Here is a 115,343-nt window from a genome sequence, read left to right as displayed (position 1 = left end):
TGTTTGGTGGTGCGGGTGTTGGCAAAACGGTATTGCTGACAGAAATGATTCACAACATGGTTGGACAACATGCGGGGGTCAGTATCTTTTGCGGTATTGGTGAACGCTGTAGAGAAGGTGAAGAACTCTACCGAGAGATGAAAGCGGCCGGCGTTTTAGACAACATGGTAATGGTGTTCGGCCAGATGAATGAGCCGCCAGGAGCGCGTTTTCGGGTGGGTCATGCGGCGTTAACCATGGCGGAATACTTTCGTGATGATGAACACCGTGATGTTCTGTTACTGATTGATAATATATTTCGCTTTATTCAGGCAGGTATGGAAGTGTCTGGTTTGATGGGGCATATGCCCGCTCGACTCGGTTATCAGCCGACCATGGGTACCGAGTTGTCACAACTAGAAGAGCGTATTGCCAATACTGGCAGTGGAGCGATCACCTCAATTCAAGCGGTATATGTTCCCGCAGATGATTTTACTGACCCTGCTGCAGTGCATACCTTTTCGCACTTATCTGCCTCAATTGTGTTATCGCGTAAACGTGCCAGTGAAGGGCTATATCCAGCTATCGATCCGTTACAATCTAATTCAAAAATGGCTACTCCTGGCATTATTGGTCAGCGACACTATGACTTAGCACAAAAAATACGCAGTACTTTGGCGCAATACGCAGATCTTAAAGATATTATTGCCATGCTTGGCATGGAACAGCTGTCACCCGAGGATCATAACGTGGTGGGGCGTGCTCGTCGACTGGAACGTTTTCTTACTCAGCCTTTTTTTACTACAGAGCAGTTCACTAGTATGCCGGGTAAGTTGGTGAGTTTAAGTGATGCCTTAGATGGTTGCGAACGCATACTCCAAGATGAGTTTAAAGATACACCAGAAAATGCGCTGTATATGATTGGGGCGATTAGTGAGGCTAGTGAAAAGGTTAAACAACTACCCGTGGAGCAAACTGCAGAGAATAAAAACAAGATGGCAAAGGAGGCGGCAGATGCAAGCAGCCCAGATGAAGCTTAAGGTTTTATTACCCTATAAGGTGTTTATTGAGCAAGCCCAAGTCATGCGTATTATTGCGGTGACAAACGAGGGTGCATTTGGCATTTTTCCGCACCGACTTGACTGTGTTATCGCACTATCTGCAGGAATATTAGTCTTTGAAACCCAAGGAGCTGATGAAGTCTACATTGCCGTTGACGAAGGTATATTGGTTAAGACAGGTTTTGAGGTACTGATTTCAGTGCGTAATGCAATTGCTGGCACAGCACTGGCTGATTTACGTGAGGCCATAGAACAAAAATTTATAAAACTTGACGAACAAGAGCAAAAATTGCGCTCGGTACTGGTAAAAATTGAAAGTGGTTTTATACGTCGCCTAGTGACCTTTAAGCAGGAAAGGTAATTGTGATGCCTGATAAACCCAAACCTAAACTTAAAGCTGAGTTAAATGCAGCGCAATTGGCTGATGTTAAGTTAGCTAACACTAAAATATCTCAAGCTAAGCACCGCGACACTAAGTTTAGTCAACAGGTTGGTGATATGGCCACACGAAAACTTAAAGCGCAGCGACATGTTAATCAAACCGTGTGGTCTGGCCTAGGTATGATGGGGCTAGTGGGCTGGTCGGTGGCAATACCAACACTACTTAGCGCCGCATTAGGCATTTGGTTAGATAAGCATTATCCAAGCGAAAACTCTTGGACATTAACCTTACTCATTATCGGTTTATGCCTTGGCTGTTTTACCGCTTGGCGCTGGGTCGATAAGGAATATAAAGAGATTCACCGAGATGAGGACGAAAATAATGATGATTGATAACCTAGAGGGATTATTTGCCTTGCTAGTTGGGGCAATGCTTGGCGTATTCTATTTTGCAGGGCTTTGGTGGACTGTGCGTCAGCTTGGCTCAAGTCAATATGTTGCGCTGTTATTTGTCTTTAGCCTGTTTTTTCGAACCAGTACGGTCATTGTTGGTTTTTATTTAATCCTTGGTGACAACTGGTTACGTTTGGTGGCTGGCTTAGTCGGTTTTATGGTGGTGCGCTTTTTGGCAACGCGATACTCTGACAACAGTACTGAAAAAAGTATTCACAAAAAACCTCAAAAAAACCTAAGAGAAAACAAGCCGTCAGAGCCAGTACAAAAGCAAACAGCCTATGGCAGTAATTTATGAACCTTAGCCCTGATCAAATCATTTTCTGGCAACTGGGGTTTATAAAACTCAACGCTACTATAGTTTCCACTTGGGCGGTGATCTTGGTGTTGGTACTGAGCTCGATGCTGATTACCCATAAGCTAAGCACCCATTTACATCGTTCTCGCTGGCAAAATCTGCTTGAAGTCGTAGTGATTAATATCAGTAAACAAATCGAAGACGTTGGCTTAAAGCACCCTCACCATTACTTAGCTTTTCTCGGTTCACTGTTCTTATTTATTGCTATTTCTGCCTTGGGTACTGTCTTTCCAGGTTTTGAACCCGCGACAGGTTCACTCTCGACCACAGCGGCGCTGGCGCTATGTGTTTTTATCGCGGTGCCACTATACGGTATTCAAGAACAAGGCCTAGCTAGCTACCTTGCTTCTTATACTAAGCCCACTTTTATCATGCTACCTTTTAACATTATCAGTGAAATATCTCGTACGCTCGCTCTGGCCGTACGTCTTTTTGGCAACATGATGAGCGGTGCCATGATCATCGGTATTCTTGTCAGTATTACGCCTTTTTTGTTTCCCATAGTGATGACCGTACTTGGCTTGCTGACGGGTATTGTGCAAGCTTATATTTTTTTTATTTTAGCCACTGTCTATATCGCTGCGGCTACTAGCACAATAAAACCTAAAGCCAATGGCAGTTAGACAATGCATAAACAACTAGGATTAACTTTGGAGAACTTATGGACAGCATGACTATAATTGCGGTGGTATCTATTATCACTGCTGGGATTACTATTGCTATTGGTGTTGTCGGCCCGTCGCTTGCTGAAGGTAAGGCAGTGGCGGTTGCGCTGTCTTCTCTGGCTCAGCAGCCCGACGCATCGGCAACCATCACCCGGACATTATTCGTTGGTTTGGCAATGATCGAATCTACTGCCATCTATTGTTTTGTCGTTTCGATGATTTTGTTGTTCGCCAATCCATTTTGGAATTATGTGCTTGCTGCTCAGGTGGTAGGGCCATAAATTATGCTTATTGATTGGTTTACCGTGATTGCGCAAGTAATCAATTTTCTGATACTCGCGTGGTTACTAAAGCGCTTTTTATATCGACCTATTCTCAATGCGATTGACGCTCGTGAAAAGCGCATTGCTAGTGCGCTTGCTGATGCGGATAAAAAAAGTGTTGAAGCCGAGCAGCAGCGTAATGAGTTTGTGCATAAAAATGCTGTGTTTGATGCCCAACAGACAACGCGCACCAATCAGCTTAGCGCTGAGGTAAAAACTGAGCGTGCGCGTTTATTCGACGAGGTTAGACAAGAATCAGACGACTTACGTGTAAAACTTCAGCTTGCAGTTAAAAATGAGCAACTAAGTTTGCAAGATGCACTTAGCCAGCGCGCACGTGAAGAGGTGTTTAACATTGTTCGCAAGGTACTTAATGATTTAGCACAAGTAAGTTTAGAAGAACAAATAGTTTTAGTGTTTCTTCAACGTTTTAAAACAATCAGCGTTGAAGAAAAGGCAGCCTTTAAATTGGCATTTCAATCATTGATGCCAACCAATAAAACCCCATTGGTCGTGCGTACAGGCTTTACTTTAACTGTGGAACAGCGTGCGCTGATTGAAAGCACGATTAAACATACCCTTGGCTATGACGATAACGATGTAATAGCCTTTGCATTTGTCATCGATTCAACTGTCGTTAGTGGTATTGAAATCAGTGCGAATGGCCAAAAAGTAGCCTGGAGTATCAGTGATTACCTTTCCTCCTTGGCTAAGGGGGTGGATCAAATATTACAAAGTTTAGTTCATGTTGAAAGCAAAGCGCAAAGTAATAGTGAAGGCAATAACTTAGATAACAGCTTAGATAATAGCCAAATCAATGATAAAGCAAAGAATCAAAGCGAAACTGCTGTTATTACTGATGCTAATGATGCAATACCCACCAATAAAACTGAAAAGGGCCGTAATGAAACCTGAGGCTGATTTTATCAAAGCAAGCTTGTTACAAACAACCTTTGATGATGTTTTTTCAAGCATGGCAAAAGCAAGGGCAGCTTTTACGCCACCATTTCAGGCCAAAGAAGTCGGTAATATTATCCGCATCACAACGGGCATTGCCATAGTTTCAGGTTTGCCTAACGTAGGTTTTGAAGAGTTACTTAGCTTTCCAGGTGGTATCTCTGGTATTGCCTTTAATGTTGATGAAAATGAAATCGGTGTTGTGCTGCTTGGTGATTATTGGCATTTGCAGGTGGGTGATGAAGTTGAGCGCAGAGGTAATGTGGTTGATGTACCTGTGGGCGATGCACTGATCGGGCGTATCATTAATCCGATTGGTGAACCGCTAGACGCTAAGGGAAAGTTACTGACTAGCACACGCCTTCCTGTTGAACGACCATCTGCGCCTATTATGGATCGTGCACCGGTCAGTGTACCCTTGCAAACGGGTATCAAAGTTATTGATGCCCTTGTGCCTGTTGGGCGTGGTCAGCGAGAATTAATTTTGGGTGACCGCCAGACGGGTAAAACAGCGATTGCCCTTGATACTATTTTAAACCAGAAAGATCAGAACGTACTCTGCGTGTATTGTGCCATTGGCCAGCGTGCTTCAGGTGTGGCTAAAGTTATTGCAACGCTACGCGAAAAAGGTGCGTTAGCTTACACTATAGTGGTGGTTACTGAAGGTAATGAGCCGCCGGGACTTGCCTATATTGCCCCTTATTCGGCAACAAGCATCGCCGAGTATTTTATGCAAAAGGGCCGCGATGTTTTGATTGTTTATGACGATTTGACTCATCACGCGCGTGCCTATCGCGAACTGTCTTTATTGTTGCGGCGCCCGCCTGGTCGCGAGGCATTCCCGGGTGATATTTTTTATATTCACTCTCGCTTACTGGAACGCGCAACGCATTTGCGTGCAGAGCTTGGCGGTGGCTCCTTGACGGCATTGCCTATTATTGAAACCGAAGCGCAGGATATCTCCGCCTACATTCCAACTAATCTTATTTCTATTACCGATGGCCAAATTTATCTCTCACCATCATTGTTTGAACTGGGTGTTTTGCCGGCGGTTGATGTAGGAAAATCTGTATCACGTGTTGGTGGTAAGGCACAAAACGCTGCCTACCGTGCGGTAACAGCTAACCTAAAACTGGCTTATGCACAATTTGAAGAGCTTGAAGCCTTTGCCCGCTTTGGCGCTAAACTCGATGACAGCACACTAAAAATTATCGAACATGGTCGGCGCATTCGTGCCTGCCTGAAACAGTCGGAATTCAGTCCTGTTTCTATGGTTGAACAAATTTCTGTTCTTCTCGCTTTGACCGCTAAGCTATTTGATGACATCCCACTAGCAGATATGACGTCTGCCGAACATCTAGTCCGCGTTTCAGCAGCTGAAATTCCTGTTGAGATAACAGAGCGATTACAAAGTGTTAAAACATTAAGTAAGGAAGATAGAGCGAGTATTATTGAGCTTGCGCGCGATGCATTGATCACACTTTTTCCGAGTGATAGGCCCAGTAACTCAAGCAGTGATTCGGCGAGTGACTTGCCTGATAATTCAGTTAATGACATACCCAAGGATGAAAAGCTAAAGCAATAAAGTAAAATTGCTTAGCGTAGTTTTAATTAATGATCCTTTATAAGTTAATAACTATAAAGGATCAACGATGCAGAGCGAAAGATAAGTAATTATTTATGAGTAATAAAACATGACCGACAGTGTTGCTAGTCTACGGCGAAAAATCTCCAGTACAGAAGAACTTAAGTCTGTGGTAAGTACCATGAAGGCTATGGCATCTTCAAGTATTAGCCAATATGAGCATGCTGTGAGCTCACTTGATGATTACTATCGTACCGTGCAACTTGGGCTAATTGCTTGTTTTCAACGACACAACTCGCCTAATGTTATAAAAATCAGCAATCAACAAGAAAGGCTTGGTGTGGGCGTGATCGTGTTTGGCTCAGATCAGGGGCTAGTGGGGCAATTTAATGAAGTGATGGCAGAATTTGTTACTAGCACTTTGGCAACACTATCAGCGCATAAAACAGGGCATAAAGTTGTTTGGGCTGTAGGCGAACGTATAAAGTCGCGTTTAGTTGATACCCATTGGGCTGAAAATGAAGTCACACTTAAAGACGACTTTATACTACCCAATTCAATTAATGCTATAACGGCATTGGTGGCTGACATATTGACTGAAATTGAAGCACAGCGTGAACTAGGCACAATAGATCAAGTTTATCTTTTTCATCATCGTCCTCAAGTAGATTCTATTTATAAGCCAGTGAGTCAACAGTTATTGCCCTTGAGTGAAAGCTTACAAAAAAATTTCACTGATATTAAGTGGCCGACGAATAATCTACCTGAAGTGCTACCTGAACGAGATAAAACCCTAAGAGCATTGGTACGTGAATACCTTTTTGTTAGCTTGTTCAGAGCGTGCGCAGAGTCATTGGCAAGCGAAAATGCTAGTCGTCTTGCGGCGATGCAACGAGCAGAAAAAAATATCGAGGAACAACAGAATGATTTGAATCTAAGCTTTCATCGCCTACGCCAAAGCGATATAGATGAAGAGTTATTTGATGTGGTCTCTGGCTTTGAAGCCTTGAGTGATAGTGATTAAAATAATGAATTAGCGTGAAGGATTATTAATTTCAATAGGTATAAAGCAAGCTATTATTCATTTAATGCTTACATGGCAAAGTGAATGTTTCGGGTTATTATTTTCTGGGTAACGAGGGCATCATGGCAATGCGTCGTCAAAATTAAGGAAGATTGAGTTTATATGGATTATGAACAAAATAATAAGACTGGGAGAATATCCTTGTCATCACAACAAAGCATTCTTTTTTATTCGATCATTACGGGTGTTTTGGCCGCTTGTTTAATTGCCTTCATAGTTGTTTCTATAGAATCTCAAGGCCGTGCACACATTAATCGTTTGTCGCAGAGTACGGCTAATGGCATAGCTTCGTTACTTAAAGACGACTTGAAAAACCGTATAATAACCCTGACAGAATTTGCCAAGTCATCTCGACTTACTTCAACTCTAACAGATGACGACTGGCACACCATTAGCAAAAATTTGTATGATACGCGTGGTGGTTATCAAGTCATTGCTTGGATTGGTAACGACTACCATATTGGCAGAGTCAAATCATTTGAGGGTAACAAAACCAACCAAAACCTCAACTTGGCGCTTAACCCTAAGACTTTATCTGCCGCATTTAAAGCACAACCAAAAGGTGAGTCTGTTATTACTATGCCATTGAGTTCAATTCGTGGCGGGGCGATCGGAATATACACGCCAATATTTGATAATAAGTCACTAAATGAACCATTGGCAGGCTTTATTAGTAGCTTACTTTTTTTCGACGTTTATATAGCTGCAATCCTGCCTTCGTATTTACTGATGGAACATGATTTTTCACTCTATATTGACGGCCAAGAAATATATTCAGACCAAACAACCCCCACAATAAATACTAGCCATTGGCACAGCCAAGCAAATTTTAAATTTCAGCAGCAAATTTGGCAAATTGACATAGTACCCACATCTGAATTTTTAAATCGCTCACATTATTGGATGATAGGCACTTTATTTTTGCTGGGTTTTTTGCTGAGTGTCTTTGTTACCTTGGCGGTATACACAGCGTTAACGGCAAGAAATAAAACTAAAATCATCATAGATGAACGCAACAAAGTAGGACATTTATTGAAAAACCTACCTGGCATGGCATACCAAGCTTATGACAAACCTAACGGACCCATGATGCTAGTCAGTGAAGGTTGTGAGGTGTTAACGGGTTACGCTAAGCACGACTTTGAGTCTCATCGTGTTTTATGGCGCAGGGTTGTACACCCAGACGATTACCAGCGGGTATATGAAATTATTAGGCAAGCGGTCAGTGAGAAAAAATTTTACGAATTTGAATATCGTATAATATGCAAAAACAAGTCGGTTCGTATCGTATGGGAAAAAGGCGAAGCGGTTACCTCACTGTTAAACAATGAAACTATTCTCGAGGGTTATATCACAGATATTACCGATATTAAAAACACTAATAAAGCCCTTATACGCAGTCATAAATTTTCTGATGCTATTGTAAATTCAGTGGTTGAAGCTGTGATTACCATAGATCATAAAGGCGCTATAAAAAGCTTTAATAACGCTGCGCAACGCATGTTTGGTTATACCTTTGATGAAGTGAAAAATATCAATGTAAAACTCTTGATGCCAAGCGCTTATGCAAATCACCATGATCAATATTTAACCGACTACATACGTAACAACCAAAGTAGTATTATTGGCCTTGGACGAGAGTTAGACGCCAAGCGTAAGGATGGCAGTATATTTCCCATTCATCTTTCAATAAATGATATTCAATGCCATGAAGATAGAATGTTTGTTGGTTTAATCAGAGATATTACTCAGCAACGGGTCATTGAAGATCAAAGACGCATGCACATTGAACAAATGGCTCATGCCGATAGATTGAATTCATTGGGGGAAATAGCGGCTGGTATTGCGCACGAGGTCAATCAGCCATTAACCGCTATTTCATTATTTTCTCAATCGGGTAAAAGTCTGTGTAATAGCGGTAAGTTCGAAAAATTACCGGAAATATTCGAAAAGCTGAATCAACATTCACACCGAGCCGGTGCCGTGCTTGAGCGCATGCAAATCATGACAAAACAGGGGGCAAGGCAAAAAGAATTACTTGATTGCAATACGTTAATTGACGAAGTAGCAAAATTAGCCGAACACGATGCTCGTATGCGTGATATCAATATTAAGATAAGCCACAGTAGTGAAAAATTAATTGTATTGGTTGATCTCGTACAAATACAGCAAGTCTTGTTAAATTTATTGCGCAATGGCATGGAAGCTATGCAGTCTATCGATTTTAAAAATGGCAGTGTTATTGAAGTAAGGACTCAGTTAACCGCTATTGAGAGCATTAAAATATCAGTTGTTGACAGCGGATGTGGTTTGTCTAGCAGTATGCTAGATAAGTTGTTTTCAGCATTTTCTTCAACAAAAAAGAATGGCATGGGTATCGGGCTTTCTATTTCAAAAAGTATTATTGAAGAGCACGGCGGCACCATTCATTATACTAAAAATATTCCTGTCGGCTCAGTATTTTACTTTATGCTACCCCTTGTTGAGAATGACTACTTAATTGAGGATAGTTCGCTGACCAATGCAAGTTATTTTCAATCTTGAGTTTGTTTATCCTCATCAAGAGCTGGCTCAATATGAACAGTGGTATCGACAATGTTAAACTGCGTTGCTAAAAGGCCTTCGATTTTATCTGCAAGTTCGTGTGAGGTAGCTAAAGAAAGGTTCAAGTCAACTTTAATGGTGATATCAGCAAAGTTAGCCTCGCCATCATTACGGGTACGTACCAATTTAACTGATTTTACTTCGGGGAGCTCTGTTACTGTGCGCGCAATTTTAGCTTGGTTTAACAGGCTTTTATCAACCAGTATTGGAATGGATTGTACAAATAGCTTGTAAGCCAAAAACATAATAATAAAAGCAACGGCAATAGCAAAAACTGTATCAAGCCAATAGTATCCGCGTGCTGCTAATTGCCAGCCAATGATAACGGTAATAGAAGTCAGTACATCACTAAATGTGTGACTCGCATCTGCCTGTAATAAAGTCGAATTTAATTTTTTTGCCCAAAAAGACTCCCACAAAGTAAGGCCAGTATTAAGCCCTAAAACAATAAACATTACCCCTAAGCCAATCGAGCTATTTAACACGGGCTCACCAAAGCGGCTAGCGGCTTGAACAATAACTTCAATGGCAACAACACTGAGCAAAGTTGCTAGAAAAAATATCGCTAAAGGCACAAATTTTTTATGACCATATTGATGATCTTCATCAGGCGGTTGTTCAGATTGATTGATCGCAAACCAGGCAACAATATTGTTTGCTATATCGGTTAATGAGTGGAGTGCATCAGCTAATATTGCTGTTGAGTAGGTAGAAAAGCCAACAGCTAATTTGATCATCATCAATAAGAAGTTAATAACCCCTTCAATAATTAATACTTTTTTAATGTTCAACGTTCACCAACTTTTAAGCTAGATTAGATATCCATAAAGCTATCAAAAATTATTGATATTCGGTTTGTAGACAGATTGTGTTTTAAAAATTAACTTCATTTTATCATCAGCTTAAAATTAAAATTAAATCCAGTAGTCTGCCATGACGAGTTATTTACTATATTTTTATAGATAATCTCAAAATATCATCCATCAATTTTTCAGCTGAAAGCCTCTACCATTGCCAGATTAAAAACAGCTAAAGACTACAGAAAGTTGCCAAACAGGCAAAAGACAAAGGCTAGCGTTTTAAAGCTAGCTGTTGAGTAAATTAATAACTAGCCTAAAAGTCTATGGCACAGATTATTATGTTGGCAAAAAAGTCTATGTAGTAATGCGCCATTGATATGACTGTGTCTTGAGGGTCAATAAAATGGTGCATGCTGAACCGACATTACTAAAAAACAACGTACTGCTTCAGCGCTATAATATCTTTGTTTATTAGGTAAATATTTACCCGCCTAGTTCATGGTAATTTCATCTTTAGTCTGCTTTATGTATTTCTTTATAAAGCATATTGACCATCGCCATTATTTTAAAATGATGGGTTTTTAATTTATGATGTAATTCTTTTTGCTGTATGTGTATCTTCCGCTCGTTTTTATGCATTGGGGCTGATTTTTTCTCCACGGTTTTACTCTCGCTACTGAAATTATCTTCAGTATTTCTCATGATTTTTTCGTGTTCATGAGCAACTTTAGCTTGAGCTTGAATAGCCTGACTATGCTCGATCAATATTGATGTTTGTTGCTGCATGGTTTCTTCTATGGCGACTAGTTTAGTCAGCGCTTTTTGGTGCTCTTTTGTCCAATACTTTATCTCATCTAGCCATAAAGCATGTTCAGAGTTCCATTGACTGTGCTCTTGGTGGGCCGCAAGGTGCTGCTCTGTTATGATAGTTTGTGCCTGTTCTCTAAGGCTCTTGGTAAACGCTACTAATTCTACTGTATTTGAATTAGCGATACTTTGTAACTTGTCCCAAATTGAACTATTTACAAAAGCCAGTTCCAACTTTATTTGTTCTTTATAGGCTTCACCTGCGCCTTCGAATGCTTCACCTAACATTCGAAAGTTATCTTTTAAGTCTTTGCTAGCTTCCTCAATTTTATCTTTGCTAATTTCCTTGGCATCTTTGAGCTTCTCTTCTGCGGCATGAAAAGCCTGCTGTAAAGTTTTACCTTCTGTTATCACAAAGTCTTCGATGGCATCAACCATTGCTTTATAACTGACTTGTAATTCTGTTTTTTGCTCATTTTTTTTCATGGTGAGTTACCTTTAAAAATTGACTATAAATTAATATGATAATTACTCAAACCCACGTCATATACTATTCGGTATTATACTTAATGAATTGTGGAAACTACTTAACGTGATTAATAGACTTAGCCAAAGGGCTATCACTTGTTTAGTTTCCGGCAGTCTACAAACAAAGGGGAGAGCTGATATATAAACCTTAGTATCAAGTTTGAAGTACAACAATTACAGCCGACTGTCGGTATAACAGATTAATAAAGTGCAAATAACGTTTGGTTATAATTATCATGCGAGAGCCAAGGGTTACTTTCTCGTTTGATCCCCTTATTATCTTTGGCTGATATCGGCAAAAATTATCGATTTACTTTGTGGCAATTGGTACAGCCACCAGAAACTTTGCCTGCAAAATAATAATTTGGCTCTTGAAGAGCGGCAGCGGCCTTTGCTTGGTCAATAGCCGCGACAAAGTCTTGCATGTGATCTTGCATAAACGGGTGATTTCCTCCTGCTTCTCCTGTAATTAATTTAGCGGCAGTCCTTCCCATGTTTTGTAATGCTTGCAGTACTTGCTGGCGCTGGTCCTTCGCACCATCTTGAGTGGGTTCATAACCCTTAATGAGTGCTTTATCGAGTAATAGCATTTGCTGCGATAATCTAGCCATGTCAGATCTAAGCTCAGCGGGTTCAGTGTATTTAAAACCCGGAGGGTAGGTTATCTTACGCATAGACTCTGCAAATTTACTGCTGCAACCCGCTATGGTTAAACTCACGACAACGACAATGCCCACAGACCAAAAAACGCTTGATTTATTCATAGTTATAAACTCCATTAACACTCAGTTGTTGACTAATTTTATAGAGTGATTTCAATTAAACTAATCAATTCTATTCAGTCTAGCTTTTAAAAGTTTATTTTCCTGTTCGAGCTTTTTCTTCTCTTTCATTAAATCTATGACTAAGCTAATGGCGACCCAGTCAATTAAAAGTTGTTGGTTCAATTTAATGGCTTTTTTGATCCAATGAGCACTCTCCAAATCGAAAATCCATTCTGAATCTTGACTGTCTGATATAGGTGCAGCAATGCCGTATTCAACCATTTCTATTATGATGCATTTTTCAATTCCGGCTATTTCACACAATTCATTGACTGAAATATGTAAGCTTATGTCTGTCATTTTGGCTAACTCCACTCTGTTCTGGGGTTATACTTTTCTACTTCAGCAAGTTGTTGCCATAACTGTTTTGTTTCATCGGTAGTTGATGGCGGAATTACAATTTTGATGACGGTGATCAGGTCCCCCTGACCGGACTTACTATTGAGCCCTTTGCCTTTTACTCGTAGTTTTTGACCACTCTGGCAGTTAGCGGGAATGTTGAGCTTAACTTTGCCATCAAGTGTCGGTATTTCAAGTTTAATACCTAGTGCAGCTTCCCAAGGCGTCAGGGGCACGTTTAATAATAAGTTTGAGCCTTGTACATCAAATAATGGATGCGGCACCAATCTAATAATCAGATATAAATCCCCGTTTAACTTATGGTTGCTGCCAGGTGCGCCTTGGCCTTTTAACCTTATGCGCTCACTATCTTTGACCCCTTTAGGCACTTTCACATTAAGTGATTTCTTGATTTTAGTGAGTTGACCATTGATGGGTGCAGGGACATGATATTCAATGGGTTTAGTGACACCTGAGACACTTTCTTCTAAAAAAACCGGTAATTCCATTTCAAAATCTTGGCCTTTAAATAGATCCTCGCTATGCGCTTGTGAGTGTCTTCTAGACTTGGCTCGGTCAGCAAAAAAGGAATTAAAAAAGTCAGAAAAATCATCATTTTCGTTTGACTGATATTGCTTGTTACCGCTCGAAGATTGCCAGTCGGGTGGTACATTAAAACCCTCGGATGAACCTGAGCCATAGCGTCTCATTTTATCGTACTCGGCTCTTCTTCCCTCATCTTTTAATACTTCGTAGGCTTCTGCTACTTCTTTAAACTTTTCTTCTGCCCCGGGTTCAGGGTTCTTATCAGGATGATATTTAACGGCCAACTTACGATAGACTGTTTTGATTTCCTTTAGATCAGCATTTTCAGCCAAGCCTAGGATCTTGTAGTAATCTTTAAATTTCATTGATTGACCGTGCCCCAAATTTTGATGACTTTATATGGCTAGAAGCACTACTTTACGCTTTTTTGAAGGCGATATTTTGATACAAATCAAGATAACGAGTAGTTGTCAGTAGCAGATATCGCTATTTCTCATGCTAAGGCAAAGTTATTGTGCTATTGCCTCTTTAGAGAGAAAATTTGTGGCCTGCTCAGGTAGGCTAGATATCCATAAACCTATCAAAATTCATTGATATGCGTTTTTGTTTTTGCCATTGCATGTCAGCTAAGTTATTGAAAATATCTTTGACCTTGTACTCGTCAACTTGCTCTGCTACTACTTGGTATACTGCTATGAGTTCATCACTCATTTTCATGGATAATTCTAAAATATTATCCATCGATTGTGTTGATGGATGATTTTTGACTATTGGCAGTTTTAAAATTTCTTGATCATTGGCATATTGTAACCAAGTATCTAAAACACCCGATGGCGTGTTTTTTTCATAATGGGTTAATGATTCAGCTAATTTTTTTTCCTCACTGATCATATATTCCAATAATAACTGTGTTCTTGGCATATTTTCATCTTTGGCTAATTTTTGATAAAAAACCACTAATTTCTGATGGAATTCTTTCGCATGTTTAAGTGCATCTCTGGCGCTTTCAAATCGCATAATCTTCTCTTTGGTTAAGCCTAGTTATGGTCTTTTTTATCATATAAGTAAGCTTGTAAACTTTGATAGCGATCAAGTTTATAACCGTTAGGCTTTATTTTGCTAAAAAAGGGTAATAATACAAAACGAATACAAAACATTTAAGGTAAGCGACAATAGGTATGTGCTTGACCTAGCTATGTCATGCTTTTTAAAGAACGTCTAAACATGGTAAGGCTGGCGATAAAAAATGCCGCACCAAGCGCAATAATAATAGTTAATTGTGGCCAGACTAAATTAATGCCTGCACCACGAAAAACAACGGCTTGAGAGAACTCCATATAGTGTCTTGAAGGTAATAACCAAGTTAAGGGTTGAATGATGTCAGGTTGGCTTTCAATCGGTGTTAAGCCGCCCGAGAGCATCACCATAGGAATAATAACCATAAGCACCAAAAGTGCAAATTGCGCCATGGTTTGCGCAATAGTCCCTAAAAATATACCAATAGCAGCAGCGGCAAAAAGGTAGGCAGAAGTGCCTAATAATAACAAGAATTTTGAACCGGCAACGGGGATGTCGAGTATATTTTCTACCACCAGAAACATCGACAAAGTAAAAGCGATCAAAATAATTAAGCCATTGGCCCAAATTTTAGCCATCACTATCTGAAATGCATTCAAAGGCATCACCAATAAGTGTTCAATTGTGCCATGCTCGCGTTCACGCAACAGTGCTGCGCCGGTCAAAATAATGGTTAACATAGTGATTTGATTAAGCAGTGCATTAATAGCACTAAACCACATGCCGTTGCCGTTTGGATTGAAGGCTTGGCGCATAATAAGTTCTACTGGATAGGCGGTGCTTTGGTCTGAGCGCTTAAAAAAATAATTCACTTCTTGGCTAATAATACTCTGTATATAGCCATTACCTATACTGGCTTGTGTGACTGCCGTAGCGTCAATATCTATTTGCACTGTAGGTTGACGACCCTGACGCACATTTTGCTCAAACTTAGGCGGAATGGTAACCACAAACATAAATTTGTCTTGATCCATTGCTCGGTCTGTTTGAGCGGCCGAAATAAATATTGGCGTTTTAAAATAGGGTGGATAGAGCGCGTTAGCAATGGTGCCAGACAAGGCCGACTGGTCTTCATCGACAATCGCAATTGACGCATTATGTACCGATTCACTAATGGCTGTCGCCTCGGCATATATGGCCAAACTAAACGAGTAAACAATGAGCATCAACATGATGAAGTCGCTTACTAGGCTACGTAATTCTTTCGTGCCTAACCAATAGATATTGAGCCAGGTATTCATCAGTTAGCGCTCCTGCTTTTTAAGTGAGGTAGCGGCTATAGCGATAAAAACAGGACCAAAAAGGGCCAGTAAAATAATGTCTTTCGCTAAATCACCAAACACCAGGCCTTTAGTGAAAGCGGCAACACTTAAATGCATGTAATAAGTAGCAGGCCAAATTGTGCCAATAATATGTCCCGCACCCTCAAGTGTTGAAGTGGGTTGCACAATGCCTGAAAATTGTAAGGTGGGTAGCATACATAAGATCGCGGTAGCAAAAATTGAAGCCACTTGGGTTTGGGTGATTGAAGCCACCAGCAAGCCAAAACCTGTGGCTGCAAACACATAAAACAAGGCGCCGAGCATAAGACCAAAAAAGCTGCCTTGTAATGGCACTTGCAGTAAAAACACCACCATAAAGGTTAAAATGAAAAAATTAAGCATTCCTATAACTATATAAGGCAGTTGTTTACCTAGTAAGAACTCTAGTTTGTTGGTGGGTGTTACATAAAAGTTAGTAATGGTGCCCATTTCTTTCTCTCGAGATATGCTAACGGCCATTAGAATAGCGGGAAACAATAGCAACAACATTGCAGGTGTTTTAGGCCCTATCGAAAAAACGGTCTTAAAAGTAGGATTGTATCTATAACGCGATGCTAAGTTAACCTTTGCCAAGGCACTGGCGTCAATACCTGCATTGTTGGCTAGCTCGGTAATATAATGCAAGTGCACGCCGGTTACATAACCTGCAATAGTGCCAGCGCGAATAGTGTTAGAGCCGTCAATCCAAGCAGATACGCTAGGCGACTCGCCATTTTTAAGCGCTCGGCCAAATCCGGCAGGGATCTCAAGTGCCAGCGTAATGTCATTTGATGTTAAGCGTTGCTCTAATTCATCATTACTATGAACATCAGGGCGACTAACAAAATAACGTGAGCCCTGAAAATTGCTTAAATACTGACGACTTTCTGGGCTACGGTCATTGTCAAATGCGGCGTAATTTAAATCTTCTACATCGAGTGAAATACCATAAGCGATGACTATCAATAATATGGCACTGCCGACAAAGGCAAAGGCAAGGCGTATCGGATCGCGCAATACTTGCATAGTTTCAAGGTAACTGTAAGCCAATAGCCGATGAAAGCTAAATCGATTATGTTTGGCACGTTCTTTATTTGATGGCGGCAACTCTAGCTCTAAGGCGCTAGGCTGTAACTCTGGAGGTGAGGCTGGGATAGGCAATGAAGGTATATTTTCAATTGATTTTTTTTGTTTAATCGCTGCTTCTAAATAGGCAATAAATGCCTGCTCTAAAGTCTCTGCGCCTTTTTTCTCAATCAATTGCTCAGGGGTACCATAGATAAGCACTTCACCGGCATGCATCAATGAAATGCGATCGCAGCGTAAGGCTTCGTTCATAAAATGGGTAGAGATGAAAATAGTCACCTTGTCGGTGCGTGACAGCTCAACTAATAATGCCCAAAATTGGTCTCGGGCAAGGGGATCAACACCTGAAGTAGGCTCATCTAAAATGAGCATTTCTGGTTGATGAATAACGGCTACTGCAAGCGAAAGACGTTGGCGCATTCCCAGTGGTAAAGACGCGGCAGCTTCATCCATGTAAGTATGCAAACCAAAGCGTTTAGTGAGTGTGTTAATTCTCTGTGCTGTTTGAGCTGGGGCGAGGTGAAAAAAACGCGCATGTAAGGTCAGATTTTGAGCTACGGTTAATTCGCCATACAATGAAAAAGCCTGTGACATAAAGCCAACGCGTTGACGTGTTTGTATATCGTTTGCATTGACCGCTTTACCAAATAAGTAGGCCTCACCACTGCTAACCGACAGCAAGCCTGTGAGCATTTTCATGGTTGTGGTTTTACCGCAACCATTTGAGCCTAAAAAACCAAAAATCTCTCCTGCTTGTATCTCAAAGCTGACATCATTTACTGCGGTGAAATCGCCAAAACGTCGGGTTAAATTTTTAGCTATAATTGCAGGTGACGCGTTACTTTTTTTAAAGGGTGGGATGATCAATTTACTATGGTTAGCCCGTTTTTCTTGCGGTAATAAACGCACAAACGCGCTTTCTAGATCCATGGTATGGGTTTTAGCTTTTATTTCCTGTGGCGTACCGGTATCAAGAACACGTCCGGCATCCATGGCAATTAAATAGTCAAAACCTTCAGCTTCATCCATGTAGGCGGTAGAGACTAATATACTCATGGTCGGGCGTTGTGCCCTGATAGACGCAATAAGTTGCCAAAATTGTCGTCTTGAAAGGGGGTCGACACCCGTAGTTGGTTCATCTAATATCAGTAAGTCAGGATCATGAATAAGCGCGCAACACAGGCCAAGCTTTTGTTTCATGCCACCTGAGAGTTTTTTAACCGGACGTGATAAAAAAGCGTGTAATTCGGTGGCTTTTGTTAACTTGTCAATTCGCGCCTTGCGCTCATGAGCAGGCTGGTTAAATAATTTTGCAAAGAAGTCTAAATTCTCTTCTACACTCAGTTCTGCATATAAATTTTTACCCAGACCTTGTGGCATATAAGCAATGCGAGGACCAATTAATTCTCGATGTTTCGCTAAGGCCATATCGCCATCTAAGACGGTTAATTGACCTTGTTGCAGTTTTCGTGCGCCAGAAATTAAGCCCATCAGCGTTGACTTACCTACACCATCAGGGCCTAGTAATCCGACCATCATGCCAGCAGAAATAGTTAACGTAATATCGTCAAGCGCTAGGGTATTATGATAATGATGAGTAACTTTTTGGATACGCGTTACCGTTTGCGTTATTTTACTCACTTAAGGTGTCCTCTACTGACTACTTTGTTCGGCAGGATTAATATCATCGGGCAATTTTTGTAAAAATACCGGCCAAGCAGAGGCTTGTTTCCCTTTAGTTGCTGACAAGCGAATATACGCAACCCCGCGCACGCCCGTTTTAACTTGCTCAATATGGTTTAATACCAAAGCTTGAGGTATGCGTAATTTGACTCGAAACATTAATTTATCGCGTTCGCTTTGTGTTTCAACTTGTTTGGGGGTGAATTGTGATTCAGGAGAAACAAAGCTCACTTGTGCTGGAATAGCGATATCGAGTATGTCTAGTTTCACCCTAGCTTGAGCGCCTATGGGGGTTAAATAGGCTTGTGCAGAGGGGAGAAAAACCTCCATATATATATCGGCAAGATTAATAATGGTTAATACTTTCCCGCCGCTGCCTAATACTTCGTTGGGTTGCGCTAATCGATAGAGTACTCGTCCCATTGCAGGAGATTTAAGCACGGCTTCGTCAATTTGTGTTTGCACACGTTTTACTTCTGCTTGAGCAACCAATACTGATTGTTCAAGTGTGTTTACATGGGCTTTAGCCGCATTATAAACCGCAATGGCAGTCGCTTTAATGGTTTGCTTTTGGTCAGCCAAACTTTGTGATATTGCGCCGGTTTTAACTAACGCAGCAACACGCTTGAATTCAAGCTCTGCCAAGGTTAATTCACTTTCTCGTTGCGCTATTAATACGGAACTTTCGACTACAGCAGCCCGTGTTTGCAGAACTTGTGCTTGTGTTTGTGCTAATTGTGCATCAAGTTCTGTGGTATCCATGTTAGCTAGCACTTGATCAAGGGTAACCAGGTCACCCTCCTGAACTAAAATATGTTTAACGCGGCCGGCGTACTTAGTCGTTATATCAATCTGATCGGCTTCTATTCTGCCGTTACCTGTTGCAATATCTGCAGGCAATAATGTTTGTTGGCTTTGCCACCATTGCCAAGAAAAAGCTGCGATCATAATAACAATAAGGCTAAACGCCATTAACCTAATGACAGGTTTTTTCATCATTAATTTCCATAAAAGGTTGTGTTTATGCTTGTTATATTGAATCGGTGGCAACTAGCATATATTGGGGGATTTTTTGATCTGCAACATTTGGCTTGTAATGCACGCTTTAAGTGTTGCGATCGAACAAACTGTACCTTGGTATTTGTTTTACCAATATTAGGGATGTCCGACATTTGAATGTGGCTTCCCCTTAGTGACTTTTCACCAGATTTCACTGGACAGCTAAGTGCTCACTGTAGATGCAAGAACATTGTCTTAAATAAGAAATAATGCCCACATAACATAAGAAAAAAAATAAAAATCATTAGTATAGGTAATCCCCATTGCTATAAGTACAAACCACAGTGCTTTAGAGGGAATCCCCAATGGTTAAGTCACAAAATTCTTCTATCATTACTTACAATCACCATAAACAATTAAGTTTGCATCAAGAGGATTTAGCATGACTGAAAAACTGACCAGCGATCATAAAAACGTGACTATTGGCGATCTTGAGATCACCATCCGGCCCATCACTCCTGAAGACAAGCACTTAGAAGCAGCCTTTGTAAAAAAGCTATCAATGCAAACAAAATATGAACGCTTTTTTGAAGGTTTAAAAGAATTATCGCCTTCCATGTTGAATGTGCTGAGTAATATCGACTATGTTGATACCATGGCTTATATCGCGACGATTAAAACTGAAGAAGGCGAAAAAGAAGTTGGTATGTGTCGCTACGCGGCGGACAAAGTGCCGGGCGAAAGTGAAATGGCAATAACCGTTGCAGATGATTACCCCTATGAGGAGGTTGCGACTGTGTTACTGCATTCGTTATTTGAGCATGCAAAGGCCAATAATATAAAACGTCTTTTTTCAATTGAACTCAGCAGTAATTACCGCATAAAAAAATTAGCTGAACATCTGGGTATGTCCGCTAAAGTTCATCCAGAAGACGCGACTTTGATCCTGTATTCATTGCTGTTGAAGTAAGGCGTTTAGCGACCCATAAGTAATTTTTGGGTCGCTTGGGCGATAATAATCTCTTCGTTTGTGGGTATTACCAGCACCTTAACGCTTGAGTCACCTTGGCTAATAACGCTTTTATGCTGACGGTTTTTACTTGCATCTAAACTAACCCCAAACCAAGTTAAGTGCTGACAAATTTGTCCGCGTATGGCCGCGGAATTTTCGCCAATACCGGCAGTAAAAACAATGGCATCAATGCCACATAAGGTGCTAACCAGAGCAGCAAGTTCGCGAGCAGCGCGATAACAAAACAAGTCAATGGCTTGTTTTGCCTGTGGGTCGTTACTTTGTTCTAGTACTTGCATGTTGCTGCTAATACCCGAAACCCCCAGTAGTCCAGACTCTTTATAGAGCATGTGTTCTACCTCTTCTACACTCATTTTATAATGGCGTAAAAGGTGGATAACAACACCGGCATCAAGGCTGCCGCAACGTTGGCCCATCATCAAACCATCAAGCGCTGTAAAGCCCATAGTTGTTGCTACGCTTTGTCTTTGCTTTAAGGCGCACATACTCGCGCCGTTGCCTAGATGAGCGACAATAACGCGTCCATTGGCAAGTGTGTCCAAATATTGTGGCAAACAGCTGGCAATATACTGATAAGAAAGACCATGAAATCCATAACGAATAATGCCTTTATCGCTATATTCGCGCGGTAGAGCAAACAGTTGTGCAAGCGCGGGTTGTGTGGAATGAAAACTGGTATCAAAACAAGCGACTTGGGGTAATTCAGGAGCCCAGTTAAAAAAGGCTTCAATAGCGGCAAGGTTATGCCCTTGATGCAGTGGCGCCAGTGGGATCAGTGTCTTTAAGTGTTTAACTACGCTAACTGTAAGTATTGTTGGCGTTAAAAAGTCGCGACCGCCATGTACCACACGATGACCAACAGCTTTAATTTTATAACCTTGGTTATGGTGATTAAGCCACTCAATCAGCCACTTTATTAGCGCTTCATGTGTCGTTTGATCATTAAATGCAGCAAGGTCGTTGTCGGTTAAGTCACTGCCTTTAGCGTCTATGGCATAAAGTTTCGGACTTTGACCAATATTGACGACTTTACCACTGAGTAAAGCCTGCGAATTAGAGGTGGCAAAGCTATAAAGCGCAAACTTGATGCTCGACGATCCTGCGTTAATAACCAGTACCGCATCGTTCATAAAATAGTCTTCTTAGTATAATCAACATAGCGCTGAGCTAACACACAAGAGGCAAGTCGTGAAAGTGTTCCGTCGGCCCGACTGGTTAAAATTATGGGTACTGTCGCGCCAAGTACAATACCGGCAGATTCTGCACCCGCTAAATATATCAGCTGTTTAGCGATCATGTTGCCGGCTTCTAAGTCGGGTGCGACTAAAATGTCGGCGTCACCGGCAACCTCTGATACTAGCTCTTTAGCCGCCGCCGCAGATTTTGAAATAGCGTTGTCAAATGCCAAGGGTCCATCGATTATACCGCCCGTTATTTGCTTGCGATCAGCCATTTTGCATAATCCAGCGGCGTCTAGGGTTGAAAGTATTTTTGAATTAACCGTTTCAACCGCAGATAAAATCGCTACTTTAGGAAGGGTTATGCCTAAAGTATGCAGTAAATCGATAGCGTTTTGTACAATGTCACGCTTGGCGTTTAGATCGGGAGCGATATTGATGGCGGCATCGGTAATAAATAGTGGTTTATGGTAAGTGGGCACGTCTAATGCAAATATATGACTCATTCTGCGTTCAGTACGTAAGCCCTTGGTTTTATGTAATATAGCTTGCATTAATTCATCAGTATGCAATTTACCTTTCATGATGGCGTCAACATTATTTTTTCGCACTTCTTCAACGGCAATTTCCGCTGCACCATGACTGTGTGGTGCATCAATCAATTTTATGCCAGCCAAGCTGCAACCGGCTTGGCTTGCCACCGCAATAATTTTATCTTTAGGGCCGATCAAAATGGGCTCAATAACCCCTTGGCGTTTTGCCTCAATGGCTCCAAGCAAGGATATTTCATCGCAAGGGTGCACTACTGCCACTCTAATGGGGGCAATGTCTTTGGTTGATTCAAGTAACTTCTGATAATGCGCCCCGTGCTCATGTAAATGCACCTCAGGTAATATCACTCTGGGTCGGCGTACTTTCTCGCTCGGCGCTATAACCCTAGCTTCGCCTATGATAACGCATTCGCCGTCCTGATTTAGGCATTCACATTTAAGCAAGACCTGTTTTTTGTCCGCGATTTTTTCTATCACTGTCACCCGTACTAATACTTTGTCACCAATACTAACCGGACGCCTAAAACTTAAAGATTGATTTAAATAAATGGTGCCTGGACCCGGTAATTGTGTCCCCAATACGGCTGAAATAAGCGCACCACCCCACATACCATGGGCGATTACTTTATGAAAAATATCCGCTTTTGCATATTCTAGGTCAACATGGGCAGGGTTAACATCGCCTGACATGACGGCAAATAATTCAATATCTTGCGGTTTAAGTACACGAGTTAATTCAGCTATGTCGCCGACAGCTATTTCATCAAAGGTCTGGTTTTCAATATATTCCATGACATTTCCTCGTTTAAGCCAATAAGTGATAACCGGCATCAACAAAGGTAATATTGCCGGTAACACTTTTAGCCGCGTCACTAACAAGGCTGGTGGCTATGTTGCCTACGTCTTCGATAGTGACTAGTTGGCGCATAGGTGCTCGTGCTCTTGCGTCATTGATAAGTTCATCAAAAAAAGCGATACCAGAGGCTGCGCGTGTTTGTAATGGGCCCGGAGAAAGCGCATTAACTCGAATGCCTGCTGGGCCAAGTTCGGCGGCTAAATAACGTACCGACGATTCCAACGCTGCTTTTACTGGCCCCATAATATTGTAATGTTCGACCACTTTTTCTGCGCCATAGTAACTAACCGTGAGTAAGCAGCCGCCATTTTTCATTAAAGGTTCTGCTTTACGGGCCATACGGATAAACGAATGGCAAGAAATATCCATTGCTTGAGAAAAGCCTATTCGAGAACAATCAGTGACCCGTCCATGTAAGTCGTCTTTTGGACAATAGGCAATTGAGTGTAAAATAAAATCTAACTCGCCCCACGTTGTAGCGATACGCTGAAAAACAGCATCAAGTTGACTGTCATCTTGTACATCCAGTGGTAACAATATTTCGGCGTTAACCTCAGTTGCCACGGGTTCAACATAGGCCTTACTTTTTTCATTAATATAGGTGATAGCAAGTTTTGCACCTGCTAGTGCAAATGCCTTAGCACAGCCCGCTGCGATAGATTGCTCATTGGCAATACCTACCACTAACCCTCGTTTTCCTTCGAGTATCTTCATCTTGCTTTTCCTCAAGCTATTAGTTTTGAAATATATAAGTGCCAGGGGCATCACAAAGTACACTAAGTTTTTTGTTGGGCGCGCCCATGGTAGGCGGGGCAGTTAATTTACTGGAATGGTTATGCAGCCACTTTGTTAACTCTGGCCACCATGAACCCTCATGATGTGCTTGCTTAGCTTCCCAGCTGTTTGGATCAGTATATTTAGCCTCTTTCTTAGTGGTGGCTATTTGGTAACTTCTGCGTGGATGCCCAGGCTCGCTCACTATGCCGGCATTATGGCCACCGCTGGTTAACAAAAAGGTAACGTCAGTATCACTCAATAAATGAAATTTATAAACTGACTGCCAAGGGGCCACATGGTCTTTTTGCGTGCCAACAACAAATGCAGGAGCGCGGATATCAGAAATAGAAATGGGTTTATCATCTACAAGATAGCGACCTTCAGTCAGGTCATTATCTAAAAATAGCTTACGTAAGTAATGTGAATGCATTTTATACGGCATACGAGTGGTGTCGGAATTCCACGCCATTAAGTCGTTAACCGGCGTGCGGTTACCCATTAAATAATCATGTACCATGCGCGACCAAATTAAGTCATTTGAGCGCAGTAATTGAAAAGCGCCCGACATTTGCTTCGCGTCTAAATAGCCTTGTTCCCACATCATGTCTTCTAAAAAGCTAACCTGGCTTTCATTAATGAATAACATTAATTCACCGGCTTCTGAAAAATCGACTTGAGTGGCTAACAATGAAAGTGATTGGATTCTATCATCTCCGTCTCTAGACATAGCAGCCGCAGCTATTGAGAGTAATGTACCGCCTAAGCAATAACCAATACCATGGATTTTCGCTTTACCGGTAATTTTACCTATGGTGTCGATGGCATCCATAACGCCATACTTGCGATAATCAGCCATGCCTAAATCACGGTCGTCTTGGTCTGGATTTTTCCATGAGACCATAAACACGGTAAACCCTTGCTCGGTTAAGTATTTTACTAGCGAGTTTTGAGCTGATAAATCAAGAATGTAGTATTTCATGATCCATGCCGGCACAATTAGAATGGGCTCTGGACGAACTTGCTCTGTTACAGGGGTATATTGAATTAATTCAATTAAGTGGTTGCGATAAACCACCTTTCCCGGCGTAACAGCCAGATTTTTACCAACCGCATATTCTTCCGTACCCACAGGTTTTTTATTACCAATATGGCGTTGCATGTCGTCCATCAGGTTTTGCATACCCCGGACTAAATTTTGACCACCTTCTTGTTTAGTTTGTTCCAGTAATTGCGGGTTGGTCAGCAAGTAATTTGAGGGTGAAAATATATCCAACATTTGCCGAGTGGCAAACTCAACCACATTCTCATGCTGTTGAGTGACACCGTTCACATCGGTTGTTGCATTTGACCACCACTGCTGGTTGAGTAAAAACGACTGGGATAAAAGATTAAATGGCCACGTTTGCCAAGTTGGGTCGCTAAAGCGTTTATCGAAGGGTAAAGGTTCTATGCAAGGCTGATTTTGACCTTTCTGTGTTGTGCACTCGCTAAGATAGCCGGCGAGTCGAGTAGACTTTCTAGTCGCTTTTTCCATAAGGTGAGCTTGTTTACCTGGTGATAAAGCTAAGTGCACAGCCCAATCAGCATAAGCGGCCATTAGTGCGCTTGGTGATAACCCTGATGTCAATTTAGACATAGCGGCATGTAGCGTTTTATCCATAGCATCATATTGCGAATTTTCTTTTTTCATTTTACATTCCTTAAATATGTAGTCACCGGCAATTACTGCTGCTTATTGGGGTAAGTGGCCTTGTATTAGCTTGTGTTAGCTCAGTTGCTCAATTGAATTAATGGTGTTTGTAGAACATGCACTAAGCCGTTAACTAGAACATGCTCAATAATTTAATAAGTACCCATAATTTATCAGTGAATAACTTCCCTTAACAATTGGTGATTGCCACACGCTTATGTGGATAACCACAATTGGCTCAGGGTTTAAAATTCAATATACTGATTTCATTTTCAAGTTCATTCAGAGCCTTATGAAGACTGAGCCACGCCTTATACAAGCATCTGTTTTTCTGCAAAATTTATCGCAGACGGTTGCTTTGTGGCTGGCTTTATTAACTGGGCTGGGTGTAATGGCCATTCAATATGCCACTTGGCTGAATGGCAGCGGGGAAGGGTATTCTCTTTTTGCGTTAAGCTTTGATCAAGGTAGTCAATTCAATAGTCATTTAACGGTTAGCTTATTACTGAGTGTATTGTCTGGGCTGTTGGTCTATCAAGCATTGATGAATAGAATTAGAACTCAGCAATTAAAAAACAAAGCTAAATATTTAACCACCTTGTTTCAACAATTACCGGGAACGACTTATCGCTTTATTATGGATGCAAATGATCTGCGTATTGAGGGGGTTTCGAGTGACATTTATCAACAACGCATTGCTGAAGATAGCGCTCGTTTGCAGACAGAAAAATTGGCGCATGTGGCTCGCTTAAATGCACTGGGAGAAATGGCGTCTGGCATTGCCCACGAAATTAATCAGCCACTTGCGGCAATCTCTTTATTTGCGCAAGCAGGAAAACGCTTGCTGGCTTGTGGTCAATACGAACGTGTACCCGAGGTGTTTGACAAATTAAGTCAACATGCGCAGCGTGCTGGTGTAATTATTGAGCGTATACAGTCAATGGCTAAGCCACATAATCGGGTGAAAAAATTGGTAGGCTGCTATGATTTAATCACTGAGGTTGCTCAACTTGCCCAAGCTGAAGCTCGCTTTTATGATATTAAAATAGAGCTAGTTATTGCAAGAAAACTGCCTATGGTTAAGATCGATGTATTGCAAATTCAACAAGTTATATTAAATTTGCTGCGCAATGGTATGCAGGCCATGAGTGCAATTAATTGTCGTAATGGTAATGAGATTTTCTTAAAAGCTAAGATGAATAACCGTAATGAATTAGAAATTGGGGTTGTAGACAGCGGCGATGGCATATCAGAGCAAGCTGGAAACAGTTTATTTAAAGCCTTTTCAACCACCAAAGAAACGGGCATAGGCATGGGGTTAGTGATCAGCCGAGCGATTATAGAGGCACATAACGGATTGATTAAATTTTTTAATAATAAAAATGGTGGTGCGACCTTTTATTTCACTTTGCCTACCACTAAGCGAGACAGCTAATATGCAAATAGCACAAATAGTGTATGTTGTTGACGACGATGAAGGGATTCGAGAAGGCTTAAGTCTGTTGTTAGAAACTACAGGGCAATTAGTTAAATCATACAGCAATGCGGCTGATTTTTTAGATGACTACGACAAGACAATGCGCGGTTGTCTTATTCTAGATATTCGCATGCCGCGTATGACCGGCTTAGACTTACAAAAAAAACTGAACAACTGTGGCGCTTCGCTACCCATCATTTTTATTACCGGTCATGGCGATATTCCTATGGCGGTTGAGGCTATGCGCCAAGGCGCACTTGACTTTATCCGCAAACCCTTCAGAGAGCAAGACCTACTCGACAGAATTAATCAAGCCCTTCTGATTGATGCTAGTAGGAGTAAGCAACAAGATGATCGTAGCATTACACTAAGCAAACTGGCCTTACTTTCTGAACGCGAACGGCAAATTTTTGAGCGTGTGGCAAAAGGTGAAATGAACAAAGTTATTGCTCATGACCTTGGCATAAGTGAAAGGACAGTTGAAGTACACCGCTCACAAGTCATGAAAAAGCTTGAGGTAAGAACTTTAGCAGAACTTGTACGCTTTAAACTGCAAGAAGAAATATCGACATTAAGTTAACTTGTTATCGTGTTTTTATCAAGGTAACTAGATGAAGTATAACGAGTATATTTAAAAAATATTGTGGTCGATTTTGCTTTGTCATGACTCTATTGTTAATGGCGATTTTTTGAGGCCATCATTTATTTAAAGGCCCTAAGTTATTATTTCATCATTTTTTCTTAGCAGGGCATTAACATTTTTGTGCTGGATAAATTTATTGCTACCCGATGTTTTAGTTTTAGCACTTTATATCTATCTTTATAGAATAAACTTTACTACCTGTTTTAGTTTTAGTTATAGGTAAACCAATAGGGAACGTTTATGTTTCAAGTATTTACAGATCTAGCCTCGTGGTTAGTTGTTGATATATTCGGTCTGTCAAAAGCAACAAAATTAGGCGACGCATTACATTTCTTCATTGAAGATACCACTAAGATATTTTTTTTGTTGCTTGTGATGATTTACGCTATTGCCTTGTTAAGAGCGTCAATGAATGTAGAGCGTGTTCGTGATTACTTAGCCGGTAAACATAAAGGTGTCGGTTATTTATTAGGCTCAAGTTTCGGCGCAATAACACCCTTTTGCTCTTGTTCAAGCATTCCGGTATTTTTAGGTTTTACTTCTGCGGGTATTCCTGTGGGCATAACCATGTCATTCCTCATTACATCACCGCTAATTAATGAAGTAGCCGTATTATTGTTACTGAGTTTATTAGGTTGGAAGTTTACTGTGCTTTACGTTGTTGTGGGTATGTCGGTAGGTATTTTAGGCGGCGTTTTTCTTGATGCCATCAAAGCTGAACGTTGGTTGCAATCTTTTGCTGCAAAAGCTTTAGCACAAGGCAAAAACGCTTCTACAGAGAAAGCCAAACGACCAGCAGCTTTATCCTTTAAAGAAAGACATACTTTTGCTAAACAAGAAATGTTAGAAATATTTTCTCGGGTATGGAAATGGGTCATCATAGGTGTGGGCTTAGGATCTGCTTTACATGGTTTTGTGCCTGACGGTTGGATTCAAGCACATTTAGGTGATGGTCAGTGGTGGTCGGTTCCCGCTGCGGTATTACTTGGCATACCATTATATTCTAATGCCACTGGCGTTATTCCTGTTATGGAAGGTTTAATTAAGCAAGGGTTGCCTATTGGTACAACACTCGCCTTTTGTATGAGCACTGTTGCTGCAAGTTTTCCCGAGTTTATTTTATTAAAGCAAGTGATGCAGTGGCGCTTATTGGCCGTGCTTTTTATGCTATTACTTATCGCATTTACATTAATTGGTTGGATTTTTAATTTTTTAACACCATTTATTTAAGCGTTGAATTTTAACGCTTTATTTTAGTTTTACATTAAATAGGAAACGCTAATGAAAGAAATAAAAGTACTAGGTACGGGTTGTGCTAAGTGTATAAAAACAGTAGAAATAATTTCAAAAATAGCCAGTGAACTTAATATTGATATCCAAATAAATAAAGTGACTGATCCCGAAATAATTATGGCCTATGGCGTAATGAGTACACCGGCCATAATTATTGATGAAATAAACGTGCACAGTGGCTCTATTCCCCATCGTCAAGATATTGAATTATGGTTGAAAAAATAGTGCAGGTGACATTGCATAGCTCAGTATTTGTTACGGTAAATAATACTGAGCTATGAACTACGAACACAGATGCTAAGTTTATACTCGACAGTTATATCTACCTAGACACCTGCCATTCAGCAGCTTTGGTATATAACTAACCTGTTTTAAAGTGAGTGTCAGCTGCGCACAAAACAATAAGCCACTTAACATTTTGATGTTTTTTATAAATTATCAGCGGAATTAATTTTAACTTGTGAGTCAGATTAGTTGTCTGGCGGTTGTATGCTTTTCTAATCAAGAGCGAGTTTTTATTCTTAGTTATTGCAGTATGATTTTTAAGACTGGTTAGAATATTTTGCCTCTGTAGACAGCAAACTAATTTATTATCTTAGCCAGTGTTAACTTTCACCCGTATACTGTTTATTTATACAGTATATCTTGGTAGAATCATTTTAATCCTTCTTTAGCCAACCTCAAGTTACCATGACAAAACAAAAAATCAGCTTTGAACAACGTTATGATGAAATAGGTCAAACCCTTAAAAGCTATTTTGCTACTTTAGATCTAGCACAAAAAACCTTTGTAAATTACTGCAAATTTAATGGCCGATTACTATTTATAGAAGAACAAAGGTTCAACGAAAAAGAGCAGGGGTTTTCAGAACAATATAAAATAGTGACTGCCTTACAAAAAGTCCTCGCTTTAGAATATAACGATGCACCCAGTTCTTTTGCGTTACCAGGTAGTACGGAAACTTTTCATGCGGTTATTGCATTGCCAACAGAATGTGAAGAAACCATTATGGATATTAATGAGACAAAACATCTTATTGGTGAGTTATTAGCTTCAACAGTTGACGCTAGAACAAAAGTTGATGGCAATTGGACACCGATGAATAAAGAATTATTGCGCGCTATTGGCAGACCTAGAGCCAATATTAAACAAGTTAAACGTCGTTTAAATGTGCATAAACAGCAATATAGCCGTATTTCATATAGTGGCACTTGGCAACGGCCAAACTATCGCAAAACATATGAAGATGTTAAAGCCTTGTTATCTCAATTCACCTCAGAGCAAGCTAAATATGACCGAGAGACTTTGGAAAAATATAAACATCTTAAAACCTTCGCGTTATATTACGACAAACATTACAGCTCGATGGACGGAAACTTTAAACTAAAAGAGCCGGTAATAATAAAGCATAAAGATGGCAGTGAATCAGAAAAAAGTATTTTGACACAAAAAATTTCATCTCCTATTTATTTATTGTGTGAGGGTGATGTGAAAGATGTAGATGTTGAGGTTCGCTATAAAATTAAAGAAAATAAAAATACCCGTAGCTCGTTTAAAGTAGTGATTGGAGAAAAACCTATTCTGAGATCAGTGCCGGTTTACTTATATCATGAGGAATAACTCATGAGTACTTCACAACTTACTCTGGTTATTAAAGAGCAAGGATTATAATGAGCATATAACTCATTGTGACTATAAGGGTTAGTACAAAATAATATATTTTAAACGTAACGCTGCACAAGTACCGTGGCCAACTAGCCATAAAAACAAATAGAATCAACACGCATTTTATAGTTTTAAATCAGTAAATGTAATCAAGGTAACTCGAATTTAAACCTAAGCCGAAAGTAGGGGGGGTGAGTTCAACACGTATCTCTACTGAGTTTGTTGCAACACCAGTTCACGCGAACTATCACTGAACAACGAAAAAATATAACGCTGGTTAGTTAGCCATAAATTTCTTGGTTAAGTGAGGTGGTTCAGCGAGCACTACTCTTTTATCATATCTTTCGGCTTAGGTTTAAAAGTGCACTTTTTTATAATATCCATACTATTGTCAAGAGCTATAAGCCATGTGAAATGAATTATTTAAGTAAAATCTCATCGATATACCCCTTGTAAATGGATGATAGTTATTATAAAAACTCTAGGTTTTAACATTGCTATTAATAAGCATAAATAAGATGTCACTCGCTTTATACTAAGATAAATTACACATATTTGACGCTATGAGTCATCCTGTTGTGTAATCCTGCTTTGAACATCGAAATACTTATGTCGTGAATGAAACTTAGAAAGGGCACTTAGTGCCATATTTAGTGTGGCGTTCAGTTCAGTGGTTAGATGACTCGTTACCAAATCTTAAAACAATCATAGAGAAAACTTTCGATATCATCCTTGTAAGTGCTATTTAGATGCAGTTATCACCAGACGAACAAAGCAAAAGCCTTAAAACTATCAATAATCTATTAAATAAAAATGGTTACCTTGTTATCACGTTGTGCCATAGAAATTTTGAAGACGGTCGCACAGCATTTTAACTTAATGCAAAAAGAGCAATAGCTGAAGCAAAGCAGCATGGTTTATCACTGATATTATCTAATAAACATTAAGGTGACAAACTCAGCAGAGATGATGTTTCCTGGCATGCCTTATGTTTAAAAGCATGATTCCAAATATAGTTTTTTCAACATACACTACCTAAGTGTATGTTATAATGAGACATTAGATTAGTAAATTAATACCTGATTAAAGCAACATCTGCAATGGAACCGTGATGCACAAAGGACAGTTAAAAAGCTGGAAAGATGATAAAGGATTTGGCTTCATTCAATCGAGTGACCTTACTCAAGATACGTTTATTCATATCTCTTCATTAAAAAACATGAGTAGGAAGCCTAAAATAGGTGATTTCATCTACTTTGAAGTAGAAAAACATAACGGTAAAACCAAAGCGATTAACTGTCGTATTGAAGGTGTAGCAGCTAAAGGGATACAAAGGCATAAACCTCGTATTCATAAAAATACCTCAACGCCTAAAAGTAAGCTTGTCTTAATACTTGTGGTCATAGGGATTGCTGCTTTTGCATTTCAACGATTAGGGTTAGCGCCTTCAAACAAGCCCACACAGCAAACTCCAAATATTTTAAGACCAAGTAATTTCTTATTAGAAAGCGCTTTTTCTAATACCAACTCAGAATTTTCGTGTGACGGCAGGCAGCATTGCAGCCAAATGACATCTCGCGCAGAAGCCGTGTACTTTATTAATTACTGTCCAAACACAAAAATGGATGGTGATAGAGACGGTATTCCTTGTGAAAATGACTCACGATTTTAATCTCATCATGGATAAGAAGGAACAACACCAAGATTACTTGGCTTTTCATAGAGAAAGTAGGTTTAAACAATAGTTAATTACGGTATTTTGTAATATAAAAAATGGATGAACAGGTGATTATGTTAATCCAAGTTAAGAACTAGATCTTGTGCTTTTTAGTTTCAATAACTTACGTGGATTTTGCAAAGATCTTTTTCTACTGTTTCCAAGCTAACAGTTAGAACTTCATTATGTTTGCAAGTTAACGACTGGATCTTCAGTTTAAGACTAAGCAATCCATACATAGTAGGGCCTGCGAAAATTCGCAGTTATATTAATACAAATGCTAATAATGTCTAGGTTAAATTGCTAAGTTTGAAAGGGGAAAATAGTTGAAGGTTGTCGAAGGGAGATTTAATCTACTTTGTGCTCTAAAGGAGGAGATCTACAATGGAGACGAAATTGTAGTAGTTTTTCATATGTAATTGATATAAATACTGGGTAGGTTTTACGTCCCAAGTTTGCCAAGTATACTTTTATCGCTTTTATAACAACGAGCCAACGCAAAGCTAATTTTTCTTTTAACCCGTACTCTATTAGGTACGAAAGAGTACAACTAAAGGAATAGCAGTTTTTTAGCCTTTCACAATGCTCTTTATGTTGTTGATATTCAAATCGTGAATTTGAGAAGCTGGTGGGTCCTTCCACTGCCCAGGCAATTATTCTATGGATCTTTTCTAGATCAATTTCTTCTTTGCTTCCATCACGCTTTGTTACGAATAAGTTATTATCCAATTAAAGTTTGTCCTCACTTATAACAGAGTTTGTAAACTACATTAATACTTGCTCTACCATCGGAAAAGGCTATAACCTTTCCCATAAAAATCAGTTTATTTAATTATTACAATCAAATAAATATATCCTGAATTTAATGTTAAAAAATAGTGACTTAATATAAGTCGTTAAAATAAATGTTACTTTAAAATTGCTTCTATATATCTTCCTTACTTTTTAAAACTACTGTTATTGTCTATTGGTTTTATGTTTTTTTGTTTAATCCTGCTAATCGATAATGACCTCCGTTTGGCTATTAAGTAAAAGCACCAAATTCCTAATGAAATATAAAGATTATTAATATCTTCAGCTCCCATTAGCATTTCGGTCACTCGCCTTATCAATCTGAAAGCTGCATAGCTTTTAATTGCGTATAGAAGAGTGTTTTTTAAGTTTGTTATAAATTTTTTCCCCATAAGAAAGTTTGCCTTATTATTGGGGAAAGGTTTTTAACTGATTTTCATGCTCGCAGTGAGAACGAGCTAATAATAGGTATGGGGTCAGTTGTTATAAAAACAACTGATTGTATTGTTTTAATTGAAGTTTATTCTTGGTGAAGACTCTTGCTTAATTAGTTATTTTAGTAACTATTACCGTTGATAAAATTCGTGTTTAATGAAAAGATTAACTTCTATAGAAATACAGTTTTCATGGAAGAGTAGTTAATGGTAGTTTCTTCTGCTCAATACGCCTATGCAAATGATTGTTCAGGTGTGTTGACCCACATATCAAATGTTATAAAGCATAACTCATACACTTGCCCTGGTTGCTGTGAAGAAATGGTAGCGGTTAAAGGTAAAGTTAACGTGCATCATTTTCGTCATAACAATGCGACCTGTAGTTACGAGAGTTATCTTCACAATGCAGCAAAAAACGCTTTTTATAATAGATTTAATGAATCTACTGACCTTATAGTTCTTATGCTAGAAAGAGCTATAACTTGCCAGAGTAAAAAGAAGTCGTTTTTAAATGATGACAGCATCAGCTGTACTAATTTGGTTGAAGCAAAATACAACCTTAGGAATTTGTTTAATGAAGCCTTTTTAGAACTATATGATAAGAGCACTGGCTTCACCCCGGATGTCATGTTGTCTAATTCAGATAATGGCAGTAAATGCTATATCGAAGTTTTTGTTACGCATGAATGTTCTGAAGAAAAGATAGCTTCTGGTATTCCAATCATTGAAATATCAGTGAATGATGAAAATGATATTAAATACATTCAAGAATCTGACTTTTCAATAAATGATATTAACATCTCATTATATAACTTCAGTGCAAAAGAAAAATCAGTTCAAGAGTGTCACCAAAACTGTAGTTTAATCTCTAACAAGTTTGAAACTTGGACCTTGAGTGCCAGTGGGCGCTTAAACAAACTTGTAAAATCGTTTAATCATTTATCAGAAGAAGAGCTTTCGCTTAACAATTGTTGGCCGGATAATCTAGATAATAGTACTAAGACAGAAAAAATCATCAATTTAGTGAAAGAAATGGACCCAGAAAATATCTATTCAAATTGCTTAAAGTGTATTAATGCTTCAGGTTGGGACGATGGACAAGTTAGTTGCGCAATAAAACACACTAGTGTGCCTTATACAGAATCTAAGGCCTGTAAGCATTATAAAGTAGTAGAAGCATGAGTAAGAAGTTAACAAAAGAACAAAAAAAGATAGTAGATCATTTCTATGGTCATGCACTAGTTAAAGCCGTACCTGGTAGTGGCAAAACAACTACTTTAATAATGCGAGTAACCAACTTGCTCACGAAAGGTGTTCCTGCTCAAAGCATACTCATCCTAATGTACAACAAGGCTGCACAAATCAGCTTTCAAGAAAAACTAAACATTGCAATTAGTAAATATAACTTAGCCTACTCACCAGAAGTGCGAACATTTAACAGTTACGCTCTTAAGTTAATTGACCAAGCACAAAAATCTAAATTAATAAGACGGAAAACGCTTATAAGGCCAGAAGATTTTCAATACCAAGGTTTATTAAGAGAATGCTACTTATTCGGAAATCAAATCGAAGGTAGTTACGTTGATAATAATGATATCGAGAAGTTAGAATTAAATATTTCAAACTGGCGCTTAGAAGAACTAACGCCTGATGATTTAGAAAAAGACCCTAACTACAAAGATGTTGATGCAAGTAATAAACGAACATATCGAAAGTATTGTGAGTTGCTAGAACAACATAGCCTTAGAACATTTGATGACTCATTGATTGAAGCTGTTCAATTACTTCGTTCTAATCAATTTTCAACACCAATATTTAGCCAAGTAATTATTGATGAATATCAAGATGTTAATTACATACAGAATGAATTAATAAAAGGAATAACTCAGGAGCGAACAAGTGTAATGGTTGTCGGAGATGTTAACCAGTGCATTTATGAATGGCGAGGCAGTCGCCCTGATTTTATTGAAGGAATATTTGAAAGAGACTTTAAAAAAAGCAAAGTTTACAACCTATCATGTACCTTTAGATATGGGCACCAATTGGCGTATGTGGCTAACTCTGTTATTAGTAAAAACAAGGATCAAAATATAAATTGTATGCTGGAGATAGTGCTTTTAAATCTTCTTGGACACAGAGTATTCAGCGTTCAGTTGGTTTATAAAGCAGGGCAGTTATCAATGTTTCAATTACAAAGATAAATAAATATGCATAGAAAGATAATAAAAAAGATAAAAATGAAAATTGTATGGCTGGTTCCTGTAGTTATTTCGCCATTACTGATAATTGACGATTTAGATACAAAAAATCTTATAACAATTATTACAGCAATTATTTATTCGTGTACTTTATTCAAAAACAAAGTATGGAAGATGATAAGTTAGAACTAGAAGCTTTCTCTAGCTTTAATAGTCGGTATTTCAAGTTAGCTTCAAAAATTGATCTAATTCTAAATAAAGATGAAGGTCAATACTTAACAGATGAAGAAAAAGAAATCCTTGATGAGTATTTTTATTTCAAAAAAGGCAGGATTTCTTTAGATATATGGCGTAATTGGGCACATGGAATTAGCGCAACAGTTAGAAGTCACGAATTAATTCAAAACTACTGGAATAAGACTGTTAGAAATAAAGTTAATTATGGTTTAACGCTTAAAGAAGTTGAAAAATATTTAAAGTGATATTTTCTCTAAACAAGAATCGGCTTTAAATTAATTGCAGAAATAAAGGTGACGCTACGTATAATTTACAAGGGAATAGTCGCAAAAGTAAATTTCATGCACGTAGCGTTACGCAAAATAGGATCTAGTTTTTAACTTGCAAACGATAAAATGTCAGTACACTAAAATACTAAATAGACTAATTAATTCAACAAGATGAATTCCCAGTGAAGACTGGATCCGATCCAGTTTTTAATTTGGATTAACAATTACAGGGCAATAGCACTGCCCTCCATGTACCCCACTATGTCCGATACTCTATAATATTGGACATAGTGGGATAGTTCATTTATAGTGGCTTCACACAGTATTTATCGATTATTTTGAGCCAGCTAATGTCTGCATTAAAAACTTGTCCCGAGCCATTATTTCCAACTTACCCTGAGTTATGTGAATTTACCTTTGAAGATTATCCAAGCGTTAAAACTTTATTAACACCTGATATTGCATTGGACTCAGCATTAGACTCTAAGTCTATTGCTGTGTCTGAGACAGAATCTGGACCTCAAATATGGTGGTTAGAACATTGGCATTGGGGAAAAGATTTTTTAGCCTACACGGGTCGAAATAAATCTGCCCATACTTACGATCGTTTTCGCAATGAAATTGAAAAGTTTCTGCTCTGGAGTTTCTTTATAAACAAAACCCCCATAGACAGATTAAGAAAAACTGACATTTTACAATATGCTGACTTTTGTTGGAAACCGCCCGTAACCTGGATTGGTACCAGTAACCAAGAACGCTTCAAATTAGCTAACGGCTATTTTGTCATTAATGAGCATTGGCAACCATTTAAAATTCAAGCCGCAAAAAGTCAAATTATTAAAGATGTTGATAAGAAGAAATATCGTCCATCTCAACAAACATTAACTTCTTCATTTACCGCTATTATCGTTTTCTACAACTATTTAATGGCTGAAGAACTTTGCTACGGCAACCCTGCACAAATTGCTAAAAAAGACTGCAAACATTTCATTAATGACGTACAAGTTAAAGAAGTTAAACGCTTAACTAATAGTCAGTGGCAATATTTGCTAGATACTGCCACTGATATGGCAGACGAAAACCAGTCTTATGAGCGAAACTTATTCGTTATTGCCGCATTAAAAACCCTATTCCTAAGGGTATCAGAGCTTAGTGATCGTGAATTTTGGTCACCTATTATGGGGCATTTTTGGCAAGATGAAGATGAAAACTGGTGGTTTAAGGTGTTTGGCAAAGGCCGTAAGCTTCGTGATACCACAGTACCGCCCGACTTTATGAGTTTTCTAAGCCGGTATCGATTATCTCGCGGACTTTCTCAACTCCCTGCTAATGGTGAAAATACCGTTTTAGTTGAAAAAATTCGGGGGCAAGGAGGCATGAGTGCTCGTCATTTAAGGCGTATTGTGCAAGAAGTTTTTGACTTGGCTTATCAAAACATGAAACAAGTTGAAGGTGAAAACAGAGCCCTAAAACTTAAAGAAGCTTCTACCCACTGGTTGAGGCACACAGGTGCGAGTATGGAAATTGAAAGAGGCCGTGCCCTAAAAGATCTTTCAGAAGATCTTGGTCATGCTAGCATGGCAACCACAGATACCGTTTATGTCCAAACCGAAAACAAAAAACGTGCTGAAAGTGGCAAACGCCGAAAAGTTGATTAATTGCTTCATCTAAAATATCAAAACAACTTATAAAGAATAAACATCAGGGCAAACAGTGACAGTTGCCCTGCTGTCACAAAGATAAATTTGTTTAAAACGATTTTGCCATTGCTCGATTTCACTACTGATAAAGCTGTCTTGCCAAATTTTTTGGACATGATAAAAGCTGTCTTTTCCAAGTAGCATCAGATGCAATATTTTGGCTTCACTGCCATTTTTTTTCTTACAGTTTGTCTGCCATATCTCGCTTGGATATAGCTCATTAGGCAAAGATTCTAGTGTTAGTGTTGTAAACTCTACACAGGTGTCATAACCAGGTTGGTCTATAACTTGGCGAAAGTAAGCTATTTTTTTATCTTTTGGTGCAGTAACACTGATAACGTAAGCATCTTTAAAGCCATGAATGGGATGTTGCCACATTCTAGTATGGTAATTTTCTTTATTTTCAATCGAAACATGCCAACCAGCTAAAAAGCCAGAATAAGGCGTAATGAGGTTTTCACCTTTAAATACAGATGTTTTATGTTCAACAATATTTGTGCAGCCAACTAAAAAAATATAACTAAGGCTTAATAAAAAAATATTTTTGATAATTTTTATCTGCACGCTAAATTTACCCCTTAGAAAATATTGAACATTATATTACTCGTTAATATAGGCTTTTTAGGGTTTTGTTTATATAGCGAATATATTGAAAAGCTTTTAATTAATCAAATTTTCACCCCAAAAATATATTACGCCTGGTTATTATTTCACTGGTCGCAATCTATATAAAATTTTGATAATAAAACTAGTATGTTATTAACTTTAAGCATAACGTACCAAACGTATAATTTATAAATATTGGAGCAGGCATGAGTGAAGAAAATTCATATATCCCACCCAAAGTGTGGCAATGGAATACTAGCAATGGTGGTAATTGGGCAAGCATTAACCGCCCTATTTCTGGATCAACACACGATAAAGTATTAGAACAAGGTAAGCACCCTTTTCAGTTATATTCCCTTGCAACGCCCAATGGCGTTAAAGTCACCGTTATGTTTGAGGAGTTACTGGCCTTAGGTAAGGAAGCACAATACGATGCCTTTCTAATTGATATTAGCAAAGGAGATCAATTTGGTAGTGGCTTTGTTGAAATTAATCCAAACTCAAAAATACCTGCCTTGTTAGATAATAGTGATGAGCAATCAATTCGCTTATTCGAATCTGGTTCTATTTTATTTCACTTAGCTGAAAAATTTGATGCCTTTTTACCCAGTGACAACAAACGTGCTGAATGTATGTCTTGGCTATTTTGGCAAATGGGTAGCGCACCTTATCTTGGCGGTGGCTTTGGCCATTTTTATGCTTACGCCCCTGATAAAATAGAATATTGTATTGATAGATTTTCTATGGAAGTAAAGCGTCAACTCGATGTACTCGACAAGCATCTTAAAAACAATCATTACTTATGTGGTGATGAATATACCATTGCCGACATTGCTATTTGGCCTTGGTATGGTGCACTTGCTTTAAATCGTTTATATGATGCTGCTGAATTCCTAGATTTATCGTCTTATAAACATCTAATGCGTTGGGCAGAAGAAATAAATCAGCGACCTGCAGTAAAACGTGGTGTTATGGTCAATAAAACCTGGGGAGAGCTATCAAGCCAGTTACATGAACGACATGATGCCAGCGACTTTTTAGAACGTACACAAGATAAGCTAGCCAAAGAGTAGTGTAAAAGCAAAAGAGCGTATGATAAATGCGCTCTTTTATCATACCGTACCAACACTAATATAAATCTAAAGACTTACACCAGTTACTGGCATGAACAAATTCTTTGTGGATAAAGTTTGGGTCAAGTCGATATAACTCAGCTAATGGCTGAATATTTTCACCCTTACCGGTAATGTAGTTTGTGGTTAAATCTAACAGTTTTCCTAGTAACCCAGTGTGATTTACTAGCGCATCTTCAATCGGTTTCGCTAAGGGCATGGTTTTTAAAACTTCATTCATTGGCATGCTCAAAATCACCTCTATTGCACTTAATAAACCGGTAATAAAGGCAAAGTCGCTCACGGCAATGAATACACTTTCATTGGCAATTTTCGCCATTAATTTAGCGGTTATCAAAGATTGTTTTGAAACTTCACTGTATTTAGTAGTTGTTAGTTTTGATAACGCAAGAATCGTAACGAACTCTTTAAGCTTGTCTTCACCTAAGTATGCTGCAGCTTGTTTTAACGAAGTTATTTCTACCCGTGTGCCGGTTGCTACATTGTTAACTAATTTAAGTAACCCAACCGTTAAATTAACATCGTGACCAATTATTTCCGCTATACGGTTAAAGTTTAGGGGCTTATTAAAGGTTTCACTGATCAAATGTAGCATTTGCGATTTAATGGGTACTAACGTTTGCCCAGCAATAATTTCGGGCTCATGATAGAAAAATCCTTGGTAATAACTAAAGCCAATTTCCGCCAACGATTGTAACTGATAATTGGTTTCAACCTTTTCAGCAATTAACTTAATATCAAAAGCTTTGATTCTATCCAAAACTGGACGTATACGTTTAGCGTTAGTTTTTTCTATATCGATTTTTATCATCGCGAGATAGGGAAACAACACATCCCACTTTTCATCTAGGTCATATTCGGTTAAAGCGACTTTATAACCTTGATCATGATAATACTTGACGATTGTTAACAGCCGATCATTGGCTGACTTATGCCCCACTAATTCAATGACAATACTGTCTTTATTGAACATCAGCGGATAGTTATTGATCAGGCACTTTTCAGTAAAATTTATAAAGGCTAACTTACCTAAACTAACCGATTGAATGTCACTCTGAAAATGATTTTGTATGATCAATTTAGAACTGGCAATATCTTGATCTATTTCGGGGAATTTATTCTCTGGACTATCTCTAAATAAAAGTTCGTAACCAAGCGTTTGATTATTTTTGTCTAGTATGGCTTGACGAGCAATATAGCTTATTTGCATAGGCAGATTCTTTAAAGACGGATGGTTAATAAAACATAGCTTATTTTCCATCTTATTGAAAAGTTATTTAAAAAATAGCTAAGTTTTAATTTTTATCGGCTATGTAATAAGTGCATGCAAATAGACTATGGCTAAACGTCAAATAAAGTAACCTTAGCGTTTGCAATGTCTAAGCTAATTACATCACCGTAATGAAGGTGTTCAATGAATGGCGCAAGTAATTCAAGTTGATTTATTGGCTGTAAGTGCTCTATTTTAGTATCAAGTTGCGGTTGATAAATTAGCGCAGGATAAGAGGTAGAGTTGGCTAAAATATGACATCGACAAAACTTGAAGTTTTCTGCCGGCATATTTTCATGCCATTTTACTTGCTTAAAATAGTGATCATAAAAATTCATAACAATGGCATGGCAGTTAAATTGAGCATTTATTGTTGCGAGATAGTATCCGTTAAGATCCAACCCCAGCGCTTGAAAAAATGGTAACTGTGCGCCGATAGTGCCTCGAGGGAATCTAGGATCATTTGCACGACCTGACGCCACTTGATGCCCTTTTACCACGGTAAATTTAAATATCGCCATTTGTGCCTTTTTATTTAGCTTGAGCCGGGCTTGCTGAGCAAAGTAAAACTGACTAGCTTAACTAAGTTCTGTGCTTGCATCATTGGTAAGGCTATTTAACCGATTACTTAACTATTTGCTCAGCTACTTGATAGCTACCGTCAATATTATCGACATCTGTTAGCCCTAATGCTCGAGTAATAATAGGTAATACATGTATGTTCTCAAACGCTGCAGTTTGCTTGTTTTTACTAAATGCAGGTCCCGTTGCGATAAAAATAGCCTCAAGGTCTTGAGATGACTTTGGATCGTAACCATGTGTTTCTGCTTTGATATTCGCCTTACCTTGACTAAAAACATAAGATGGTAAGGCTTCAATAATAACATTAGGTACTACCGCTGTTTTTCGGTTTAAATGCCAATGGGCTGGAAAGTTAAGGTATTCATATACACGGTATTGGGCTTGTTTGTTCTCGGTTTGAGCATTGGCTTGGGCATGATTAAATAACTGAACACTTTGCTGTAATTTAATCTCGTTATCGCTATACAAATATAATTGTGTGGCGCCATTAATGGCTTTTACACCCTCGATAATATTTTCCTGCCATTTTATAACATGGTGTTTATTAATTTTAGTCATGCCATGATCTGAAACAATCACTAAATTAACCTTACCCTTAAATTCCTGATTAATTTGTTGGACAAAATCTCCAAGTAAAGCATCAAGTTTGCTTATAGCATCAATAAGTTGTGGAGAGTTTTCACCAAATTCATGACCGGCATCATCAACACTGGCAAAATAACCCGCGATAAAATTTGGTCGTTCGGATTCAGGTAAGCGTAACCATGTCAGTATTTGCTCAAGCCTTGTTTTATTCGGGGTGGAATGCTTATAAGGATAATAATAACTAGCCGTTTTATTATCTATGGCTGTCTCAGATTCTGGCCAGAAATAAACCGCCGATTTATTGCCCTGCATTTCATTGATATGCCAAAGTGGCTTGGCAGTTAACCAGCGGGCATCGTTTTTTCCATCACCAAATTTATAGTCTTTATCAATATCTCGATGATAAAAGCTATTATGCACAATGCCATGATTTATTGGATAACGACCGGTGATAATACTTAAGTGATTTGGAAAGGTTTTACTAGGATAAACCGGTAACAAAGCTTTGGCACTAGTGCCCTGCTGCATGAGTGACATTAACGTTTTAGGTTGGTATTGTGCTATGTAACCTTGAGCAAAACCATCGATAGATAATAGTACGAGCGGCGTTTTAGCCAAACTCACAGAGGAAAAAAAACAGCCCAAAAGTATTAATGCTTTTAGATTCATTCGACACAACCAGATTAAGTTCGCTTTAATTTTAGACTGTGTAAGATAAGGTAATAATAATTTTTTTACAAGCGAGTAGCTTAAGCTTTTGGTCTTTACGCTAGACGACTGAAAATTTCACTCTGCCTATTTCCTTGATATAACAACCAACACAGGTTAAGGCCGTATGTTAGTTGCTTTAACTGATAAAATAACGGCTATTCGAATAAGTCTAAAATATTGACCAAATCTTTTTTACCATGGGCTATTTCGTCAGGTGTTAAACCTGATAATTCATGTGGAAAAACTAACCATTCCGTTGATTCATGAACATAATAATCAGGCACTAAATCCACTTTGGAATTTGTGGGTTTATACCAAGGGCATGCGATTCTGATATCTTTTGGCATATTATTGCGGGTTAACTTTTTCATTTGAGCTATTAACGCTTCAATACTTCGACCAGAATCGAAAACATCGTCAACAATTAACAGCCCGTCATCGGCATTGGCATTTTCAATAATATAATGTAAACCGTGCACTTTAATTTCTTTGCTTTGTTGGTTTATACCGTAATAAGAAGACGTGCGAACCGCTATATGGTCAGTTTCTACTTTTTTAAAGTCAAAATATTCTTGTACTGCAATGCCAATAGGTGCACCACCACGCCAAATTCCAACAATAAATTGTGGTCTGAAACCGTCTTCAAAAACTTTCGCAGCAACACGAAATGAATCTTCAAGCAACTCTTGTGCTGTTATAAATCGCTTTTCCATTGATGAGCTAACCTCATTAAATTAATTTTTTGTTGAGGGGCATTATAACGTGTTTTTTACTAGCCAGAGTAGCCCAGTCGACTTATTTATATATTTTGAGCCACAAAGCTGATTTTCAGAAAGATAACAGCAAAGGCGATAATAAAAACAAGGGTGCTTATTCAGCTACCTGCATGATAAAAAACAAACGTAAAGGTGGTCAGCAAGATACTGTAAACTGGCTACTATATTTCAATATCAACTAATCCAAATAAGCCTAGTAAATCACAAACTAAAAATACCTTGATAACAATAAAGCCAAAGTTATATGTAAAGTAAAGCACAGGTTATTATTTTAATATCAAGATTTACTCTTTTTGATTTAAAATAGTTAACTTCACTAAGTATTGCTTATCGAGTTGAGCGAGATGATTTTTTGCCATGGCTTTTTTGATGTAGCTTTTCGCCTTTCCTACCTCATCCAACATATAGTAAACTTTTGCTAAACCAAAATAAAATTCATGGATGTTTTTATTAAGTTTTATCGCCTTTTTATAGTGATTCATTGCCTCTTTATAAGCGCCTTGATAAAATTTTTCATCACCGAGTAACGCATAATAATAAGGATTACTTGCTCGCTTGCGCATAATATAGCTGTCTAGATGTTTCGCTTCTTCATAAGACCCGTTGGCATGTAATAACATACTCAAATTAGCCATCGTGGTTAAATTATTATGGTTTAAACTTATCGCATATCGGTAAGTGTCAATCGCACTTTGCTGATAACCATTAAAACGATATAAAATACCTAAGTTACCCCACGCGGAAGAAAAAAGAGGATCGACTTTGGTGGCTTTTTTTAAATAAGCATAAGCCGTAACATAATCACCATTAACCATGGCAGTAGCGGCTTTATTATTGTAAAACATTGCCAGCACGGTGTTTTTATTTATTTTATGTTTTTCAAAAGGCTGTTTATTTACAAAAGGGTCGAAATCAATTTCAATACTTGTGCGCTGAAAAAGCACCCTTTTATCAGAAGATTTTTCATCCAAAACAGTGAGGTTAATATGACCGGTAAGCATATTAACACGACCATTACGCACCCAGTATTCAGGCACGTCAACACGTTGAAATGCAACGCTTAGCTTCGCCTCTTGCGCTATTGCATAAGCCATAATAGTTAATGATAAACAATTAGCCGCTTGGTTTTTAAATGCTTGGGTGGCAATAACATTGGCACCAGACTCATAAGCTAAATTGATGTCTTCCGGACTAAAGAAATGCTGAAGTAGTTTGGTCGCTTTTTTGCGGGCATCACGCTCTAAACTAATACTTTTTGCCATGGTTTTCATCTCGGCACTTAAGGCAAATATTTCTGTGTCAGTTTCTATTAAAATATCTTTATAGCCGATAAATTTATCATCTAAAAATTCACTAGCCTGGATATCGCCAAGATAATAGTTTTGTAATGTATTACCTGACTGGCAGCCAGTTAATAAGATAATTGTTATGCCTATAGCGCAGAATATTGGTGTTTTTTTCATCTATACTCCAAGACAATATCAACTTAGATATACCTTAAGCATATTACTTATTATGATATTCAGCCGTTTTTTTACCTTAGATTAATAAAAAAATACACTTCACTAATCGGCATCATCACTATATTGAGTTGCCAATTCAAAGCCTTGCCTACAAATGGACGAGTAATTTTTTTTATTCCCTGCTATGCTTCGGCTTAATTAACTTGCTAAATTTTATTGGTTTTACATTTATGAAAAAAACACTGGCCGGATTTTTTACCGGAAGTGCTATTGCCGTTATCATAATCATAGCTACCACTAGCTATCAGTTATATAAGAACAAATATGCCACCATTGACGCTCAACTAAACGAAATATCAGGTATTGAGTTTGATAAACACAATAAACTGTGGGCAATTAATGATGGTGGCGACCAAGCAAAGTTATACCAGCTAAATAAAACAGGTGGTATTGATAGAGAAATCACCATTACTAACGCTAAAAATATTGACTGGGAGGATATGACTCAAGACGATTTTGGTCATTTCTTTTTAGGCGACTTTGGTAATAATGACAATCTGCGTAAATGGTTAACGATATATAAAATTGAAAACCCCATCGATATAAAAGGTGAAACAACTCAGGCAGAAATCATTAAATTTAATTATCCTGAACATACCAGTTTTCCACCTAAAGCCGATGAAATGGTATTTGATGTTGAAGCTTTTGTTTTTTATAAAAAGTACCTTTATTTATTTACCAAAAACCGTACCGTACCTTTTAACGGTATAACTAGCTTATATAAAATTGGCGCTTATGCGGCTAATCATGATGCAGAAAAAATAAGTAAATTTAAAACCTGCACTATTGCCGAAAAACTCTGTTGGATAACGTCAGCTGCTTTAAGTCCGAGTAAGAAAAAACTGGTACTGCTCGACTCACAACGCATTTGGCTGTTTGAGAATTGGCAAGGTGATGATTTTTTCTCTGGAGATAGGTATCGCATTGATTTAGGTATTGTGACGCAAAAAGAAGCGATAACCTTTCTTAATGAAGAGGTTATTGTTTTTACTGACGAAGAGTTTTTCGGTATTGGCAGGAACGCCTACGAAATAAACCTTAATGATGTCGAAAAACATAAATTTTAAGCTTTAATTGCTCAACTTTAAGCATTAAAAATGAGCGAGTTTTTCTATTTATGTGGTAATCCCGCCATGGTGCATGACACACGAGATGTATGACTTAAGCTAGGTTTTAAAAAATACTTAAGACGCGCTTCGGAACATTTTTAGTTTTAAAAACTATGACTAAAAATATGGGTAGTTGCTCACTCAGCATAATTAAAACAGGGTCAAGACCTCACCTAGCAAACGAGTTCATTGGGTCAGTAATTGGCATAATCACCTGACAAAATGAAAAGTTTTCATCGAATCATATGATTCTTTTTAATATAAAACTAAATTTCTCACTACCTACCACGATTAAACGCTAAATTTTTTCGGATAATTCTCTGGTTCAAAAGCCATCAACCAACTCATTTATAGCTCTTTTAATCGTCAACTTTATTAGTCAGTTTTTATCATCTTATAATGATATTACCCTGTGCTAATTCAAGCCAAAATTCACTAGTAACAGTAAATATAAAATGTCATAAAAGGCCGGCAATACCAACTCAGCAGTAAAATAAATCATTATTGCTGAAATTATTTCACTACATTCTTGCACCCAATAACCCTATAAATAACCTTTTTTTTAAATATCAGATTTTATTAAAAACATAATGAAAAAACCCATGATAAAAAAATTATCTCAGTTGATAGACAATATTAAGGTAAGTGAATAATCACACCGTTAAATTATAGGGTTATTGGAGTTGTCTTTTTTCGATCACCAGGAGTTATCAGGGTTACTACTCGTTTGTTAATGGTAACCCTGAGGGTTATCTATGCATTTACAGATGGAGGTGTTGGGGTTATGCTTAGTAAAGATAAGATAAAGGACAAAGCTATGAAATATCCAGTCTTGGTTTTACGCAATAACGATGATAAAAATTACCTGCTTTCAGTTGTGGATTTACCGGGCTGTCAGGTAAAAGCAGCAACCATTGACGAGGGCTTTTTATTATTAAATGTCGCCATGATTTCACACTTAAACATATTGGTTGAATACGGTGAAAAAGTGCCACAGGCAAAAACTATTGAAGAGCATATGTTGTTATCTTCTGCCGCCTCACCTATTTGGGCCATGCTGGATTTTGACATTGTCCCCTACATGGGGAAAAGCCATAAAATAAATGTAACCTTACCTGAACTATTAATAAAACAAATTGATGATCGGGTGGCTAAATCTTCAAATTACAAAACACGCTCTGGTTTTATTGCCATGGCATGTTTAACAGAGTTAGTTAATACTAAACACAATTAAACGACTTCAAACTAACGTTTGAGGTCGTTGTTCTGGCTGAGTTATATTGAGTATAAAAACTAATAATGGTTAAAATTCTCCTTATAAATCAAGTGACATGATACCACTTAATGAATTGAAAAGGCTAAAAAATTGACTATTGAAAATGCAAACTTACTACTACTAAGTAGCTCTCGTGTTGGTGATACAACCTACTTACAACATGCATTAGCCTTAATAAAGGCAAAGCTTATGGGTGTTAATGAATTATTATTTATTCCTTATGCCGGTGTGACAGTCAATTACGATGACTACACGGCAATGGTGCAAAATGCATTAACTGAGCTAGGCATTAAAGTAACCGGTATTCATCAGTATGCTGACCCCGTCAGCGCAATTAATGCCGCGCCAGCAATAGCGGTTGGTGGTGGCAATACTTTTAATTTATTGCATCAGTTATATCAAAACAAGTTAATTAAAGCCATTCAAAGCAAAGTAGCACAAGGCACGCCTTACATAGGCTGGAGTGCAGGTTCAAATATTGCGGGACTTTCTATTCGCACGACAAATGATATGCCTATTATTGAACCTGAAAGTTTCAATGCTCTGCAACTTGTTGATTTTCAGTTGAATCCACATTATACCGACTATAACCCTGCTGGTCATAATGGCGAAACTCGTGCACAACGTTTAGCCGAATTTATGGTGCTAAACACGACTACACCCATTGTTGCGATTGTCGAAGGAACCGCGTTAGATATTAAGCAAAATACCATTAAGTTAGTATCGGGCTTATCTGATACAAAAGGCTCAACAACTGCAGCTAATGGGTTTTTATTTAAGGCAGGTAAAAAAACTGTTATCACCACTGAAGATAACTTAGATTATCTTTTATAAATTATAAACTAGATATAAGTGATGTATGTCATATATGTGATCTTCAAATAAAGCTTACTAAGTTGAAGCTAGCAGTGATTTTCGCTGTAGTGGCATAATTAATTTTGCCACTACAAATCGGTCGCCACAGTGGTTATTTGTCGTAATATATTGTCTTTCTAAAGATTCTAAGCACTAAATTCTTAACAAACCAGCACTAGACTTATCGACAAAACCTTGAATCACTGTTGCCAATACATTTTCATATCTATATAGGTAATCCAATACCCGTCATGTTCATAATGCTCTAAGCAATGAAGCATACATTTGAATACGTTTTGTATGTGTTCACTTGGCAGGCTCAAGTAAATTTTAATGGTTATACTCTGATTATAAATTATTTTGCATTGGTTATATTTCTTAGCACTTGAAGCGGCTAACTTCAGGTGTTTGAGACAGCTAGGAACTTGAAAAATAAAGCTATAGAATGATATTTCTACCACTAAATCATCAAGTTCCTATGAATAAAGGAAGGTATACTAACGTTTATGTTTACCTAGCTCCTGTCTCCTCTGCACTATTTTCCATCATCATTATCATCGTATTCATGTGATTTATCTTCCTCTGCATTATGATTCATCATTTGCTCCATCATCATTTGCATCATGTTCATGTGGTTTTCCATCATGCCCATACGTTTTTCCATACTCATTTCTTTACTCTTGTTCATTTGTGCCATGCCGCCTTTGTCTCCCATCATGTCACCTTTGCCGTTCATCATATGCATGTCTTTTGGCATCATCTCCATGTGCTGTTTCATCATTTCCATATGTTGCTCCATCAATTCTAGATGTTTATTTGGATCCGTTTCTTTTTTAATCTTTTCCATCAATGATTGCATCTCTTGCATATTTTGATGCATTTTCATCATTTGCTCATGACTCATCATTCCCATCATGCTGCCCATCATCTTACCTTCATCTTTCATTTCAGCTTTATGATTATCAAAGGCAAATACCGGTGAAGCCAATACACTTGCTATAACTATTGCTTTAATTACTGTTTTCATGAGTTCGTCCTTTTTTCATTGTTGTAGTATTAAATTTTTTCATACCAAATTTAGAGTCTGCTTAAGGTTATTATTCAATTAACGATAGTGAACAATCTTAAAGCTTTACTACTTCCTTCTTTCCTCACATTGTTATCTATTAATAGCAGTAGTTATTAATAGATAATTAACGTCCTGAAACTTTGTGATAATTTACTATTTCTACGTCAAAGTTCGTTTATTGTTTTAAGTGGTGTTGCTTTTAACTGATATTGCGTTACTTCTCTTACAGCTGAATCACCATTAACTTATTTAATTTTTTTATTGGTTGTTAACCATAACCAAGTTTAAATTTCAGTATAGCGTTGCCAAAAACTTATGCTCACTTCTTTCCAATGCAATCAGTCTAAGCAATAATTAATCAACCGCTCCTAGTAAGAAAAATAAATCACTCATTTGTCATTGCTGCCAAAATGCTTCCATTGGTATCAACATGAGTGTTTTAGCTTTGTATGCTATATGTTTTTGGCCAATTTATGGGGGCTAAGTAACGGTAAAACCCATAACGTAATTACATCCTGATTGCCAACACGAGCGAAATTCCTGAATATGAAGGTTCTCTTATTAACCCTTAAGTTTTCTTTATAGTTACGGTTGTCGACTGAAGCATAGAGCATGGGATATAGAATGAAAGTGCAATTTTTTTGATGCGTTAACAGTGACTATTTGGCAACCACAAGACAAATAAAAACAGATAGTTGACTTAGCTGAGGGAATAATATGTTAGCCACAAATATTGTTGAATGCTCAAATCTCATGGGTTTATGGATAGCAATAAGTAAAAAATTTGATCTTGGAATAATGCCATTGCTGAAATTTTATTTAATAGTTTAAAGCAGGAACGCCTTCATTGGCAAAACCATGAAACGCGTTACCAAACACAGCAGGATGTGCTGAGTTAAACAATAATCTAGTACGACAGCCTCTGACTTCATTCTTATCTGGGTTATCCTAGGTTATCAAAGTCCAAATAAATTTTAATGATTAATTAGAGTATTATAAATGATTGCTTAACTGAGGTAGTTGAATCAGTCAGACCATGCCAGCCTAGTAGGTTTGACAGCTATGTGGGGCAAAAAAAAAGATGACTAAATTTTAATCCAAGGTAAATTTTCTGCTTATTAGCACGTACGGACAGTTTTTACTTTGCAGATTGATTTTAAAAGAAATTTTTAACTGCCGGTACTTATAACAGATAAAGCAAAATCATATTCAAAGGTCCCTTTGTATTCAAAAAAATGCCCCTGTAACCGTTTTTGTTATAGGGGCAAAAAAATATACTAGCGAATGCACTAAATAATTTTAATTTAGCTCACTATCCTTCCAGAACTTAGTTCCTTTAATAGTAGCTTGTAGTGCTAAACCATTTTCGGTGAAAGTGTATACGGTAACGTCACCATAATATATTTCACCTTCAACTGATGCACCCTTATTGCCTGCTTTTGCGGCCGCATCTGCATTACCACCAAAGGTCCAACCTTTATTAACAAAGTTGTTCATTGCTGCATTGGTATGAAAAACCATTACGATACGGTAGTCCTTAACACCAAGTCCTAAGCCAACGCCTCCTTCAGCCATATTCATATAAATATATTTACTTGTGTTCATATCTTTTACGACGCCATAACCTGTACCTGCTGCGATCAGTATCAAATTCACATTGGCATTAGAAAATACGGCGTAACCTGGAGCCGCGTTTATTTGTGCGCGAGTGTCGGGTTTATTAGCAAAAAGCTGGGTTAAGACATTATCTTTCATGGTAAGTATCTCTTGCTGCTTTTCCATTTTACTACCTGTCCCCATGGACGCGCACGCCACTAAGGTAAAGCAAAGAATTAGACAGGTTAAATTTTTAATCGATAACATTTTTTATCCTCTTCATTTCAAGTTTATATCACTTAACCTTATGCTATTTTAATAACATACAACGTTATGTTTAATATATGATTTCAATTAGTGTCCGTAAAATGCGCCACAGACTTAATATTAATAATATCACTATTTGGTTGATTGCTTAAATCCGTAATCAATGCAGGTTTAACTACACTAAAAGAAAGGGCAAAAGTGAAAGCACCTGCAAGAATTCATGCGGAAAAATTGATAAAATCAAATACCCTTGTAACGGTAGGAAAGTAGGAAAGTAGGAAAGTAGGAAAGTCAAAGATATGGTCTGACTTACCTACTAGCTATCAAATTGGTATTAGAATAGTTATTTGCCAAATACTGCTTAATTCTTTATTTCAAGCAGGCAGAATGGAGTTGCTTTAAATACCAAGTTATTTTATCGGCACCATAATATGAGCATATGGAGTATCTCCCCACATAACAAATGGTCCTCCTGATTGAGGATCTCGAGTTATTCCTTTTAGCATTTCTTTGGGAACAATGATCATTAAGTGGGGACCAGTTTCTGTATAATCATGAGCCTTCTTATGATCAGGATGATACGGCGTCGCATTACTCACTCCCGAACCAATATCACCTTTTAACATGTATGAAATGCCAATTCCTTTCGCCTTAAAATCAGCTTTAGAACCAACCGCACTCATCATCTCCATCCAAAGGGCATCATTACACATAGGTGCTTTATCTCCTGGCATAGTGTCAGGCATACAAGTCCAATCGTTAGTACCTTTTTGTAAAACTTGTCCGTCTGAATCAAGGATAGTCGCTTGTTGACTTATAGACGGTGGTGCAGCGGCCATGGCCCGATTGATTTTGGTTTCGCTTGACTCTGCTAATACCGCAAAATTAACAGACAACAAGGATATTATTATAAGTATTGTGTATTTCATCTAATATTTTCCTTTTTTATCATCTAAAGTTATAACTCAATAATTAAGTTACGAGCATTAAAGTATAGGTTAAAAAAAAATCGTCGTTAATAATACCTGTAATTTTGTGCCTTGCTTGGTCGGTTCTTGAATAACAAGAACCGACCACTTTGTGGTGTTGGTGGTTATAATGTGAGTTAATATCAAAAATTATCTACAATCAAAAACATCAATAAAAAATTAAATTTTCTTACTGGGTTAACCAATGTTTACTACTTATATAAATGAACAGACAGACGTTAAATCAGTGAGGTTAATAACCTAATATCTATTCGCTGCGCTGCTTTAGTTATATCTAATTCAAAAGGTAACTCTGCCAATTTAGGTATGGGTAGTAGTGTAGTCAACTCACTAATATTTTCCGCTAAATAAGGCATGCTTTCTGGACAGTTTGCTATCCAGCCCACACAGTTTAGGCCATCAGCTACAATTGACTGATAGGTTAATACCGCATGGTTTAAGCAGCCTAGTTTCATATTCACCACAAGTACAACATCTTGACAACTTGCTTGTACGAACGCTGATAAATATTGCCCTTGCCCTAGCGGTAAACGCCAGCCACCCGCGCCTTCACAAATAACAACATCAGCAGCTAATGCGGTAATTTTTTCATAGCCACGTTGAATATCTATTAAGCTAATGGCTTGTTGCATCTGAGCTGCAGCTATATGTGGTGCAATAGCTTTTTCAAAAGTGATCGGGTTAACCTGAGAAATCATTTGTTGGCAATTAGACTGTTTTAACAATAACAAAGCATCGTTATTCACTAACTGATGATTAACTCGCTCGCAACCCGCGGAAATCGGTTTATAGACCGCCACTTTTTTATTATGGGCCACTAAGGCATGCACAAGCGCTTGAGCTACGTAGGTTTTACCTGCGTCTGTGTCGGTGGCGGTAACAAATAGCTTTAACATAATAGGTCACTCTTAAAATTCAATCATTGTTTTTATGATGGGCTGTTTATCAGGTTCTTAGGCTTAATAAGACAAAAAGATCAGAGACAAGGCTTAGTCTTTTAATTTAACCACTAGCCCAGATAAAACTTTATAAGTAGCAGGATATATACCATTGGGTTGCAAAAATTCTTGATAGTTTTGGGTCATTTTTTGCCATTTATCTTTACCCGCAAGTCCTTTTCCCTGCTTTTTAGGCAGATGATTAGCGCCAAGGCTTTTCAACTCATGGGCTAAATGTAAAACATTTTCATATGCTAAAACAATATCCTGCTGCTTAGCGTGCAATAGCTTTCGATCCGCGCCATCAAATAACGCTATAATTTCACTTTCTATTTTAAAATCAATTACGTGTTGATCATTGTCAACCTGCGCCCAAGCAGACTTTAATTCAAATAAAGTCCCGTCAATTAGCGTACTAAAAGCAAATGAACCACCAGGTTTTAACACCCGTATTATTTCATTTAATACTGGGTCTAGCGGATCACACCATTGGATCATTAGGTTTGAATAGACAAAATCAATGCTGTTATCTTGCAAGGGTATTTTATAAGCGTCTGCTTCAAGCCAATGAATACGTTTATTGCGATTATCTTTGGCAAAGTGCAGCATTTTTTTTGATACATCTAAACCAATAACTTGTCGGTAACGACTTGATAGCAGCTCAGTAAAAAAACCTGTACCTGCGCCCAAATCTAAGACGGTTATATCATGGTTATTAGGTAACCATGGCATTAAATGCTGGCCACAATAGCGTTGTAAACGTGCTGAAATATCATAAGAAGTCGTGGCCGAGCCAAAAGATCTCGCTATTTTAAAACGATTAGTCTTTTCAGACATTATACTATAACCTCGTTAATACAATTAGCTAAGTAATTGATATCTTTAACTTCATGGCTCGATGTTACGGTTACGCGTAACCTAGAGCTGTTTTTTGGAACCGTTGGTGGACGAATAGCACTGAGCCAAATGCCCTTATCTCGAAGTTTTTGACAAACATCAAGTGTGGCAATTTCATCACCAATAACGATGGCGTGAATTGATGAGGCATTGTTAATAAGTTGAACCTTATGGCTTAATTTTGAGGCGAGTAATTGACTTAATTCGACAATTTTTTCTCGACGCCAATGTTCCGCTTGAATAATTTCAATACTCTTTTTTGTTGCCCAAGCTAAAGCAGGTGATATCGCAGTGGAATAAATATAATGCCGAGAAAAATTAACTAAGTAATCAGCCAGTAATTCATCACAAGCAACAAAAGCGCCGCTTGTGGCAATACTTTTACCAAAGGTGGCCATCACAATATCAGGGGCTGCGATACTACTGCTACCTTGGCCTTTATCACCGACAACACCCATACTATGCGCGTCGTCTAGATATAATAAAGCGTTATGTTGTTGGGCTATTTTCGCTAAATGAGTTACGTCAGCCTGATCGCCGTCCATACTAAAAACCCCTTCTGAGACAATAACTTGGTTTAACTCTTTACCGTCATCATTAGCCTTAGCTTGACCTCGCCTTAAGAAATTTTGTAATTGCTCAGTATCGTTATGTAAAAAGCGTTTTACTTTAGCGTCACTTGATAACGCACCATCAATTAATGACGCGTGACTGAGTTTATCTAAATACAGCTCACAACTTTTATCACCCAAGGCGTGCATAAGCGCGTTATTAGCGGCAAATCCACTGGCAAACAACAAACATTTAGCTTTATTAAGCCAATCACAAATATCGTTTTCTAGTGCTTGATGCGCATAAGAGTAACCGGTAATTAAACTTGAGCCACTCGCACAAGTACCGAATCGTTCGGCGCCAGCTAGCAATGCTTGGTTAATTTTTGGATGATGATTTAAACCCAGATAGTCATTTGATGAAAAGTTTAAGTAACTTTTATGATCAATTTTAACATAACGGCCATTTTGCTCAGCAACACACTGACGCACACGATAACGTGCGCGCTGTTTTTGCTCAGCAATAGTTGTAGTTAAGAAATCAAACGCCATAAATATTAAGTAACCGCGTTATAAAATAGATCGCTATTTTTTTGATCAACCACAGTGGTAGTAATTTTTGCTTCGTCTGCTGCTGAACTGGCAATGGTTTCAGTATTAATACCTAAGCGGTTAAATAACATCATATCTTTATTGGCTTCAGGATTACCTGTGGTTAATAATTTACAACCGTAGAATATTGAATTCGCGCCCCCTAAAAAGCACAGGGCTTGCATTTGTTCATTCATCGCGTCGCGCCCTGCTGATAAACGTACATGGCTTTTTGGCATCATGATGCGTGCCACCGCAATACAGCGCACAAATTCAAAATGATCTAAGTCTGCTACATCAGATAACGGCGTGCCTTCAATTTTTACCAACATATTAATCGGCACACTTTCCGGTTGTGGTGAAAGGTTAGCTAATTGTGCCAATAATGACGCCCGGTCTTTACTTTCTTCACCTAAACCTACTATGCCACCACTACAGACTTTCATGCCTGAACTGCGTACATTAGATAAAGTGTCTAAACGGTCTTGAAAAGTACGTGTCGTGATAATTTGATTATAATGCTCTGGTGATGTGTCTAAGTTATGGTTGTAGTAGTCCAAGCCTGCAACTTGTAACTCACCGGCTTGCTCAGCAGATAACATGCCAAGTGTCATACAGGTTTCAAGTCCCAGTGCTTTTACACCTTTAACCATTTCGACCACTGAAGGCATATCTCTTGCCTTTGGGTTACGCCAGCCAGCGCCCATACAAAAACGTGTTGAACCTTGATCTTTCGCCGCTTGTGCCGCTTCAAGCACTTTACTCACTTCCATCAAGCGCTCTTTATCAATGTCAGTTTTATAACGGGCACTTTGAGAGCAGTATTTACAATCTTCTGGGCATGCGCCGGTTTTAATCGACAACAAAGTACTCACTTGTACTTCATTAGGATTAAAGTTTTCGCGATGAATAACTTGCGCTTTAAACATCAAATCATTAAATGGCATGTCAAACAGTGCTTTAACTTGGTCTGCTTGCCAGTTATGGCGTACTTCACTACTACCTTGGTTGGTATTATTAACTGGGGTATTAACGTTGGTATTTGAGCTAGATTCACTTACCGCTGATGTTTGCTGTGTCATAGTTATTCACTCGTTTGTCAATTGCATCTATTAATATTAATCGGTAGTCTATGCATCAACTCAAACATGTCAACCAAACCAACGAAGTAACATTTACATATGAACACTAAACAAACAGAAAGCCTTGAATTTGATAAAAACCACGTTTGGCATCCTTATACTTCTATGTCGAAACCATTACCTTCTTATCTGGTCGAATCTGCCGAAGGTGTTCATATTACCTTGGCCAGTGGTGAGAAACTTGTTGATGGTATGTCATCGTGGTGGTCTGTATTGCACGGTTATAATCACCCCGAATTAAACGAGGCCTTAATAAAACAGACTGAAAAATTTGCCCATGTGATGTTTGGTGGTTTAACCCACGAACCGGCGATTGAACTTGCCAAAACACTCATTGAGCTAACACCTGAGGGCTTAAATAAAGTGTTTTTAAGTGATAGTGGTTCAGTGTCAGTAGAAGTGGCGTTAAAAATGTCGATACAGTATTGGCACAGTAAAAATAAGCCTGAAAAGCATAAAATACTCACCGTAAGAAATGGTTATCACGGTGATACCTTTGCCGCTATGTCGGTATGCGACCCCGTTAATGGTATGCATCAGTTGTTTGAACCTGTATTAATGAAGAATTTATTTGCTCCCGCGCCAAAAACTCACTTTGATCAAGCATGGAATGCTACCGACGTTGAAGCGTTAACTGCCATGTTTGCACAACATCATCAGCAAATAGCGGCCTTTATTATCGAGCCAATAGTCCAAGGTGCGGGTGGCATGCGTTTATATCATCCGAATTATTTAAAAACCTGCCGTAAACTTTGTGATCAATATAATGTTTTAATGATTGCTGATGAAATCGCCACAGGCTTAGGCCGCACTGGCAAGTTATTTGCCTGTGAATGGGCTGATATTAGTCCTGATATTATCTGTCTAGGTAAAACCCTCACCGGTGGCTACATGACACTGGCAGCGACCTTATGCACTGATGAAGTGGCTAATACTATTAGTCATGGTGAAGCGGGCTGCTTTATGCACGGACCTACCTTTATGGGTAACCCGCTAGCTTGTGCCCTTGCTAACGCCAACCTTAAAATATTGAAACGTAATCAGTGGCAACAACAAGTAACTGATATTGAGCAGGTTTTTAAGCAACAATTATTGCCTTTAAAAAATCATCACAGGGTTCAGGATATAAGAGTGTTAGGCGCTATAGGGGTAGTTCAAAGCACTGAGCATGTTGACATGGCCGAGATTCAAAAGCGCTTTGTTGAGTTGGGCGTATGGATACGTCCTTTTGGACAACTTATCTATATTATGCCGCCATTTATTAGTGATAAAACACAACTAAGTTTACTGATCAATGCCATTAGTACCGTATTAGATGAAGATAAGTGTTTTAAGCGCAACTAACCCCCTTGTTAGCGCTGCGCTATAAAATAATGTTGGCGACTTAATAAAGTTGTACCAATATAAAGCTAACCCAGGCGATGGTAATCACAAGTAATAATAAAATATTAAAATACTTACCATCGTTTTTACGCCGGCTACGGTAATTATCAATGATTAAACAAAAATAACTACTTAGGGCACTTAGCAATAAAACAATGTATAAATAGCCGGTCAGTGGTGTCTGCCAAATTTTTCTAATTTCAATATTATGGTAACGCAAAATGCCATAGTCGACATCGGGTGCCGCATAATAAGAAACAATGATAGCGCAAACAAACAAGCTCCAACCAAGGATAGCCAATACTCTTAACGCATAAGTCCATAAATCAGCAGCATTCCTGCGCTCTTTGCCCGATATTTCATACTTCACACCGCTTTTCATCCCTAATTTCACGTTATTTTTTTATAAAGACCCGATTTAAAAATTTTTACTTGTTAAACCTTACAAGCAAGGTAACATAGCACCCCTTAAAATTTGAGTACATTTTTGACAAAAAAGAGGTTTGTAAATGTCAGTCATTGCCATTACTGATATCTTGGCAGGAAAATATCCTGTTAATGAATCAATTACTATCCATGGTTGGATCCGCACACGTCGTGATTCAAAAGCAGGTATTTCATTTTTAGCGGTACATGATGGTTCATGTTTTGACGCTATTCAAGCAATTGCTCCGAGCAATTTGGATAATTATCAGACTGATATATTAAAACTTACTACAGGTGCTGCAGTAAAAGTTACCGGTATTTTAGTTGAATCTCCAGGTAAAGGTCAGTCGTTTGAGCTCCAAGCAGAACAAGTAGAAGTATTAGGACTTGTTGAAGACCCTGATACCTACCCAATGGCAGCAAAGCGCCATAGTATCGAGTTTTTACGCGAACAAGCACATTTACGTCCACGTACTAATATAGGTGGCGCAGTAGCACGTGTGCGCAATACCTTGGCACAAGCAGTACATCGTTTTTTACATAGCAAAGGTTACTTTTGGATCAGCACACCATTAATTACTGGTAGTGACTGTGAAGGCGCTGGTGAAATGTTCCGTGTTAGTACGCTTGATATGGAAAACTTACCGTTAAATGATGAAGGCAAAGTGGATTACAACCAAGACTTTTTTGGTAAAGAAACTTTCCTAACCGTTTCAGGTCAGTTAAATGTTGAAACTTATTGTTGTGCGCTGTCTAAAGTGTATACCTTTGGCCCAACATTCCGTGCTGAAAATTCAAATACGACTCGCCATTTAGCTGAATTTTGGATGATCGAGCCCGAAATTGCTTTCGCTGATCTTTCTGATGCCGCTGATCTCGCTGAAGAAATGTTGAAGTATGTTTTCCAAGCCGTGCTTGATGAACGCGCCGACGATATGGCTTTCTTTGAACAACGTGTCGATAAAACGGTAGTAGAGCGTTTAAACTCAGTGATCAACAACGACTTTGTGCGTTTAGATTACACTGACGCGATCACCATTTTAGAAAACTGTGGTAAGAAGTTTGAAAACAAAGTGGCTTGGGGCGTTGATTTAAACTCAGAGCACGAACGTTATTTAGCTGAAGAGCATTTTAATGGTCCGGTAGTGTTACAAAACTATCCGAAAGATATTAAGTCATTCTACATGCGTTTAAATGACGATGGCAAAACCGTTGCGGCTATGGATATTTTAGCACCCGGTATTGGCGAAATCATTGGTGGTAGCCAACGTGAAGAACGTTTAGATGTGTTAGACAAACGCTTAGCGGAAATGAATTTAGATCCAGCAGATTACAGCTGGTATCGTGATTTACGTCGTTACGGCACAGTGCCACATTCAGGCTTTGGTTTAGGTTTTGAGCGCTTGGTCGTTTATGCAACTGGCATGCAAAACGTGCGTGACGTGATACCTTTCCCAAGAACGCCTAATAACGCGGCTTTCTAAGTTAGTATCATGCAAAACTAAAAAAGCCCTCAATTGAGGGCTTTTTATTTACAGTCAACTTACCAACCATACCCACTACCTATAGACTTACCAGCTGAATACATTTTAATGTACATATACTAATCTTGTTATTACTTAATAAATTTGGATATGAATGATGTCAGTTCTAGCAACCATTCATCATCAATCCATGGTATATAATCCTTTGTCAGCTGAAGCTAAGCATGGGTTTATCTCAAAGCTTAAGTCCTAGTTTATTTGCTTGTTATATGTACTTTGCACTACTTTTTGTCGAATAAGTGCCAAGGTATAAAAAATACAAACTGTACTAAATATAAAGATATAAACAGCTTTAAATGAATAGATATCATCTATTCCGATAAAAACACCATCTTCATATAAGTTAAAATACAAATAAAACCCCATAGAAATAGAGGCTAGTAAGAAGAAAAACCTAAATTTAAAATCCTTTTTTAAGTAACCAATTATGAATTTAATACTCAAACTTCCTGCACATATAACGAGCTTGTAGAATAACTCGTTTATTATGAATTCCCCCTAAAATCGGGGTACCAAATGCATTACCTATATCGAATAAATTGTCTACAGTGTGATACAGGAACATAAAAAATTTGTCCTGCTTGAATGGCTTATATGCCCTTTACAATACGCATTAGAGTGCGCATAATAAACACAATGATTACTTGGAGACATACTATGCAAGCACTATACGATATTGAAGCCCCTAAAAAAGCAACAAACCTTAGCTTAAATAGTGACTTACTAAAGAAAACAAGAGCACTTAACATTAATTTATCTGCAACTTTAGAGCAAGCACTAAAAGATAAATTGAAAAGTATTGAAGCTAAAAGATGGGTAAAAGAAAATAAAAACGCTATAAAAGCCTACAATGATTTTGTAGATGAAAATGGCTGTTTTGGTGACGAGTTTAGAGAGTTTTAATGGCACAATTTGATGTATACATAAACCCAAGTAAAAAAAGCAGGGAAGCATATCCATATATAATTGATATCCAAAATGCATTAATTAGCGATCTCGCAACGAGAATTGTGATCCCTTTAGGGAAGCTTAATCATTTTAGAAATGAAAAGATGGATGGCTTAACTCCAGCGATAGAATATGAAAATGAACAATTCATTTTACTCACACCACAGCTTTCATCAATGCCAGCAAATTTACTCAAAAACCCTGTTGGCTCAGTTGTATCATTAAGAGATGAGATTATTGCAGCGATCGACTTTGCTATTACGGGCATATAACGCCCACATTAAGGGGCTAAGTAATAGTTGGCCATAATTGTGAACGGAGTGAACGCGGCCAAGTGTTGCGTGTCACGTTGAATTGCTGTTATGTGAATTTAATCTCAAACCTCTCATCATAATTATGATGAGTTAAAGACTCTTTAATTTGATCTATTTCTTCTAGTTGAAGCTTTCGTAAGTATATTTCGTGAGAGCTAAACCGAGCTTTTATTTTTATGGTTTTTTTCGTGAAATGTAACGCACTCGAGAGTATTCATATGCTCTTCAGCTATATCTAGGTCTTCAAGACTAACTTTTGTACCGCGCTCTTCTTCAGGCATAATAAATTCACAAAACAATGTCCTGTGCAAGAGAAGCGTCTTTATATAACCTTCTCCAATATCGAGAGCAAAGGAAATAATTAAGTCATTCTCCGTCTCTTCAACATCCATAAAACTAACGATATCCATCGACATCACTCCTACTGCTCGAATTATTCACATAACGAGCTTGTAGAATAACTCGTTTATTATGAATTTCCCCAAAAAATCGGGGTACCAAATGTATTACCTATATCGAATAAATCGTCTACGGCGCGATAAAGAAACACAAAAATTTAGTGATTTCGGCTGAATTAGTTATTCTACAGCCTCAACGCCCAGTTAAGAGGCAAAATTTAATTGGCTAAAATATCAAGCGGGACAAAAACAGCCAACTTATTCTTATTTAACAGCATGTTATGTGTGCTTAACGCGAAACCTGATATTTTTTTAGTGATGGTAGTTCACAATCAATTGTTGTTATATAAATATTGCGCTCAGTCCAAAACACCTCTAGATCATACAAGCAGAACGAATATTTACTGGCGTCTTCTACCCATTCATCATCAACTTTAACTGATACGGATGTGAATAATTCATTATCATTTTCCCACCAGACTAAAACCAAATAATCACAACCGGAACCATCATGAAAAATGACGAAAGCTGGAGTATTAATCCAGTTGATATTACGTGCTGCTTTAATTTCATTGAGTCGATATAAATATTTAGATTGGTCGACTAAACTATTACAGGCAGAAATAGTATAAATTTTAATACCAGTTTCATCTAACCAATCAATTTTACCCTCTATATTTCGAGATTTAAACATGCCTCTTCTCCTTTAATACTCGTTTAGTTGATGCAGGATTTTTTTTCAATGCCGCTAAAGGTCGGATGGGTCGTTGAACCAAGTTACCTGAGCAGTTTGGGCATATACTCTTTAATATTTTTTCAGCACACTTAACGCAAAATGTGCATTCAAATGTGCAAATAACAGCTTCATTCGATTCAGGTGGTAAATCAAAATCACAATACTCACAATTAGGTCTCAATTCTAACATTTAGAACTCCCTTCTAGAGATACACATAACGAGCTTGTAGAATAACTCGTTTATTATGAATTACCCCTAAAAATCGGGGTAAAAAATGCATTACCTATATCGAGTAAATAGTCTACAGCGCGATATAGGTACAAAAGAATTTAGTGATTTTGGCTTAATTAGTTATTCTACAGCCAACTAAATTTTGTCCTGTTTTAACAGCTTATAGGCAAATTACACTACGAAATATGGTTCGTATTCAATAGCATTGCAACATTCCAGCCCAGTAAAATTCGAATGTAAATTAAGCCATTGCTCATTGTGCCGCATATAAGAGAGGTTAAACTTATCCTCCCCCGCATATACTAACCTCGCAAATTTTGTTTCAAAAATTGGTGAAATAGCATCTTCCCCACAGCTTTTATATTTAGCATAAAAATACAGTGAGCTTCCCCGCCATTTAATAAATATATCTACAAGTTTATTGAAACTTGGGTTATTTAGCTCTGGTTTTATGTGTTTAGGCTTTAAAGTTTTATCGATTAAATCACATGCAATTTTACTAACTTCATTTTTCATAGCATTTGTAATTTTTTCTTTAACTGTTTTAGATGTAGATATTTGCCAATTTTTCATTTTATTTTGCCAAGTTTAATTATTTACCAACGCCCACTTAATCGGACAAAAATAGTTGGCTAAAATTGTGTAGCGAATAGCGAAACATAGCCAACTGTTACGTGTCCTAGTTTATTTTCTTATTAGGTTAATTACATTCCATCAGCCGCCATATGGAGTGACATAAGTGCTCGCTCGTCGTCCCAATATGCACAATTTTCAATAGCATTATCGTAAATAGTTTTCATAATTAAATAATCGACTCTTAAACCATAAGGTTGTGCAATTAAAGCATCAGATAAAAGTTTTGGGAAAGTATAATCAAATTCTTCCATATCAATTGGTAGTTTTGAAATTACACTGGCATAAGTATTAAAACTTAAACAACGTGAGATTAGCTCTTTGAGCTTTGTTGGCTTGGGTGAGAACCTAAACGATTCTAATGATTGATCACGAATAGAATTGACGAAAGAGTTAAGCTGGGATTTATTTTGTAAAATATACATATGTTTCTCCTTGCCCGTGAATCCTTTTATAACAGACAAAACAAATGTATTAAATTTGAAGGATTTGTTAGCACTTTGAGTTGGATTCTCCTCCAGCTGTGATAGCTGTGCCACCACAAAGCAGTGACTGGAGAAATATAACAGAGGTCACCAACTGCGTCAATTAACCTAACGCCTCGTTAACTGCCGCGTAGGTTGGTGAGCGGCGGGTGTCCTGTGTGTTTTTATCAGGGGAGTTATTGCCACTATTTTTAGAATCAAATTAGAGTAAAAAATAACAACACCCAATTGTAAAACTATACATTTTTTGTTTTTAATATTTAAATCGTAATATTTTGCGATCCGTTTAAAAATTATTACTGATAAAATAAAAGCCAAAATATATAACAAGTTTAAATATAGTTCGAATTTGGTAGTTACAGTACTTGAAACTTTTCCGCTATTGAAAGCGAAAAATAAATTTCTGAATAACCCATTAGAAGAAGTTCCTATCAAAACTGATAACGCAAAATATAATTTTATCATTTGTTTACATCCATGTTGAGATTAAAGCCCGTGTGGCCATACACATAGAAAAAATAACAGGCTAAAATGGAGCGGAGCGAACAGCCCGCTGTTTTTAGTCCTTGTTGATTTGCTTGTTAAAGCGCTACAATTTATTGCCAAAATATAGTGGGTATCTGCCCCCAAGCAGCCAATACTAAACAAAATTGTATAGACATCATGATCGATGCAATATCCAATTTTATTAACTTACTTTGCATCTTTCCTCTTAAAGAAATCCATAAAGAAAATAAAAGTGTTATTGGCAAAAGCCCTGATAAAAAAGCCAAGCAAATACTTGCCGCAGTAATATCACCAAACTTTAGAAAGGATTGATTAACATAGAGGTATATGGGTAAGCTAAATAGTAAAAGGTTTATAAACACCCATTTAATGCGTCCTAAGCCATCTTTATCGCGTTTAGCAATTCTAATTAATCCTACTAAAAAGATATAAATCAGTCCAATTAGACCAAAAATTAAACTTACCCAATAAAGCACTAGCGTTATACCAGAATCTTTTTGAAACGTTTTAAGCCCATCACTAATAAACAATCGACTTTTATCATTAGAATAAACAACATGAGAAGCTTGTGTTCTGTTAACATCTCGAAATAAGCTTTCGTCAATTTGAATCAATCGCCTATCAGCATTTTGCAATGACTTAATTAGAAAATGATCGTTTGATTGTTCTAACCAAATAAAATTGAAAAGCATATCAATAAATTCAAATTCAGCCATATTATTTGGCGATGGCAAGTAAATGCCTTGCAACCTTGATAGCTCAACTCCTTTTCCCATAGGCTCTGTAATTTTCGCTGGTGTTAGACTTAACCTATTGATAAATAATTTATTAAACTTTTCATAGTCAGTAGTTTCATTATCAGTGTTAGTAGCATAAAAAAATCCCTTGTTCTCATCAGGAAAAAGGCAAATATAGGCTCTAAATCCAAATGTTGTGCCGGGATGACACATACCAAGCACGTTATGCCGATCTCTCTTAGCAAACGCTAACCCATGTCCAATATTCAGGCCAGCTATATGTGCTTCAGTGCCTAAAGGCTCTGTAAGCATATCCATATGTTCAGGGTGCACAAAGCCTTCACCATTCACTTTGCCATCACTCAACACAAACATCATAAACTTAGCCATATCAGGAGCTGTTGTTGTGAATTGTCCAGCTGGCCTTAAATAACTAGGCACAGCAGCTTGAGCAACATTATTTTCATAATAGCCCATCGCCAATAATGGATCTGCGAACTGACCTCGTTGGCTGATGAACTCAAAGCTACTATCATGCATTTCTAAAGGAGTTAAAAGGTTAACATCGAGAAAATATTCGTAACGCTCGTTGGTGACAGCTTCTATAACCATCGCAAGCAAGGTATACCCCATATTGGAATATGAGTATTGTGTGCCTGGTTCTGTTCTAATATTTAATAGATTGTATTGGCTTGACTCAAAAGCTTCTTCTAATGGTGTATTTGGCAAAGGTTTAGTGCTTAATAATTGCCACATCCGAATGTTGTCTAATCCAGAAGTATGATCGAGTAAGTTTTTGACCTTGATAGGTGAACGATCGTTCCAAGCGTTGTCGAAACTTAATTCCGACAGTAATGATTCAACATTACTGTCTAACGAGAGTCTCTCTTCAAATATTAAATGAAGAACGCCCATTGCCAGAACCGATTTGGTAACAGAGCCTACATGCATTTTTTGCGCAGGCTTCATAGGTTCAAACTTTGAAATATTTGCATAGCCCGCACTACCAACCTCAACATGTCCATTTGAAATTGTTGACCAAGATAATCCTACAATATTTTCATTTTCGATAGTCTTTTTGATTTGGGTTTCAATATGAATATCGCTTTTGGCATAAGCAATATTTAATGAAAACAAAACTAAAAATAATGATAATATTTTTTGGAACATCAACTTCTCAGTATACGACTAGCGCTTTAGACACAATTAACGGGCAAAAAATTGTTGGCTAAAATTAGCGACGAAGGAGCAAAAGCCAACTTTTTTTTGTCCCTGTTTAATTTCTTATAGGTTTTACTCACCTACATGGATTTTTAGCAAAACTTTACCGCCATCTAAGTTTTTAACTAGCAATGGTAATATTTCACCTATTTCTTTATCCATTAGTTTTTTAGCTTTATCCGCTGGGCAGCCCGGGATTTTGCAACCATCAAGTTCAATAACTAATTGACCAACTTTAACTCCAGCTTTTTCTGCTGGGGATCCAGGGTGAACTTTATCAATTTTAAACTCCGTTATTTCAGGACTAAAGAATCCATCAACAGACACGCCTGCGGCAATCCCAATTTTACCATCTGCGAAAGCAGTAAATGGTAAAAACAAACTAATTAATAGAATCTTCCTAATTGAATTCAAAAGTCTTACTCCTTTAAAAACCTAACAGCTTATAATGTATACGTCTTAGTAACACATATCATAAATAACATTAAATTAACATTAAATTAACGTTAATATCTCATACTTTCAAAGCATTAGAATCTGGTAATGCTAAATCACATGTATATTAAGGCGTGTTACTAAGACCTCTCAGTAATACAACCCGAACAAAAATAAAATAAAATACTTTTAATTCAATTAGTTAAGTGACTTTATTTAGTTTTTGTTACAATAAATCGTGTGTTAATAACACGTCTTAGTAACACACCTCGAAAAATCATACTGACTTACATATAAAAGGGCATTACAGCGTTTACGCTAGTAGTTAATTCATTAGAAAATATAGGGCAAGATTTTTAGCTGGAATGTCAGGAAGGCACATTCGAGACATTATCTTTTAAAGAGACTTAACACTTCGGATTAGGTTTGGTATCGATAACGCGCGTTAAGCGGACTAAAGTTGTTGGTTATAATAGGTAGCGAAGCAAAGCCAATTACAGCTTTAAATTCATTGCCTTTTTCAAGGTAATATATTTTTTGAGTGAAGCCGTTTCTTTCCATTTTTGACAGTGTTGGTAAATAAGGCGACAAGCATGCTGAAGCCTTATTTTGTTAATGATTGAAGTGTATTGAAATATCTTTAATATCAAAGTTACCGTTAAATGATTTTGAATAATTACCTAGGGGTTTAAAGATGAAAAACTTACTTTTTTCCGCAGGTAATCTTAAAATTTCAGTATAGATAGCATCTAAAAATAATTGCGGTTTACATTCAGGTTGTAGTTGTTGGTAAATGTTATTCACTAGCACTTTATCGCCTGGTGTTTTGATTAACGCTAACAGTATATCTTCTAGCCACTTCGCGCCCATGGGTGTTTCAACTGCTTTTTCAACATTGTCTTGTGTCATATCAAGAGAAGAATTATTGTCCCTTTCTTTTTTAAACCGTTCACCTTCCTCTAAGTTAAGCGATTGTGCCAGATCGATTAAATCATTGCGGGTTAGTAAACTCGACTCATCAGGATAAACATCGATGTTCATTACTTTAACTAAGTTGGTGATGTTTGGCGGCATGCTAATGTCTTCAACACTGATAAGATCACTAAAGTCATGATCGGTTTTTGTGTCGAAATATTGTTTAAATTGCCTAACAAGTTTACCTCTACCTTCCAATTTTCTAAAACCAATCAACAAGGCTTGCATCAGTGTTAGTGCGTTAATAAGTTCTTTAATCGCACTTTGTTTACCACCAAATAAGTCGTTATTGATAATGGAACGCAGTCGTAAATCTGTGATGGGCCTTTCCAACAGTTCTGCTTCATCAATAATATTTAACGCTTGTCTAAGGGTTCTTGCTTCTGCAATGGCTTGTTCATTTTCTTTACGCTTTGCCGATATTGAATGCACATAACCAAATTGATTTTCAATACGGTTTCTTAATTGTTGTATGTTGTTGTTTATACCATCGAGTAATTGATAGATAGAGTCAATGACCAGTCTTTTATACATATCGCTGTCACTGTAAGCGCCCAGGGTATTTGAGTGGTTTAGCTGATTTATATTAAATAAAATACTGCGCCAATAGCCACCAACATCCAGATTAATAGCCAGTGTTCTTTCTGTTTTAAGCGCATTTTCTAAAAAATTTTGAAAGGCACTGCTGAGTCTTATACTGCCTGAGGCGGTTTCAAAAGCCAGATTGTAATTGTGAAGTTCATCAAAACCTTTCAGGGCTTCTTCAGTAGGCGGAAGTACTCCCTCGGTTATAATGGTGTCAATGGTTGACGCATGTTTTGCTAGCATACGAAACATTTTTTTCATGGCACCCGACATTATATCAAATCATCCTGTGCTGGCTCATCTAAGTCGATGTCATCAAATTTCTCAGCTTGATAAGTCATAATAAATTCCATCAAGTTAATGTAGTAGGCAAGCTTACCCGTACAAAGATAGATATCTATCTTGGGTTCAATTTGCTTTAAAATATCAGTTTTAACTAGGCTATTAATCAATTGTTTGGTTTTATCAAAAACACTGCCTTTTAACTGACCTTTTATCTGGATAATGATCCGGTCTAATGATTTTAACAGTGATTTATCGTTTTCAATTTTACTGACAATTTGAGCTAGGTGAATTTCATCACCGGTATAGAGTGAACGTTCGTCATTACTCACGCGCATCATTAAACTTAGAAACTCAACTACTGGCCTTATTTCTTGCTGAGTTTGCTTAAATACCGCTCTTGACGCTCGTCTTCTATCTGGGGTCATAGACTCGTAGGAGGCATAATAAAATTCGTGATCGATATGAGATAATGTTTTGCCGGTTTGATACAAGTAGCTCTGTACACGCTCTCTGTTGATATCTGAGTTTAGAAAGTCGTAACTTGTAGCACAGGTTATCGGGCAAATGAATTTACCGGTTAAAAGTGACTCTACTGTGCTGGTGAACACTTCATCAAAAATCATGATGGGGTACCTACTGCACTGGTTTGTGCGGCACTTATTGCTTTAAGCAAAGGATCATCGTTAGCGGTGATTTGTTCAAACCTATTTTTCGGTTTATTAATAAAATAGCGCTTGTGATAAACCCCCATGAAGTTATTATCTGCATTAGGAATAGCGGTAAAAATGGTATCTTTTTCTTTATCAAACATCGCGAATAGTGAGTCGACGTTTTCAACTGAGATTTCACCTAATTCATCAACGCCATATAAAATATCAACATCTTGTGTTCCTTTGATCATAGAGCCTAATGAAGTGGTAAACGCCAGCAGAATTAAGTAACTCATGCCATTAGAAGAGATGTCTTTTAAATCATTACCTGAACGCGCGATTTTTCTTTCATTATTAACCACAGCTTCAAAAGAAATATCGTATAAATTAGAGTGCCTCTCTACCAGTTTGTTATGGGTAAATTTCGTCAAAACTTCTGACATAGCAACGCCATAACTTTCAGGAGGTAAGCTTTGTTGATTGTCTTTGCTCCAAGCTTCATAGGTTTTTTTAAATGATTTTAAGGCCGAGAATACTTCGTGAGATTCGAGTAAAGGTGTCAGGTTAATTGATATTTTACCTAAGGCGCTAAAAACAGTTTTTTTCTCTAAATAGCTATTAACTCTTAAGCTAAAAGCATTAATATCAGATTCATAACGTTTGAGCTGATCATAAAAACCAGATAATTCCATACCCCGTAGTGCCGCATTCTCGATAATTAAATCACGTACTTCATTAATGACTAAGGGTAACTCTTTGACAATATAATCTGAAATAAGCCTGAGATTAGGGTCTATCTCCAAGGCATTACTTTTCATATCGATGGATTTTTTTATCGCACTATTCAAGTGGATATTCATTTGGGAGATAACTTGTTCGGCATAGCCTTTAATGCTTTTTAATGCCTTACGATGACTTTTTAATATGTTGTCTACTTCACCGCAAATTGTTTCAAATGAATGGGGTTGTGCCGTGTCAAAAGCTTGCTCAAATTCGCCTAATCGGTTGGTTAAGCGCAAGGCCATTTCGTGCTGTTGGCTCACCTTTGACAGCTTACCGGTAATCGCTTCACGATTGATGATAAAAGCGGCTTTACGGGCTTTAATTCTGTCAGTCAGTTCAGTAAGTGATTGAGTCAGGTTTGTTACCCCTTGCGAAGCCTTAAACGATTTATCATTAAGGTTGTCAAGTTGGCTATAGCTGTTGCTCATAAAAGCGTTATAACTGCTAATGATACCTGGAGCATTTTTTAATCGGCTAAGTTGTTTTTCTAACGTGACTATTTCATTATCAAGTTTGTTTAGTGATTCAGTATCAATATTTTTATCATTTAATTGATTTTTTTCATCCGTTGCTAAGCGGCTGATCGCTGAGGTATATTCAGTAGTGTTTTGGCTTGTTTTGTCTTCTGTCTGCTTGATATAACCTTCTAGTTCAACATTTTGCCCCATATGTTGTTCTTGTAAACTTCGAATACGGTCTAAGTGCTGTTGATTAATCTGACTTAGCTTTTCTTTATTTTCTCGACCCAGTTTACTCAGGGCATTGTTAAGCGCTTTAGCTTCAGTCTCTAAAACTAACTTGGCTTGTTCAATGGCATTTTTTTGTTCAATGTTGAGCTGATTAATATTGGCATTGATAGATTCAAGTAATTGCTGCTTTAACGCTATTTTAGCTTTAATCTTAATAAGGTCTTGTTGCAGCGCACTTTGCTCGTTGGCAATGGCTTTAACTTTGTCTGACAGTTTTTCTTTTGTCTCATTTAATTGCAAAATATGCTGGTCAATTTGTTCAATTTCGGCGCTAATAGTGTCACTTGTTTTGGCAAAATCATTATAAACACGGTCCCAATCTAGCGTTAAGCCTTTGAAGTTATTTTTTGAGCCTTCAGCGCTAAAATCAGGGTTAAGATCGGTTGACGCTAATACCACGGGTGCAAGAAACTTACCTATACTTTCAGACCAGTCATCAACATTGTTCACTAAGAACTCATGCAGCGAATTTTTTTGCGGATTGAGTAAGCGCTCTAAGTCATTTTTTGCTGATACCTTAGTTTTTATTGTGTTGGCGATATCGGCCATTTCGCTGAGTATTTTATCCGTTTGTATCGCACTATTTTGTGCTTGACGCTCAAAATCTATGGCTTGCCTTGAGTCTGCGTTAAGCGCTTCGTTTGCCCGTTGCAATTCCTGTTGTGCTAAATTAAGTTGTGCCCTTGCTTCCTTACTGACATCAACACTTTGTAATTTAAAATGACAATGGCTGAGTTTATTTTCATAATCGGCAGAAAGTTGCTGTAATTGATTTTCATTCTCTGAGATGGCGGTTTTTAGATCATATCCCGCTTCGCTCATTACCCTGTTTTGTTTTACTGTAATCTCGCTATATTCAGCATTGGCGACGCTAAGCTGGCTACTCAGTTGATCTTTTAAGTTATAAAACTGTGCTTGTCGTTTAGCTTTAAGTTTGTCGAATTTCGCGGTAATGTTTTGAGCTTCGTCCAGTAAATTTGCTTTTTCAACACTGGCATTGTCAAGTTGTGCTTGATAATGATCAATATTGGCATAGTCACTTTTTAAGCTGCCAACATCTTTTTCTTCCCAAGAAATTTTTTCAGCTTCAATGGTCTCTATTTGTCTTTTGGCGCCGTCAACTGTGCGATTATTGTCACTTATTTGATCGGCTAAGCTATTTTTTTCATCTGAAGTTTTTAAGTTTGCAGTCGAGTTTTCAGTATTTAATGCCGCAAGCTCAAGCGTTAGCGCTTTAAGTGAATAGTTGAATTGCTCAGTATAAGCTAACAAGTTGTGCTTATACTCAGCCAAGATGGCTTCAGAATTTTCTGCCGTATAAAGAGATTTGGATAATTTGGGTAATATGCTACTGGCTAAATCATCATAAGTCCTAAGCGCGTTATAATCAGTTTTCCAGATAGATAGACTCGCTACGTCCATATTAAACTCAAGTTCATTTTTACCACCATTGAGCATAATTGACGATAGTAGTTCTTTAATACGTTTAAAGTCCGTGTTGCGCTCTAATGCAGCACCCACCACGGTATTGAGCATTGATAAATTTTTGCCCGGTGCGGCAAGAGAAAACCTATGCTTTGCTTCGGTCAGATCCTTGTCACTAAATACTGCCGTACCAAGAATAATTTTTTGATAATGTGATGGCGAAGATACTGCTTTAACAGGCACCTGCTTTAAACGGAAGTGGCGATAGATGTTTGTACAGGGAATTAAATTTAGTGTGCCATCTGGCGAAGGCTCCGCCGTGTAATCGGCAAGTTCAAACGGCTTATCTACAAATAGGTAGTTTATACTTTCGTTCTTACTAAAACACACGGCTTGCTTAATGCCTGAGTGCGTTTGATATTCAAAAACAATATAACTGGTCAATCTAGGGAGGTAATAGTTTACAAAAGACTCTCTGATTTTACCCCGTACTTTAACGACATCGCTGGGGGCATCAGCAAAGAATATTCTGACCAGTTTTAAAAAGGTCGTTTTGCCCGCCGCATTGGTGCCACTGAGATTAGTATGGCCACTAACGTCAACCTCAACCCTTCTCCCCTTAAAGTAGCTATCAATCAAAATTATGCGTAATAGTTTGCTACTTGGTGCAACTTTCAAGGTCATTTATCTTCCTATTGACGGTATTATTTATGCTTTAATCTGCTGGTGATTAGTGTAATACGACTGGCTCATTGATACCATGGCACGAACAGAGAATATTGAGATTGGCTTTGCACTATGGTGCATAGCATAGTGAATAGCCGCGCTGCATTAGATGCTTTATGAACCTTTTGGAGCAGTGGTCATTATCTGCTATATATAAACTTAGCGCTTGGTTTATGATCATTAAATTAGAAGGTAAAACAAGCTAAGAGCACAAGATACCTGAAACTTTGATGTGAAGATGATAATAAACTGGTTACTTGATGCCACTATCGCAGGAGCGAAAGCTAGTGATATTTATATCATTGGATGAAAAGCTAAAGATGACATTAATGCCGGTGTTGTAAAGAGTAAGGTGTAAATTATCGAGGTATTAAGAGCCGTTGACACTTTATGGCTAGAAATAAAAATATTTAAAAATAGACAGCCTTATTGTATTCGCATATCAATAAGACTGTTAATTAGGTACTTGACTATGAGCTTGCTCGATAACCATTAACGGCCGCGAAAACAACAAGCATAATTAAAAATAGCTAACGTAATCGTCGAAATCTCTAGCTTTTTTTACTGGTAATTCTTTCGACTTTTCGCCGATATAGAGAAAACCAACAATTTCCTCATGTAGCTCAATGTTTAAACGCTCTTTGACTAAAGGATGGTAACTCATTTCACCCGTGCGCCACACAGCACCTAGATCTAATGTGGTGGCTGCCATCTGCATTGCATGCACTGTACACCCTGCCGCTATTAACTGTTCTTGTTTTGGCACTTTAACGTGTTGATGAAACTTAGTACTAATCACAATAATTAAAGGCGCACGAAAAGGCATTTTAGCTGCTTTTTCTACTTTAAGTTCATCACCGCCGTCACTGATAGCCGCTGATTTGAACGCTTTACTGAGCTTTGTCAGACCATCATCTTTAACAATGGTGAAGCGCCATGGTGTTAAGCCGGCATGGTCAGGGACGCGCATGCCCGCCTTAAGAATATTACTAATGGCGTGCTCATCAGGACTATTTCCATGTAAATAAGGATTAGACTGACGAGTATGTAAAAATTCCAAAACGTTCATAAAACTGTAGATTCCTGTTGTTTCGTTCTTTAGGGTTTAATGACTAATAGGTTGTTCAATACGGCAACCAAGTTAAGTACCTTGTTAGTGCATTTAAACGCTATCTCCTTGTTATCTTATACATTAGCATTAATTTGTTATTAAAATAATACAAGTTAATACTTTATTATAATTTATATACGAAATAGCTTATAAATCGGATCGGCGATATATGTACAGTAGAACGTAATCAGCCAAAATTTCTTTCAATTATCTAAAAAACAAAAATATTTACATTAACGACTACTTAAGCGAGACAATTTTCAGTAGCATATAGCTATCTAATACTAAAGCAAACTATAGACAGCGTTTTATGAAAGAAAAGAAGAGTACGATAGCAAGAATAACCTTAGGGCTATTTAGTTTGCTCAATACCTCACGAAAAATCATTATTAATTTAGTGTTTTTTACTCTGCTATTGATTTTTATTATTGCTATTACCCGCGATGAAAAAAATATTACCGTTGAACCAGGATCAGCGCTGATATTAAATATACGTGGTGATATTGTTGAGCAAAAACATGATATTGACCCAATGGACGCTTTTATTAGCGAAGCACTTGAACAACCTAATACCGCCGCTGAAGTGCTGTTAACTGATATATTATCTGTCATTAAACAAGCAACAACTGATGACCGTATTAGTATGATGGTGCTAGATCTAGAAAATATGCAAGGCTCTGGTATTACCAAACTAAGTGATATAGCCAAAGCCTTAACAGAATTTAAAAGTCAGGGTAAAAAAATAATCGCTATTGGTGAACAATACAGCCAAGACCAGTATTACTTGGCCAGTTATGCCGATGATATTTGGCTTAACCCCAAAGGTTGGATGTTATTAGACGGTTATGGACGTTATCAACTTTACTTTAAATCTGCTTTGGAAAAGCTTTCTATTAGCCAGCATATTTTTCGCGTTGGCACTTATAAGTCTGCGGTTGAACCTTATATTCGCGACAGTATGTCAGCTGCAGCTAAAGAAGCTAACCAATTGTGGTTAACCGATCTGTGGCAGCAATATAAAATTGATGTTGCCCAACAGCGCAACTTTGCAGTCAGTAATTTTGATGAAAACATTGATGTGTTAGTCACCAAGCTAAAAGCAGCTAATGGCAACATTGCCGAGTATGCGTTAGCCAACAATTGGGTTGATGCCTTAAAAACACGAGAACAGATGAAGCAAGATTTGATCAATGTGGTTGGCAGTAACGGCGATAAAGGTTATAAAAACATAGCATTTGATGATTATTTAACGCTGATCAACTCATACAGTTCAATGGAAAGTATCAGCACTAATAAGGTTGCCGTTATCGTAGCCAAAGGCACAATTTTAACAGGTAACCAAAAACCCGGTACCATTGGTGGCACAAGTACCGCCGCTTTATTACGCCAAGCCCGTGACAATGACAATGTTAAAGCTGTGGTACTTCGTGTTGACAGCCCAGGTGGTAGTGCATACGCTTCAGAAATAATTCGCCAAGAAGTCGAATTATTAAAAGCGTCCGGTAAACCTGTGGTGGCTTCAATGGGAACTTATGCCGCTTCAGGGGGTTATTGGATATCTGCCCCGGCTGATAAAATTTATGCATCACCTACGACTATTACTGGCTCAATTGGCATATTTGGCTTTTTTATGACCTTTGAAAAAACCTTAAGTAAATTAGGTGTTTATACCGATGGTGTTGGCACCACAGATATTGCTGGTTTTGGCATCACACGTGAGTTAACCCCAGGTATGGCTAATATTATACAATTAAATATCGAACGGGGTTATCGCGACTTTGTTGAGTTGGTGGCAAATAATAGAAATATGACAACAGCGCAAGTTGATGCTATCGCTCAAGGCCGCGTATGGTCGGGATCAAAAGCGTTAGAACTGGGTTTAGTTGATGCCTTGGGTAATCTTGATAACGCTATTGAAGCAGCAGCCCAGCTAGCAAATTTAGAAGATTACGATAGGCTTTTAATTGAAAAAGAAAAAAGCCCCCGTGCGCTGTTCTTACAAAGTTTGCTTGGGCAAGCGTCAATATTTTTTGGCCCGCCAGCAGATAGTCATTACAGTGAAAATAAGCTCACTAGTCTTATTAACACATTGTCACTTGAACTTAAGCAACTAGCACAATTAAATGATCCGCAAGGTATTTATTCCTTTTGCCTTGCCTGTGAAGTTGAATAATTATTTAACTTAATCAAGCTATATAAGCCTCGAATTCTCGGGGCTTTTTTATCGCTAGCTAGCCGTTTTACCTGCGTGCTTTGTGTTACAATCTCGAGCAATTTCATCACTTTGTTGGCACTATTTATTTATGCCAATTTCTATATTAAGACTTAAGCTATGAGAAAACGCATATATATCGCTTATACTGGTGGTACCATTGGTATGAAGCCGAGCGAAAATGGTTACATTCCACAGAAGCAGCATTTAACCGACGCGATAATGAAAGCGCCTGATTTTCATCGTGAAGAAATGCCAGAATTTACCATTAATGAATATGACCCATTGATTGACTCATCAAATATGTCACCCTCAGATTGGCAACATATTGCTGATGATATCAAAAAAAATTATGATGAATATGACGGTTTTGTCGTATTGCATGGCACAGACACCATGGCTTACACAAGTTCTGCGCTTTCATTTATGTTGGAAAATTTAGGGAAACCTGTCATTGTTACGGGCTCGCAAATACCCTTTAGCCAATTACGTTCAGACGGACAAGAAAACCTACTAAATTCATTATATATTGCCGCTAACTTTCCTATTAATGAAGTAGGCCTATATTTTAATAATAGGCTTTTTCGAGGTAATCGCAGTATCAAAGCTTATGCCGATGGCTTTAATGCCTTTGATTCGCCAAACTTACCCCCTTTGCTAGAAGCGGGTATTAACATTAAGTTAATTGAAGGGAAAATTTCCACGCCAGTATCTCAACCTTTAACATTAGCGCAAATTACGCCTCAACCTATTGGTGTTGTACATTTATATCCTGGTATATCAGTAGAGCTGATTAAAAATATCATTAAACAACCGGTAAAAGCGTTAATAATTCGTAGTTATGGTGTCGGTAATGCGCCACAAAATCAGGCGATGTTAGATTGTTTAAAGCAAGCCAATGACGATGGAATTGTTATTGTTAATTGTAGTCAGTGTATTAAAGGCACAGTCAATATGAAAGGCTATGCAACCGGTAATGCCTTGAGTGAAATAGGCGTTATTAGTGGTCATGATATGACTTTAGAAGCGACATTAACTAAGTTGCATTACTTGTTGAGTAAAGGGTACAGCCAAGAAAAAATTTGCCAATTATTGGAAGTGAGTTTACGCGGCGAATTAAGTTAATCACTGGCAGCGATTAACTCTCAAGGATAAAAAATCGGCTCTGTTATCGTTAATTGTTGTCGGGGCAATGCTACGCGAAAAAGTATTATTAGGCTGCACATACTTTTTCGCCCTCCTATTCATCCCCCGCTTAACGCTTGATGGATTAAAGTGGCACTTCAGTCCAAAAAATCAAATGCAATTAAACTGTTATTAGCAAAAATACCAAACGCTATATTATTCCCCGTCAAAGCAATGTTAGCTAACAGAGTCATTTTCTCTCTAAGCCTTTAAACAGCAAACTTCATAACCTAATAACATTACTGTGTGACACAAAAAGCAAAAAATCAGCAATAAATTGCTGATTTTTTGTAGTCGAACTATAAAACTATCTTATTGAAAAATTGGTTTTATTCTTTCTAGTAACCCAAGGTCTTGTTGAGTCAACTTTCCTAACATTAACCACTGAGAAAACTTAGCGGGTAAATCAATAGCTGTACCTGACGACATTTGCGCTTGCATTAAACTGACCTGCACTGTCATGCGCTGTTGTTGTAAGTTACTTGGCGAAGGATTACCTGATAAAATTTCAAGCTCTAACGTCGCATCTTCTCTATTAAAATGTGTGGTGTTGTTTGCTAATTCTTTTAACTTTTTCTGCCAAGAAGCGGTTAGTTGTAAATATTCTTTATGCTCAGTAAAACTTTCTTCATTACTGATACTTTCTTCAAGGGTCAAAAATAAGTAACCCCATTGGCGTTTTTCATCAGCAAGTTTACAATCAACAATTCTCTTAGCAAGAGTTTTTTCTTTAGCGCTAATTTGTTTTTCGAGATTCAACATTTTTGGCTTTTGTTGCGCAACATCTTTATTTAACACTTGCAACGCTTGCTCAAACATTTGCAGATCGTTTAATTGTGTTACTTGAGCAAATTTTTCTTCAAGTGTTTTTAAAGCACCTTCTAGTTCTGAGGCCCTAGCTGAGGTAGCTGATTTTTCCAAAACATTTTGTTCTGCACGTTTAGCAAAAATATCATCATTGATTTTTCTAAAATTTTGCCAAAGTTTATTTTCTACTTTAGGTCCGGCATAGCCCGTGTTGCGCCATTGTGTTTGCAAGGCTTTAACTTGCGTAACTGCGGTCACAACATCTACTGTCGCCAATAATTTTTCAGCCTCAGTAATGAGTTGCTGCTTTAAGACTTGATTTTCTTGGTGAAAGGCTTTAATTGCAGATTTTATTGGCTGTAACGTGAGATTAAATTGGTTATTAATATTTTGATAAACATCTCGATCAACCTGGCCGGCACTTTGCCATTGTTTTATCAGTTGGTTTAATGCTACTTCTAAGGTTTTATAATCAACCGTCGAACTCTCATCGTTAGTGTTTTTATCACCGATTACTTGCTGGTGAAGTAATTTTGCCTGTTCGACAAATGATTCGCGAGTGATCAAGTGCTGCGCTCTTAACTTTTCTTGCTCGGCAAAAAATAAGCGACAAGGGGTGAACGCTGTTTCGCATAGTTGATTAAATTCATTATTTAAACTTTTTTCTGCATCGTCATCAGCATGACCTAAACTATTCCAAATCTTACGATATTGCTTAACCTTCTCTGCCTGTTCGTTGGGATTATCAAGTGGCGTTTCAACAATCGCTTTAATGTCAGCTAATAGTTGTTGCTTACGTGGTGTGGCAATGTAGCGTTCCCAATCAGCTAACTCGGCAATTTTTTCACTGAGTGAATCATAATCTTTTTGAATACGGTGTTGTTGCTGTTCAGCTAAAGCATTAAATAATTGCTTAGCCTTTTTGAAAACACCAAATGCTGCATTGTACTTGCCAGCAGAGATTAATCGTCTAACATCGTGGAGTTTTTTCTGTGTTATAGAAAACGCTTGTTTTTGTGCTTGTTGCAAAGGTTTTAATGCTTGGCGCCAGTGCTGCTGAATTTCATTGGCCGCAATTTTAATTGAATCTGGTAAAGCACCTGAGGCGTTTTTCTCAGCATGTTTCCAATCGCTTAACCATGTTTGATAAACCGGCAGTCGTTCATCCATTTCTTCAGCTGTTGTTGGTAGAGCTAACTGTGAAATTTTTGAAATTAAATGCGTTGCCTCACTGACTGATTTGGCAATTTCAGGTAATTGCTGTAACTTTTTTTGTTGTTGACAGATTTTAGCAATAAATTCGTTCTGTTCATTTTTAGCTAACACTGAAACAATAATTTCGCTGGTTAATTTGTCAAATAGCGTTTGATATTGTTGCTCTTCAATTTTATCATTTTCAAAAATACTGGTGGTTAACGTTTGATCAATAACCGCTAGTGTTTTATCAAAGTGCATACGCGCTTGCTGTTTTTTTTCATTAAGCTGACGAATAATTTCAGCTTGCACATGTTGCTCAGCTTTAGCGATAAACAATTTATCGAGTTGCGCTAAGATGGCTATTTTTTTATCTTTAAAAGTGGTTATTTCAGCGGCGTCAAAACAACTAAACTCACTAGCTAATACCTGCCATTCATTAGTTAACAGTTCACGTTTATTAAGATAGTCTTGGTACGCGTATTGATCTTTAAGTGCTTGGAGCTTAGCTAAGACTAAATTTACTTTTTTGCGTAATGCTATCGGTTGTTCAATAGCAAACTGCATTTGAGTGATTTTTTCAATCAACTGCTGTGTGATCTCAGCCTGCTGTGATTTTTTCTTTAGCTTTTCTAAAGTATCTAAGTCAGCGACTTTTTCAATGATGTATTGTTGAACCTGTACATTTTGCTTTTGAGTGAAGAGGTTAAGTAATAACTGAGGCTTTAATGCTAACTTATTGCTTTGCTCGTTCACTTGCGTTTTATTGGCGAGCTTTTCAAATAACGCAATGATCAAATCAGCATCTTCGGTAGTTTTCAACCAGTTTTCATACAAGCCATATTGCTTGTGCTCAGCAATGTAACTGAGTTTTTCTTGCTGAGAAACTTTAATGGCATCTTGATCCATTAAAATAGCGGCTACTTTGTCGCTAGCATATTGCTTTACTTTCGCCATGGTATTTTCTTGGCTATGAGTTAACCAAGATTGAAAGCTAGCAAGCTTTATCAAGCCTGCACGTCGAACATTTTCATTGTCGTCGTTTTTGACCAACGCTATGATAATGTCTCGTTGCGCGGGATCATCAACTGATAAACTACTATTAATCGCTTCAACACGCACTACACTGTCTTTATGTTGCCATTTCTTTTTTAAAAATTTAGAGAAAATCATAGATTTGAAAACCTAGCAATATCGTTGCTATCTAACGCTGACGGGAAATCTGCACGCAGTTCATGTTTTGTTTTAATGATCATCTCACCTTTAGGGCCAATAGACAGCGTTTGATCTGAGTTTAGATGCTTGGATTGATAAGCCATAGTAATTTGTACTGCGCTTAATTGCTGCTCTTTATCAACCTGAGTCCCTTCTGGCCATTTACCGGTTTCGGCGGCACACTTTAAACGCAAATACATTTCTTCTGACATATTGTCGACTAACTGAATTATATCCATGAATTTCTCTTTTAGGTAATGTTGATTATGATCGGTTACGCTTGATTAATATAAGTCTGACTCGGGTGATAAGATATAGAATAAAGCCTAAAACTGCACTGGCGATAGACACAACATATTGCCAAGTACCCGGTTGAGCATCTTGCGAATAAAGAAATAAGAAACCACCACAAAATAACAACATGGCGATAAAAGAATGATTCATCAATTGTTGCGATTTTGCCACGATACTTACACGCTTTAAACTCGCTATTTTATCTGCGTCCAACACGGTTAAATCTAACTGACAATGCTCGCACGTTTTTGCTTTATCGGAAATTTTCTTCTTACATTTTGGGCAATTTATAACAGCCATATTTACACCTCTTTTTCGATACTTTATTTTACCTAAAAAAAACGCCCTTGCGGGCGTTTTTTTACACTAAATAACATTTATTTTTTATTTTGTTCTTCTAAACGCTTTTCCCAGAAGTCAGCATTTTTAATTTCTAGGCTTTTTGGGTCAAAAGTGTAAGTTTTAACACCGGCTTTTTGCTGTCGTTCATAATCTCTTAAGGCTTTAATCGCCGGTTTAGCCATAAAGAAAATGGCAATAATACCGACAATATTCAACCAAGCCATTAAACCAACACCAATGTCGCCTAATCCCCAAGCAGCACTTGGTTTTGCCACTGTACCGTAAAACACAGCTGACATAAGTACCAATTTAAGGACAAATCTAAGTATCGGCATTTTGATGGTTTTATTGATGTAAGAAACGTTATTTTCTGCAATAAAGTAATAAGCCAGTACAGTCGTAAAGGCAAAGAAAAATAAAGCTATTGCAATAAACGGTTTACCAAATCCGGTTAATACGCTATCCACGGCAATTTGTGTAAAGGCAGGACCATTAATAACCACATCATTGGCTAAATTGTTAACAATAAAGCTTGTTGACCCTTCAGGCATAACATTATACGAATTAGTGATTAAAATCATAAATGCCGTTGCAGAACAAACAAATAGTGTATCAATATAAACAGAGAACGCTTGAACTAAGCCTTGTTGGGCGGGATGATCAACTTCAGCCGCCGCAGCAGCATGAGGGCCAGTACCTTGACCGGCTTCATTGGAATAAACTCCACGTTTTACGCCCCAACCAATCGCCGCACCAAAGCCTGCCATAGGAGTGAATGCATCAGTGATAATCAACATAAAAATACTGGGTAGTTGATCAATATGCAAAGCAATAATTGAACAGGCAATTATAATGTACGCTAACGCCATAAAAGGGACGACAACTTGGGTAAAGTTGGCGATGCGTTTAACGCCACCAAAAATAATAAAACCGAGTAATAAAACAATAAATACCGCACTATAAACTTTCGTCAAAGGTAACTCACCCATGAAAGAGTTAACTGTGCCGCCACTACCAAAAACATTGACCATAGCATCGCCAATACCATTTGATTGCACAACCGGTAAAAGTACACCACAAGCTAGAATTGTTGCTAAAGCAAAGATCCACGCATACCATTTTTGACCTAACGCTTTTTCTATATAATACGCTGGACCACCACGGTATTGCCCATCTTCTTCTTCTTTGTATATTTGTGCATTGGTTGATTCAATATAAGCAGTCGCCGCACCTAAAAATGCTACCACCCACATCCAAAATACAGCACCGGGGCCACCAAAACCGATAGCCGCAGCAACACCGGCAATATTACCCGTACCCACACGACCCGATAACGAAACAGCAAGTGCTTGAAATGAGGAGATGCCTTTTTCTGAGCTTTTACCTGAAAGTAATAAACGGAACATTTCACGGAAATGACGTATTTGTACAAAACGCGTTAAAATAGAGAAGAAAACACCCGTTCCCAAACAAAGATAAATTAAATATGGGCTCCAAATATAGCCATTAATGTTATTAACAATTTCTTGCATCCTAGACTCCTGATAATTATTATTTTTTTAAAGTTATTTTGCGTTGTAATATATACCCGAACCACTCGCCTTTAGCCAGCTAAACTAGGGAAGCAAGATTACGCCGTATGTATGCACTTAGCTTTTGTCTAACACACAAAACCTATGCAATACAGGATAAGGGCATAACCCTTATCCTCAAATCAAGCTTTAATCGGCTTACCTAGTTTACTGCTGAAGTTACACTTAAATGTGGCACAGTTATAACTCTATGTTATGACTAACAACTAACGTAAGTCATCCACCACGTGGTAAATGGCGGTTAAAAAGTCGCGACCAAATAAACTACTGCGCTCATCTGACCAACCGACACTGTAGTCGGGTAATAAATTGTTGTCTTTAAATGGCATTTCAACAGTGTAGGCTAAACATTTAAATTGTTCACCCACCCAATTCGCCGCCACCGTTAAGTTAGCTTGGCCAGGCTCGTCTTTATCGTAACCTTTGTCATCTTGAAACTCTGGCGTTATAGCTAAAAGCACATTTTTGAATTTGTCTTCAAGGCCTTTAATACGCTCGTTATATGAAGGAACACCTTCACTACCGGCAACAAAATTAAAAGGTAAAGCTTCATCACCATGAATATCTAAATGCATATCTACGCCTGTCGCAAGCATTTTTTCACGCACAAGATACACCTCAGGACTATTTTCCATCGTGGGTGTTTGCCATTCACGATTTAAGTTAACACCTTTAGCATTGGTACGCAGATGACCACGAGCTGAGCCGTCAGGATTCATGTTGGGGACTAAATAAAATACCGCACTGTTTAACAATGACCGCGCAACCCCATCGTCTTCATCTAATAAGCGATCAATAAAGCCTTCCATAAACCATTCGGCCATAGATTCACCCGGATGCTGACGTGCAGTTATCCAAATAACTTTTTTACCTGCACCCTCTTCACCCACTTTTAGGACCGACATATCACGGCCATCGAGTGTTTGCCCCAATACCTGTAACTGACAATCAATATCTAATTGTGCACTGTGAATTAAGTCTTGATGACGTTCATAACTGTAAGGTGCAAAGTAGGCAAAATAAGTCGCGTCATATTCTGGTGTGAAAGTAATAGTAAGATTTTCACCATCAAATTCTGTTGGTACACGAAACCAATGTTGGCGGTCATAAGATGCAACCGCTTGATAATCTTTCCAACCGTCGACATAAGCCGACTTACCTGCATTAGTTAAATGCATGACATGTTCAACATGTTCGGTATTATGAAGTTTGAAGTGAAACCATTGGTAGAATGCTGATTGATTATCTTTTTTAATGGCTAGTTGAATATTACTTGGGTCTTTTGCTGAGATAACATCGATATTACCCGAGTCAAAGTTTGCAGAAATTTGCATAAGGCCTTTTGCTCATGATTGTTTTGATGGCCTTAGTGTACACAAACCGGTAAAAGATCAGAAGACTAAAGACTCCTTAAATACAGACCAATTTCAGAAGAATAGCCTAGAGAGCGACCAATGATGGTATTTTCTCCATTTAACACATAATAACTTGGATAACCCTGCACTTGAAAATCAGCTTTTACTGACTCATTACCTAAAGCAACCGGAAAGGTTAATTGATGATTATTAGTAAATTTTTTAACTTCATCAAGATCAACAAAATCTAACGCGACAGCGATGACATCTATTTCAGGATTTTTTTGATAAACACTTTGCAAATTATCAATACTAAAATTACATACCGGACACCAAGGTGCAAAAAAATAAACAATGGTCTTTTTACCCTTAGCTTGTAGCCTTATATCATTATGCATCAGCGTCTTTAGTTGATGTTTAACAGGCACAACATCGGCACTAGTAGACAGCATGCTCGTTTCTCGCAACATCGAGATAGCATTAAAAATGAATAAAAAAACCAGTACCTGTATTAATAAACTACGCAACAAAAGAGTAACTTCCAAAAATTCACATCATAATAGTTAAGACCGGTTTAGTTATTTTTTTGTTCATCTTAATCATTAAAATATGACTGACTGCAGGTAACACTTGAGATTTTCAGATCAAAAAACAGATTCACCACCTGATTTAGCGCCTGTATGATAACTTTTACCAAACAGAACGCTACGTTATGATCACCATAGTGCATTGTCGTTTATAGTTTTTATCGTTATCTATCTGCTGTTTTTAAACTACTAGCCGATTAATACACTGATAATCATTTGCTAAGCGGTGGAACCAAAAAAATAATAACCTTTAGTCTGTAGTCTTTTCATCGTGTAATTCAATGTTAAGTTCTAAGACATTTAAATTACCCTCTTTTTTATCAAGATTTATTGAAAAACTTTCATCTGATACTTTAATATATTTACGCAAAACGTTAAGAATATCCTCAGTGAGTTGCGGTAAGTAATCAGGCTGTTTATTTCGACTAGTTCGCTCGTGCGCAACAATAATCTGCAAGCGCTCTTTAGCTTTAAAAGCTGTGGTTACCTGTTTTTCTTTTTTCTGTAAAAAGTAATCTAATAGTGCCATGTTATCCTCCAAACATACGACTGAAAATGCCTTTTTTCTCGGCAACTAAAAATCTAAATTCAACCGTCTCACCTAATAAACGGTCTATAACATCCTGATACGCTTTCCCTGCATCACTTTCAATATCTAAAATTACTGGCTCGCCGGAATTCGATGCTTTAAGTACAGCTTGTGATTCTGGAATAACGCCTAACAAGGGTATTGAGAGAATATCTACAACGTCTTCAACACTGAGCATTTCACCTTCTTCCACGCGTTTAGGAGAGTAACGTGTCAATAATAAATGCTCTTTTATTGGTTCTAAACCAAGTTCTGCTCTGCGTGAGCGACTGGCTAGCATACCTAAAATGCGGTCAGAATCACGTACTGATGAAACTTCAGGGTTGGTCGTTACTATAGCTTCATCCGCATAATAAAGCGCCATCATCGCGCCGGCTTCAATGCCTGCAGGCGAATCACAGATAATATAATCAAAAGTTTTTGCCAACTCTTCCAATACTTTACCAACGTTTTCTTTAGTTAATGCATCTTTGTCGCGCGTTTGTGAAGCCGGTAATATAGATAAGCTACTAACGCGTTTATCTTTAATAAGTGCCTGGTTTAAGGTCGCTTCACCGTTAATAACATTAACAAAATCATAAACAACGCGACGTTCACAGCCCATAATTAAGTCAAGATTTCGTAAACCAATATCAAAATCAATTAAAACAACTTTATGACCTTTTAATGCTAAACCAATACCAATGGCAGCACTTGATGTTGTTTTACCCACACCACCTTTGCCTGATGTAACTACTATTATGCGTGCCATAGAACGAATATCCTTTATAAGTTAGAAATTAAATAAGTTTTGATGACGTTAATTCACTGTCAGTCAAGTGTATAAATGCTGGTGAGCCCCAATGTTGCTGCATTGACTCACTGAGCCAATAGTTACCATTAATGGAGACCAATTCAGCTTCAAGATTTTGGCAATATATTTGCGCTTTATGATGACCTTTTGCGCCAGCAATTGCTCGACCACGTAACGAACCATAAACATGAATATTACCATCGGCAATCACTTCAGCACCGGCTGAAACTGAGCCAATAACCACTAAATTTTGATTTTTAGCATAAAGTTGCTGACCAGAGCGAACTTGGCCTCGGTGGACTTTGTCAGTGTATAGATGACATTCAGCACTAGCGGCTATTTTTGTCACACTTTCTTGTGCAATAGCCGTTTGTTTTGCGGTACTCACTTTTGTGGTATTAACAAAAGAAAAACCAAGTTCACGAATAAGTTTGCGTTGCTCTGTCGCTATATCACCAGTAAAACCAACAAAAGTAAAATTGAATTCTTCGATTAATGTTTTTATCGCTTGATATTCAATGCCGCCTACAAGTTTTTCGATATTGACCACAACAGGTACTAGGTAAAAAAAATCGGGAGCTTGAGCAACTTTCTTTATTAAATCAGCACGAATATCGGCTAATTTTGACGTTCTTAAATGTAAAACAGAAAGGGTAAAGCTTGACCCTTTAAATTCAATGCTTGCATCAGCCATAATGAAGGTGCTCCTAACTAAAAACTCAATGTATTTGGATGCAATTTATCTGATAAATGCAACTAAACATAATGCAACTTGACATAAAATAGCCAGTATTACTGTTATCTTACCAATAGATAGCAGTAATGCTGGAAAATTAAAGTACTATAACGCACTTTTCAGCTTTAAAATCAAAGCCTCTTGCTCGTGTTGAGACAGCTTAATTTTATTATTTGCCATGAGTAGTGAATAACTTAAATTAACTGATGCCACCAATAAAGCACGCTCACTGCTCGCCGTACCTTTTTGTTTCTTAATGTCATCACACATAGCAGCAAGATTACTCGCCGCTTGCTTTAAATCCTCTACTTGTTCAGCCGGACAAAAAAACTGGTGTTGCTTGCCCATAATTTCAATGCTGATCTTTTTGGAGTCTTCAACCAACATTAACTAAGCTCTTCTACACTTTGTAACTTACCTAAAAGGCTGGTTAATACGCTATTTGTTTGCTTTTGTTTTTCTTCACCTTCAAGTGCTTCTAGTTGTAACATTTCGTTTTCATCGACTAGCACTGATTTTTGTAACTCTAATTCTGCCACTTGGCTTTTTAATAGGTTATTTTTTGCAATGATCTGTTCAATCAGTTGTTCGAGTTGAGGAAGAGTATTTTCTATCATAAGGCGCTCTGGTTAACTGTAGTAAATAAAGGCGGCAAACTTAATCTAAAGTGAGACAAAATGCTACTTTTTAGCGCAATTATTGGCTTAATTTATGTAACAATTATCAACAGCGAAGGTGAACAGGTAATTGCGACTAAAAAACATACAGTTAGGCGTAAAATTAAGCAGTAATAATCACGATTGTTCCAACGCATTACTCTGCATGATATTAACTAGCGCAATCAATGGCAAAATTTTCTTAAGACTCAGTCTATATTTTACGTCTTGGTGTGTGCTAAACGTTTTCTATTCAATTTGGCGGTAGAATAAATATTTGAACGCTTTTGGAAAAAAGACACTAACCACTCTTTTAACTGAATTTTATATAAAACCGCTAACCTTACGATTAACAGCTTTGCTATAATTGACCGCTAGATGCTGATTTTAAGGCGACTTAAAAATTTAAAGCGACATTAAACCTTATTCAAACAGTTAACTAATCTTATGTATAAAAGCTCGATAGACTTGTTCATTAAGTTTTTTATTGAATTAAATACATGTGATTAATTAAGTGTGCTACTTTTTCATCCAGAAAAATGGCTAAATACCATTAGTAAAGATCTTATAATCAATCAAATTTTCAAGCGAAACTCTATACAATATATTTTAAATAGGAGCACTTAGTGCCAACATCTTCATTTATATCAGCTAGTTCAAACAAAACAGTTTCCGCGCCAATAGCCAAAAAAATTCCACATGAAATGAACATTCACCATCATCAACGGGTGGATAATTATTATTGGATGCGTGATGACCAGCGCATTGACGAAGAGGTATTGGCGCACCTCAATGATGAAAATGCTTATGCTGATACTATGTTAACCGAGCAAAAACCTTTACAGGAATTACTTTTTCAAGAGCTTAAAGCCCGAGTGGTAAAAGACGATAATACCGTGCCAGCAAAAGACGGTAAGTATTGGTATCACAGCGAAATTAGTGGTGAGCAAGAGTTTTCAAATTTTTATCGAGCAACTAGCTTTGCTGGTGAAAACAAAACCCTGTTATTAGATGTTAATGAACGCGCCAAAGACCATGAGTTTTATGATTTAGGCGATGTTTCGATAAGTCCTAATGATCAATTAATGTCAATCTCTGAAGACACGGACAGCCGCCGTATTTACACCATTATCTTTAAAGACTTAAACCAAGCTGTCGACTCAGACGATATTTATTTAACCGATATTATCGTCGAAACTGAAGGCGAAGTGGTTTGGGCTAACGACAATCAAACCATATTCTATGTCAAAAAAGATCTAGAAACCTTGTTAGGTACGCAAGTTTATCGTCACAAATTAGGCACGGCACAATCTGATGATGTGCTGGTTTATGAAGAAAAAGATCACAGCTTTTACATGAGTTTAGATAAGAGCAGAGATGACAGTCAAATTTATATTTGTTTACACGCCACTGAATCAACACATTGTTTAGCGCTAAGTGCTGACGAGCCTGATGGCAAGTTTGTTGAGCTGTTTCCATATCAAGAACAACACGAATACCACGCTGATAAAATGGCCGAACACTTTTACATTGTCACTAACTACCAGGCGAAAAACTTTAGATTAATGAAGGTGGCGGTTGATCAAGTTAATGATATCAATAACTGGCAAGAAGTTATTCCACATAGAGAAAATGTGCTGTTAGAAGGCATTGAATTATTTCATCACTTTATTGTGGTTACCGAACGAGAAAATGGCCAAATTCGTTTTATAGTTCACACCACACAGGGTGAAAATGCAGGTCATCAATATCCCCTGTCGTTTGACGACCCCTGCTATTTTTCTTGCTTAGGTGATAACCCTGAGCCAGAAAGTACCACTGCAAGACTCTATTATTCAAGTTTAACAACCCCCGGCTCTTTATATGATTTTGACTTAGCCACTGGTGAGCGAAAGCTGATTAAACAGCAAAAAGTATTAGGCGACTTTAACAAAGCAGATTACCAATCAGAGCGCTTATTTATTAGCGCACGTGATGGCACACAAGTACCCGTATCGCTTGTATATCGTAGCACTAGCTTTAAAAAAGATGGCACTAACCCGCTGCTGCAATACGGTTATGGTGCATATGGTATTACAATAGGTCCTAATTTTTCTAGTCAAACCTTAAGCTTACTCGACCGAGGTTTTGTGTACGTTATCGCCCATGTTCGTGGCTCAGAGATGCTAGGAAGAGCATGGTACGAAACCGGTAAAATGTCACATAAACAAAATACCTTTAATGACTTTATTGACGTTACCCAAGCATTGGTGACACAAGGTTATGGTGCTAAAGATAAAATATTTGCCTCAGGCGGCAGCGCCGGCGGCTTATTAATGGGCGCTATAGCAAACCAAGCACCTGAATTGTATTTAGGCATTGGCGCCCATGTACCATTTTTAGACGTGTTAACGACTATGCTCGATGAAACCATACCGCTAACCACCAATGAATATGACGAATGGGGTAATCCAAACGAAGCACAAGCCTACCAGGATATTTTAGCTTATTCGCCTATTGATAATATCAGCGCGCAACACTACCCCAATATACTGGTAACCACCGGCTTACATGACTCACAAGTACAGTACTTTGAACCCATGAAGTGGGTAGCAAAACTGCGAGAGTTTAAAACAGATGATAACTTATTGCTCTTTAAAACAGATATGGACGCGGGCCATGGCGGTGCATCAGGACGTTTTAAGCGTTTAAAAGAAAGCGCCTTAGAGATGAGCTTTTTTATCTCATTACTACCAGAAGCTAGTAATGAGATTTAAGGAGAATAACGTTAACTAAGTGAAGTTACCTGATTAAAAATATCAGAGTAGAGTTAGCAAGGTAGAGTTAATAAAGTAAGTCGTTGACCTTGTTATTCATAAGTGGGATTTTCTCACTTGTGAATAACAATACCCCCTGCCCAATGCATGATCACAACTAGCACAAAACAAACGTTTTTTATCAAGCGAGTTCGACCCAACGACTACTGGCTGTCCACCGACAATATTTCAGTAGAAAAAGGCAATATAGCAAGTGAATCTGTCATCACGTCCCTTAACATTTTACCTTAGCAGTTGCCCTTAATAAGCTTATTTAACTTCTTAACGCTAAATGTCAGATATTCAAACAGCAGGTAAGTTTTGAGCCAGCCATTGGGTAAATTGTGCTTTCGGTAAAGCCCCTGACATACGCGCGATTTCTTTACCATGATGAAATATCATTAAAGTAGGAATCGAACGAATATTATAACCGCCTGCGGTATTTTGATTATGTTCTGTATCTAACTTCACAAAACAAGCCTGAGCAAACATTTCACCGGCAACTTGTTCAAAGGTAGGGGCAAACTGTTTACATGGTCCACACCATTCAGCCCAGAAGTCGACGACCACAGGTAAACCATTGTCTGTAACAAAACGGCTAAAGTTTTTATCGCTACCTACAACGGGTTTAGTGGAAAGCACCAATTTTCCACACTTGCCACAAACAGGTTTATTATTGAGCTTGTCTTTAGCTAAGCGATTTTTTGTACTGCAACTTGCGCAAACTATTTGAATAAGTGAATCAGACATAGTAGATCTCCGTAGAAGTCGTTTAAAACTTGTTTAGAATTTATTTAGAAAAGATAAGCCGCTATTAAAATATTTATTAATATGGGTTTCTGTAGCTTTTAATTCAAGTGGACAAGGGCTATTAATCAATTTTGCCGGAATAACACGCCCATTTAATAAGGATTATGCTCACAAGCATGTTATTAGAGACGAGATTTCTCCCCAAAAATACCGTGAATTTGTATTCTCTTGGATTAACGCTGCCGGATCGATTGTAAGTGGCTGTTGTGGTGTATCACCAGAGCAGATTAACATCTAGCCGAACTAAAATAACTTTCGAGCTTTGTGAACTTATAGCCTAACCACATTGAAAATAGTATTTGAGACAAAGCCTCACACATCACAACCCCATGATAAAAAATATGTTTTAAATTTTTTTAAAACATAGATACCGAGGCTATGATGAATAGTTATGATGGCAGACTTGATAATTGGCTAAAGCTGGGTGCCTCTTCCCTAATAAATTAGTCGATGAACTATCTTCATTTAAAATAATATTTCCACTCGTATTATCGATAACTGAATACATATCTTAACGAATAATTGGACATTTAATGGTTTCCATTAATATCGGTATTGCAAATGATTCCCATTTGCAATACCATGTTTACCAAACATCATATGAAGCGATATTTACGACTGACTCTTCCGATGATATAACAATACTACTGGTAATAAAGGCATTAACTTTCTCGATTTCTCATAGGTAAATATCTAAATATATAGCTAATTTTTAGATAATACCTCGAGTAAACCGTTAAACATAATTAATGTGTTTTAGTTATCTGGCTAATTATAAAGCATATATTTTATAAGTATTTTTCTCTTATACAAGTTCATTTTTAAAGCAGTTATGAATAAAAAACAATGGTCTACCTGGCATAGCCTTGTAGGTATCAAACTAGCAATATTAAGCTGTTTTATTTTAATAACAGGCACTTTTGCTGTTATATCGCATGAAATTGACTGGCTTGCTAATAGCAGTCAACGAGTTCTTCCATCAGTTTCTTCTGTAGATATCAACTGGCCTAAAATTTATCGGGCCGCCAACCAACAAAACGCCACACAGATAGTTAGCATTAACGCCCCTATTGATGATTGGTTTGCGGTTGAAGTGCTGCGCTTGGACAATAATGGCGAACGATATCGTCAATTTTACCACCCTGTAACCGGTGACTATCAAGGTGAAGGCCGTTGGCTTAATTGGCAAAGATTTTTTAGAATGTCACATCGACACTTAATGCTGCCAACGACTTATGGTATTACCATTGTTTGTATTGTTGGGTTAGTGCTGTTTTTTTCACTGATCTCAGGATTTTTTATCATTCCTAAATGGTGGAAAGGCTTTTTTAAAAAACCGAGAACAAATAACAGTAAAACGTTTTGGAATGACTGCCATCGACTTTTTGGTTTATGGTCCAGTTGGTTATTATTGACTGTTTGTATAACCGGCATATGGTATTTAATTGAAGTATGGGGTGGCAGAGCTAATTTTCCTGAACAAAAAACACCTGAAAATAGCGTTAATAAACTTGTTGTTAGCACCACAACGAGTGTCTTTGAAAAAGTGATAAACAGTGTTGGTCAGTATCATGATTTAACCATTAAACGTATTGTACTACCCAGTATAAAGGCACAAACAATTATCGTTGAAGGTCAAAATGATACGCTATTAGTGAGAAATAGAGCCAATAATGTTATTTTTGATGGCCTAACTGGCAACTATTTATCACGTCGAATGGCAGATAAACAATCTTTACATGTCAGAATATCTGAGGCCGCTGATCCGCTACATTTTGGCATTTTTGGTGGTATCTACACTAAAATATTGTACTTCTCATTTGGCGCTACTTTGTGTGCATTAGCCATTTCAGGTACTTATCTTTATGGTCTACGGCAATATAAGTCAAAGCGTGGCGAGTTAAATATCGCGAAAAAAGTATGGAAAAAATCATGGCACGGTACAGGTCATTGGAAATGGTTATCTTTAATGCTCATTGCTGCTGCGCTGACGCTCGCGTTACTTACTTTTTCAAACACTACATTATCTAAATTATTACTCTAAATCGAAATTGCGCTCTTCCGACTTTATTCAGGCTATTTTAAAAATGTATACTGATAACCTTTACTGAAGCCTTTTGCATCTACCCTGTAGCAAATAGTCAAAGCATAATCGCTAGTTACAAACTTTTACAAGATACAAATGAACTAATCATTCTAGATCGTAATGATAACTGTTATCATTACGATCTAATAAATCTCACAAATTATCTTGTATGTTTAAACTTAATTTTTTATCTAAAAATATCCTTTTATCGACTTTATGCTGCTCTCAATTTTCATTTGCAAATGAGCAGTCAACTGACATTGTAGTTACAGAAAAGACCACTACGGAAGTGATCGAAGTGATCGGCCGTGCCGAACAGTTTTATTTAGCAAAAGAAACAAAGGTAGGTAGCAAGGTTAATTTATCGTTATTAGAACTACCGCAATCGGCTCAAATATTAACAGAACAACTTATTATTGACCAAGCAGCAAGAGATATTACTGACTTATATCGTTCAATTGCAGGTGTTAGTGAATACAGTTATTCCGGTGTAACCTTTAGGGGATTTCGTGATGACTCCAACGTTTTTTATGATGGTGTAAGAGGCGACCCTTATTCGGGTTTTGGTGTGCCACAACTATTTAACGTTGAAAGAGTTGAAATATTAAAAGGCCCTGCTTCAGCTTTATATGGTGGTGGAGAACCAGGAGGCATGATTAATTATGTCACTAAAAAACCCAGTTTTAACAATGAGAAACAATTAAAGCTCACCCTAGGTAATTTTGCAACTCAAGGTGCTTCTCTTGATATGACCGGCGGGCTAACAGAAGATGTCGCCTACCGGTTAGGTGGTTTTTATGAACAAAAAAATAGCTTTCGTAACAACGCCGACGCACAAAACATTGAATTGGCAACAGGTATTTTATATAACATATCACCAGACACTAGCTTAACGACCACTGTTGATTTTATTAAACAAGACTTAGGCGGTAACCGTCTACGCGGTGTGCCTGTAGATGACAATGGTAATTTTCTGGTAGACCCTTCATACAATGCGAATGAAAAAGTTGATTATCAAAATATGGAAGCCTTGGTCATACAGGCCGAGTTAAGCCATTATTTCACTGACAACTTTACAGTAAATACCAGCTTACGTTATTTAGATAATAAACGAGATCAAGCCTATCACGAGTCACGTGAGTGGATCGATGCTAATGGCGATGGCGTTGCCGATATAAACGATCAGATCATTAAACGAGAATACCGTAAACAGTACCGAGCGAATGAAGAAATTAGTTTAACTTCTGACTTTGTTTATGAATTTGAAACGAGTAATTTTGAACATCAATTTTTATTTGGCGCTGATTATCATACCGTAGACACCGAATATGACTACCTAAGAGCGCGTTATGAAGCTGACGGCGTTGCTAATCTAAATATATTTGATTTAAATTATGGCATCACGGATCCCAATACTTACTCATTAACAGATCAAAACCGTGATGGTGTAAATTCAGATAGATACGGTATTTATGTACAAGACGTAGTGAAAATTAACGATAAATGGACCGTTATTGCCGGTCTACGTTATGACAGTTTTGAAGAATATAACCAAGAAAGTGATTATTCTTATCAAGACAGTGGCGTTACACCCCGTTTAGCCGTCACGTATTTAGCAAATTCAGCCACCTCTTTATATGTTAACTACTCTGAAAGCTTTAATCCTGCATCTTCATCAGAACAAGAAACGGTTGCTGAAGAAGGCAGTTTAACGCCTGAAAGTGGTAAACAAGTTGAAATTGGTTTGAAAAAAGAATGGTTTGACGGAAAAATGTTAAGCACATTTGCCATATATAAAATCAATAAAGAAAATGTTGTGATGTCGAACCCTGACTTCACGGGTGATAATAATGTTGTTGAGCTTTTAAATATTGGTGAAGTTGAAAGTAATGGCTTTGAAACCACCTTAGTAGGTGATTTAGCCGATAACTGGACTATTACGGCCAACTACGCTTATAACGATACCAAAGTTATTAAAGGTATTAGTGGCGACACCATTACCAATTCATTTGGTGATGGCAGCCGCTTTGTTAATGCCCCGCGTCACCAAGCAGGTTTATGGACTCGTTATGATATAACCGATATCGCTTCGTCAATTGCATTTGGCCTAAACCATGTTAGCGAACAAATAAGTTTAAGCGATCAAAAAGTTAAACCTTTCACCGTTTTCGATATGAGTTGGACAACTCGTATAAATGATGCTTTATTAAGCGTTAATGTGAACAACTTATTTGACAAAGAATATGCGGTCAGTGGATTCAGTGAACGCAATGGTCATTTCCCAGGTAGCCCGCGTACGATTATCGCGCAATTGACTTACAACTTTTAAAACAGAGTCTATTTTTAAGAAAATGATGATATTAATCGTACTTAGCGACTAATATTGACGATATTAAAAGGGGAATACTTAACGGTATTCCCCTTTTAACTGTAATAGATGACGTGATAACTCTAACAGTTAACAACTCCCTTTTCCCTGCTTTAACGAATGTCCCTTTTATGATTGCGTACAGTAGTTGAAATGACTACTCACCAAGTGAAATTGAGCTACCAATTAAAACGGGAAAAACAGACATTCAATTAAGCTAAGCTAATCTTTGAACAACTCAAAACTAATGACCTAATAATGTTTAATAAGGCGACTGAGACATAACACTATCATAGCGAAATAATCAGTAATTTACGCCAAAATGTTCTAAAAAATGTAAATCAAAGTAATGCATGCAAATATCTCATAGATCAATGAAATTAAATCAATTTTATTCATATTACAAACCACGTATAAAACACACAGTACTCTTAACTCTAGGCAATATTACCGTTAATTCTTAGTTTGACCAGTAGATGCAAATCAAAAAAATCTGTGCGACTACTGATAATAAATATCAGAAAATAACCTTGTAAAACCCTGAAATAGAAATAAATAAATTGGATGCCAGATCATGAAAAACAAAGACTTTACATTTACCATTAAGAGCATTTGTCTAGATGAAGATTATCAACCATCAGACAATACGCGTATCACGACCAACTTTGCTAATTTGGCCAGAGGAAACTATCGCCAAGCAAACTTACGCAACGCTTTAAAGATGATCGATAATAGTTTTAATGCCTTAGCGCATTGGGATAATCCCAAAGGAGATCGTTATTTTGTCGAACTTGAAATAGTTTCCGTTGATGTCGATATTGAAGGCAGTGGTAAAAGCTTCCCAGCGATTGAAGTATTGAAAACGAATATTGTCGATCGTAAAAATAACAAACGCATTGAAGGCATTATAGGAAATAATTTTTCATCTTATGTGCGAGATTATGATTTTAGCGTATTGCTACAAGCTCATAATAAGGGGCAGTCCAAATTTAGTATTCCAGATAACTTTGGCGAACTGCATGGCAAACTTTTTCAGTATTTTGTTAATTCAAAGGTTTATAAACAAAATTTTAGTAAAACACCCGTTATATGCCTTAGTGTTTCAGATAACAAAACCTATCGTAGAACTGAAAATCAGCATCCTGTATTGGGTGTAGAATATCAGCCAAATGAATCGTCTTTGACTGAGCAATATTTCAAAAAAATGGGCTTACAGGTACGTTATTTTATGCCGCCAAACAGTGTTGCACCTTTAGCTTTTTATTTTTTTGGTGATTTACTTAATGATTACACTAGCCTTGAGCTGATAAGTACCATCAGTACAATGGGCACCTTTCAAAAAATCTACCGACCTGAGATTTATAATGCCAATGCTGCTGCGGGAAAATCCTATCAACCCAATTTGAAGAATCAGGATCATTCATTAACTCAAATTGTTTATGACCGAGAAGAACGTAGCAAGTTAGGTAACGAGCAAGGAAAGTTTGCTGAGGAGAACTTCATCAAACCATACCAAGCGGTACTTGAGCAATGGGCTGCTAACTATGCTCAATAGCTAGATTTTATAGTTACATTAAGTAGTTACATTAAATAGTTACGTTTAAACGTTACACGCAATAGCAACATTAAATAAGCACTCTACATACGGCATCACTTTTATGAAAACACTTATTGGCAAAAAATTATTACCCACTTCAACGGCTGGCAGTTTACCTAAACCTTCTTGGTTGGCACAACCTGAAACACTTTGGTCGCCTTGGAAATTGCAAGGTGATGAATTAATAGAGGGCAAACAAGACGCTTTACGTTTGTCATTACAAGATCAACAACATGCAGGGATTGATATTGTTAGTGATGGCGAGCAAACGCGCCAACATTTTGTTACTACCTTTATTGAGCACCTCAACGGTGTTGATTTTGAGAAACGTAAAACCATTAAAATTCGTGATCGCTATGATGCAAGTGTACCAACGGTTGTCGGCCCTGTTAGTCGTCAAAAGTCAGTGTTTGTTGAAGACGCCAAATTTCTACGTCAGCAAACCAAACAACCTATTAAATGGGCCCTGCCAGGCCCCATGACGATGATAGATACGCTTTATGATGATCATTATAGAAGTCGTGAAAAATTAGCTTGGGAATTCGCCAAAATACTCAACCAAGAAGCCAAAGAGTTAGAAGCGGTGGGTGTTGATATTATCCAATTTGATGAACCTGCATTTAATGTGTTTTTCGATGAAGTAAATGATTGGGGAATTGCCTGTTTAGAAAGAGCCATTGAAGGGCTTAAATGCGAAACGGCTGTCCATATTTGCTATGGTTATGGCATAAAAGCCAATACAGACTGGAAAAAAACCTTAGGTTCTGAATGGCGACAATATGAAGAAGCATTTCCCAAGCTGCAAAAGTCTACTATCGATATTATCTCACTAGAATGTCATAACTCTCATGTGCCCATTGAACTACTTGAACTCATTCGCGGTAAAAAGGTGATGGTTGGCGCCATTGATGTGGCAAACCATACGATTGAATCACCAGAAGAAGTGGCCAATACCCTGCGAAAAGCGCTGAAGTATGTCGATGCTGACAAGCTATACCCTTCTACTAACTGCGGTATGGCACCCTTACCTCATCAAGTGGCAAGAGATAAACTAAACGCCTTAAGCGCAGGTGCAGAAATCGTTCGAAAAGAGCTGTTAGCCTAATAACTAACCAAGCTAATAATATGTGTCGGGGATTTTTGATTTGATGATATTCAACACCTATTATCGAACAAGTTGCCCTCACCTTAATCAATATGAGCATTAACGATAAATCATAAGTGTGCATAGATGAATGAATCGCGTGATTTAATCCTGAGATAATGCTCCGTCAGTTCCTTTGGTTTCCACACTAATAAACTTTAGCGTCTACTTTAACTACACTCTATCTATTTGGCGCAATCATTATGCTTGAATTGAAAATCAAACAAATATGAGTTATCCAACGAATTAGCGAACAAATGACCGAATAAAAAATCGAACACAATAATACAGCGCTATGAATCACAGCGCTGTATTATTGCTTTGAGAAGAGTAACCTTCTTTTTTTGTAGTCATATCCTAATTACACAACACAACCTATAAGAAAATTTGTGCCAACATACGTAGGCCAGTCAAGAGTAATACCAAGGCAAAAAGCTTTTTTAATTTTGCAGCATCTAATTTAGCTGCCAACGATGCCCCTACCGGCGCAAATAATACCGTTAGTGGCACAATACAAATGAATCCAATGAGGTTAACTAAGCCAAATGTTCCCGCTGGTGCATCGGTTGGAGTGTTCCCCATGACTAACATTGTTAGTGCTCCTGGCAACGAAATGATTAATCCTATCGCAGCAGCTGTGCCAACGGCCTTATGGGCTGGATAGTTATAGAGCGTGAGTAACGGAACCGAAATAGTGCCACCACCAATGCCGACCATAGCACTGAAAAAGCCAATAGATGTGCCCATAACCGTTTGCCCTGCTTTAGCAGGCAGTTGTTGAAACAAAGCGGACTTTCCAGTTCTGAGCAGCATATTTAACGCAGATAGGGTCGCTATTACGCCAAACAACAGAGTCAGCACAGTGCCTTCAACACGAGTCACTGACCAACTTCCCACTAATACGCCCATAAGAATAAATACAGCCCAACATTTTAGCAGATCAAAATCGACATTACCTTTTTGGTGGTGAGAACGAATTGAGCTAATAGAGGTTGGCACTATGGTAGCCAATGACGTTGCAGTAGCAATCAGCATAGCAGATTCTGGCGATACGCCAAAGCTCTGGAACAAGAAAAATAGCACAGGCACGATGACGATACCGCCGCCTACGCCTAATAAGCCGGCTAAAATTCCTGCGAATACTCCGGTGGTAACCAAGGTTAAAATGGTAGGGATATTATTTGTTATAAATTCAATGATATTCATTAACTACTACTTCTATTTTTAATGACCGGCAAAAACTTAGCCCGCGATTCTTGGCTAAGCTACCACCCCGATGTTAGCTCTTTATGTCAAACCGTAGCAATACTATGTTCCTTCAGCTGGGTTCAGGTAAAAACAAGGTAAACTTGAGGTAATGTTTCGCTGCTATATGACCAAGCTAATATTAAGTACTGCTTTCAACTCTAGTTATTAATTTTTTGACTACTTTTATGACTACTTTAATGACTTAATTTCAATGATCTTTTACAAATTTAGCTATCTAAAATAATTGTACCAATACTTGTTCAATGAGTAAAAATGATATAACTTCATCATTCAATGAATATAATTCATCATTAAAACAAAAGACAGGAGTTAACTGATGATAGAAAGGATTCATTTAGAAATACTAACGGCAATAAAAGAACATGGAACGCTAACAAAAGCGGCTGATTCATTACATTTATCTCAATCTGCATTAAGTCACAGTATTAAAAAATTAGAAGGCCAAGTGTCGACTCCGATATGGCAAAAAGATGGCCGAAACCTTCGCCTTACTGCTGCTGGTGAGCGTATTCAATCGCTTGCCAATAGAGTATTGCCTCAGTTTTTACATACAGAATTATTATTAAATCAGATTGCAAAAGGTGAAATGGGTGCGCTTAGAATAGGCATGGAATGTCATCCTTGTTATCAGTGGTTACTCAGAGTCATAGAGCCTTATCTTGTGCAGTGGCCAGACATCGACATAGATGTGAAGCAGGAGTTCCAGTTTGGCGCTTTAGGTGCATTACTGAGTTATGAAATAGATGTGCTTATTACACCTGACCCGCTCTTTAAACCCAAAATAACCTACATTCCCGTTTTTGACTATGAGCATAGGCTTGTTGTTTCCACATCTCACAAACTAGCAAAGCAAGATTTTGTATTACCCGAGCAATTAAGCGAAGAGGTGTTATTTAGTTACCCTGTTGAGCCCATGAGGCTAGATATTTTTAGTCAATTTCTTAATCCAGCAAAGTGTTCAGTTAAAAAACATAAAATTATTGAAACAACTGAGATCATGTTACAGATGGTAGCCGCTAATCGAGGTGTTTGTGCCTTGCCGGGCTGGTTAGTCGATGAATACTCAAAATCAATGCCAATCAAAAGTCTACGTTTTGGCAAACAAGGTATTAGTAAACAAATTTTTGTTGGTATTCGAAAGGACGAACAGCAAGTAGACTACTTAAACGATTTTATTACTCAAGCTAAAAAAACAAAATAATCAATGAGTTCAGCCCAATAGAAAAATCAACGCTAAAGGCTATTTCATAGCTGATAATAGCTCAACACTGCCCTTTAGATTACACATTAACCTACTTTTGGGGCAGTTATGAGTTTGTAGAGACATAGTGTTGTATTTATCCTGACAGATAACTGAGCCAACAATATAGTCTTTAACCTTTTTAAAAATTCAGATGGCAGAAGCTATTTACTCGATATAATCACTTTAGGGGTTAACCTATTACTTTGATTCAACGCCTTTCTTATAATCTGCGATAAATTAAATATTGCCTATTCACTTAGCGCTAAAGCGTTTGAACTCCCCCTAATCCCTTGACAGAGCTTCAATAGGGTTCATTTTTGCCACATTACGGGCTGGAAGATAACCAAAAAGAATACCTATGAGGCTCGTGCAAGCAGAAGCGGCTATTATGTCCTGCCACACTATCAGCTATTAACTCATATGACGTTGTTGTCGCTGCAGTGATTTATTTTTCACTGTGGTTGCTGCTTGTGGAACCGCGTAAAGGCTCAAGCTGCTAAACAAGCTTTTCAATTTAGCGGCTTCATAATCTTGCTCTATTTTTTCGATAACCGTTTCATGCTTTTCAGGATACAAAGCTTCAACCGCTTGTGAAATTAGCTCAAATAGCTTTTTCAGGTTAATTTTATGAATTTGCCCGGTTTTATTAAAAATCCACTCGGTAATCGCCATAAAATCATCAAACGGTTCATCCGACAACATATGGGGTAAAGCGTATTTAAAACGCCCTGAATTACCTATCATGTCCCAATAGCGAGCAAAGCGATTAATACGTTGCATGGTGGTAAAGCTCACCCTGTCAGTACTTAAGATATTAAAAGGCGGCAAGGGATTAAAACGCAAATCAAATGCTTCGGTATGTCGAATAATCGGACTACCTTTCAAACGTTTCAATATACCCATTTGAATTTCATGTGGACGACAATGATAAAGTTGGTTGAAGCTGTCTTTAAAGGTCTCGAAGGTTTCGCCGGGTAACCCAAAAATAAGATCAGCATGAATATGTGCGTGGGTATGATCTTTTAACCAGATTAAATTGTCTTTTGACTTAGCGTTGTTTTGCTTACGGCTAATGTTTTTTTGCACTTGTGTATTAAAAGTTTGTATACCAATTTCAAATTGCAAACTGCCCTCTGGAAATTGCGCTAACACCTCTTTTAACTTTCTAGGCAGATGATCAGGCACAACTTCAAAATGCAGATACAAGTCGTTAGTCATTCGGTCTAAGAAAAACTGCATAATTTTCATCGTGGTATTAATATTTAAGTTAAAGGTTCTATCGATAAACTTAAAATTACGTGCGCCACGGTTATATAAAATTTCCATTTGCTCCAGAAATATGACTATCTCAAATGGCACAGAGGTTTTATCTAAAGACGATAAGCAAAACTCACACTTAAACGGGCAACCACGCGAGGCTTCAACATAAAGCAAACGATGGGTTAAATCTTCATCGGTATAATACTGATAAGGTGATGCTAACTCATTTAATTCAACCGGTTTTGAGTGAACTATTTTTTTATCGGGTGGCGTGTTATTTATAATGTCTTTACACAGTTGATAAAAACTTAAGTCCGCCGGACCTGTCAATACATAATCAGCATTGGCAACAATGGCTTGCTGCTCAGTTTCATAACTGACTTCTGGCCCACCTAAAATAATCTTAATGTCAGGCGCGATAACTTTTAATAAGCTAACCACATCGGTGGTTTCAACGATATTCCAAATATAAACCCCAAAACCGATAATATCAGGTTTTGACGCAAGTATTTGTTCAACAATATCAATGGCGCGAGTTTGAATAATAAACTCTTTTATTTCACAATAATCCTGTAATTCTTTTAAATTAGCGTAAAGATAACGTAAACCAAAACTGGTGTGAAAGTATTTAGCATTGAGGGTAGCAAGCACAATTTTAGGCACAGCTTTATCCATATCATCACTGTTTTTCTCAGCAACCTGAGTACACTTTTTTATTGCATCAGGTTTTATGGCATCTGAGGTATGTGCTTCAGTTAGAGCAAGCTGGGTAACGGTTAGTTCGGGATAATTTAATTGTTCTGCCATACTGCTTTTTAAATACCTTTGATTAAATACCTGATGATAATGTGCAATTATACTGTGATTGCTGATGTTATTCAGCAATCTTATTTTGGCTATTCCAACTTACTGTTTTACTGTAAACAACACTTTTTATATTTTTTCTTGCTGCCACACGGGCAAGGATCATTGCGGCTAGCCGTTGCTAATGAGCTTACGGGCACACTGTTCTCTAAAATGGTATTTTCGTCGTACAAGATATTAGACAACAAACCGCCCTCGCCCATTAACGAATCAAATACATCAAGGTTGTCGTTTGAAAGGTTATCGCTTGAAAGGCTATCGATTGAAGGATTGTCGAATACTTCATCATCTGAGCCATCACCTTCAGCCCAAGAGTTTAAGGTGTCAACAAGATTAAACTCTGTTTGAATAATGCCAGACTCAATCAACTTACGCCCATCAAGGCTTTGCCATGCTTTTACTTCATCTTGTTTAAAGCGGTATTCATCAAATACGTCTTTATCACATAAGCCAATAAACTGACTTTTAAGATCATCAAGTTGATATTCGATACAAGAATCAGCTAATGCGCTCATTAAAAAACTACTGATTGAACTGGGTAAAGCCAAAAATGCGGCTAACCAAAGCGTAATATGTTCACTTAATTCAGCCTTATCAATAGTGCCCACTTCGTATTGAGCAAATACCGCTTCCATAGCAGATGCTTTGCCATACATGGCTTGATGGCCAGCAACAATATAGTCAGACAAGGCTTGCGTATTACCATTAGCGACATTATAAAATAAGGTTGATGTTAATTCAGTAATCGCATCACCAAACACCCCTTCAATAGGCGTTAAAAACGAGTCACTGCACGAAAAAAGCTGTAAGCACTTTGACAGCGCAGGAGAATATTTTAATTCTGCCAATAATAAGGTGCCAAAAAATAAAACGGCATTCTGCTCATCGGTTAGCGAACTATCATCTGCGACAAATTGATCTATTATCTGCTCTAATTCAGCATAAAATGCTGGCCAATTCGTTTTAGCTACGTCGAGCGCGGCAACAGGCAGTTCGTTGTCATGTGCATTACCTATTACCAATAAAGCTTGTTCTAAATTCATGTAAATTCCGCGTTAAATAATCAATGATGAGTGGCAAATGCCAAATGTTATGAGCATTCAAAGTGCGTAGATTTTAGTCGGATTAAAAATATTAACTACAAGGTACATGCTTGACTAATAGCCAGCTATTAGGATTGAATGCAACAGGGTAACGGGCTTTTTAAAGCGAATAAAACAAGCAATTTGAATGATGATGGGGGTATCTTAAACACTTCTTATTACCGTTACCATGCAAAGCATCAGATTCAACCGAATTTTCATTTGATTTACCACTATAACGTCCAAATTGCTCTTGTTTCGCTGCCATAAATTTAGCGTGTCAATTTAACCAGAACACACACTCCTTGAAAAATGAACAACAAGGTTTAAGCCGACCTGGCTTTATTTAGAATAACAATGATGACTTATAGGACTTTAGCTAGATATTTAGTACGATAGCTAGAAATTTCACAGTGATTTTTTAGCTTATTCATTCAATAAAAAATAGCGTAAACGCAGCCAACCCTAATCTTTAGTTTAATATTTTGTTAAGTTTTTAGCCATTAAATTGCTCAAATTTTAATGATAATTCTGCTGCCATTTTATCTTGTCCTTTAAGCCTTAATACTTCGATTATGCATTCGATGGTGCATAGGCCACCTTTAGGTTGATTGGCTCTCAGGTTATATAACGAAGCATTTGCCGTTTTCAAAGTGCATTGTGGCGCATTTTTTAAATACGAGCTCTGGTTGAAGATTTTATTTGATTCCTGCCATGTGCTATCAATAATAATAATGTTTTCATACTCTTCAATTGTTGGCCTTGGCCTTGATGCTGCAGACGATGATTCTGCCTTCGAATATAATAATACCGCCTCATTATTTTCTATGAGTCGAGTCAGGTTTTTATTAGGGTTTACTCTTTCCCAGAGTATACGTTCAACAATTTCATTAGCACTTTCTAGTGCCAGAGCGCCGGTATTAGTTGCCCTATGTAATTCACGCTCATGTGTAAGTAAAAATATTTTCATTATTAGGTATTGTTCCGCTTTAGATCATTGTTGTAAAGCTTGTTCGCCATACCTGAATAGTTAGCGCAAAATCTACATTAAACGCTTCAAGTAAAATGTGTGGAGCCATACTAGGATTCACTGGGTAATAATATAATGGGCTAGCGTATGCGGCAAATGATAAAAAGCCAACTGTATTTATACAAAACAAATAATTAATCTTATGTTTAAATGCTATAGCGCAAAAGTGAGTAACAGACTAACAAAAATACTTCACCCCCTATTTCTTCAACTTTAAAAAATTTAAGTTGTTAATTTTCAGTACCTAACAATAACAATAAAAAATAAAACCAACGTTGGCAATTGGTGAATGCAATTCACTTTGTATAGCCACAGCAATTTTTAGGTTGTTATGAATCCCAAATTAAGATGGTTAACATTACACCTGGATTAAGATAACTTTTGCCATTCGAGACATTAGCTTTTAAAGGCACTTAACACTTCGGATTAGGTCTTAAGAGGCAAAAGATTGTGTAGCGAAGCGTAGCCAACTGTTACGTGTCCTTGTTTGTTTATTTTCTTATAAAGCAAGAAAGACTAAACTTTAATTGTACCTTTTAAATAATGTACGGCTTTACCTAAAAGATAAACCTTATTATCCGCAACGTTGCATATTATATTGCCACCGCGTTTAGACGCCTGATATGCAATTAGTTTTGATTTATCAAGCTTTTCAGCCCAATACGGGGCTAGGCCCGTATGGATAGAACCTGTAACAGGGTCTTCATCACCGCCATTTGCAGGCCAAAAATAACGAGATACAAAATCATAATCGTTTGATTTAGATTTAGAGGTTACAACAACATCATATGGAGCGAGCTGCTTTAATAACTCATTATCTGGAACGACTGAAGTCACATCAATTTCGTTTTCATAAACAACAAAGTATGCTTGATTGTTTAATAATACTTCCGTCGGCTTAATTGAAAGGCCGTTTAATAAAGCTGATGGTATATCGCTAATAACTTCAGGTGGCCTACTCGGAAAATCCATCTGAATATAACCATTATCCATTTTCGTAATAGATAAATTACCTACCGCTTCAGCGTAAAAATCAATATGAATCAAATTATCGTTTTTAGAAAAAATAACAAATGAAGATGCTAATGTCGCATGACCACAAAAGTCAATTTCAGTTATAGGTGAAAACCAACGGATTTCATAATTGTGAAGGTTAATAACTTTAACAAATGCGGTTTCTGATAGGTTATTTTCCATAGCAATAGACTGCATAAGTTCATCAGAAAGCCAGTCGTTTGTAATAATTACGGCGGCTGAATTTCCTTTAAACGCAACATCTGTGAATGCATCAATAATGTTGATTTCTAATTCCAATTGAGAATCATACTCCATAGTTATATTTAAAAACGCCCTAATAATAGGCAAAAATTTGTTGGCTGAAATTAGCAATGATGGAGCAAAAACCAACTGTTTCTTGTCCTTTGGAATGACTTATAGATTACGGTTACTCCGAACCTTTTAGTTCTTGTGGGTTAAACTGGTGGTTGTAACTATTCCACTTTGAAGCAATACCAATATCATAACCGTAGGTAAGAGTTACTTGAATTAAGTTTTTATTTAGTGACTCTGGGTACGTATTAATTATAGTTTGGGCTAATTGCTTTGCGATATCTGGATCGTCAACATTATCTTTATATAGAAAAGCCTGAGTATTCACGTATGTCGTTGTTTTAATGACAGAATCAGATGAAGTAAAAGTAGTTGAACCTTCTGTAACCGCTGCATATTTTACTAATTCGTTATTATTTATTGCTTCCTGTGTTGCTAACAGATCTTTAAAAGGTTCTGATTTCGCTAAGTCAGAAGTAAATACAGGTACAAGGCCTGCTGTAACAAATAAGACTGCAACTACAACTAAGTGAGGTTTCCACACTGATGGCACCTCTTCAGAATTAACCTTAGAGTTTACAACATAAGTGCCTACCACAAGATCATGAATTGATTGACGCGTAACGCGGTTAAAAATATATAAGTAAGAAATTGAGAATAAGCCACCAAATATAATAAATGATAACGGATACATTAAGTATGAGAGCAATGCTTCGTTAGTAATTTGCGCTCCATTAAGTGAAAATGGAACGGCAAGGAAGCTATACCTTAAAAAGGACTTAGGCAGGCTTATAGTTGAATTGGATGAATCAACGACTCTTATGTTTAGAAGTTTTTTACCGATTGTCTGACCATTTGATAAAGAGCTATTCATCACCCCAAAATATGTGATTGATACTACAAAACCAATTAATCTTCCCCATCCACCAAGCTCGACGAAGGTATCTTCTAGAAATAGGCCTACAACATAACCCAAAACACCTAAAAATAGAGTATCAATAAACAAGGCTCCGATTCTTCTCCAGAATCCACAAATCCATTTTCCTTGTACTTCTTCCAAAATTTAATCCTTACTACAATGTTTTAAAAGTAATCTAACGCCCACTTAAGCGGACAAAAACTGTTGGTTAAAATGTGAAGCGAAGCGGAACCTAACCAACAGTTTTTGTTACGTTTGAAGTGCTTGTTATATTCCAGCGACGTTAAACCTACCGTGTTTAACCCAACCATAAAGAAATACAGAACTGACAATACACTGAATTAAAATAATCCAGAAAAAAGAAGCCTCGAGGAAGTCTGGATAGCTCAGGGTGTACATCAATGAGATTAAGCCGAACAAACCACCAAAGCTAAGAAAACCTAATACGGTCAAAGTAGAAAAGTAGCCAATGTTCTTTCTAGACACGATGCCGTAAATAGCAACTGCTGCGAAACATAGAAAAATCGCTGACGAAACTATGGTCAGATCATTTACTCCACCGTCTACAATTTTCTCCTGAGCCAACTTCACCCCTCTCATTAGAAGAAGCAGTATTAACCAGCCAATAGTTAGATTTCTCATCATACTCCATGTGAACATAACGCCCCACTAAGGGGCTAATAAATAGTTGGCTAAAATAGCGAACGAAGTGAGACTAGCCAATTGTTTTTAGTCCCGCTTGAGTAGCTTGTTAGCAGCTCAACTCAAATTAAGGATGCGGTTAACAAACTCTTGCGTTTCTTCACTAAACATTTCAAGTTGTTCAACACTCAAAACATCATATTTTTTCAATGTAACAATCTTTAATATCACATTATTGCGAGTTGGATTGTCAAACATTTCAGCTATTTTGGCATCTTCTGTTTCAATAAGACGATACAAATCTAAATATGATTCATGTTCTTTACCAGATCGAACATTGGCAATATTATTGACTTGCCTAAAAACCAACTCACAAGCTTTGGCTGTTAATTCTGATTGCAGTTTACGAAACAACTTCCAATCTTTCTCAGGAATGGATGACATATCAAACCCTCATTGACTGCTAACGCCGTTTTAAGCGGCGAGTAATAGCTTGCTAAAATGTGTAGCGAAGCGAAATCGAGCAAACTGTTAGCAGTCCCGCTTAAAATGCTTGTTATATATATTATCCACTTTACCAGTCAAATAAATCAAATATCACAGCCAAAAGAGTATTATTACGCGCATGTTTTATACCTTTTTTTACATCTGACTTTTCGACGTTACCAGTGTTTAAATGTTCAGGTAAACCCCTTTCTCTTTGTTCTACGCTAGTCTTAACATCAGATAAAACCATGTGGTTTGTGCTTGAGCATCCAGATATTAATAATAAAATGAAAAACAATGTTGATAATTTCATACACCCTCCTTGAAATATATAACGCCAAGCTAAGCGGAAAAATACAGTTAGGCTAAACTGCGCGAAGCGCGAGCCAACTGTAATTTTTCCGTTTAAGCGCCTTATTATGTGAATTAGCCACATGCTAATTGTGCTTGTTGTTTACAAGCTATTTGGGATTGTTCTGTTGATTCACCACCCATACAGAAATCCAATCTTAGAGTTCTTTTTTCTGGTGCAGATTCTGCGACTGTTGAAGCAGGAACCCATTTCCATTTTCTAAGCATTTTACGAGAGTATTTACCGACATACTTTTTAGGTACTGAGTTAATTATTTCAACATTCTCAGTTTTACCTGATTTGGAAATATTAAAAGATAAAACAGCGCAGCCTTTTATTCCAGAACGGGCAAGCTCTATTGGGTATTTAGGCGTGTTTTGATTTGCACGCTTCCAAATGAAGTCACTAGTCGGTTTAACATCTGTAACCTGTACATCCGCATAAATATTCTTCGCTACACTACTTATGGATACACTCATAAGCGCGAAAGCAGTTAGGGCTAATAAATTTTTCATATACACTCCATTGTTTAATCAATTCACATAACGCCGCAATAAGCGGAAAATTACTGTTGGCTATAATGTTTGAGGCACGAAAAACAGCCAACTGTAAATTTTCCGTTTAATTGCCTTGTTATAAGTTTAGTTAACCACCGCCTTTGACTTATTCATGAAATACTTAACTCCAATAAGAGTTAGCAAAGCACCTGAAAATAGTGAAGTGAGCATTGCCATAAGCTTATTAAAACCATAAATGAAATCATCTTTATTATTAACGTCTACTGCTTTAGCAATACTACGATTTGATGTTATTTTAATATTATCCAAAATCAGAGGAGAACCCTCATATACAATTGAAACTATGACTGTTTCATCACGCCTAAGCCGACTTAAAGTAGCAATACCTTTTTTAGTGTTTTTTAATTCAGTTAGGTTTGTAGCTGATTTAATATTTTTAAAAGTAATAGTTTGGTGCTTAATATTAATATCTAAATTTTCAGCAGGGTTCCAACCAGAATTTTGAATAGTTAGATTTTGATAATTTGTGTCACCAAATACCGCAGGAGAAGAAATTGAAAATTCCAGCTTTTCCTCTTGCCAATCAAGAGTAAAGTAAACACTGAGGGCACAAACGATCACGCCCGAGATAAATCCAATAATAGTGTTCATATAACTCCGAAAATTGAAAAACTCATAACACCCAAATAACAGGCTAAGTAATGGTTGGCTAAAATTGTGTAGTGAAGCGAAACGTAGCCAACTGTTACAGTCCTGCTTTATTGGCTTGTTAGGCTAAGATTATTACTCAACAAGATCAACTGGGTACAAGATACCAAGCCCATTATATTTATGACATTTTAAAACTACCCTTCTTTGTGCATTAATGCCTTTTTGACAGGTTACATCTTGGCTTTTTAAGCCGTAACGTTTGATATATTCTTTAACTATCTCATCTATTTTATCTTTTTGTTGTTCTGTAGCGGCTGCATAGAAATTGTTATATTGCTCAGTCCATTCTTTAACATTGGCTTCTTTTGCAACACCTAACCAGCCCATACCTAACAGTGTAGATTGTTGAACATAATTACCTTTAAGAAACATAAAGGCTAGCGCATACTGAGAGCCTTTATATCCCCATGCAGCAGGCTCTTTAAGTAGGTTAAATGCATCTTCGTAATTGCCTTTATCATATTGCTTAATCCCATTTATCTCTTTAAACCCCAAAGATATCGTGGTTTTTCTCACTATATCTGTTGATTTACACGAAAATAAAAAAACAGAAAGACACAGTAGTGATACCAATCTTTTAATACGCATTTAAAATCCTTTAATACGAGTAAACTTGATAGTAGCCTAACGCCCTAATAATGGGCTAAAAATTGTTTGCTAAAATAGCGAGGAACAAGCAACAGCAAACAATTTTTAGCCCTGCTTGATTGACTTGTTATAAAGCTTATTAGCAAAACTATACAACAAGAAATTCTTAACTTTACCTTTTCCCGATTTAACCAAAGGCCAGTTATACGAAAACATTGGTTCACCATTATTTTCGTAAACAATAGTCAGTGCAGTAAGGTTATCAATTGCAGTATTGAGACTCAATAATAAGGTAGATTTCATTGTTGCTTTATCGTTTATTAAGGGAATTTCAATATAACCACGGGCGAATACTTTTCCATTTAAGTCTAATGGAAAAACAAATGCCTCTTCCATGGCATCACCTATTGTATATGTGTAAAAACCTTTGCCATATTCATCAATTTCTAACAAATGATAGGAGTAATTTACTCCATTAAATTTAGCCCCTTCCCAAGTCCCCTCAAAGCTTGTATTAGCAATTGCATTAACAGAGAAAAAGGTAAATAAAATAACTATCAGAGTACGCGTAATTTCCTTTGCTTTATAGCACCCAATTAACGGGCAATAAAATTATTTTCTAAAATGAGTAACTTAGGAGAAAAAGCCAACTTTTTTATCCCTGTTTAATTTCTTATGTGAATTAACTACAACAAGTTCCGTTTTCTTGTATTGGCGGGCACTTAACTGTACCAAAAGAGCAAAAAACACAGCAATCACCAGCTAAAGGCTTTAAGAGTTTATGACAAGATGTACATTCATAAAAATATTGGCAAGCATCCGTTGGCATAGTTTCTTCATGTTTTGCACCGCATTCAGGGCAAGTGATAATCGATTCTAGAATTATCTGATTCATTTAATACCTCAATAGATTAAATTTCACTATTCACATAACGCCCGCTTAAGCGGAAAAATATAGCTGGCTAAAATGTTGAACCGAGTGAAAACAGCCAACTGTATTTTTTCTGTTTGAAGTTCTTGTTAGCTCTATTGCCTCTAACACATTATATTTTTTATTTTTTATTTTTTGGAGAGGCTGAATATAACCATCTAAAAAACTTATTAAATGGATAAAACAATATCAAAATAATAATAAAGCGTATTAATATAGGCACAATATCAAATGAATTAATAAAGAAGCTATAATTTATTTCAAATCCATCCAGAATGGATCCAGTAAGAACACTAGCAAATATAGCAGACATATTACCCGCAAAACTAGAACCATTTTCTTTAACATTTGATTCAGGCATCAATACATCCATTTATGATAAAAGAGCTAACGCCTCGTTAAGAGGCAAATGATTGTTAGCTAAAATGTGAAGCAGAGCGGAACCAGGCAACTGTAATTTGTCCCGCTTGAACAGCTTAAGCATACTTAGCTCAAAACTTTAATTTGATTTAATGAAGCAACTCTTACATGTGTTTGAAAATAATATTTTTTAGTGATTTTTCCATTTGAAAAAATGGAAATTTTCATGCGCTTAGCCTCACCTGTCACCTCAATTGTTTTATTTATGAAGTATGAATCAGGAGATTCACCATATTTCTTCGTAAACGCATCAATTAATTTTGGATGAATCGCTACCGTAATATTTCTTCTATCTCGGTAATCTGTTTCAGTATTTAAGTAAATAATACCTCTTTGATTACCTGAAGCTTTAATTGGAAGCTGAAAAGTACCTTTGATTCCATCAGGTGCATTATCTTCAGTTAAAGCTATCACATTCATGATACTTGCTATATCTGTATTTGAGGTAACTTTAGATGTAGAACTACACCCGCTTAGAACTAATATGGATATTAAGATTAAATATTTCAATTTACGACTTCCTTGTTGGTATGCTTAACGACTTGTCAGTAGTATTTTACTCCACTCAAGTTTCTTTTTGGGATTTACGTCTTTTAATAAGACCTAAAGATAAAAACACTATAGAAGAAATTAAGAACACGGTTGAGCCGATAAAATCCTGCTCGATTACGTTATAAGCCAAACCTATAGCCATAATAAAAGATGCACCGAAATAAGATTTAAATTGAGATGACGAGTTTTTATTCATTAACACTACCCTTTGATTGAATGCTGAAACTTTAATACCAACGCCCCAATAAGAGGCTAAAATAGTGAGGCACGAACGGCCGCCAACTTTTTTAGCCCTTTTGATTGCCTTATTAGGTTTGCGATAACACCCCAAGCCCAATTTTTACACTTGTTATGATGGCAATATAAATCAATACACCGATAGATCTTTTTCGCCTGCGACAAAGTAATTCTTTAACAACGACACCATCATTATTCTCTAATTTGGATTGCCATAAAACTAGCCAAAAAATCTTAAGAGTAAAAGCTGTTCCATTAATTAATATCTCTTTTTTTCTTATCGGGCGCACACAAAGAAAGGCAGAATAAATAATTTTTTCATTTTCTTTTAACTCAAACTTTGTAGTGAAGCGATCATAGCAAGCTTCAAGTGTTGAATTTCCAATTTTATGGCGCTCTGCCTGAATCCGTTCAAAACCCATTTGTAAACCTAACGCCGCAATAAGCGGCTAAGTAATGGTTGGCTAAAATTGTGTAGCGAAACGTAGCCAACTGTTACGTGTCCTTGTTTATTTTCTTGTTAGTTTTTCATTACACCAGCACGCCTTTTAGCATAATAAATTGCTAGACTACAAATGATTATAAAAAGACTGTAGAAACTTACTTGATACTCCCACGGTACTTGTGGCAATGAACCATAAAGCCGAAGACTATCATTAACGATAAATATACTAATACCTGAAATTACCGCTGTAAATTTAAAATAAAATAGATTGCCAGTCTTAATTGTAACTATAGATATAACCAATATTAAGATAGCGATAAATGATGCTAGGGCTGACATTACACCGGGCACTACACTTGGCGCAAGAAGCATTACCTCGATTAGAATACACATCCACCCTAATACTTTTAAATACACCACTCCTCCTTGAAAAACTATTGCCCCGCTTGTTATATGCCAATTTGCTCATATAGCTCTAATGGTAGTCCATCAGGGTCACTAAAAAAGGTAAACTTTTTATTAGTGTATTCATCTACTCTAATCGACTCAACATCCACGCTTTGAGACAAAAGGTAATTTCTAACAGATTCAACAGACTCTACATTAAATGCCAAATGCCTTAAACCTAGAGCTTCAGGGAAACTCGGTCTATCCGGTGAATTAGGGAAAGAAAATAATTCTATTTGACCACCATGTGGTAATTTTAGATCGAGTTTAAATGAATCTCGCTCTTCCCGATAATTTTCAGCTACAACCTCTAGTCCAAGAATTGAAACATAAAATCTCTTAGACTTTTTATAATCTGAGCAAATTATAGCAGCATGATGAATCGATTTGAGCACCTAATCTCCTTGGTATATAACGCCCAAATAAGGGGCTGATTAATAGTTGGCTAAAATGTGAAGCGGAGCGAAACGCAGCCAACTATTGCGTGTCCGTTTGATTGCCTTGTTAGTTGCTAATACTCTGGACTAAAAGTATATAACAAAAGTAAATTATAACAACTAGATAGAAAACTGAAATTATACTATTTATGCCCCATAAACAATGCCAGAATTTACCAGTAAAGTAACCTTTAATTCGAATTTTACTATTTAGCAGCCCTAAGGATGATGGAATTAAGGTTAATGCAGAAAAACACAATATAGGAAATACGCCAAACATTAAACCAAGTCCCGATGCACTAGCAGTAGACGCTGAAGTACCCGGTTCTATTGGAGATAAAAGAATATAAGTCAGGAGTATTCCAACTACTGCTGATAAGAAGCCTAACATTTGGAGAGTGCGCATAAACCCCTTTGCAACTAACGCCCCATTAAGAGGCAAATGATTGTTGGCTAAAATAAGCGAGGTACGAGCAAATAGCCAACTGTTATTTGTCCTGCTTTAATGGCTTATAGTGTAATTTACACCTTAAAGTCTAATTGAATTGATTGGCAAATACTGTCAATAGGTAAACCATTTTCTTTATACGGATTAAATCGCCACTTTTTAAGTGCTTCAGTTGCTGGCTTTATGAAAAGACCAGACTGAGAAGATTCTATAACACCAATATTAAAGGGCTTACCTTCAGAAGAAATATCGAACTCAAATTTGACATAGCCATTTATTTTATTCCTTGCTGCTGATTTTGGATACTTCGGAGAAACTCTTTTTATGGGAAAACCTTCTTGAGTCGTATCGCTAAAATTTTCAATTTTTCTTGGGAACACCGTACAACGTGGTTCATTTTTTACAATGTCATTTATACTAGAGCTATTATCTCGATTCTCGCTTGTAGTCTGACAACCACAAATGAAAACAGCCAAAAATAGACTTAAATTTTTCAAGTTCACCTAAAACCTCCTTACTACACTAACGCCCTAATAATGGGCAAAAAATTGTTGGCTAAAATGTTGAGGAACGAAAACAGCCAACTGTTTTTTGTCCTTATTAATTAGCTTGTTATATTTCACTTTACCGCAAACCATAAACCAATTACAGCTACGATTAGCGAGATTACTGCGATACGATTTGGGAAAGAATGAAACCATTTAACTTTGGTTGAATTAGCCTCTAGATACTCGACACCAGCAAGGGTGATTTTAGGTTCCATGAAACCTACACCTGATTTAGAAGAAATATCGATAGCTTGAATATAACCACTTTCAACTAAACCTTTTACACAATCTAGGTTTAATCCTGAATCCGAATTTATATTGTCAGGAAGTTTTTGATCCTGAGCTAATTTTAAAATTGATATGACATCCTCTTTGTTCAACTCGAATCCTCCGTGAAATATAACGCCCCATTAAGAGGCAAAAAACAGCTTGCTATAATGCCTGAGGAACGAAGGACAGCAAGCTGTTTTTTGTCCTTTTGAATGGCTTGTTATATTTTTTGTTCTCCTATGCTAAAAACATTC

General features: G+C 37.5%; 108 protein-coding genes (1 of these 108 running past the window's edge). 37 read left to right on the top strand and 71 right to left on the bottom strand.

Annotation, left to right across the window (positions count from 1 at the left end):
- The 10 genes from atpD to H4J65_RS09155 form a co-directional block, all read left to right on the top strand.
- Positions 1 to 1,019: the 3' portion of a F0F1 ATP synthase subunit beta gene (atpD, locus tag H4J65_RS09200; protein ID WP_182197769.1), read on the top strand. 583 nt of this gene lie to the left of the window's left edge; 1,019 of the gene's 1,602 nt are visible here — the last part of the coding sequence; its start codon lies off the left edge, out of view; its stop codon occupies positions 1,017 to 1,019.
- Complete coding sequence (locus tag H4J65_RS09195; RefSeq protein WP_182137947.1) at positions 994 to 1,401, top strand: F0F1 ATP synthase subunit epsilon; 408 nt, start codon at positions 994 to 996, stop codon at positions 1,399 to 1,401. Before atpD ends, H4J65_RS09195 begins: the two co-directional genes overlap by 26 nt.
- A gap of 5 nt (positions 1,402 to 1,406) precedes the next feature.
- The gene (locus H4J65_RS09190; protein WP_182197766.1) at positions 1,407 to 1,814 is read left to right on the top strand and encodes an AtpZ/AtpI family protein; all 408 of its coding nucleotides are present in this window, start codon (positions 1,407 to 1,409) and stop codon (positions 1,812 to 1,814) included.
- Positions 1,804 to 2,172, top strand: a complete 369-nt coding sequence (locus H4J65_RS09185) for an ATP synthase subunit I (RefSeq protein WP_182197764.1) — start codon at positions 1,804 to 1,806, stop codon at positions 2,170 to 2,172. Before H4J65_RS09190 ends, H4J65_RS09185 begins: the two co-directional genes overlap by 11 nt.
- Complete coding sequence (locus H4J65_RS09180; RefSeq protein ID WP_182137950.1) at positions 2,169 to 2,855, top strand: F0F1 ATP synthase subunit A; 687 nt, start codon at positions 2,169 to 2,171, stop codon at positions 2,853 to 2,855. The genes H4J65_RS09185 and H4J65_RS09180 overlap by 4 nt, the downstream gene beginning before the upstream one ends.
- Positions 2,856 to 2,893: 38 nt before the next feature.
- Positions 2,894 to 3,178, top strand: a complete 285-nt coding sequence (locus H4J65_RS09175) for a F0F1 ATP synthase subunit C (protein WP_182137951.1) — start codon at positions 2,894 to 2,896, stop codon at positions 3,176 to 3,178.
- Positions 3,179 to 3,181: 3 nt separating this feature from the next.
- Positions 3,182 to 4,135 carry a F0F1 ATP synthase subunit B gene (locus H4J65_RS09170; protein WP_182197761.1) on the top strand — a complete coding sequence of 318 codons (954 nt, stop codon included), beginning with the start codon at positions 3,182 to 3,184 and terminating at the stop codon, positions 4,133 to 4,135.
- Entirely contained in the window at positions 4,125 to 5,762 is a 1,638-nt protein-coding gene (locus H4J65_RS09165) for an alternate F1F0 ATPase, F1 subunit alpha (RefSeq protein ID WP_182197758.1), read from the top strand. The genes H4J65_RS09170 and H4J65_RS09165 overlap by 11 nt, the downstream gene beginning before the upstream one ends.
- Positions 5,763 to 5,871: 109 nt before the next feature.
- On the top strand, positions 5,872 to 6,786 hold the full coding sequence (locus H4J65_RS09160) for a F0F1 ATP synthase subunit gamma (RefSeq protein ID WP_182197756.1): 915 nt from the start codon (positions 5,872 to 5,874) through the stop codon (positions 6,784 to 6,786).
- A gap of 162 nt (positions 6,787 to 6,948) precedes the next feature.
- A complete protein-coding gene (locus tag H4J65_RS09155; RefSeq protein ID WP_182197753.1) occupies positions 6,949 to 9,390 on the top strand; it encodes a PAS domain S-box protein in 2,442 nt (813 codons plus the stop codon).
- Here the strand turns inward: H4J65_RS09155 and H4J65_RS09150 are convergent.
- The 9 genes from H4J65_RS09150 to H4J65_RS09110 form a co-directional block, all read right to left on the bottom strand.
- Positions 9,381 to 10,241, bottom strand: a complete 861-nt coding sequence (locus H4J65_RS09150) for a cation diffusion facilitator family transporter (protein ID WP_182183643.1) — start codon at positions 10,239 to 10,241, stop codon at positions 9,381 to 9,383. The genes H4J65_RS09155 and H4J65_RS09150 overlap by 10 nt on opposite strands.
- 522 nt (positions 10,242 to 10,763) lie before the next feature.
- A complete protein-coding gene (locus tag H4J65_RS09145; RefSeq protein WP_182197751.1) occupies positions 10,764 to 11,543 on the bottom strand; it encodes a zinc ribbon-containing protein in 780 nt (259 codons plus the stop codon).
- A 344-nt stretch (positions 11,544 to 11,887) separates the two neighbouring features.
- Positions 11,888 to 12,349: a hypothetical protein gene (locus H4J65_RS09140; protein ID WP_182197748.1), complete on the bottom strand. Its 462-nt coding sequence runs from the start codon at positions 12,347 to 12,349 to the stop codon at positions 11,888 to 11,890.
- Between the two features lie 60 nt (positions 12,350 to 12,409).
- Positions 12,410 to 12,709, bottom strand: coding sequence for a chaperone modulator CbpM (locus tag H4J65_RS09135; protein ID WP_182137959.1), 300 nt, complete (start codon positions 12,707 to 12,709; stop codon positions 12,410 to 12,412).
- A 5-nt stretch (positions 12,710 to 12,714) separates the two neighbouring features.
- Positions 12,715 to 13,659 carry a DnaJ C-terminal domain-containing protein gene (locus H4J65_RS09130; RefSeq protein WP_182197746.1) on the bottom strand — a complete coding sequence of 315 codons (945 nt, stop codon included), beginning with the start codon at positions 13,657 to 13,659 and terminating at the stop codon, positions 12,715 to 12,717.
- A 196-nt stretch (positions 13,660 to 13,855) separates the two neighbouring features.
- Positions 13,856 to 14,311, bottom strand: a complete 456-nt coding sequence (locus H4J65_RS09125) for a hypothetical protein (protein ID WP_182197744.1) — start codon at positions 14,309 to 14,311, stop codon at positions 13,856 to 13,858.
- Positions 14,312 to 14,487: 176 nt separating this feature from the next.
- Positions 14,488 to 15,612: an ABC transporter permease gene (locus H4J65_RS09120; RefSeq protein WP_182197743.1), complete on the bottom strand. Its 1,125-nt coding sequence runs from the start codon at positions 15,610 to 15,612 to the stop codon at positions 14,488 to 14,490.
- 3 nt (positions 15,613 to 15,615) lie between these two features.
- A complete protein-coding gene (gene rbbA / locus H4J65_RS09115) occupies positions 15,616 to 18,399 on the bottom strand; it encodes a ribosome-associated ATPase/putative transporter RbbA (RefSeq protein ID WP_182197740.1) in 2,784 nt (927 codons plus the stop codon).
- Positions 18,400 to 18,411: 12 nt separating this feature from the next.
- Entirely contained in the window at positions 18,412 to 19,440 is a 1,029-nt protein-coding gene (locus H4J65_RS09110; RefSeq protein ID WP_259367569.1) for an HlyD family secretion protein, read from the bottom strand.
- Positions 19,441 to 19,882: 442 nt separating this feature from the next.
- On the opposite strand from H4J65_RS09110, the gene H4J65_RS09105 reads away from it, so the two are divergent.
- Complete coding sequence (locus H4J65_RS09105; RefSeq protein ID WP_182197738.1) at positions 19,883 to 20,410, top strand: GNAT family N-acetyltransferase; 528 nt, start codon at positions 19,883 to 19,885, stop codon at positions 20,408 to 20,410.
- A gap of 5 nt (positions 20,411 to 20,415) precedes the next feature.
- Here H4J65_RS09105 and H4J65_RS09100 read toward each other — a convergent pair whose 3' ends face one another.
- The 4 genes from H4J65_RS09100 to H4J65_RS09085 are packed head-to-tail and all read right to left on the bottom strand — an operon-like array spanning position 20,416 to position 25,525.
- A complete protein-coding gene (locus H4J65_RS09100) occupies positions 20,416 to 21,603 on the bottom strand; it encodes an acetate/propionate family kinase (protein WP_182197736.1) in 1,188 nt (395 codons plus the stop codon).
- The gene (locus H4J65_RS09095) at positions 21,600 to 22,994 is read right to left on the bottom strand and encodes a bifunctional enoyl-CoA hydratase/phosphate acetyltransferase (RefSeq protein ID WP_182197734.1); all 1,395 of its coding nucleotides are present in this window, start codon (positions 22,992 to 22,994) and stop codon (positions 21,600 to 21,602) included. The genes H4J65_RS09100 and H4J65_RS09095 overlap by 4 nt, the downstream gene beginning before the upstream one ends.
- Positions 22,995 to 23,007: 13 nt before the next feature.
- Positions 23,008 to 23,772: an enoyl-ACP reductase FabI gene (gene fabI / locus H4J65_RS09090; RefSeq protein WP_220465115.1), complete on the bottom strand. Its 765-nt coding sequence runs from the start codon at positions 23,770 to 23,772 to the stop codon at positions 23,008 to 23,010.
- Positions 23,773 to 23,791: 19 nt separating this feature from the next.
- Positions 23,792 to 25,525 carry an alpha/beta hydrolase gene (locus tag H4J65_RS09085; protein WP_182197732.1) on the bottom strand — a complete coding sequence of 578 codons (1,734 nt, stop codon included), beginning with the start codon at positions 25,523 to 25,525 and terminating at the stop codon, positions 23,792 to 23,794.
- 292 nt (positions 25,526 to 25,817) lie between these two features.
- On the opposite strand from H4J65_RS09085, the gene H4J65_RS09080 reads away from it, so the two are divergent.
- The 10 genes from H4J65_RS09080 to H4J65_RS09030 all read left to right on the top strand — a co-directional run bounded on the left by H4J65_RS09080 (position 25,818) and on the right by H4J65_RS09030 (position 37,908).
- Positions 25,818 to 26,960: a sensor histidine kinase gene (locus tag H4J65_RS09080; RefSeq protein ID WP_182197730.1), complete on the top strand. Its 1,143-nt coding sequence runs from the start codon at positions 25,818 to 25,820 to the stop codon at positions 26,958 to 26,960.
- Between the two features lies 1 nt (position 26,961).
- Complete coding sequence (locus H4J65_RS09075) at positions 26,962 to 27,582, top strand: response regulator transcription factor (RefSeq protein WP_182197727.1); 621 nt, start codon at positions 26,962 to 26,964, stop codon at positions 27,580 to 27,582.
- A 303-nt stretch (positions 27,583 to 27,885) separates the two neighbouring features.
- Positions 27,886 to 28,875 carry a permease gene (locus H4J65_RS09070; protein WP_182137968.1) on the top strand — a complete coding sequence of 330 codons (990 nt, stop codon included), beginning with the start codon at positions 27,886 to 27,888 and terminating at the stop codon, positions 28,873 to 28,875.
- A gap of 51 nt (positions 28,876 to 28,926) precedes the next feature.
- The gene (locus H4J65_RS09065; RefSeq protein WP_182183624.1) at positions 28,927 to 29,163 is read left to right on the top strand and encodes a thioredoxin family protein; all 237 of its coding nucleotides are present in this window, start codon (positions 28,927 to 28,929) and stop codon (positions 29,161 to 29,163) included.
- A 465-nt stretch (positions 29,164 to 29,628) separates the two neighbouring features.
- On the top strand, positions 29,629 to 30,558 hold the full coding sequence (locus H4J65_RS09060) for a hypothetical protein (RefSeq protein WP_182137970.1): 930 nt from the start codon (positions 29,629 to 29,631) through the stop codon (positions 30,556 to 30,558).
- A 1,156-nt stretch (positions 30,559 to 31,714) separates the two neighbouring features.
- The gene (locus tag H4J65_RS09055; RefSeq protein WP_182197725.1) at positions 31,715 to 32,275 is read left to right on the top strand and encodes a cold shock domain-containing protein; all 561 of its coding nucleotides are present in this window, start codon (positions 31,715 to 31,717) and stop codon (positions 32,273 to 32,275) included.
- Positions 32,276 to 33,753: 1,478 nt separating this feature from the next.
- Positions 33,754 to 34,728, top strand: coding sequence for a hypothetical protein (locus H4J65_RS09045; protein ID WP_182197713.1), 975 nt, complete (start codon positions 33,754 to 33,756; stop codon positions 34,726 to 34,728).
- Positions 34,725 to 35,747, top strand: a complete 1,023-nt coding sequence (locus H4J65_RS09040; RefSeq protein WP_182197711.1) for a UvrD-helicase domain-containing protein — start codon at positions 34,725 to 34,727, stop codon at positions 35,745 to 35,747. Before H4J65_RS09045 ends, H4J65_RS09040 begins: the two co-directional genes overlap by 4 nt.
- A 164-nt stretch (positions 35,748 to 35,911) precedes the next feature.
- Positions 35,912 to 36,226, top strand: a complete 315-nt coding sequence (locus tag H4J65_RS09035) for a hypothetical protein (protein WP_182197709.1) — start codon at positions 35,912 to 35,914, stop codon at positions 36,224 to 36,226.
- A 374-nt stretch (positions 36,227 to 36,600) separates the two neighbouring features.
- On the top strand, positions 36,601 to 37,908 hold the full coding sequence (locus H4J65_RS09030) for a tyrosine-type recombinase/integrase (protein WP_182197706.1): 1,308 nt from the start codon (positions 36,601 to 36,603) through the stop codon (positions 37,906 to 37,908).
- 27 nt (positions 37,909 to 37,935) lie between these two features.
- Here the strand turns inward: H4J65_RS09030 and H4J65_RS09025 are convergent, their stop codons facing one another.
- Positions 37,936 to 38,514, bottom strand: a complete 579-nt coding sequence (locus tag H4J65_RS09025; protein ID WP_182197704.1) for a hypothetical protein — start codon at positions 38,512 to 38,514, stop codon at positions 37,936 to 37,938.
- 248 nt (positions 38,515 to 38,762) lie between these two features.
- Between H4J65_RS09025 and yghU the strand changes: the two genes are divergently transcribed.
- Positions 38,763 to 39,629: a glutathione-dependent disulfide-bond oxidoreductase gene (gene yghU / locus H4J65_RS09020; protein ID WP_182183615.1), complete on the top strand. Its 867-nt coding sequence runs from the start codon at positions 38,763 to 38,765 to the stop codon at positions 39,627 to 39,629.
- Between the two features lie 55 nt (positions 39,630 to 39,684).
- Here yghU and H4J65_RS09015 read toward each other — a convergent pair whose 3' ends face one another.
- From H4J65_RS09015 to H4J65_RS08995, 5 genes are all read right to left on the bottom strand, one after another.
- Complete coding sequence (locus H4J65_RS09015; RefSeq protein WP_182197702.1) at positions 39,685 to 40,899, bottom strand: EAL and HDOD domain-containing protein; 1,215 nt, start codon at positions 40,897 to 40,899, stop codon at positions 39,685 to 39,687.
- 131 nt (positions 40,900 to 41,030) lie between these two features.
- Positions 41,031 to 41,480: a hypothetical protein gene (locus H4J65_RS09010; protein WP_182183611.1), complete on the bottom strand. Its 450-nt coding sequence runs from the start codon at positions 41,478 to 41,480 to the stop codon at positions 41,031 to 41,033.
- Between the two features lie 103 nt (positions 41,481 to 41,583).
- Complete coding sequence (locus H4J65_RS09005) at positions 41,584 to 42,795, bottom strand: ectonucleotide pyrophosphatase/phosphodiesterase (protein WP_182197700.1); 1,212 nt, start codon at positions 42,793 to 42,795, stop codon at positions 41,584 to 41,586.
- A gap of 197 nt (positions 42,796 to 42,992) precedes the next feature.
- Positions 42,993 to 43,550: a phosphoribosyltransferase gene (locus H4J65_RS09000; protein ID WP_182137977.1), complete on the bottom strand. Its 558-nt coding sequence runs from the start codon at positions 43,548 to 43,550 to the stop codon at positions 42,993 to 42,995.
- A gap of 347 nt (positions 43,551 to 43,897) precedes the next feature.
- Positions 43,898 to 45,076: a tetratricopeptide repeat protein gene (locus H4J65_RS08995; protein WP_182197698.1), complete on the bottom strand. Its 1,179-nt coding sequence runs from the start codon at positions 45,074 to 45,076 to the stop codon at positions 43,898 to 43,900.
- A gap of 230 nt (positions 45,077 to 45,306) precedes the next feature.
- On the opposite strand from H4J65_RS08995, the gene H4J65_RS08990 reads away from it, so the two are divergent.
- The 3 genes from H4J65_RS08990 (at position 45,307) to pepE (ending at position 48,355) form a co-directional block, all read left to right on the top strand.
- Positions 45,307 to 46,203, top strand: a complete 897-nt coding sequence (locus H4J65_RS08990; protein ID WP_182197696.1) for a hypothetical protein — start codon at positions 45,307 to 45,309, stop codon at positions 46,201 to 46,203.
- Between the two features lie 859 nt (positions 46,204 to 47,062).
- A complete protein-coding gene (locus H4J65_RS08985; RefSeq protein ID WP_182197694.1) occupies positions 47,063 to 47,479 on the top strand; it encodes a type II toxin-antitoxin system HicB family antitoxin in 417 nt (138 codons plus the stop codon).
- Between the two features lie 138 nt (positions 47,480 to 47,617).
- Positions 47,618 to 48,355: a dipeptidase PepE gene (pepE, locus tag H4J65_RS08980; RefSeq protein WP_182198204.1), complete on the top strand. Its 738-nt coding sequence runs from the start codon at positions 47,618 to 47,620 to the stop codon at positions 48,353 to 48,355.
- Between the two features lie 556 nt (positions 48,356 to 48,911).
- Here pepE and H4J65_RS08975 read toward each other — a convergent pair.
- From H4J65_RS08975 to bioB, 7 genes are all read right to left on the bottom strand, one after another.
- Entirely contained in the window at positions 48,912 to 49,403 is a 492-nt protein-coding gene (locus H4J65_RS08975) for a hypothetical protein (RefSeq protein ID WP_182197691.1), read from the bottom strand.
- 1,341 nt (positions 49,404 to 50,744) lie between these two features.
- Positions 50,745 to 51,308 (bottom strand): YSC84-related protein, encoded by a 564-nt coding sequence (locus tag H4J65_RS08970; protein WP_182197689.1) that lies wholly within the window; start codon positions 51,306 to 51,308, stop codon positions 50,745 to 50,747.
- Between the two features lie 410 nt (positions 51,309 to 51,718).
- Entirely contained in the window at positions 51,719 to 52,237 is a 519-nt protein-coding gene (locus tag H4J65_RS08965) for a hypothetical protein (RefSeq protein WP_182183594.1), read from the bottom strand.
- A 278-nt stretch (positions 52,238 to 52,515) separates the two neighbouring features.
- Entirely contained in the window at positions 52,516 to 53,193 is a 678-nt protein-coding gene (gene bioD / locus H4J65_RS08960; RefSeq protein ID WP_182197687.1) for a dethiobiotin synthase, read from the bottom strand.
- Positions 53,194 to 53,286: 93 nt separating this feature from the next.
- A complete protein-coding gene (gene bioC / locus H4J65_RS08955; RefSeq protein WP_182197684.1) occupies positions 53,287 to 54,072 on the bottom strand; it encodes a malonyl-ACP O-methyltransferase BioC in 786 nt (261 codons plus the stop codon).
- A complete protein-coding gene (locus H4J65_RS08950; RefSeq protein WP_182197682.1) occupies positions 54,072 to 55,235 on the bottom strand; it encodes an 8-amino-7-oxononanoate synthase in 1,164 nt (387 codons plus the stop codon). Before H4J65_RS08950 ends, bioC begins: the two co-directional genes overlap by 1 nt.
- A 5-nt stretch (positions 55,236 to 55,240) precedes the next feature.
- Entirely contained in the window at positions 55,241 to 56,221 is a 981-nt protein-coding gene (gene bioB, locus H4J65_RS08945; protein WP_404851947.1) for a biotin synthase BioB, read from the bottom strand.
- Positions 56,222 to 56,455: 234 nt separating this feature from the next.
- On the opposite strand from bioB, the gene bioA reads away from it, so the two are divergent.
- Positions 56,456 to 57,760, top strand: coding sequence for an adenosylmethionine--8-amino-7-oxononanoate transaminase (gene bioA / locus H4J65_RS08940; RefSeq protein ID WP_182197677.1), 1,305 nt, complete (start codon positions 56,456 to 56,458; stop codon positions 57,758 to 57,760).
- Between the two features lie 40 nt (positions 57,761 to 57,800).
- Here the strand turns inward: bioA and H4J65_RS08935 are convergent, their stop codons facing one another.
- Complete coding sequence (locus tag H4J65_RS08935; protein ID WP_259363072.1) at positions 57,801 to 58,169, bottom strand: hypothetical protein; 369 nt, start codon at positions 58,167 to 58,169, stop codon at positions 57,801 to 57,803.
- Positions 58,170 to 58,308: 139 nt separating this feature from the next.
- Between H4J65_RS08935 and asnS the strand changes: the two genes are divergently transcribed.
- The 3 genes from asnS (at position 58,309) to H4J65_RS08920 (ending at position 60,989) form a co-directional block, all read left to right on the top strand.
- Complete coding sequence (gene asnS / locus H4J65_RS08930; RefSeq protein WP_182135719.1) at positions 58,309 to 59,709, top strand: asparagine--tRNA ligase; 1,401 nt, start codon at positions 58,309 to 58,311, stop codon at positions 59,707 to 59,709.
- A gap of 717 nt (positions 59,710 to 60,426) precedes the next feature.
- Positions 60,427 to 60,672, top strand: coding sequence for a type II toxin-antitoxin system CcdA family antitoxin (locus tag H4J65_RS08925; RefSeq protein ID WP_182135720.1), 246 nt, complete (start codon positions 60,427 to 60,429; stop codon positions 60,670 to 60,672).
- Entirely contained in the window at positions 60,672 to 60,989 is a 318-nt protein-coding gene (locus tag H4J65_RS08920; protein ID WP_182197673.1) for a CcdB family protein, read from the top strand. The genes H4J65_RS08925 and H4J65_RS08920 overlap by 1 nt, the downstream gene beginning before the upstream one ends.
- Before the next feature lie 197 nt (positions 60,990 to 61,186).
- Here H4J65_RS08920 and H4J65_RS08915 read toward each other — a convergent pair whose 3' ends face one another.
- From H4J65_RS08915 to H4J65_RS08865, 11 genes are all read right to left on the bottom strand, one after another.
- Complete coding sequence (locus H4J65_RS08915) at positions 61,187 to 61,441, bottom strand: hypothetical protein (RefSeq protein ID WP_220460876.1); 255 nt, start codon at positions 61,439 to 61,441, stop codon at positions 61,187 to 61,189.
- Positions 61,442 to 61,718: 277 nt separating this feature from the next.
- Complete coding sequence (locus H4J65_RS08910; protein ID WP_182135722.1) at positions 61,719 to 62,123, bottom strand: hypothetical protein; 405 nt, start codon at positions 62,121 to 62,123, stop codon at positions 61,719 to 61,721.
- Positions 62,116 to 62,355, bottom strand: a complete 240-nt coding sequence (locus H4J65_RS08905; protein ID WP_182183576.1) for a DUF1272 domain-containing protein — start codon at positions 62,353 to 62,355, stop codon at positions 62,116 to 62,118. The genes H4J65_RS08910 and H4J65_RS08905 overlap by 8 nt, the downstream gene beginning before the upstream one ends.
- A gap of 213 nt (positions 62,356 to 62,568) precedes the next feature.
- Positions 62,569 to 62,970 (bottom strand): hypothetical protein, encoded by a 402-nt coding sequence (locus H4J65_RS08900; protein WP_182183574.1) that lies wholly within the window; start codon positions 62,968 to 62,970, stop codon positions 62,569 to 62,571.
- Positions 62,971 to 63,101: 131 nt separating this feature from the next.
- A complete protein-coding gene (locus tag H4J65_RS08895; protein ID WP_182183572.1) occupies positions 63,102 to 63,455 on the bottom strand; it encodes a hypothetical protein in 354 nt (117 codons plus the stop codon).
- A 656-nt stretch (positions 63,456 to 64,111) separates the two neighbouring features.
- Positions 64,112 to 65,929: a serine hydrolase gene (locus tag H4J65_RS08890; protein WP_182197670.1), complete on the bottom strand. Its 1,818-nt coding sequence runs from the start codon at positions 65,927 to 65,929 to the stop codon at positions 64,112 to 64,114.
- Between the two features lie 123 nt (positions 65,930 to 66,052).
- Positions 66,053 to 66,394: a PDZ domain-containing protein gene (locus H4J65_RS08885; protein ID WP_182197668.1), complete on the bottom strand. Its 342-nt coding sequence runs from the start codon at positions 66,392 to 66,394 to the stop codon at positions 66,053 to 66,055.
- A 633-nt stretch (positions 66,395 to 67,027) separates the two neighbouring features.
- Positions 67,028 to 68,236 carry a hypothetical protein gene (locus H4J65_RS08880; protein WP_182197660.1) on the bottom strand — a complete coding sequence of 403 codons (1,209 nt, stop codon included), beginning with the start codon at positions 68,234 to 68,236 and terminating at the stop codon, positions 67,028 to 67,030.
- Positions 68,237 to 68,247: 11 nt separating this feature from the next.
- Complete coding sequence (locus tag H4J65_RS08875; protein ID WP_182197658.1) at positions 68,248 to 68,883, bottom strand: condensin complex protein MksE; 636 nt, start codon at positions 68,881 to 68,883, stop codon at positions 68,248 to 68,250.
- Entirely contained in the window at positions 68,880 to 72,551 is a 3,672-nt protein-coding gene (locus H4J65_RS08870; protein ID WP_182197656.1) for an ATP-binding protein, read from the bottom strand. Before H4J65_RS08870 ends, H4J65_RS08875 begins: the two co-directional genes overlap by 4 nt.
- Positions 72,552 to 73,113: 562 nt before the next feature.
- Positions 73,114 to 73,662 (bottom strand): nitroreductase family protein, encoded by a 549-nt coding sequence (locus H4J65_RS08865; RefSeq protein WP_182197654.1) that lies wholly within the window; start codon positions 73,660 to 73,662, stop codon positions 73,114 to 73,116.
- A 352-nt stretch (positions 73,663 to 74,014) separates the two neighbouring features.
- Between H4J65_RS08865 and sppA the strand changes: the two genes are divergently transcribed.
- Entirely contained in the window at positions 74,015 to 75,877 is a 1,863-nt protein-coding gene (gene sppA / locus H4J65_RS08860; RefSeq protein WP_182197652.1) for a signal peptide peptidase SppA, read from the top strand.
- Between the two features lie 159 nt (positions 75,878 to 76,036).
- Positions 76,037 to 77,041 carry an asparaginase gene (gene ansA, locus H4J65_RS08855; RefSeq protein ID WP_182135745.1) on the top strand — a complete coding sequence of 335 codons (1,005 nt, stop codon included), beginning with the start codon at positions 76,037 to 76,039 and terminating at the stop codon, positions 77,039 to 77,041.
- A gap of 372 nt (positions 77,042 to 77,413) precedes the next feature.
- Here ansA and H4J65_RS08850 read toward each other — a convergent pair whose 3' ends face one another.
- The 11 genes from H4J65_RS08850 to H4J65_RS08800 all read right to left on the bottom strand — a co-directional run bounded on the left by H4J65_RS08850 (position 77,414) and on the right by H4J65_RS08800 (position 87,222).
- Positions 77,414 to 80,275 carry a DUF349 domain-containing protein gene (locus H4J65_RS08850; protein WP_182197650.1) on the bottom strand — a complete coding sequence of 954 codons (2,862 nt, stop codon included), beginning with the start codon at positions 80,273 to 80,275 and terminating at the stop codon, positions 77,414 to 77,416.
- Positions 80,272 to 80,556: a YeaC family protein gene (locus H4J65_RS08845; protein WP_182135747.1), complete on the bottom strand. Its 285-nt coding sequence runs from the start codon at positions 80,554 to 80,556 to the stop codon at positions 80,272 to 80,274. Before H4J65_RS08845 ends, H4J65_RS08850 begins: the two co-directional genes overlap by 4 nt.
- Before the next feature lie 25 nt (positions 80,557 to 80,581).
- Positions 80,582 to 80,911 carry a zinc ribbon domain-containing protein gene (locus H4J65_RS08840; protein WP_182183549.1) on the bottom strand — a complete coding sequence of 110 codons (330 nt, stop codon included), beginning with the start codon at positions 80,909 to 80,911 and terminating at the stop codon, positions 80,582 to 80,584.
- A 77-nt stretch (positions 80,912 to 80,988) separates the two neighbouring features.
- Positions 80,989 to 82,485: a sodium:alanine symporter family protein gene (locus H4J65_RS08835; protein WP_182135749.1), complete on the bottom strand. Its 1,497-nt coding sequence runs from the start codon at positions 82,483 to 82,485 to the stop codon at positions 80,989 to 80,991.
- A gap of 266 nt (positions 82,486 to 82,751) precedes the next feature.
- Positions 82,752 to 83,879, bottom strand: a complete 1,128-nt coding sequence (locus tag H4J65_RS08830) for a carboxypeptidase family protein (RefSeq protein WP_182197647.1) — start codon at positions 83,877 to 83,879, stop codon at positions 82,752 to 82,754.
- A gap of 65 nt (positions 83,880 to 83,944) precedes the next feature.
- On the bottom strand, positions 83,945 to 84,352 hold the full coding sequence (locus tag H4J65_RS08825; RefSeq protein ID WP_259367568.1) for a TlpA disulfide reductase family protein: 408 nt from the start codon (positions 84,350 to 84,352) through the stop codon (positions 83,945 to 83,947).
- A gap of 385 nt (positions 84,353 to 84,737) precedes the next feature.
- Positions 84,738 to 85,016: a cell division topological specificity factor MinE gene (minE, locus tag H4J65_RS08820; RefSeq protein WP_182135752.1), complete on the bottom strand. Its 279-nt coding sequence runs from the start codon at positions 85,014 to 85,016 to the stop codon at positions 84,738 to 84,740.
- 1 nt (position 85,017) lies between these two features.
- Positions 85,018 to 85,827: a septum site-determining protein MinD gene (gene minD / locus H4J65_RS08815; RefSeq protein ID WP_182135753.1), complete on the bottom strand. Its 810-nt coding sequence runs from the start codon at positions 85,825 to 85,827 to the stop codon at positions 85,018 to 85,020.
- A 28-nt stretch (positions 85,828 to 85,855) separates the two neighbouring features.
- Positions 85,856 to 86,563 carry a septum site-determining protein MinC gene (gene minC, locus H4J65_RS08810; RefSeq protein ID WP_182197645.1) on the bottom strand — a complete coding sequence of 236 codons (708 nt, stop codon included), beginning with the start codon at positions 86,561 to 86,563 and terminating at the stop codon, positions 85,856 to 85,858.
- Positions 86,564 to 86,710: 147 nt separating this feature from the next.
- Complete coding sequence (locus tag H4J65_RS08805; RefSeq protein ID WP_182135755.1) at positions 86,711 to 86,992, bottom strand: cell division protein ZapA; 282 nt, start codon at positions 86,990 to 86,992, stop codon at positions 86,711 to 86,713.
- Positions 86,992 to 87,222, bottom strand: coding sequence for a DUF904 domain-containing protein (locus tag H4J65_RS08800; protein WP_182135756.1), 231 nt, complete (start codon positions 87,220 to 87,222; stop codon positions 86,992 to 86,994). The genes H4J65_RS08805 and H4J65_RS08800 overlap by 1 nt, the downstream gene beginning before the upstream one ends.
- A 665-nt stretch (positions 87,223 to 87,887) precedes the next feature.
- On the opposite strand from H4J65_RS08800, the gene H4J65_RS08795 reads away from it, so the two are divergent.
- Entirely contained in the window at positions 87,888 to 90,017 is a 2,130-nt protein-coding gene (locus tag H4J65_RS08795) for a S9 family peptidase (protein ID WP_182197642.1), read from the top strand.
- 342 nt (positions 90,018 to 90,359) lie between these two features.
- Here H4J65_RS08795 and trxC read toward each other — a convergent pair whose 3' ends face one another.
- Positions 90,360 to 90,806, bottom strand: a complete 447-nt coding sequence (gene trxC, locus H4J65_RS08790; protein WP_182197640.1) for a thioredoxin TrxC — start codon at positions 90,804 to 90,806, stop codon at positions 90,360 to 90,362.
- Between the two features lie 892 nt (positions 90,807 to 91,698).
- Between trxC and H4J65_RS08785 the strand changes: the two genes are divergently transcribed.
- The 4 genes from H4J65_RS08785 (at position 91,699) to H4J65_RS08770 (ending at position 98,022) form a co-directional block, all read left to right on the top strand.
- Complete coding sequence (locus H4J65_RS08785) at positions 91,699 to 92,910, top strand: PepSY domain-containing protein (protein ID WP_182197637.1); 1,212 nt, start codon at positions 91,699 to 91,701, stop codon at positions 92,908 to 92,910.
- A 211-nt stretch (positions 92,911 to 93,121) separates the two neighbouring features.
- Complete coding sequence (locus tag H4J65_RS08780; protein ID WP_182197635.1) at positions 93,122 to 95,281, top strand: TonB-dependent siderophore receptor; 2,160 nt, start codon at positions 93,122 to 93,124, stop codon at positions 95,279 to 95,281.
- Positions 95,282 to 95,894: 613 nt separating this feature from the next.
- On the top strand, positions 95,895 to 96,875 hold the full coding sequence (locus tag H4J65_RS08775; protein WP_182197633.1) for a DUF1852 domain-containing protein: 981 nt from the start codon (positions 95,895 to 95,897) through the stop codon (positions 96,873 to 96,875).
- A 103-nt stretch (positions 96,876 to 96,978) separates the two neighbouring features.
- Positions 96,979 to 98,022 carry a methionine synthase gene (locus H4J65_RS08770; protein WP_182197631.1) on the top strand — a complete coding sequence of 348 codons (1,044 nt, stop codon included), beginning with the start codon at positions 96,979 to 96,981 and terminating at the stop codon, positions 98,020 to 98,022.
- Positions 98,023 to 98,436: 414 nt separating this feature from the next.
- Here the strand turns inward: H4J65_RS08770 and H4J65_RS08765 are convergent, their stop codons facing one another.
- A complete protein-coding gene (locus H4J65_RS08765) occupies positions 98,437 to 99,267 on the bottom strand; it encodes a sulfite exporter TauE/SafE family protein (RefSeq protein WP_182197628.1) in 831 nt (276 codons plus the stop codon).
- 379 nt (positions 99,268 to 99,646) lie between these two features.
- Here H4J65_RS08765 and H4J65_RS08760 point away from each other — a divergent pair, with 379 nt between their 5' ends.
- Complete coding sequence (locus tag H4J65_RS08760) at positions 99,647 to 100,531, top strand: LysR family transcriptional regulator (protein ID WP_182197626.1); 885 nt, start codon at positions 99,647 to 99,649, stop codon at positions 100,529 to 100,531.
- 453 nt (positions 100,532 to 100,984) lie between these two features.
- On the opposite strand, the gene H4J65_RS08755 is transcribed toward H4J65_RS08760, so the two are convergent.
- The 20 genes from H4J65_RS08755 to H4J65_RS08665 form a co-directional block, all read right to left on the bottom strand.
- Positions 100,985 to 102,640 carry a B12-binding domain-containing radical SAM protein gene (locus tag H4J65_RS08755; RefSeq protein ID WP_182197623.1) on the bottom strand — a complete coding sequence of 552 codons (1,656 nt, stop codon included), beginning with the start codon at positions 102,638 to 102,640 and terminating at the stop codon, positions 100,985 to 100,987.
- Between the two features lie 107 nt (positions 102,641 to 102,747).
- Positions 102,748 to 103,740, bottom strand: a complete 993-nt coding sequence (locus tag H4J65_RS08750; protein WP_182197621.1) for a DUF1186 domain-containing protein — start codon at positions 103,738 to 103,740, stop codon at positions 102,748 to 102,750.
- 535 nt (positions 103,741 to 104,275) lie between these two features.
- The gene (locus tag H4J65_RS08745; protein ID WP_182197619.1) at positions 104,276 to 104,749 is read right to left on the bottom strand and encodes a DTW domain-containing protein; all 474 of its coding nucleotides are present in this window, start codon (positions 104,747 to 104,749) and stop codon (positions 104,276 to 104,278) included.
- 576 nt (positions 104,750 to 105,325) lie between these two features.
- The gene (locus H4J65_RS08740) at positions 105,326 to 106,123 is read right to left on the bottom strand and encodes a PhzF family phenazine biosynthesis protein (RefSeq protein ID WP_182197616.1); all 798 of its coding nucleotides are present in this window, start codon (positions 106,121 to 106,123) and stop codon (positions 105,326 to 105,328) included.
- A gap of 130 nt (positions 106,124 to 106,253) precedes the next feature.
- Positions 106,254 to 107,198 carry an RDD family protein gene (locus tag H4J65_RS08735; RefSeq protein WP_182197614.1) on the bottom strand — a complete coding sequence of 315 codons (945 nt, stop codon included), beginning with the start codon at positions 107,196 to 107,198 and terminating at the stop codon, positions 106,254 to 106,256.
- 126 nt (positions 107,199 to 107,324) lie between these two features.
- Complete coding sequence (locus H4J65_RS08730) at positions 107,325 to 107,717, bottom strand: hypothetical protein (protein WP_182197612.1); 393 nt, start codon at positions 107,715 to 107,717, stop codon at positions 107,325 to 107,327.
- Between the two features lie 99 nt (positions 107,718 to 107,816).
- On the bottom strand, positions 107,817 to 108,143 hold the full coding sequence (locus H4J65_RS08725; protein WP_182197609.1) for a hypothetical protein: 327 nt from the start codon (positions 108,141 to 108,143) through the stop codon (positions 107,817 to 107,819).
- A 130-nt stretch (positions 108,144 to 108,273) separates the two neighbouring features.
- Positions 108,274 to 108,498 carry a hypothetical protein gene (locus tag H4J65_RS08720; protein WP_182184280.1) on the bottom strand — a complete coding sequence of 75 codons (225 nt, stop codon included), beginning with the start codon at positions 108,496 to 108,498 and terminating at the stop codon, positions 108,274 to 108,276.
- Between the two features lie 113 nt (positions 108,499 to 108,611).
- The gene (locus H4J65_RS08715; RefSeq protein WP_182197607.1) at positions 108,612 to 109,052 is read right to left on the bottom strand and encodes an energy transducer TonB; all 441 of its coding nucleotides are present in this window, start codon (positions 109,050 to 109,052) and stop codon (positions 108,612 to 108,614) included.
- A gap of 126 nt (positions 109,053 to 109,178) precedes the next feature.
- Positions 109,179 to 109,706: a hypothetical protein gene (locus H4J65_RS08710; protein ID WP_182197605.1), complete on the bottom strand. Its 528-nt coding sequence runs from the start codon at positions 109,704 to 109,706 to the stop codon at positions 109,179 to 109,181.
- 132 nt (positions 109,707 to 109,838) lie between these two features.
- Positions 109,839 to 110,354, bottom strand: a complete 516-nt coding sequence (locus tag H4J65_RS08705) for a sel1 repeat family protein (protein WP_182197602.1) — start codon at positions 110,352 to 110,354, stop codon at positions 109,839 to 109,841.
- 105 nt (positions 110,355 to 110,459) lie between these two features.
- Positions 110,460 to 110,750, bottom strand: a complete 291-nt coding sequence (locus H4J65_RS08700; RefSeq protein ID WP_182197600.1) for a hypothetical protein — start codon at positions 110,748 to 110,750, stop codon at positions 110,460 to 110,462.
- Between the two features lie 286 nt (positions 110,751 to 111,036).
- The gene (locus H4J65_RS18055) at positions 111,037 to 111,249 is read right to left on the bottom strand and encodes a GDCCVxC domain-containing (seleno)protein (protein WP_259366996.1); all 213 of its coding nucleotides are present in this window, start codon (positions 111,247 to 111,249) and stop codon (positions 111,037 to 111,039) included.
- A gap of 157 nt (positions 111,250 to 111,406) precedes the next feature.
- Positions 111,407 to 111,646, bottom strand: a complete 240-nt coding sequence (locus tag H4J65_RS08695) for a hypothetical protein (protein ID WP_182197598.1) — start codon at positions 111,644 to 111,646, stop codon at positions 111,407 to 111,409.
- Between the two features lie 125 nt (positions 111,647 to 111,771).
- On the bottom strand, positions 111,772 to 112,215 hold the full coding sequence (locus H4J65_RS08690) for a hypothetical protein (RefSeq protein ID WP_182184649.1): 444 nt from the start codon (positions 112,213 to 112,215) through the stop codon (positions 111,772 to 111,774).
- 350 nt (positions 112,216 to 112,565) lie between these two features.
- Positions 112,566 to 112,916, bottom strand: a complete 351-nt coding sequence (locus H4J65_RS08685) for a hypothetical protein (protein WP_182184650.1) — start codon at positions 112,914 to 112,916, stop codon at positions 112,566 to 112,568.
- 98 nt (positions 112,917 to 113,014) lie between these two features.
- Positions 113,015 to 113,356 carry a hypothetical protein gene (locus tag H4J65_RS08680; protein ID WP_182197595.1) on the bottom strand — a complete coding sequence of 114 codons (342 nt, stop codon included), beginning with the start codon at positions 113,354 to 113,356 and terminating at the stop codon, positions 113,015 to 113,017.
- A 32-nt stretch (positions 113,357 to 113,388) separates the two neighbouring features.
- Entirely contained in the window at positions 113,389 to 113,781 is a 393-nt protein-coding gene (locus tag H4J65_RS08675; RefSeq protein WP_182184652.1) for a VOC family protein, read from the bottom strand.
- A 564-nt stretch (positions 113,782 to 114,345) separates the two neighbouring features.
- Complete coding sequence (locus tag H4J65_RS08670; protein WP_182197593.1) at positions 114,346 to 114,774, bottom strand: energy transducer TonB; 429 nt, start codon at positions 114,772 to 114,774, stop codon at positions 114,346 to 114,348.
- Positions 114,775 to 114,890: 116 nt separating this feature from the next.
- The gene (locus H4J65_RS08665) at positions 114,891 to 115,199 is read right to left on the bottom strand and encodes a YjcQ family protein (protein ID WP_101199779.1); all 309 of its coding nucleotides are present in this window, start codon (positions 115,197 to 115,199) and stop codon (positions 114,891 to 114,893) included.
- Between the last annotated feature and the right edge of the window lie 144 nt (positions 115,200 to 115,343).

Source organism: Colwellia sp. MB02u-9 (genome assembly GCF_014077085.1).
Classification (GTDB): Bacteria; Pseudomonadota; Gammaproteobacteria; order Enterobacterales; family Alteromonadaceae; genus Cognaticolwellia.
Note: the sequence above shows the minus strand (reverse complement) of the source record. Positions and strands in the feature narration are given on the sequence as shown.

Bases quoted from the DNA above. Each gene is read 5' to 3' on its own strand.
- minD (WP_182135753.1), bottom strand. From the start codon at position 85,827: ATGGCACGCATAATAGTAGTTACATCAGGCAAAGGTGGTGTGGGTAAA.
- fabI (WP_220465115.1), bottom strand. From the start codon at position 23,772: ATGAAGATACTCGAAGGAAAACGAGGGTTAGTGGTAGGTATTGCCAAT.
- H4J65_RS08705 (WP_182197602.1), bottom strand. From the start codon at position 110,354: ATGCGTATTAAAAGATTGGTATCACTACTGTGTCTTTCTGTTTTTTTA.
- H4J65_RS08720 (WP_182184280.1), bottom strand. From the start codon at position 108,498: ATGAAATTATCAACATTGTTTTTCATTTTATTATTAATATCTGGATGC.
- H4J65_RS08695 (WP_182197598.1), bottom strand. From the start codon at position 111,646: ATGCCTGAATCAAATGTTAAAGAAAATGGTTCTAGTTTTGCGGGTAAT.
- bioC (WP_182197684.1), bottom strand. From the start codon at position 54,072: ATGTCTGAAAAGACTAATCGTTTTAAAATAGCGAGATCTTTTGGCTCG.
- H4J65_RS09065 (WP_182183624.1), top strand. From the start codon at position 28,927: ATGAAAGAAATAAAAGTACTAGGTACGGGTTGTGCTAAGTGTATAAAA.
- H4J65_RS08745 (WP_182197619.1), bottom strand. From the start codon at position 104,749: ATGAAAATATTTTTACTTACACATGAGCGTGAATTACATAGGGCAACT.
- H4J65_RS08895 (WP_182183572.1), bottom strand. From the start codon at position 63,455: ATGTATATTTTACAAAATAAATCCCAGCTTAACTCTTTCGTCAATTCT.
- H4J65_RS08765 (WP_182197628.1), bottom strand. From the start codon at position 99,267: ATGAATATCATTGAATTTATAACAAATAATATCCCTACCATTTTAACC.
- H4J65_RS08925 (WP_182135720.1), top strand. From the start codon at position 60,427: ATGCAAGCACTATACGATATTGAAGCCCCTAAAAAAGCAACAAACCTT.
- H4J65_RS08905 (WP_182183576.1), bottom strand. From the start codon at position 62,355: ATGTTAGAATTGAGACCTAATTGTGAGTATTGTGATTTTGATTTACCA.
- H4J65_RS08775 (WP_182197633.1), top strand. From the start codon at position 95,895: ATGAAAAACAAAGACTTTACATTTACCATTAAGAGCATTTGTCTAGAT.
- H4J65_RS08700 (WP_182197600.1), bottom strand. From the start codon at position 110,750: ATGGAAGAGGCATTTGTTTTTCCATTAGACTTAAATGGAAAAGTATTC.
- H4J65_RS09035 (WP_182197709.1), top strand. From the start codon at position 35,912: ATGGAAGATGATAAGTTAGAACTAGAAGCTTTCTCTAGCTTTAATAGT.
- H4J65_RS08950 (WP_182197682.1), bottom strand. From the start codon at position 55,235: ATGGCGTTTGATTTCTTAACTACAACTATTGCTGAGCAAAAACAGCGC.
- H4J65_RS09040 (WP_182197711.1), top strand. From the start codon at position 34,725: ATGAGTAAGAAGTTAACAAAAGAACAAAAAAAGATAGTAGATCATTTC.
- H4J65_RS08975 (WP_182197691.1), bottom strand. From the start codon at position 49,403: ATGAAAACAGTAATTAAAGCAATAGTTATAGCAAGTGTATTGGCTTCA.
- H4J65_RS08770 (WP_182197631.1), top strand. From the start codon at position 96,979: ATGAAAACACTTATTGGCAAAAAATTATTACCCACTTCAACGGCTGGC.
- H4J65_RS09160 (WP_182197756.1), top strand. From the start codon at position 5,872: ATGACCGACAGTGTTGCTAGTCTACGGCGAAAAATCTCCAGTACAGAA.
- H4J65_RS09075 (WP_182197727.1), top strand. From the start codon at position 26,962: ATGCAAATAGCACAAATAGTGTATGTTGTTGACGACGATGAAGGGATT.
- H4J65_RS09145 (WP_182197751.1), bottom strand. From the start codon at position 11,543: ATGAAAAAAAATGAGCAAAAAACAGAATTACAAGTCAGTTATAAAGCA.
- H4J65_RS09170 (WP_182197761.1), top strand. From the start codon at position 3,182: ATGCTTATTGATTGGTTTACCGTGATTGCGCAAGTAATCAATTTTCTG.
- H4J65_RS08710 (WP_182197605.1), bottom strand. From the start codon at position 109,706: ATGAACACTATTATTGGATTTATCTCGGGCGTGATCGTTTGTGCCCTC.
- H4J65_RS08910 (WP_182135722.1), bottom strand. From the start codon at position 62,123: ATGTTTAAATCTCGAAATATAGAGGGTAAAATTGATTGGTTAGATGAA.
- H4J65_RS09110 (WP_259367569.1), bottom strand. From the start codon at position 19,440: ATGATGAAAAAACCTGTCATTAGGTTAATGGCGTTTAGCCTTATTGTT.
- H4J65_RS08875 (WP_182197658.1), bottom strand. From the start codon at position 68,883: ATGATTTTTGATGAAGTGTTCACCAGCACAGTAGAGTCACTTTTAACC.
- H4J65_RS08730 (WP_182197612.1), bottom strand. From the start codon at position 107,717: ATGTTCACATGGAGTATGATGAGAAATCTAACTATTGGCTGGTTAATA.
- minE (WP_182135752.1), bottom strand. From the start codon at position 85,016: ATGGCACTATTAGATTACTTTTTACAGAAAAAAGAAAAACAGGTAACC.
- H4J65_RS09000 (WP_182137977.1), bottom strand. From the start codon at position 43,550: ATGGAAAAGCGATTTATAACAGCACAAGAGTTGCTTGAAGATTCATTT.
- H4J65_RS09190 (WP_182197766.1), top strand. From the start codon at position 1,407: ATGCCTGATAAACCCAAACCTAAACTTAAAGCTGAGTTAAATGCAGCG.
- H4J65_RS08880 (WP_182197660.1), bottom strand. From the start codon at position 68,236: ATGAAAAAAATGTTTCGTATGCTAGCAAAACATGCGTCAACCATTGAC.
- H4J65_RS08845 (WP_182135747.1), bottom strand. From the start codon at position 80,556: ATGGATATAATTCAGTTAGTCGACAATATGTCAGAAGAAATGTATTTG.
- sppA (WP_182197652.1), top strand. From the start codon at position 74,015: ATGAAAGAAAAGAAGAGTACGATAGCAAGAATAACCTTAGGGCTATTT.
- asnS (WP_182135719.1), top strand. From the start codon at position 58,309: ATGTCAGTCATTGCCATTACTGATATCTTGGCAGGAAAATATCCTGTT.
- H4J65_RS08865 (WP_182197654.1), bottom strand. From the start codon at position 73,662: ATGAACGTTTTGGAATTTTTACATACTCGTCAGTCTAATCCTTATTTA.
- H4J65_RS09060 (WP_182137970.1), top strand. From the start codon at position 29,629: ATGACAAAACAAAAAATCAGCTTTGAACAACGTTATGATGAAATAGGT.
- H4J65_RS08965 (WP_182183594.1), bottom strand. From the start codon at position 52,237: ATGAAATACACAATACTTATAATAATATCCTTGTTGTCTGTTAATTTT.
- H4J65_RS09165 (WP_182197758.1), top strand. From the start codon at position 4,125: ATGAAACCTGAGGCTGATTTTATCAAAGCAAGCTTGTTACAAACAACC.
- H4J65_RS09185 (WP_182197764.1), top strand. From the start codon at position 1,804: ATGATGATTGATAACCTAGAGGGATTATTTGCCTTGCTAGTTGGGGCA.
- ansA (WP_182135745.1), top strand. From the start codon at position 76,037: ATGAGAAAACGCATATATATCGCTTATACTGGTGGTACCATTGGTATG.
- H4J65_RS09175 (WP_182137951.1), top strand. From the start codon at position 2,894: ATGGACAGCATGACTATAATTGCGGTGGTATCTATTATCACTGCTGGG.
- bioA (WP_182197677.1), top strand. From the start codon at position 56,456: ATGAACACTAAACAAACAGAAAGCCTTGAATTTGATAAAAACCACGTT.
- H4J65_RS08725 (WP_182197609.1), bottom strand. From the start codon at position 108,143: ATGTCATCCATTCCTGAGAAAGATTGGAAGTTGTTTCGTAAACTGCAA.
- H4J65_RS08890 (WP_182197670.1), bottom strand. From the start codon at position 65,929: ATGTTCCAAAAAATATTATCATTATTTTTAGTTTTGTTTTCATTAAAT.
- H4J65_RS09125 (WP_182197744.1), bottom strand. From the start codon at position 14,311: ATGCGATTTGAAAGCGCCAGAGATGCACTTAAACATGCGAAAGAATTC.
- H4J65_RS08900 (WP_182183574.1), bottom strand. From the start codon at position 62,970: ATGAAAAATTGGCAAATATCTACATCTAAAACAGTTAAAGAAAAAATT.
- H4J65_RS08805 (WP_182135755.1), bottom strand. From the start codon at position 86,992: ATGTTGGTTGAAGACTCCAAAAAGATCAGCATTGAAATTATGGGCAAG.
- H4J65_RS08800 (WP_182135756.1), bottom strand. From the start codon at position 87,222: ATGATAGAAAATACTCTTCCTCAACTCGAACAACTGATTGAACAGATC.
- H4J65_RS08750 (WP_182197621.1), bottom strand. From the start codon at position 103,740: ATGAATTTAGAACAAGCTTTATTGGTAATAGGTAATGCACATGACAAC.
- H4J65_RS09015 (WP_182197702.1), bottom strand. From the start codon at position 40,899: ATGCAAATAAGCTATATTGCTCGTCAAGCCATACTAGACAAAAATAAT.
- H4J65_RS08760 (WP_182197626.1), top strand. From the start codon at position 99,647: ATGATAGAAAGGATTCATTTAGAAATACTAACGGCAATAAAAGAACAT.
- H4J65_RS09045 (WP_182197713.1), top strand. From the start codon at position 33,754: ATGGTAGTTTCTTCTGCTCAATACGCCTATGCAAATGATTGTTCAGGT.
- H4J65_RS08990 (WP_182197696.1), top strand. From the start codon at position 45,307: ATGAAAAAAACACTGGCCGGATTTTTTACCGGAAGTGCTATTGCCGTT.
- bioB (WP_404851947.1), bottom strand. From the start codon at position 56,221: ATGCCATTTAATGATTTGATGTTTAAAGCGCAAGTTATTCATCGCGAA.
- H4J65_RS09180 (WP_182137950.1), top strand. From the start codon at position 2,169: ATGAACCTTAGCCCTGATCAAATCATTTTCTGGCAACTGGGGTTTATA.
- H4J65_RS09055 (WP_182197725.1), top strand. From the start codon at position 31,715: ATGCACAAAGGACAGTTAAAAAGCTGGAAAGATGATAAAGGATTTGGC.
- minC (WP_182197645.1), bottom strand. From the start codon at position 86,563: ATGGCTGATGCAAGCATTGAATTTAAAGGGTCAAGCTTTACCCTTTCT.
- H4J65_RS08870 (WP_182197656.1), bottom strand. From the start codon at position 72,551: ATGACCTTGAAAGTTGCACCAAGTAGCAAACTATTACGCATAATTTTG.
- H4J65_RS09085 (WP_182197732.1), bottom strand. From the start codon at position 25,525: ATGAAAAAAGAAAATTCGCAATATGATGCTATGGATAAAACGCTACAT.
- H4J65_RS08835 (WP_182135749.1), bottom strand. From the start codon at position 82,485: ATGCAAGAAATTGTTAATAACATTAATGGCTATATTTGGAGCCCATAT.
- yghU (WP_182183615.1), top strand. From the start codon at position 38,763: ATGAGTGAAGAAAATTCATATATCCCACCCAAAGTGTGGCAATGGAAT.
- trxC (WP_182197640.1), bottom strand. From the start codon at position 90,806: ATGTCTGATTCACTTATTCAAATAGTTTGCGCAAGTTGCAGTACAAAA.
- H4J65_RS09140 (WP_182197748.1), bottom strand. From the start codon at position 12,349: ATGAATAAATCAAGCGTTTTTTGGTCTGTGGGCATTGTCGTTGTCGTG.
- H4J65_RS09005 (WP_182197700.1), bottom strand. From the start codon at position 42,795: ATGAATCTAAAAGCATTAATACTTTTGGGCTGTTTTTTTTCCTCTGTG.
- H4J65_RS08825 (WP_259367568.1), bottom strand. From the start codon at position 84,352: ATGCTGTCTACTAGTGCCGATGTTGTGCCTGTTAAACATCAACTAAAG.
- H4J65_RS09100 (WP_182197736.1), bottom strand. From the start codon at position 21,603: ATGAACGATGCGGTACTGGTTATTAACGCAGGATCGTCGAGCATCAAG.
- H4J65_RS08685 (WP_182184650.1), bottom strand. From the start codon at position 112,916: ATGGGTTTTGAACGGATTCAGGCAGAGCGCCATAAAATTGGAAATTCA.
- H4J65_RS09195 (WP_182137947.1), top strand. From the start codon at position 994: ATGCAAGCAGCCCAGATGAAGCTTAAGGTTTTATTACCCTATAAGGTG.
- H4J65_RS08850 (WP_182197650.1), bottom strand. From the start codon at position 80,275: ATGATTTTCTCTAAATTTTTAAAAAAGAAATGGCAACATAAAGACAGT.
- H4J65_RS09105 (WP_182197738.1), top strand. From the start codon at position 19,883: ATGACTGAAAAACTGACCAGCGATCATAAAAACGTGACTATTGGCGAT.
- H4J65_RS09120 (WP_182197743.1), bottom strand. From the start codon at position 15,612: ATGAATACCTGGCTCAATATCTATTGGTTAGGCACGAAAGAATTACGT.
- H4J65_RS09010 (WP_182183611.1), bottom strand. From the start codon at position 41,480: ATGGCGATATTTAAATTTACCGTGGTAAAAGGGCATCAAGTGGCGTCA.
- H4J65_RS08985 (WP_182197694.1), top strand. From the start codon at position 47,063: ATGAAATATCCAGTCTTGGTTTTACGCAATAACGATGATAAAAATTAC.
- H4J65_RS09080 (WP_182197730.1), top strand. From the start codon at position 25,818: ATGAAGACTGAGCCACGCCTTATACAAGCATCTGTTTTTCTGCAAAAT.
- H4J65_RS08915 (WP_220460876.1), bottom strand. From the start codon at position 61,441: ATGGATATCGTTAGTTTTATGGATGTTGAAGAGACGGAGAATGACTTA.
- H4J65_RS09155 (WP_182197753.1), top strand. From the start codon at position 6,949: ATGGATTATGAACAAAATAATAAGACTGGGAGAATATCCTTGTCATCA.
- H4J65_RS09135 (WP_182137959.1), bottom strand. From the start codon at position 12,709: ATGACAGACATAAGCTTACATATTTCAGTCAATGAATTGTGTGAAATA.
- H4J65_RS08840 (WP_182183549.1), bottom strand. From the start codon at position 80,911: ATGGCTGTTATAAATTGCCCAAAATGTAAGAAGAAAATTTCCGATAAA.
- H4J65_RS08970 (WP_182197689.1), bottom strand. From the start codon at position 51,308: ATGTTATCGATTAAAAATTTAACCTGTCTAATTCTTTGCTTTACCTTA.
- H4J65_RS09130 (WP_182197746.1), bottom strand. From the start codon at position 13,659: ATGAAATTTAAAGATTACTACAAGATCCTAGGCTTGGCTGAAAATGCT.
- H4J65_RS09030 (WP_182197706.1), top strand. From the start codon at position 36,601: ATGTCTGCATTAAAAACTTGTCCCGAGCCATTATTTCCAACTTACCCT.
- H4J65_RS08715 (WP_182197607.1), bottom strand. From the start codon at position 109,052: ATGAAAAATTTATTAGCCCTAACTGCTTTCGCGCTTATGAGTGTATCC.
- H4J65_RS08920 (WP_182197673.1), top strand. From the start codon at position 60,672: ATGGCACAATTTGATGTATACATAAACCCAAGTAAAAAAAGCAGGGAA.
- H4J65_RS08785 (WP_182197637.1), top strand. From the start codon at position 91,699: ATGAATAAAAAACAATGGTCTACCTGGCATAGCCTTGTAGGTATCAAA.
- H4J65_RS09095 (WP_182197734.1), bottom strand. From the start codon at position 22,994: ATGGAATATATTGAAAACCAGACCTTTGATGAAATAGCTGTCGGCGAC.
- H4J65_RS08780 (WP_182197635.1), top strand. From the start codon at position 93,122: ATGTTTAAACTTAATTTTTTATCTAAAAATATCCTTTTATCGACTTTA.
- H4J65_RS08830 (WP_182197647.1), bottom strand. From the start codon at position 83,879: ATGCAAATTTCTGCAAACTTTGACTCGGGTAATATCGATGTTATCTCA.
- H4J65_RS08755 (WP_182197623.1), bottom strand. From the start codon at position 102,640: ATGGCAGAACAATTAAATTATCCCGAACTAACCGTTACCCAGCTTGCT.
- H4J65_RS09070 (WP_182137968.1), top strand. From the start codon at position 27,886: ATGTTTCAAGTATTTACAGATCTAGCCTCGTGGTTAGTTGTTGATATA.
- H4J65_RS18055 (WP_259366996.1), bottom strand. From the start codon at position 111,249: ATGAATCAGATAATTCTAGAATCGATTATCACTTGCCCTGAATGCGGT.
- H4J65_RS08995 (WP_182197698.1), bottom strand. From the start codon at position 45,076: ATGAAAAAAACACCAATATTCTGCGCTATAGGCATAACAATTATCTTA.
- bioD (WP_182197687.1), bottom strand. From the start codon at position 53,193: ATGTTAAAGCTATTTGTTACCGCCACCGACACAGACGCAGGTAAAACC.